The organism is Streptomyces sp. NPDC050439, assembly GCF_040655335.1.
GTDB lineage: Bacteria > Actinomycetota > Actinomycetes > Streptomycetales > Streptomycetaceae > Streptomyces.
This window is the reverse complement of sequence record NZ_JBFAJT010000012.1, coordinates 112,234-223,109: the sequence shown is the minus strand read 5'-3', so window position 1 is coordinate 223,109 and position 110,876 is coordinate 112,234. Positions and strand designations below refer to the sequence as shown.

General features: G+C 69.6%; 109 protein-coding genes and 1 pseudogene (2 of these 110 only partly in view). 74 read left to right on the top strand and 36 right to left on the bottom strand.

Annotated features, from left to right (window positions below; all coding sequences use genetic code 11):
- Together AB0I66_RS39260 and AB0I66_RS39255 are read right to left on the bottom strand one after the other, a co-directional pair.
- Positions 1-231, bottom strand: partial view of an SDR family NAD(P)-dependent oxidoreductase gene (locus AB0I66_RS39260; protein ID WP_363212851.1) — the 5' end (the start) only. Its footprint begins 540 nt before the window's first position; the window shows 231 of its 771 coding nt (coding positions 1-231); its start codon is at positions 229-231; its stop codon lies off the left edge, out of view.
- A gap of 61 nt (positions 232-292) precedes the next feature.
- Entirely contained in the window at positions 293-628 is a 336-nt protein-coding gene (locus AB0I66_RS39255; protein WP_363212850.1) for a YnfA family protein, read from the bottom strand.
- An 89-nt stretch (positions 629-717) separates the two neighbouring features.
- Here AB0I66_RS39255 and AB0I66_RS39250 point away from each other — a divergent pair, with 89 nt between their 5' ends.
- On the top strand, positions 718-1,263 hold the full coding sequence (locus AB0I66_RS39250) for a GNAT family N-acetyltransferase (RefSeq protein ID WP_363212849.1): 546 nt from the start codon (positions 718-720) through the stop codon (positions 1,261-1,263).
- Positions 1,264-1,278: 15 nt separating this feature from the next.
- Here AB0I66_RS39250 and AB0I66_RS39245 read toward each other — a convergent pair whose 3' ends face one another.
- Entirely contained in the window at positions 1,279-2,109 is an 831-nt protein-coding gene (locus tag AB0I66_RS39245) for a helix-turn-helix domain-containing protein (RefSeq protein WP_363212848.1), read from the bottom strand.
- A gap of 98 nt (positions 2,110-2,207) precedes the next feature.
- On the opposite strand from AB0I66_RS39245, the gene AB0I66_RS39240 reads away from it, so the two are divergent.
- From AB0I66_RS39240 to AB0I66_RS39230, 3 genes are all read left to right on the top strand, one after another.
- A complete protein-coding gene (locus tag AB0I66_RS39240; protein ID WP_363212847.1) occupies positions 2,208-2,795 on the top strand; it encodes a TIGR03086 family metal-binding protein in 588 nt (195 codons plus the stop codon).
- Between the two features lie 215 nt (positions 2,796-3,010).
- A complete protein-coding gene (locus tag AB0I66_RS39235; protein ID WP_363212889.1) occupies positions 3,011-4,099 on the top strand; it encodes an LLM class flavin-dependent oxidoreductase in 1,089 nt (362 codons plus the stop codon).
- Positions 4,096-4,677: an FMN reductase gene (locus tag AB0I66_RS39230; RefSeq protein ID WP_363212846.1), complete on the top strand. Its 582-nt coding sequence runs from the start codon at positions 4,096-4,098 to the stop codon at positions 4,675-4,677. The genes AB0I66_RS39235 and AB0I66_RS39230 overlap by 4 nt, the downstream gene beginning before the upstream one ends.
- Positions 4,678-4,700: 23 nt before the next feature.
- Here AB0I66_RS39230 and AB0I66_RS39225 read toward each other — a convergent pair whose 3' ends face one another.
- Positions 4,701-5,141: a hypothetical protein gene (locus AB0I66_RS39225; protein ID WP_363212845.1), complete on the bottom strand. Its 441-nt coding sequence runs from the start codon at positions 5,139-5,141 to the stop codon at positions 4,701-4,703.
- A 324-nt stretch (positions 5,142-5,465) separates the two neighbouring features.
- Between AB0I66_RS39225 and hemL the strand changes: the two genes are divergently transcribed.
- The 9 genes from hemL to AB0I66_RS39180 all read left to right on the top strand — a co-directional run bounded on the left by hemL (position 5,466) and on the right by AB0I66_RS39180 (position 15,071).
- Entirely contained in the window at positions 5,466-6,803 is a 1,338-nt protein-coding gene (hemL, locus tag AB0I66_RS39220) for a glutamate-1-semialdehyde 2,1-aminomutase (protein WP_363212844.1), read from the top strand.
- Positions 6,800-7,483, top strand: coding sequence for a histidine phosphatase family protein (locus AB0I66_RS39215; protein ID WP_363212843.1), 684 nt, complete (start codon positions 6,800-6,802; stop codon positions 7,481-7,483). The genes hemL and AB0I66_RS39215 overlap by 4 nt, the downstream gene beginning before the upstream one ends.
- Positions 7,484-7,724: 241 nt before the next feature.
- Positions 7,725-8,963: a hypothetical protein gene (locus AB0I66_RS39210; RefSeq protein ID WP_363212842.1), complete on the top strand. Its 1,239-nt coding sequence runs from the start codon at positions 7,725-7,727 to the stop codon at positions 8,961-8,963.
- Between the two features lie 66 nt (positions 8,964-9,029).
- Positions 9,030-9,653, top strand: coding sequence for a TlpA disulfide reductase family protein (locus tag AB0I66_RS39205; protein WP_363212841.1), 624 nt, complete (start codon positions 9,030-9,032; stop codon positions 9,651-9,653).
- 10 nt (positions 9,654-9,663) lie between these two features.
- Positions 9,664-10,428, top strand: coding sequence for a cytochrome c biogenesis protein CcdA (locus AB0I66_RS39200; RefSeq protein ID WP_363212840.1), 765 nt, complete (start codon positions 9,664-9,666; stop codon positions 10,426-10,428).
- 3 nt (positions 10,429-10,431) lie between these two features.
- On the top strand, positions 10,432-12,207 hold the full coding sequence (locus AB0I66_RS39195) for a cytochrome c biogenesis protein ResB (protein WP_363212839.1): 1,776 nt from the start codon (positions 10,432-10,434) through the stop codon (positions 12,205-12,207).
- Positions 12,204-13,310 carry a c-type cytochrome biogenesis protein CcsB gene (gene ccsB / locus AB0I66_RS39190; protein ID WP_363212838.1) on the top strand — a complete coding sequence of 369 codons (1,107 nt, stop codon included), beginning with the start codon at positions 12,204-12,206 and terminating at the stop codon, positions 13,308-13,310. The genes AB0I66_RS39195 and ccsB overlap by 4 nt, the downstream gene beginning before the upstream one ends.
- Positions 13,311-13,499: 189 nt before the next feature.
- Positions 13,500-14,003, top strand: a complete 504-nt coding sequence (locus AB0I66_RS39185; RefSeq protein WP_363212837.1) for an SRPBCC domain-containing protein — start codon at positions 13,500-13,502, stop codon at positions 14,001-14,003.
- A gap of 123 nt (positions 14,004-14,126) precedes the next feature.
- Complete coding sequence (locus tag AB0I66_RS39180) at positions 14,127-15,071, top strand: DMT family transporter (RefSeq protein ID WP_363212836.1); 945 nt, start codon at positions 14,127-14,129, stop codon at positions 15,069-15,071.
- Here the strand turns inward: AB0I66_RS39180 and AB0I66_RS39175 are convergent.
- Both AB0I66_RS39175 and AB0I66_RS39170 read right to left on the bottom strand, forming a co-directional pair.
- Positions 14,995-15,927 (bottom strand): LysR family transcriptional regulator, encoded by a 933-nt coding sequence (locus AB0I66_RS39175; RefSeq protein WP_363212835.1) that lies wholly within the window; start codon positions 15,925-15,927, stop codon positions 14,995-14,997. The two genes, AB0I66_RS39180 and AB0I66_RS39175, sit on opposite strands and share 77 nt — an antisense overlap.
- The gene (locus AB0I66_RS39170) at positions 15,927-16,259 is read right to left on the bottom strand and encodes a PLD nuclease N-terminal domain-containing protein (protein WP_363212834.1); all 333 of its coding nucleotides are present in this window, start codon (positions 16,257-16,259) and stop codon (positions 15,927-15,929) included. The genes AB0I66_RS39175 and AB0I66_RS39170 overlap by 1 nt, the downstream gene beginning before the upstream one ends.
- An 89-nt stretch (positions 16,260-16,348) precedes the next feature.
- On the opposite strand from AB0I66_RS39170, the gene AB0I66_RS39165 reads away from it, so the two are divergent.
- The 8 genes from AB0I66_RS39165 to AB0I66_RS39130 all read left to right on the top strand — a co-directional run bounded on the left by AB0I66_RS39165 (position 16,349) and on the right by AB0I66_RS39130 (position 24,095).
- The gene (locus AB0I66_RS39165) at positions 16,349-17,806 is read left to right on the top strand and encodes a menaquinone biosynthesis decarboxylase (protein WP_363212833.1); all 1,458 of its coding nucleotides are present in this window, start codon (positions 16,349-16,351) and stop codon (positions 17,804-17,806) included.
- A 2-nt stretch (positions 17,807-17,808) separates the two neighbouring features.
- Complete coding sequence (gene mqnP, locus AB0I66_RS39160) at positions 17,809-18,732, top strand: menaquinone biosynthesis prenyltransferase MqnP (protein WP_363212832.1); 924 nt, start codon at positions 17,809-17,811, stop codon at positions 18,730-18,732.
- Between the two features lie 9 nt (positions 18,733-18,741).
- Positions 18,742-19,422 carry a UbiX family flavin prenyltransferase gene (locus AB0I66_RS39155; protein ID WP_363212831.1) on the top strand — a complete coding sequence of 227 codons (681 nt, stop codon included), beginning with the start codon at positions 18,742-18,744 and terminating at the stop codon, positions 19,420-19,422.
- A 144-nt stretch (positions 19,423-19,566) separates the two neighbouring features.
- Positions 19,567-20,022 (top strand): Lrp/AsnC family transcriptional regulator, encoded by a 456-nt coding sequence (locus AB0I66_RS39150; protein ID WP_160510435.1) that lies wholly within the window; start codon positions 19,567-19,569, stop codon positions 20,020-20,022.
- Between the two features lie 63 nt (positions 20,023-20,085).
- Positions 20,086-21,249, top strand: coding sequence for an aminofutalosine synthase MqnE (gene mqnE / locus AB0I66_RS39145; protein WP_363212830.1), 1,164 nt, complete (start codon positions 20,086-20,088; stop codon positions 21,247-21,249).
- A gap of 130 nt (positions 21,250-21,379) precedes the next feature.
- A complete protein-coding gene (locus AB0I66_RS39140) occupies positions 21,380-21,904 on the top strand; it encodes a GNAT family N-acetyltransferase (RefSeq protein WP_363212829.1) in 525 nt (174 codons plus the stop codon).
- A gap of 116 nt (positions 21,905-22,020) precedes the next feature.
- Positions 22,021-22,311: a DUF4229 domain-containing protein gene (locus tag AB0I66_RS39135; RefSeq protein WP_363212828.1), complete on the top strand. Its 291-nt coding sequence runs from the start codon at positions 22,021-22,023 to the stop codon at positions 22,309-22,311.
- A 422-nt stretch (positions 22,312-22,733) separates the two neighbouring features.
- Complete coding sequence (locus AB0I66_RS39130; protein ID WP_363212827.1) at positions 22,734-24,095, top strand: dicarboxylate/amino acid:cation symporter; 1,362 nt, start codon at positions 22,734-22,736, stop codon at positions 24,093-24,095.
- Between the two features lie 94 nt (positions 24,096-24,189).
- On the opposite strand, the gene AB0I66_RS39125 is transcribed toward AB0I66_RS39130, so the two are convergent.
- From AB0I66_RS39125 to AB0I66_RS39110, 4 genes are all read right to left on the bottom strand, one after another.
- Positions 24,190-24,981, bottom strand: a complete 792-nt coding sequence (locus AB0I66_RS39125; RefSeq protein ID WP_363212826.1) for an ABC transporter permease — start codon at positions 24,979-24,981, stop codon at positions 24,190-24,192.
- On the bottom strand, positions 24,978-25,973 hold the full coding sequence (locus tag AB0I66_RS39120) for an ATP-binding cassette domain-containing protein (protein ID WP_363212825.1): 996 nt from the start codon (positions 25,971-25,973) through the stop codon (positions 24,978-24,980). Before AB0I66_RS39120 ends, AB0I66_RS39125 begins: the two co-directional genes overlap by 4 nt.
- Positions 25,974-26,060: 87 nt before the next feature.
- On the bottom strand, positions 26,061-26,903 hold the full coding sequence (locus AB0I66_RS39115) for a DUF4097 family beta strand repeat-containing protein (protein ID WP_363212824.1): 843 nt from the start codon (positions 26,901-26,903) through the stop codon (positions 26,061-26,063).
- Between the two features lie 134 nt (positions 26,904-27,037).
- Positions 27,038-27,556: a hypothetical protein gene (locus tag AB0I66_RS39110; protein WP_363212823.1), complete on the bottom strand. Its 519-nt coding sequence runs from the start codon at positions 27,554-27,556 to the stop codon at positions 27,038-27,040.
- A gap of 452 nt (positions 27,557-28,008) precedes the next feature.
- Between AB0I66_RS39110 and AB0I66_RS39105 the strand changes: the two genes are divergently transcribed.
- The gene (locus AB0I66_RS39105) at positions 28,009-28,620 is read left to right on the top strand and encodes a TetR/AcrR family transcriptional regulator (RefSeq protein WP_363212888.1); all 612 of its coding nucleotides are present in this window, start codon (positions 28,009-28,011) and stop codon (positions 28,618-28,620) included.
- Between the two features lie 11 nt (positions 28,621-28,631).
- On the opposite strand, the gene AB0I66_RS39100 is transcribed toward AB0I66_RS39105, so the two are convergent.
- Positions 28,632-29,450, bottom strand: coding sequence for a MaoC/PaaZ C-terminal domain-containing protein (locus AB0I66_RS39100; RefSeq protein ID WP_363212822.1), 819 nt, complete (start codon positions 29,448-29,450; stop codon positions 28,632-28,634).
- Between the two features lie 402 nt (positions 29,451-29,852).
- A complete protein-coding gene (locus tag AB0I66_RS39095; protein WP_363212821.1) occupies positions 29,853-31,190 on the bottom strand; it encodes a 3-oxoacyl-ACP reductase in 1,338 nt (445 codons plus the stop codon).
- Between the two features lie 95 nt (positions 31,191-31,285).
- On the opposite strand from AB0I66_RS39095, the gene AB0I66_RS39090 reads away from it, so the two are divergent.
- From AB0I66_RS39090 to AB0I66_RS39075, 4 genes are all read left to right on the top strand, one after another.
- Positions 31,286-32,563: an acetyl-CoA C-acetyltransferase gene (locus tag AB0I66_RS39090; RefSeq protein ID WP_363212820.1), complete on the top strand. Its 1,278-nt coding sequence runs from the start codon at positions 31,286-31,288 to the stop codon at positions 32,561-32,563.
- 79 nt (positions 32,564-32,642) lie between these two features.
- Entirely contained in the window at positions 32,643-34,550 is a 1,908-nt protein-coding gene (locus AB0I66_RS39085) for an AMP-binding protein (RefSeq protein WP_363212819.1), read from the top strand.
- 122 nt (positions 34,551-34,672) lie between these two features.
- Positions 34,673-36,286, top strand: coding sequence for an alpha/beta hydrolase (locus tag AB0I66_RS39080; RefSeq protein WP_363212818.1), 1,614 nt, complete (start codon positions 34,673-34,675; stop codon positions 36,284-36,286).
- Positions 36,287-36,317: 31 nt separating this feature from the next.
- Entirely contained in the window at positions 36,318-36,983 is a 666-nt protein-coding gene (locus AB0I66_RS39075; RefSeq protein WP_363212817.1) for a maleylpyruvate isomerase N-terminal domain-containing protein, read from the top strand.
- On the opposite strand, the gene AB0I66_RS39070 is transcribed toward AB0I66_RS39075, so the two are convergent.
- Entirely contained in the window at positions 36,968-37,225 is a 258-nt protein-coding gene (locus tag AB0I66_RS39070) for a DUF397 domain-containing protein (protein ID WP_363212816.1), read from the bottom strand. The genes AB0I66_RS39075 and AB0I66_RS39070 overlap by 16 nt on opposite strands.
- Positions 37,222-38,088, bottom strand: a complete 867-nt coding sequence (locus AB0I66_RS39065) for a helix-turn-helix transcriptional regulator (protein ID WP_363212815.1) — start codon at positions 38,086-38,088, stop codon at positions 37,222-37,224. Before AB0I66_RS39065 ends, AB0I66_RS39070 begins: the two co-directional genes overlap by 4 nt.
- Positions 38,089-38,213: 125 nt before the next feature.
- On the opposite strand from AB0I66_RS39065, the gene AB0I66_RS39060 reads away from it, so the two are divergent.
- The gene (locus tag AB0I66_RS39060) at positions 38,214-38,636 is read left to right on the top strand and encodes an ATP-binding protein (protein WP_363212814.1); all 423 of its coding nucleotides are present in this window, start codon (positions 38,214-38,216) and stop codon (positions 38,634-38,636) included.
- A 98-nt stretch (positions 38,637-38,734) separates the two neighbouring features.
- Positions 38,735-39,628 carry an AraC family transcriptional regulator gene (locus tag AB0I66_RS39055; protein WP_363212887.1) on the top strand — a complete coding sequence of 298 codons (894 nt, stop codon included), beginning with the start codon at positions 38,735-38,737 and terminating at the stop codon, positions 39,626-39,628.
- A gap of 60 nt (positions 39,629-39,688) precedes the next feature.
- On the opposite strand, the gene AB0I66_RS39050 is transcribed toward AB0I66_RS39055, so the two are convergent.
- The 3 genes from AB0I66_RS39050 to AB0I66_RS39040 all read right to left on the bottom strand — a co-directional run bounded on the left by AB0I66_RS39050 (position 39,689) and on the right by AB0I66_RS39040 (position 42,406).
- Positions 39,689-40,858 carry a lipase family protein gene (locus AB0I66_RS39050; RefSeq protein WP_363212813.1) on the bottom strand — a complete coding sequence of 390 codons (1,170 nt, stop codon included), beginning with the start codon at positions 40,856-40,858 and terminating at the stop codon, positions 39,689-39,691.
- 87 nt (positions 40,859-40,945) lie between these two features.
- Positions 40,946-41,962: an AraC family transcriptional regulator gene (locus tag AB0I66_RS39045; RefSeq protein WP_363212812.1), complete on the bottom strand. Its 1,017-nt coding sequence runs from the start codon at positions 41,960-41,962 to the stop codon at positions 40,946-40,948.
- Between the two features lie 72 nt (positions 41,963-42,034).
- A complete protein-coding gene (locus tag AB0I66_RS39040; protein ID WP_363212811.1) occupies positions 42,035-42,406 on the bottom strand; it encodes a hypothetical protein in 372 nt (123 codons plus the stop codon).
- A gap of 276 nt (positions 42,407-42,682) precedes the next feature.
- On the opposite strand from AB0I66_RS39040, the gene AB0I66_RS39035 reads away from it, so the two are divergent.
- On the top strand, positions 42,683-44,521 hold the full coding sequence (locus tag AB0I66_RS39035; protein WP_363212810.1) for a long-chain fatty acid--CoA ligase: 1,839 nt from the start codon (positions 42,683-42,685) through the stop codon (positions 44,519-44,521).
- A 456-nt stretch (positions 44,522-44,977) separates the two neighbouring features.
- Here AB0I66_RS39035 and AB0I66_RS39030 read toward each other — a convergent pair whose 3' ends face one another.
- Both AB0I66_RS39030 and AB0I66_RS39025 read right to left on the bottom strand, forming a co-directional pair.
- On the bottom strand, positions 44,978-45,292 hold the full coding sequence (locus AB0I66_RS39030) for an AzlD domain-containing protein (RefSeq protein WP_363212809.1): 315 nt from the start codon (positions 45,290-45,292) through the stop codon (positions 44,978-44,980).
- Positions 45,289-46,053, bottom strand: a complete 765-nt coding sequence (locus tag AB0I66_RS39025) for an AzlC family ABC transporter permease (RefSeq protein WP_363212808.1) — start codon at positions 46,051-46,053, stop codon at positions 45,289-45,291. The genes AB0I66_RS39030 and AB0I66_RS39025 overlap by 4 nt, the downstream gene beginning before the upstream one ends.
- A 100-nt stretch (positions 46,054-46,153) precedes the next feature.
- Between AB0I66_RS39025 and AB0I66_RS39020 the strand changes: the two genes are divergently transcribed.
- Positions 46,154-46,735, top strand: coding sequence for an XRE family transcriptional regulator (locus AB0I66_RS39020; RefSeq protein ID WP_363212807.1), 582 nt, complete (start codon positions 46,154-46,156; stop codon positions 46,733-46,735).
- Positions 46,736-46,879: 144 nt separating this feature from the next.
- Here AB0I66_RS39020 and AB0I66_RS39015 read toward each other — a convergent pair whose 3' ends face one another.
- Positions 46,880-47,788 carry a MurR/RpiR family transcriptional regulator gene (locus AB0I66_RS39015; RefSeq protein WP_363212806.1) on the bottom strand — a complete coding sequence of 303 codons (909 nt, stop codon included), beginning with the start codon at positions 47,786-47,788 and terminating at the stop codon, positions 46,880-46,882.
- 109 nt (positions 47,789-47,897) lie between these two features.
- Here AB0I66_RS39015 and AB0I66_RS39010 point away from each other — a divergent pair, with 109 nt between their 5' ends.
- Genes AB0I66_RS39010 through AB0I66_RS38985 form a run of 6 tightly spaced genes read left to right on the top strand, consistent with a single transcriptional unit; the run spans position 47,898 to position 54,284 of the window.
- Positions 47,898-49,049: a C45 family peptidase gene (locus AB0I66_RS39010; protein ID WP_363212805.1), complete on the top strand. Its 1,152-nt coding sequence runs from the start codon at positions 47,898-47,900 to the stop codon at positions 49,047-49,049.
- Positions 49,046-50,719: an ABC transporter substrate-binding protein gene (locus AB0I66_RS39005; protein WP_363212804.1), complete on the top strand. Its 1,674-nt coding sequence runs from the start codon at positions 49,046-49,048 to the stop codon at positions 50,717-50,719. Before AB0I66_RS39010 ends, AB0I66_RS39005 begins: the two co-directional genes overlap by 4 nt.
- A 9-nt stretch (positions 50,720-50,728) precedes the next feature.
- Positions 50,729-51,676 (top strand): ABC transporter permease, encoded by a 948-nt coding sequence (locus AB0I66_RS39000; protein ID WP_363212803.1) that lies wholly within the window; start codon positions 50,729-50,731, stop codon positions 51,674-51,676.
- Positions 51,676-52,521, top strand: coding sequence for an ABC transporter permease (locus tag AB0I66_RS38995; RefSeq protein ID WP_363212802.1), 846 nt, complete (start codon positions 51,676-51,678; stop codon positions 52,519-52,521). The genes AB0I66_RS39000 and AB0I66_RS38995 overlap by 1 nt, the downstream gene beginning before the upstream one ends.
- A gap of 3 nt (positions 52,522-52,524) precedes the next feature.
- Positions 52,525-53,487, top strand: coding sequence for an ABC transporter ATP-binding protein (locus AB0I66_RS38990; protein ID WP_363212801.1), 963 nt, complete (start codon positions 52,525-52,527; stop codon positions 53,485-53,487).
- Positions 53,487-54,284: an ATP-binding cassette domain-containing protein gene (locus tag AB0I66_RS38985; RefSeq protein ID WP_363212800.1), complete on the top strand. Its 798-nt coding sequence runs from the start codon at positions 53,487-53,489 to the stop codon at positions 54,282-54,284. Before AB0I66_RS38990 ends, AB0I66_RS38985 begins: the two co-directional genes overlap by 1 nt.
- Positions 54,285-54,492: 208 nt before the next feature.
- Here AB0I66_RS38985 and AB0I66_RS38980 read toward each other — a convergent pair whose 3' ends face one another.
- Positions 54,493-54,696: a cold-shock protein gene (locus tag AB0I66_RS38980; protein WP_006138897.1), complete on the bottom strand. Its 204-nt coding sequence runs from the start codon at positions 54,694-54,696 to the stop codon at positions 54,493-54,495.
- 336 nt (positions 54,697-55,032) lie between these two features.
- On the opposite strand from AB0I66_RS38980, the gene AB0I66_RS38975 reads away from it, so the two are divergent.
- On the top strand, positions 55,033-55,917 hold the full coding sequence (locus AB0I66_RS38975) for a menaquinone biosynthesis protein (RefSeq protein ID WP_363212886.1): 885 nt from the start codon (positions 55,033-55,035) through the stop codon (positions 55,915-55,917).
- Positions 55,918-56,019: 102 nt separating this feature from the next.
- Positions 56,020-57,684 (top strand): serine/threonine-protein kinase, encoded by a 1,665-nt coding sequence (locus AB0I66_RS38970; protein ID WP_363212799.1) that lies wholly within the window; start codon positions 56,020-56,022, stop codon positions 57,682-57,684.
- Between the two features lie 46 nt (positions 57,685-57,730).
- Here AB0I66_RS38970 and AB0I66_RS38965 read toward each other — a convergent pair whose 3' ends face one another.
- Positions 57,731-62,449: an FtsK/SpoIIIE domain-containing protein gene (locus tag AB0I66_RS38965; protein WP_363212798.1), complete on the bottom strand. Its 4,719-nt coding sequence runs from the start codon at positions 62,447-62,449 to the stop codon at positions 57,731-57,733.
- A 331-nt stretch (positions 62,450-62,780) separates the two neighbouring features.
- Between AB0I66_RS38965 and AB0I66_RS38960 the strand changes: the two genes are divergently transcribed.
- From AB0I66_RS38960 to AB0I66_RS38935, 6 genes are all read left to right on the top strand, one after another.
- A complete protein-coding gene (locus AB0I66_RS38960) occupies positions 62,781-63,083 on the top strand; it encodes a WXG100 family type VII secretion target (protein ID WP_190085684.1) in 303 nt (100 codons plus the stop codon).
- Between the two features lie 153 nt (positions 63,084-63,236).
- Positions 63,237-63,575, top strand: a complete 339-nt coding sequence (locus AB0I66_RS38955; protein ID WP_363212797.1) for a hypothetical protein — start codon at positions 63,237-63,239, stop codon at positions 63,573-63,575.
- Positions 63,576-63,578: 3 nt separating this feature from the next.
- Positions 63,579-64,973 (top strand): hypothetical protein, encoded by a 1,395-nt coding sequence (locus tag AB0I66_RS38950; RefSeq protein WP_363212796.1) that lies wholly within the window; start codon positions 63,579-63,581, stop codon positions 64,971-64,973.
- A 55-nt stretch (positions 64,974-65,028) separates the two neighbouring features.
- Positions 65,029-65,691, top strand: a complete 663-nt coding sequence (locus AB0I66_RS38945; RefSeq protein WP_363212795.1) for a hypothetical protein — start codon at positions 65,029-65,031, stop codon at positions 65,689-65,691.
- A 49-nt stretch (positions 65,692-65,740) separates the two neighbouring features.
- Positions 65,741-66,367 (top strand): hypothetical protein, encoded by a 627-nt coding sequence (locus AB0I66_RS38940; protein WP_363212794.1) that lies wholly within the window; start codon positions 65,741-65,743, stop codon positions 66,365-66,367.
- Between the two features lie 2 nt (positions 66,368-66,369).
- A complete protein-coding gene (locus tag AB0I66_RS38935; protein ID WP_363212793.1) occupies positions 66,370-66,921 on the top strand; it encodes a hypothetical protein in 552 nt (183 codons plus the stop codon).
- A gap of 25 nt (positions 66,922-66,946) precedes the next feature.
- Here AB0I66_RS38935 and AB0I66_RS38930 read toward each other — a convergent pair whose 3' ends face one another.
- The 6 genes from AB0I66_RS38930 to AB0I66_RS38905 form a co-directional block, all read right to left on the bottom strand.
- Entirely contained in the window at positions 66,947-68,032 is a 1,086-nt protein-coding gene (locus AB0I66_RS38930; protein ID WP_363212792.1) for a hypothetical protein, read from the bottom strand.
- Positions 68,023-68,694, bottom strand: a complete 672-nt coding sequence (locus AB0I66_RS38925) for a hypothetical protein (RefSeq protein ID WP_363212791.1) — start codon at positions 68,692-68,694, stop codon at positions 68,023-68,025. Before AB0I66_RS38925 ends, AB0I66_RS38930 begins: the two co-directional genes overlap by 10 nt.
- 148 nt (positions 68,695-68,842) lie before the next feature.
- On the bottom strand, positions 68,843-69,604 hold the full coding sequence (locus tag AB0I66_RS38920; RefSeq protein ID WP_363212790.1) for a hypothetical protein: 762 nt from the start codon (positions 69,602-69,604) through the stop codon (positions 68,843-68,845).
- 195 nt (positions 69,605-69,799) lie between these two features.
- Positions 69,800-71,134 (bottom strand): hypothetical protein, encoded by a 1,335-nt coding sequence (locus tag AB0I66_RS38915; protein WP_363212789.1) that lies wholly within the window; start codon positions 71,132-71,134, stop codon positions 69,800-69,802.
- Complete coding sequence (locus AB0I66_RS38910; protein ID WP_363212788.1) at positions 71,124-73,349, bottom strand: hypothetical protein; 2,226 nt, start codon at positions 73,347-73,349, stop codon at positions 71,124-71,126. Before AB0I66_RS38910 ends, AB0I66_RS38915 begins: the two co-directional genes overlap by 11 nt.
- A gap of 72 nt (positions 73,350-73,421) precedes the next feature.
- Complete coding sequence (locus AB0I66_RS38905; protein ID WP_363212787.1) at positions 73,422-74,270, bottom strand: hypothetical protein; 849 nt, start codon at positions 74,268-74,270, stop codon at positions 73,422-73,424.
- Between the two features lie 275 nt (positions 74,271-74,545).
- Between AB0I66_RS38905 and AB0I66_RS38900 the strand changes: the two genes are divergently transcribed.
- Entirely contained in the window at positions 74,546-75,187 is a 642-nt protein-coding gene (locus AB0I66_RS38900; protein ID WP_363212786.1) for a hypothetical protein, read from the top strand.
- A gap of 772 nt (positions 75,188-75,959) precedes the next feature.
- Positions 75,960-76,706: a hypothetical protein gene (locus tag AB0I66_RS38895; protein ID WP_363212785.1), complete on the top strand. Its 747-nt coding sequence runs from the start codon at positions 75,960-75,962 to the stop codon at positions 76,704-76,706.
- Between the two features lie 174 nt (positions 76,707-76,880).
- Here AB0I66_RS38895 and AB0I66_RS38890 read toward each other — a convergent pair whose 3' ends face one another.
- Positions 76,881-77,708 carry a serine protease gene (locus AB0I66_RS38890; protein ID WP_363212784.1) on the bottom strand — a complete coding sequence of 276 codons (828 nt, stop codon included), beginning with the start codon at positions 77,706-77,708 and terminating at the stop codon, positions 76,881-76,883.
- A 343-nt stretch (positions 77,709-78,051) separates the two neighbouring features.
- Between AB0I66_RS38890 and AB0I66_RS38885 the strand changes: the two genes are divergently transcribed.
- The 12 genes from AB0I66_RS38885 (at position 78,052) to AB0I66_RS38830 (ending at position 87,599) form a co-directional block, all read left to right on the top strand.
- Entirely contained in the window at positions 78,052-78,558 is a 507-nt protein-coding gene (locus tag AB0I66_RS38885) for a hypothetical protein (protein ID WP_363212783.1), read from the top strand.
- A gap of 469 nt (positions 78,559-79,027) precedes the next feature.
- Entirely contained in the window at positions 79,028-79,768 is a 741-nt protein-coding gene (locus AB0I66_RS38880; protein ID WP_363212782.1) for an RcpC/CpaB family pilus assembly protein, read from the top strand.
- Between the two features lie 17 nt (positions 79,769-79,785).
- Entirely contained in the window at positions 79,786-80,649 is an 864-nt protein-coding gene (locus tag AB0I66_RS38875) for a hypothetical protein (RefSeq protein ID WP_363212781.1), read from the top strand.
- Positions 80,646-81,956 carry an ATPase, T2SS/T4P/T4SS family gene (locus tag AB0I66_RS38870; protein WP_363212780.1) on the top strand — a complete coding sequence of 437 codons (1,311 nt, stop codon included), beginning with the start codon at positions 80,646-80,648 and terminating at the stop codon, positions 81,954-81,956. Before AB0I66_RS38875 ends, AB0I66_RS38870 begins: the two co-directional genes overlap by 4 nt.
- Positions 81,957-81,963: 7 nt before the next feature.
- Entirely contained in the window at positions 81,964-83,004 is a 1,041-nt protein-coding gene (locus AB0I66_RS38865; protein WP_363212779.1) for a type II secretion system F family protein, read from the top strand.
- Positions 83,001-83,933, top strand: a complete 933-nt coding sequence (locus tag AB0I66_RS38860; protein WP_363212778.1) for a type II secretion system F family protein — start codon at positions 83,001-83,003, stop codon at positions 83,931-83,933. Before AB0I66_RS38865 ends, AB0I66_RS38860 begins: the two co-directional genes overlap by 4 nt.
- A 79-nt stretch (positions 83,934-84,012) precedes the next feature.
- Positions 84,013-84,264: a hypothetical protein gene (locus tag AB0I66_RS38855; protein WP_363212777.1), complete on the top strand. Its 252-nt coding sequence runs from the start codon at positions 84,013-84,015 to the stop codon at positions 84,262-84,264.
- A 46-nt stretch (positions 84,265-84,310) separates the two neighbouring features.
- The gene (locus tag AB0I66_RS38850; protein WP_363212776.1) at positions 84,311-84,763 is read left to right on the top strand and encodes a TadE family protein; all 453 of its coding nucleotides are present in this window, start codon (positions 84,311-84,313) and stop codon (positions 84,761-84,763) included.
- On the top strand, positions 84,763-85,251 hold the full coding sequence (locus AB0I66_RS38845; RefSeq protein ID WP_363212775.1) for a TadE/TadG family type IV pilus assembly protein: 489 nt from the start codon (positions 84,763-84,765) through the stop codon (positions 85,249-85,251). The genes AB0I66_RS38850 and AB0I66_RS38845 overlap by 1 nt, the downstream gene beginning before the upstream one ends.
- Before the next feature lie 14 nt (positions 85,252-85,265).
- Entirely contained in the window at positions 85,266-85,712 is a 447-nt protein-coding gene (locus tag AB0I66_RS38840; RefSeq protein WP_363212774.1) for a pilus assembly protein TadG-related protein, read from the top strand.
- Between the two features lie 307 nt (positions 85,713-86,019).
- The gene (locus tag AB0I66_RS38835; RefSeq protein WP_363212773.1) at positions 86,020-86,529 is read left to right on the top strand and encodes a hypothetical protein; all 510 of its coding nucleotides are present in this window, start codon (positions 86,020-86,022) and stop codon (positions 86,527-86,529) included.
- On the top strand, positions 86,526-87,599 hold the full coding sequence (locus AB0I66_RS38830; protein WP_363212772.1) for a hypothetical protein: 1,074 nt from the start codon (positions 86,526-86,528) through the stop codon (positions 87,597-87,599). The genes AB0I66_RS38835 and AB0I66_RS38830 overlap by 4 nt, the downstream gene beginning before the upstream one ends.
- A gap of 73 nt (positions 87,600-87,672) precedes the next feature.
- On the opposite strand, the gene AB0I66_RS38825 is transcribed toward AB0I66_RS38830, so the two are convergent.
- The 4 genes from AB0I66_RS38825 to AB0I66_RS38810 are packed head-to-tail and all read right to left on the bottom strand — an operon-like array spanning position 87,673 to position 90,371.
- Positions 87,673-88,017 (bottom strand): hypothetical protein, encoded by a 345-nt coding sequence (locus AB0I66_RS38825; RefSeq protein ID WP_363212771.1) that lies wholly within the window; start codon positions 88,015-88,017, stop codon positions 87,673-87,675.
- 34 nt (positions 88,018-88,051) lie between these two features.
- Positions 88,052-88,648 (bottom strand): barstar family protein, encoded by a 597-nt coding sequence (locus AB0I66_RS38820; protein WP_363212770.1) that lies wholly within the window; start codon positions 88,646-88,648, stop codon positions 88,052-88,054.
- A gap of 20 nt (positions 88,649-88,668) precedes the next feature.
- Positions 88,669-89,739 carry a hypothetical protein gene (locus tag AB0I66_RS38815; protein ID WP_363212769.1) on the bottom strand — a complete coding sequence of 357 codons (1,071 nt, stop codon included), beginning with the start codon at positions 89,737-89,739 and terminating at the stop codon, positions 88,669-88,671.
- A gap of 2 nt (positions 89,740-89,741) precedes the next feature.
- Positions 89,742-90,371 (bottom strand): hypothetical protein, encoded by a 630-nt coding sequence (locus tag AB0I66_RS38810; RefSeq protein ID WP_363212768.1) that lies wholly within the window; start codon positions 90,369-90,371, stop codon positions 89,742-89,744.
- Positions 90,372-90,829: 458 nt separating this feature from the next.
- On the opposite strand from AB0I66_RS38810, the gene AB0I66_RS38805 reads away from it, so the two are divergent.
- The 7 genes and pseudogenes from AB0I66_RS38805 (at position 90,830) to AB0I66_RS38775 (ending at position 100,180) form a co-directional block, all read left to right on the top strand.
- On the top strand, positions 90,830-93,829 hold the full coding sequence (locus AB0I66_RS38805; RefSeq protein ID WP_363212767.1) for a BTAD domain-containing putative transcriptional regulator: 3,000 nt from the start codon (positions 90,830-90,832) through the stop codon (positions 93,827-93,829).
- Positions 93,830-93,846: 17 nt separating this feature from the next.
- On the top strand, positions 93,847-94,569 hold the full coding sequence (locus tag AB0I66_RS38800) for an A24 family peptidase (RefSeq protein WP_363212766.1): 723 nt from the start codon (positions 93,847-93,849) through the stop codon (positions 94,567-94,569).
- Between the two features lie 80 nt (positions 94,570-94,649).
- A complete protein-coding gene (gene mqnC, locus AB0I66_RS38795; RefSeq protein ID WP_363212765.1) occupies positions 94,650-95,849 on the top strand; it encodes a cyclic dehypoxanthinyl futalosine synthase in 1,200 nt (399 codons plus the stop codon).
- Positions 95,850-95,856: 7 nt separating this feature from the next.
- Positions 95,857-96,456, top strand: a complete 600-nt coding sequence (locus AB0I66_RS38790) for a hypothetical protein (protein ID WP_363212764.1) — start codon at positions 95,857-95,859, stop codon at positions 96,454-96,456.
- A 170-nt stretch (positions 96,457-96,626) separates the two neighbouring features.
- On the top strand, positions 96,627-97,319 hold the full coding sequence (locus AB0I66_RS38785) for a demethylmenaquinone methyltransferase (RefSeq protein WP_363212763.1): 693 nt from the start codon (positions 96,627-96,629) through the stop codon (positions 97,317-97,319).
- Positions 97,320-97,516: 197 nt separating this feature from the next.
- Positions 97,517-97,585 (top strand): annotated as a pseudogene (locus AB0I66_RS38780) (zinc-ribbon domain-containing protein); the annotation flags it as partial.
- Positions 97,586-97,897: 312 nt separating this feature from the next.
- Complete coding sequence (locus tag AB0I66_RS38775; protein ID WP_363212890.1) at positions 97,898-100,180, top strand: hypothetical protein; 2,283 nt, start codon at positions 97,898-97,900, stop codon at positions 100,178-100,180.
- Here the strand turns inward: AB0I66_RS38775 and AB0I66_RS38770 are convergent.
- Positions 100,170-100,445 (bottom strand): serine/threonine kinase, encoded by a 276-nt coding sequence (locus AB0I66_RS38770; RefSeq protein WP_363212885.1) that lies wholly within the window; start codon positions 100,443-100,445, stop codon positions 100,170-100,172. The genes AB0I66_RS38775 and AB0I66_RS38770 overlap by 11 nt on opposite strands.
- Before the next feature lie 101 nt (positions 100,446-100,546).
- A complete protein-coding gene (locus tag AB0I66_RS38765) occupies positions 100,547-101,083 on the bottom strand; it encodes a GNAT family N-acetyltransferase (protein WP_363212762.1) in 537 nt (178 codons plus the stop codon).
- A gap of 97 nt (positions 101,084-101,180) precedes the next feature.
- On the opposite strand from AB0I66_RS38765, the gene AB0I66_RS38760 reads away from it, so the two are divergent.
- Both AB0I66_RS38760 and AB0I66_RS38755 read left to right on the top strand, forming a co-directional pair.
- On the top strand, positions 101,181-102,470 hold the full coding sequence (locus AB0I66_RS38760) for a geranylgeranyl reductase family protein (protein ID WP_363212761.1): 1,290 nt from the start codon (positions 101,181-101,183) through the stop codon (positions 102,468-102,470).
- Between the two features lie 84 nt (positions 102,471-102,554).
- Complete coding sequence (locus tag AB0I66_RS38755) at positions 102,555-102,881, top strand: putative quinol monooxygenase (RefSeq protein ID WP_363212760.1); 327 nt, start codon at positions 102,555-102,557, stop codon at positions 102,879-102,881.
- 97 nt (positions 102,882-102,978) lie between these two features.
- Here AB0I66_RS38755 and AB0I66_RS38750 read toward each other — a convergent pair whose 3' ends face one another.
- Positions 102,979-103,794, bottom strand: a complete 816-nt coding sequence (locus tag AB0I66_RS38750; RefSeq protein WP_363212759.1) for a C40 family peptidase — start codon at positions 103,792-103,794, stop codon at positions 102,979-102,981.
- Between the two features lie 921 nt (positions 103,795-104,715).
- Between AB0I66_RS38750 and AB0I66_RS38745 the strand changes: the two genes are divergently transcribed.
- The 7 genes in view from AB0I66_RS38745 to AB0I66_RS38715 are tightly spaced (at most 38 nt apart) and all read left to right on the top strand, a layout consistent with a single transcriptional unit that may run on beyond the window.
- Positions 104,716-105,075 carry an NADH-quinone oxidoreductase subunit A gene (locus AB0I66_RS38745; RefSeq protein WP_003992243.1) on the top strand — a complete coding sequence of 120 codons (360 nt, stop codon included), beginning with the start codon at positions 104,716-104,718 and terminating at the stop codon, positions 105,073-105,075.
- 21 nt (positions 105,076-105,096) lie between these two features.
- Entirely contained in the window at positions 105,097-105,651 is a 555-nt protein-coding gene (locus AB0I66_RS38740) for an NADH-quinone oxidoreductase subunit B (RefSeq protein ID WP_160506582.1), read from the top strand.
- On the top strand, positions 105,648-106,379 hold the full coding sequence (locus tag AB0I66_RS38735; RefSeq protein ID WP_363212758.1) for an NADH-quinone oxidoreductase subunit C: 732 nt from the start codon (positions 105,648-105,650) through the stop codon (positions 106,377-106,379). The genes AB0I66_RS38740 and AB0I66_RS38735 overlap by 4 nt, the downstream gene beginning before the upstream one ends.
- Entirely contained in the window at positions 106,379-107,701 is a 1,323-nt protein-coding gene (locus tag AB0I66_RS38730) for an NADH-quinone oxidoreductase subunit D (protein WP_363212757.1), read from the top strand. Before AB0I66_RS38735 ends, AB0I66_RS38730 begins: the two co-directional genes overlap by 1 nt.
- 38 nt (positions 107,702-107,739) lie before the next feature.
- Positions 107,740-108,546, top strand: a complete 807-nt coding sequence (gene nuoE, locus AB0I66_RS38725) for an NADH-quinone oxidoreductase subunit NuoE (protein ID WP_363212884.1) — start codon at positions 107,740-107,742, stop codon at positions 108,544-108,546.
- Positions 108,546-109,907 carry an NADH-quinone oxidoreductase subunit NuoF gene (nuoF, locus tag AB0I66_RS38720; protein WP_363212756.1) on the top strand — a complete coding sequence of 454 codons (1,362 nt, stop codon included), beginning with the start codon at positions 108,546-108,548 and terminating at the stop codon, positions 109,905-109,907. The genes nuoE and nuoF overlap by 1 nt, the downstream gene beginning before the upstream one ends.
- On the top strand, positions 109,904-110,876 hold the 5' end (the start) of the coding sequence (locus AB0I66_RS38715; protein ID WP_363212755.1) for an NADH-quinone oxidoreductase subunit G. The gene runs 1,541 nt beyond the window's last position; the window shows 973 of its 2,514 coding nt (coding positions 1-973); the start codon lies at positions 109,904-109,906; its stop codon lies off the right edge, out of view. Before nuoF ends, AB0I66_RS38715 begins: the two co-directional genes overlap by 4 nt.

Here is a 110,876-nt window from a genome sequence, read left to right as displayed (position 1 = left end):
GGTGGCGAACTCGTCCACGGCCGCGCGGTCGGTGATGTCGAGCGCGTACGCCATCGCGTCGTGCCCCGCGGCCGTGATCTCCGCGGCGAGGGCCTCGATGCGGTCCTTGCGGCGGGCGGTGAGGACGACGCGGTAGCCGGCGGCCGCGAGTCCGCGCGCGGTGGCGGCGCCGATGCCGCTGCTCGCGCCGGTGACGATCGCGATGCGGGTGGCGGCGGGCGCGGCGGTCATGGTGACTCCTTGGGCGTACGTGTGTTCCTGGCCTGTTCCGCCAGGATAGGTCGACGCCTGCCTAGCGGGCTCGTGGCGCGTACATGATTACGGCCATGCCCGCGAGGCAGATCAGCGCCCCGGTCACGTCCCAGCGGTCGGGGCGGTAGCCGTCGGCGACCATGCCCCAGGCGATCGATCCGGCGACGAAGACGCCGCCGTACGCGGCGAGGATGCGGCCGAACTCGGCGTCCGGCTGGAGCGTGGCCACGAAGCCGTACACGCCGAGCGCGATGACGCCCGCGCCGATCCACGCCCACCCCTTGTGTTCGCGCACGCCTTGCCAGACGAGCCAGGCGCCGCCGATCTCGAAGAGCGCGGCGAGGACGAAGATAGCGGCGGAGCGGGCGATGAGCATGGGGGAATCGTGGCATGGGGAATGCGAAGAGCACTGAGGGGCGTGCGTCTTCGGAGGGCGTTGTCAGACCCTCGCCGTAGCTTGGTCGTATGGAGAGATCGTTGGTGGCCGGTCCGGTTCTTGTTCCTTGGGCGGAGAGTGACTTCGGGTTGCTGGTCGCCTGTAACTCCGCTGCGATGACCGCTCACTTGGGTGGTCCCGAGACGCGGGAGCAGTTGGAATCCAGGCATCGGCGCTACCTCGCGCTGGACGAGCGGGGGCAGATGTTCCGGATAGCCCTGGACGGTGAGGCCGTCGGTTCGATCGGGTACTGGGAGACGTCCTGGCAGGGCGAGTCCGTCTGGGAGACGGGGTGGGGCGTGCTGCCCGGGTTCCAGGGTCGGGGCATCGCGGCGTCGGCCGCGCGGCTGGTCGTGGAGGAGGCGCGGGCCGCCGGGCGGCACCGGCGGCTGCACGCTTTTCCCGCCGCGGACCACGCGGCTTCCAACGGGGTGTGCCGTAAGGCCGGCTTCACGCCTGGGGGCGAGCACGACTTCGAGTATCCGAAGGGGCGTTGGATGCGGTGCAACGACTGGAGCGTCGACCTGGAGACTCCCGGAACTCTTGAGACTCCCGCAAAGCTTCCGCGTCCCTGAGCCGCGGCCTTCGCGTCACTGCGGCGCGTACGCCGTCGGTGGTACTCCCACCGTTGCCGTGAAGTCCCTGATGAGGTGGGCCTGGTCGGCGTAGCCGAGTGCGTCGGCCACGTCCGCCCAGTCCACGTCCTCGCCCGTTTCCGCGTGCTCCAGTGCCTCGTGGATGCGGTGGCGCAGGATCATCCACTTCGGGCCGACTCCCACGTACGTGGAGAACAGCCGCTGCAGCGTGCGTACGGACATGCCCTGGGCGCGGGCGAACTCGCTGACCCGGCGGATCGCTCGGTCCGTGCGGATGCGTTCGGCCAGGGTCATGGCGAGGTCCGCCTGCGGGTCGGGGGTGGGGCCGAGGGCCAGCAGGAAGGCGTCGAGTGCCGCCACGCGCGCGTGCTCGTCGTCCGGGGTCAGGACCGCGTCCAGGGCGTTCTCGGGGATTTCCTCGAAGACCTCCTCCAGCGGCAGCATCCGGCGTCCCGTCCACGCGGACACCGGGGCCGCCGGGGCGAACGGCCGGAAGCCGCCGGGGCGGAACTTCACGCCGCAGACCCGCCCCCGCCCCTCCAGTTTCTGCGTGAAGAGGTCGAGTCCGATTCCCGCCACCTCGGCGAAGGGTTCCTGTCCGGGGAGCCTCTGGAAGACGACGTTCACGGACGGGTGCGGCACGACGTGGGAGGCGTAGGGCTGGGAGAGGTCCCAGTCGATCAGCCAGTACTGCTCCACGTAGGGGCGCAGCACGGGCGTCGCCAGGTGCCGGCGGAACCGTGCGCGGGCGAGGAGCCCGGCGGCGTCGACGATGCCCTTGGTGTCGCTGCGCGGGGCGGAGGGGGAGGCGTCGGCGTCGGCCATGGCTGGATCGTATGACGGGGTCGGGGCCGGGGTCCGGGTCCGGTGCCCTGTCGCGTTTCTTCAAGCCAGGGGAGTGGTCGTCGGCCTACGGTCACGGCATGAGTGAGAACAGCATTGCCGACCTGTTGAAGGCGGCCACCGACCGAGCCGTCCCCGTGGTCCGCGCGATCCCGGACGAGCGCCTTGCCGCAGCCACTCCCTGTGCCGAGTACGACGTGAAGGCCCTGGTCAATCACCTCTTTCAGGTGATCGTCCAGTTCCAGGCGCTCGCCGCCAAGCAGAACTCCGACTTCGGTGCCGAGGCTCCTGATGTCGTCGCGGAGGGGCCTGACTGGCGCGAGCGTTTCGGCGACGAGGCGGGGAAGCTGGTCGCCGCGTGGGCCGCGCCCGGCGCCGACGAGGGCACCACGGGGGCGATGGACATGCCCGCGAAGACCGTCGGCTCGATGGCGCTGCTCGACCTGACGGTGCACGCCTGGGACCTGGCGCGGGCGACGGGGCAGGCGTACGAGCCCGCTCCGGAGAGCAGCGGTGTCGTCGCCGCGCTGCGGGAAGCGGTGGCGGGCCTGGGGCCGACGGCCCGGAAGATGGGCGTGTTCGGGGAGCCGCTTCCCGTGCCCGAGGGCGCCTCCGAGCTCGAACGGCTCCTGGCCGAGACGGGCCGCGACCCGCGCTGGACGCCGTAACGCCTGGCAGGCTGTATCGCCTGCCAGGCCATAGCGCCTGGCAGGCGATACAGCCTGGCAGGCAGCCGGGTCGGAGCGACGACGCCTGCTCGGGCCTCCCGGGGGGTCCCGGGAATACCCCTCGGCACCCCACCGTTCCGTAGGTATAGTTGAACAGTCAACAACCTGCGGAGAGTGAGTCAGCCATGCAGTCGCAGTCCGGGACCGGGTCCGGCATGCAGTTCGGGATCTTCAGCGTCGGCGACGTGACGCCCGATCCCACGACGGGCCGCACCCCCACCGAGCACGAGCGCATCAAGGCGATGGTGGCCATCGCGCTGAAGGCCGAGGAGGTCGGGCTCGACGTCTTCGCGACCGGCGAGCACCACAACCCGCCGTTCGTCCCCTCCTCGCCCACCACGATGCTCGGCTACATCGCCGCCCGCACCGAGAACCTGATCCTCTCCACCTCCACCACCCTCATCACCACGAACGACCCGGTGAAGATCGCCGAGGACTTCGCGATGCTCCAGCACCTCGCCGAGGGCCGGGTCGACGTGATGATGGGCCGCGGCAACACCGGCCCGGTGTACCCGTGGTTCGGCAAGGACATCCGCGAGGGCATCAACCTCGCCGTCGAGAACTACGCGCTCCTGCACCGCCTGTGGCGCGAGGACGTCGTGACGTGGGAGGGCAAGTTCCGTACGCCCCTGCAGTCGTTCACCTCGACGCCCCGCCCGCTCGACGGCGTCGCGCCCTTCGTCTGGCACGGCTCCATCCGCTCCCCGGAGATCGCCGAGCAGGCCGCGTACTACGGGGACGGCTTCTTCCACAACAACATCTTCTGGCCGCAGGAGCACACCAAGAAGATGGTCGACCTCTACCGCCGCCGGTACGCGCACTACGGGCACGGCACCGAGGAGCAGGCGATCGTCGGGCTCGGCGGGCAGGTCTTCATGCGCAAGAACTCCCAGGACGCGGTCAAGGAGTTCAGGCCGTACTTCGACAATGCTCCCGTCTACGGGCACGGGCCCTCCCTGGAGGAGTTCACTTCCCAGACGCCGCTGACCGTCGGTTCGCCGCAGCAGGTGATCGAGCGGACGTTGTCCTTCCGCGACACCGTCGGGGACTACCAGCGCCAGCTCTTCCTGATGGACCACGCGGGCCTGCCCCTCAAGACCGTCCTGGAGCAGCTGGACATCCTCGGCGAGGAGGTCGTCCCGGTCCTGCGCGAGGAGTTCGCCAAGAACCGCCCGGCGACCGTGCCGGACGCGCCGACGCACGCCATCCGTCTGGCCTCGCAGGGCAAGGAGATCTCCGTATGAAGCTCGTGATCGTCTCCGCCGGTCTCAGCGTCCCCTCCTCCACCCGCCTCCTGGCCGACCGCCTCGCGGCGGCCACCGGGCGCCACGCCGACGTGGAGATCCAGGTCGTGGAACTCCGCGACCTGGCGGTGGAGATCGCGCACAACTACGTCACCGGTTTCCCGGGCCCGGAGCTGGGCGCGGCGGCCGAGGCGGTGAAGGGAGCGGACGGTCTGATCGCCGTCACGCCGATCTTCTCCGCCTCCTACAGCGGTCTGTTCAAGTCGTTCTTCGACGTCCTGACGGTCCTGGACAAGGACGCGCTCGCCGGTACGCCGGTCCTGATCGCGGCGACCGGCGGCACCCCGCGCCATTCGCTGGCCCTGGAGCACGCGCTGCGTCCGCTGTTCGCCTACCTGCGGGCGGTGGTCGTACCGACTGCCGTGTACGCGGCGTCCGAGGACTGGGGTGCGGACGGCCTGGACGGGCGCATCGAGCGGGCCGCGGCCGAGCTGGCCGGGCTCATGCGGCCCGCTCCCGTACGCGAAGAGGAGCTGATCCCCTTCGAGCAGCAACTGGCATCACTGCGGCCGGAGTAGATCAGGCGTACGCGGGGCTCAGGTCAGGGCCACACCAAGCAGTACGCCTGGTGCCCCGCGTCGTGCAGCCGGTGGCTGAAGTCCTGCCATTCGTGCAGCAGTTGGTAGACGTTGAACGCGTCGCGCGGGCCGCCGCGGTCGGGGACCGTGGACCAGATGAAGGCCGCGGCGCCGACCGACTCCTCGCCGACGCCGCGCAGCGGGTCGACGACCGTCATGGGGAGCTTCACCACGGCGTAGTCGGGGTGCAGCACGACCAGTTCGAGAGGGGGCACCTTGGACAGGGGTATGCCCTCGATACCGGTCAGGACCATCGCGGCGACGGTCTCCGGCTTGATCTTCGTGAACATGCCGCCCATGCCGAGCTCATCACCGCCGAGCTCCTCCGGACGCATCGAGATGGGCACGCGGGCGGCGGTCGCGCCGTCCGGAGCTCCGAAGTACTTGTAGGTCACCCCACCCACCCGGCCACTCCTGGTTCCCGCCCGGTCCTGCTCCGTCTCGCCGCCCCGTGCCAAGGCCTCAGCCTCGGCCGCTTCCGCCTCGCGCCGGTGCCTGCCGATCCGCCGGGCACGCCGCGGGCCCAGGCCGTCGGTCCCCTCGCCCAGTCCGCCACCGCGATGCATATCTCCACCCGACTGCTTTTCCAGGGCGCCCGCCCCTGCTTTTCTAGGCCTCGCGGCCCCCGCCGCGCAACCCGATCATCGTGTCAGTGACCTCCCCCACGGTCACCGGCTAAAACGTCGAGTGAAACACCTGTCCGCAGGATGTCCGAAGCCTCTGACACCATGGTTCATGTGAGCTTCCCGTATAGCGCCCCAGTTTCGCAGACTCTCTTCGACCGTGCGGCGGCCGTGACGCCCGGTGGTGTGAACTCTCCCGTGCGCGCTTTCCGCGCTGTGGGCGGTACGCCCCGCTTCATGGTGTCCGGTACCGGTCCGTACCTCACGGACGCCGACGGCCGTGAGTACGTCGACCTCGTCTGCTCGTGGGGGCCGATGATCCTCGGCCACTCCCACCCCGAAGTGATCGCCGCAGTTCAGGAGGCCGTCGCGCGCGGCACGTCCTTCGGCACGCCCGGCGAGGGCGAGGTCGCGCTCGCCGAGGAGATCGTCGCGCGCATCGAGCCCGTCGAGCAGGTGCGGCTCGTCTCCAGCGGCACCGAGGCGACGATGTCCGCGATCCGTCTCGCGCGCGGGTTCACCGGCCGCGCCAAGATCATCAAGTTCGCCGGGTGTTACCACGGTCACGTGGACGCGCTGCTCGCCGCTGCGGGCTCCGGGCTCGCCACGTTCGGGCTCCCGGACACCCCCGGCGTCACCGGCGCCCAGGCGGGCGACACGATCGTCGTCCCGTACAACGACATCGAGGCCGTGCGTGCCGCGTTCGCCGCGAACGCCGGTGAGATCGCCTGCGTCATCACCGAGGCGTCGCCCGGCAACATGGGCGTCGTGCCGCCGCGCGAGGGCTTCAACCAGGGCCTCGCGGACCTGTGCAGGGAGAACGGCGCGCTGTTCATCTCGGACGAGGTCATGACCGGCTTCCGTACGTCGAAGGCGGGCTGGTTCGGCGTCGACGGGGTGCGGCCCGATCTGATGACCTTCGGCAAGGTCATGGGCGGCGGCTTCCCGGCCGCCGCTTTCGGTGGCCGGGCCGACGTCATGGAGCACCTCGCCCCGGTCGGCCCCGTCTACCAGGCGGGCACCCTGTCGGGGAACCCGATCGCGACGGCCGCGGGCCTCGCGCAGCTGCGGCTCCTGGACGACGACGCGTACGACAAGGTCGACGTGGTCTCCGGGCAGCTGCGCGGTCTCGTCACCGACGCGCTCTCCAAGGAGGGCGTCGCGCACCGGCTGCAGAACGCGTCGAACATGTTCTCCGTCTTCTTCACCGAGCGCGAGGTGCGGAACTACGACGACGCGAAGACCCAGGAGTCCTTCCGCTTCACCGCGTTCTTCCACTCGATGCTGTCGCAGGGCGTGTATCTCCCGCCGTCTGCCTTCGAGTCCTGGTTTGTTTCCACCGCCCACGACGAGCGGGCCGTCGAGAAGATCGCCGCGGCCCTGCCCGCGGCGGCGCGCGCGGCCGCCGAAGCCACTGAACCCACCACGGAGGCCACCGCATGAGTGCGGGCAGCGAGCTCACAGTCGTCCACGTGATGCGCCACGGGGAGGTGGAGAACCCGGACGGGATCCTTTACGGGCGCCTGCCGGACTACCACCTCTCCGATCTCGGCCGGCAGATGGCCGACCGGGTCGCCGAGCACCTGGCCCCGCGTGACATCACGCACGTCGTGGCCTCGCCGCTCGACCGCGCGCAGGAGACGGCGACGCCGATCGCCAAGGCGCAGGGCCTGGACCTGGCGACGGACGGGCGGCTCATCGAGGCGGGCAACGTCTTCGAGGGCAAGACCTTCGGTGTCGGCGACGGCGCGCTGAAGAACCCGGAGAACTGGAAGCACCTGGTCAACCCCTTCAAGCCGTCCTGGGGCGAGCCGTACGTCGAGCAGGTCGTGCGGATGATGGGCGCCCTGGACGCGGCGCGGGACGCGGCCCGCGGGCATGAAGCGGTGTGCGTCAGCCATCAGTTGCCGATCTGGATCGTGCGGAGCTTCGTGGAGAAGCGGCGCCTGTGGCACGACCCGCGCAAGCGGCAGTGCACGCTCGCGTCGCTCACGACGTTCACGTACCGCGGCGACAAGATCGTGTCCGTCGGTTACACGGAGCCCGCGCGGGATCTCGTTCCCGCGCATCTCCTGGCGGGCGCCAAGCCGGTGAAGGGTAAGGCCAAGGCCTTCGGTGCGTAAGCGCTCCGCTGGTATTGCCGTCGATTGTCCGCGGCGTCGTCGTGGCTGAGCGCGCAGTTCCCCGCGCGCCTTCGGGGCGCCCACGCCAGGTAATCGGCTCGCGACTGTATGTCCATTCTTGGTAAAAGGCGCCAAATATGTGCCTGTTGCCAGGAACCCCCTTCTTCGTCGTGCCCTCTAACGGGGCGTCCATCGTGCATGGACGCATGCAGGGCTGCAGGGCGCGACGAATGGGGATGGAATGCGCGACATAAGTCGCAGGGGAATGCTCGGCCTCGGCGTGGGGACCGCGGCCGCTTTGGGACTTGCCGGCTGCGGCACGGGCGGCGGCAGTCATTCGGCGGGTTCCGCGGACGGGGTCGACGGCGGCAGCGGCGGCAAGGGCGGCGGCAAGCGCCCGGCGAAGCCCATCGGTGACGGCTCGACCTCGTACACCGGCAAGCAGCCGCACCAGCCGGGCAAGCCCGTTCCCCTTCAGCCGGGCGAGACGCCCCCGCAGTTCGTGATCTTCTCCTGGGACGGTGCGGGCGAGGTCGGCAACGGGCTCTTCCCGCGTTTTCTGAAGCTCGCCGAGGAACACGACGCGGGGATGACGTTCTTCCTCTCCGGTCTTTATCTCCTGCCCGAGTCGAAGAAGCGGATGTACAAGCCGCCGAACAACAGGGTCGGCGCCTCCGACATCGGATATCTCACCGACGGTCACATCAAGGAGACGCTGAAGTACGTCCGGCAGGCATGGCTCGAAGGCCATGAGATCGGCACGCACTTCAACGGACACTTCTGCGCGGGCAGCGGCACGGTCGCCAACTGGACGCCCGCGCAATGGCAGAGCGAAATCGACCAGGCCACCTCGTTCGTCAAGGAATGGCGCACGAATACCGGCTGGACCGATCTGCCGTCGCTGCCTTTCGACTACGACAAGGAACTCATCGGCGGCCGCACGCCCTGTCTCCTGGGCCAGGACAACCTGCTGCCGACGGCGAAGAAGCTCGGCTGGCGCTACGACGCCTCGTCGCCCGGCGGCCGGCAGCGCTGGCCCCAGAAGAAGATGGGCGTCTGGGATCTGCCGCTGCAGGCCATGCCGTTCCCCGGGCACTCCTTCGAGGTCCTGTCCATGGACTACAACATCCTGGCCAACCAGTCGCAGAACTCCACGAAGGCCCCGCCGGCCAACTATCCGGGCTGGCGCAAGCAGGCCACCGAGTCCTACATCGCCGGGTTCAAGCGCGCCTACGAGACCAACCGCGCGCCGCTCTTCATAGGCAACCACTTCGAGGAGTGGAACGGCGGCATCTACATGGACGCCGTCGAGGCGGCCCTGAAGCACATGGCCGGAAAGAAGGACGTGCGTCTGGTCTCCTTCCGCCAGTTCGTCGACTGGCTCGACGTGCAGGACCCGAAGGTCCTCGCCGACCTGCAGGGCCTTGAGGTCGGCCAGGAGCCCACCGGTGGCTGGAAGGGACTCGGGAAGGCCGTCTGAAATGGGACTTTCCGCAACCTCGGGGGGTGCGGAAGATCCCCGAATCAGACATGCGAAACTTTTCACATGAGTGCCGCCTGCCGCGCCCCCCACAGCACGAACCGCAGCCGTAGCCGCGCCGCCCTGCTGGGCGCCGGGGCCGCGGTCGCCGCGCTGGTCCTGTCGGCGTGCAGCTCCGGCGGCACGTCCGGTGGCTCCGGCAACACCAACTTCGTCACCGGCTCCGACGGCATCGCCACCGCCGACAAGGGCGAGCGCCAGGACGGGCCGAAGCTGGAGGGGGAGACCCTCACCGGCAAGCACCTGGACGTCGACGACTACAAGGGCAAGGTCGTCGTCCTGAACGTGTGGGGCTCCTGGTGTTCGCCCTGCCGGGCCGAGGCCCCGAACTTCGCGAAGGTCTCGAAGGACACCGCGGACAAGGACGTGCAGTTCATCGGGATCAACACCCGTGACCCGCAGAAGGGTCCGGCGCTGACGTTCGAGAAGGAGTGGAAGATCTCCTACCCGAGCCTGCACGATCCGATGGGCAAGCTGATGCTGCGCTTCCCCAAGGGCACGATGAACCCGAAGTTCATCCCCTCCACGATCGTCCTCGACCGCGAGGGCAAGATCGCGGCCCGCTCGCAGCAAGCGCTCAGCGAAGAGAAGCTGCGCAAGATGATCGACCCGCTGATCGCGGAGAAGTGATCTCCCCGTGATGTCCACTCTCGCCGCCGTCGGCGAAGCGAACCAGACCGTCATGAACGGCGCGCTGCTCCTCGCACTGCCCGTCGCGGTCCTCGGCGGTCTCGTCTCCTTCTTCTCCCCGTGCGTCCTGCCGCTCGTGCCGGGCTATCTGTCGTACGTCACCGGGGTCGGCGGCACCGACCTCGCGGAGGCCAAGCGGGGGCGGATGGCCGCGGGGGCCGGGCTCTTCGTGCTCGGGTTCACCGCCGTCTTCGTCTCCACCGGCGCGCTCTTCGGATATGTCGGGCAGAACCTGCAGGACTACCAGGACGTCATCACCAAGGTGCTCGGCGTCCTGATGATCGCGCTCGGCATCTTCTTCATGGGGCTCATGCCCTGGCTGTCCCAGCGGGAGTTCCGCTTCCACAAGAAGCCGGCCGCCGGGCTCGCGGGGGCGCCGCTGCTCGGCGCGCTGTTCGCCGTGGGCTGGGCGCCCTGCGTGGGGCCCACGCTCACGTCCGTCAACTCCCTGGCACTCGACCAGGGGAGCGCGGGGCGCGGGGCCATACTGAGCGTCGCGTACTGCGTGGGGCTCGGGCTGCCGTTCATCCTCGCGGCGATCGCCTTCCGCAAGGCGCTCGGCGCGTTCAGCTGGGTGAAGAAGCACTACGTCTGGGTGATGCGCATCGGCGGCATCATGATGATCGCGACCGGGCTGCTCCTCGTCACCGGAGTGTGGGACAGCATCGTGCAGGAGATGCAGGTCTGGTCCAACGGCTACACGGTGGGGATCTGATCCATGAGCAAGACCGAAGCCCCCGAAGAGCAGACCGAGAGCGATCTCGGCGCCGCGGGCTCCCAGCTGTCCACCGCCCCCGTCGACCGTGTGATGCCCGGCTCCTTCGGCGGCAAGCGTGCCCCCGGGGTCACCGGCTGGCTGGCCTGGACGGGCCGTGAGGTCGTCGGCTGGGTCCGGTGGATGTGGCGGCAGCTGACCTCGATGCGGGTCGCGCTGCTCCTCCTCCTCCTCCTCTCGCTCGGCGCGATCCCCGGTTCGCTGATCCCGCAGACCGGCATCGACGAGCTGAAGGTCCAGGACTTCAAGAAGGCCCACACCACGCTCGGGCCGCTCTACGAGAAGTTCCAGCTGTTCGACGTCTACAGCTCCGTGTGGTTCTCGGCGATCTACATCCTTCTCTTCATCTCGCTCATCGGCTGCATCGTGCCCCGCACCTGGCAGTTCGTGGGACAGCTGCGCGGCCGTCCGCCGGGCGCGCCCAAACGGCTCGACCGGCTGCCGGCCTACACCACGTGGCGCACCGAGGCCGCGCCCGACGAGGTCCACGAGGCCGCGCTCGGCCTGTTCAAGGGGCGGCGCTTCCGCGCGGACCTCACGGCGGGCAAGGGCGGCGCGGGGGCGTCTGTCGCCGCGGAGAAGGGCTACCTGCGGGAGGCGGGCAATCTCTTCTTCCACGTCTCGCTGATCGTGCTCCTGGTGGCCTTCGCCGTCGGGGCCCTGTTCAAGTCCGAGGGCGGCAAGCTCATCGTCCAGGGCGACGGGTTCTCCAACACCCTCACCCAGTACGACAACTTCAAGTCCGGCAACCTCTTCAACACCGACGACCTGGCGCCCTTCAGCTTCAAGCTGGACAGCTTCGAGTCGTCGTTCGAGAGGAAGGGCCCCGAGAAGGGCACCGCCCGCACCTACCGGGCGAACGTCACCTACAGCGAGGGCATCGACGGCCCCGAGAAGAAGAAGGCCATCGAGGTCAACAAGCCGCTCGAGGTCGACGGCTCGAAGGTCTACCTCATCGGCCAGGGCTACGCCCCGACGGTCACCGTGCGCGACGGGAAGGGCAAGGTCGTCGGCACCCAGTCCGTCCCGCTCCTGCCGATCGACTCCAACGGCACGGCCACCGGCGCGATCAAGGTCCTCGACGGCTACCGCGACAAGAACGGCAAGAAGGAACAGCTCGGCTTCAACGCCTTCTTCGTGCCGACGTTCGCGGGCGAGGGCCACGGCCAGATGTTCTCCCAGTTCCCCGCCCTGGACTACCCCGTGCTCGCGCTCTCCGCGTACCACGGAAGCCTCGGGGTGGACTCCGGTCTGCCGCAGAACGTGTACCAGCTGGACACCAGCAAGATGTCCAAGTTCAAGGACTCCAAGGGCGAGCTCTTCAAGAAGCGGCTGGTGCCCGGCGAGACGATGAAGCTGCCGAACGGCGCCGGCTCGATCACCTTCGAGAAGGACATCAAGCGCTGGGCGACCTTCCAGGTCTCCCAGCAGCCCGGCAGCATGTGGGCGCTCGTCGGGGCGGTCTCCGCCATCGTCGGCCTCGCCGGATCGCTGTTCATCCAGCGCCGCCGCGTGTGGGTGCGGGCCGTGCGGGGCGCCGACGGCGTGACCGTCGTGGAGATGGCCGGGCTCGGCCGCAGCGAGTCCGCGAAGCTGCCCGAAGAGCTGGGCGATCTCGCCGCACATCTGCACGAGAAGGCGCCGAGCGCGCCCGACCAAGACCAAGACCATGCCGACTCCACCCCCGATGTTGTTCCTGCCGAAGGGGCTGAGAAGTGAATCTCGCCACCACCCTCGCTGCCGAACCGAACGAGAACCTCGCGAACATCAGCAATGTGCTGGTGTACTCCGCGATGGCCGTCTATCTCCTTGCCTTCTTCGCGCACATGGCAGAGTGGATCCTCGGCAGCCGCAGCAAGGTCGGCCGCACGGCCGCAGCGCTGACCTCCAAGACCGAGGCCGCCGCCAAGGCGCCCGGCGTCACCGTCAAGGCCAAGGGCGGCACCGCCGTCCTCGACCGGCCGAAGGCGGCCCCCAAGGTCATCACCCGCTCCGTCACCGGCACCCGCGATGTGCCGGACGGTCCCGGCGCGTCGGCCGGGGACGAGAAGGGTGACCTCTACGGCCGTATCGCCGTGTCCCTGACCGTGCTCGGGTTCCTCGTCGAGTTCGGTGGTGTGCTCACCCGCGCGCTCTCGGTGCAGCGGGCGCCGTGGGGCAATATGTACGAGTTCAACCTGACGTTCTCCACCATGGCCGTCGGGGTGTACCTCGTGCTCATGGCGCTCAAGAAGAACGTCAGCTGGCTCGGCCTTCCGCTGGTCACCACGGTCCTCCTCGATCTCGGTCTCGCCGTCACTGTCTTGTACACCGCCAGCGACCAGTTGGTTCCCGCCCTTCACTCGTACTGGTTGTGGATCCACGTCTCGACCGCGATCTTCTGCGGCGCGACGTTCTACCTGGCCGGCGTGGCGACGATCCTCTACCTCTTCCGCGACTCCTACGAGAACAAGCTGGCCTCGGGCGGACAGCCCGGCCGCTTCGCGACCTCGGTCCTGGAGCGCCTCCCGGCCGCGGCCTCGCTCGACAAGTTCTCCTACCGCGTGAACGCCGCCGTCTTCCCGCTGTGGACGTTCACGATCATCGCGGGCGCGATCTGGGCGGGCGACGCGTGGGGCCGCTACTGGGGCTGGGACCCCAAGGAGGTCTGGTCCTTCATCACCTGGGTCGCCTACGCCTGCTACCTGCACGCGCGTGCGACGGCCGGCTGGAAGGGCCGCAAGGCCGCCTACCTGGCCCTGATCGCCTTCGGCTGCTGGCTGTTCAACTACTACGGCGTGAACATCTTCGTCACCGGCAAGCACTCGTACGCCGGGGTCTGACCCGTCTGACTCCCGCTGTAGCGCCGTAGCCTCCCAAGGCCGGTTTCTGTGACCCAGTCACGGGAACCGGCCTTCGCCGTGCGGACAGACAAGAGGGCGTGGAGACGAATCAGGCTCACCTTCCTGGTAAGAGCGCCCGTAAGCACGCCAGGGCGTGCGGGCGTGGGCGGTCCGGGTGAGGCTTGGGGCATGACCGCGACGATCGGGCAGGGCACGAGCCGGACCAACGGCTCCAGGCAGCACCTCGGCTACGAGCTCCACCTTCCCCACCCTGTGGACAAGGTCTGGACGGCGGTCGCCACCCCGGAAGGTCTCCCGGGGTGGCTGGCCGCCGCCGACGTGTGGGAGCCACGGCTCGGCGGAGCCGTCTCGTTGCGCTGGCTCAACGGCGACGAGTCGGCCACCCACTCCGGGACCATCACCGCATGGACCCCGGAGCGGATCGTCGAGTACACGATCGACCTGCACGGCCGGTGCCGGTTCCACCTGGAGGCGGCCCGGGGGAGGGCCGGGACCGCCCTGCGCTTCACCAATGAGTTCGAGGGCGACGACGAGCTGCGCCTCGACTGTCTCGCCGGCTGGCACCACCACTTCGAGTTCCTCGTCGACGCGCTCGACGGACACCCCAAGGACTGGTCGACGTGGAGCCTGGAGCCGTGGCGGGAGCTGCGCGAGACGTACCGAGAACGCTGACCATCCCCGAGGCCTGGGCCCACCGCCGTGGCCTGGGCCCATCGGTCCCGCCGATGACCCCATCGGCAGGACGCCCCACTGGCGCGTGGACCAGGGCATACGACCGCTCGTAGCTTCTTGGGCATGACCTCAGTGACCTCAGAGAACAAGGGCACGGCCCAGCTCACCGCCGCGATGGTGCTCTCCGGCACCCTCGGGATCTTCGTCGTCGAGTCGGGCGCGTCGGCCTTCAACGTCGTGTTCTTCCGCGTGCTGTTCGGCGCCCTTGCCCTGGGGGCCTACGCCTTCGCCCGCGGCTACTTCCGCGGCCACGGCCTCACCCCGAAGAAGCTCGGACTCGCCGCGCTCGGCGGCGCGTTCATCGTCTTCAACTGGGTGTTCCTCTTCAAGGCGTACGAGGAGACCTCGATCTCCCTGGCCACCGTCGTCTACCACACCCAGCCGTTCCTGCTGGTGCTGCTCAGCGCTGTGATCTTCCGCGAGCGGCTGACGAAGCAGCAACTCATGTGGCTGGCCACCGCGTTCGCCGGGCTCATCCTCGTCTCCGGGGTGCGGCCCGGTGACCTCGGCTCGCTCACCGGCATCGGCTTCGCCCTCCTGGCCGCGCTGCTCTACGGCCTCTCCACCCTCGTCACCAAGCGCATCACCGGGGTGCGGCCCCACCTGATCGCCCTCGTCCAAGTACTCGTCGGCATCCCGCTGTTGCTGCCCTTCGCGGACTTCGGCGCGATGAGCGGTACGGGCGCCGGGTGGGGCTGGCTGGTCGGGCTCGGCGTCATCCACACCGGCCTGATGTACGTCCTGATGTACGCGGCGTACGCGAAGCTTCCCACCGCCAAGATCGCCGTACTCGCCTTCACCTACCCGGCGGTCGCGATGGTCGCCGACTGGGCCGTCTACGGGCACCACATCGGTCTCGTCCAGGCGCTCGGCGTACCGCTGATCGTGCTCGCGAGCCTCAAGGTCAACCGCGCCAAGTCACCTAGGACGGTTACTGGTTCGGCAGGTTCGGCAGGTTCGCCGGCTCCGCTGTCTGCTCCCGCACCAGCCGTACCGACTGGTCGATGAACAGCCGCACATGGGCCGGAAGCCGCTTGCCCGACCGCCACGCCAGCTGCGTGTGCAGGACGAACGGCGGCTCCCACGGCAGCGCGACGAGCACTCCCGAGGTCAGCTCGTCGCGCACCGCCATCCGCGGCAGGAGCGCCACCCCGAGGCCACCGGCGACCCCTCGCTTGGTGGCCTCGATCGTGCCGAACTCCATGAAGGGCGGCGGGGAGCCGTTGCGCGTCCGCAGCTCGTCCTCGAACAGATCCCGGTAGGGGCAGCCCGGCTCCGTGCCGACCAGCTGCACCGCCGCCAGATCACCCGTGGCGAGCGACTCCGCCCCGTGCGCGGCCAGCGGATGCGTCGGCGCGCAGACCAGGACCAGCGGCTCCTCGGCCAGGACCTCGGTCTCCAGGCCCGCGTGCTCGGTCTCCCGCTCCATCAGGAACCCCACGTCGTACGTTCCCTGCCGCAGCGCCTGGCGGGTCTCGTCGCCCAGCGTGGGGCGCAGCGAGAGCTGCACCTTGGGGTAGCGGTGGTGGAAGAGTTCGAGCAGCGGGGGCAGGCGGTAGGAGGTCAGCGACTCCATCGTGCCGACGGCGATCGCGCCGGTCGGCTCCTCGGCGCCGACGACCGCGGCCCGTGCCTCGTCCGCGAGATCGATGATCTGCCGGGCGTAGGGGAGCAGGCGTTCGCCCGCGTCCGTGAGCCGGATGCGGCTGCCGAGCCGGTCGAAGAGCTCGGTGCCGAGCGAGGACTCCAGGGAGCGGATCTGGCTGGTGACGCTGGACTGGGCGTACTTCAGCTCGGCGGCGGCCTGCGTGAAGCTGAGCACGGTCGCGACCTTCTCGAAGGTGACGAGCAGCCGTAGTTCCATCAGCCGTCGCTTCCGCCGTCCTTCTTCTTCTGGTCGGGGTCCTCGTCCCGGAGGGACTTCAGGAACTCGGGGTTGTCGTCCGGTGCCACCCACTGTCCGCCGCGGCCGCCGCGCCCGGCGCGAGGACCGCCTCCGGCGGCGGGCGCCTTGCGCACCTTGCCCGTGACGAACCAGGCGATCGGGCCGAGGAGAACCTCGCCGAAGAGCAGCACGATGATGACCCAGACCACCTTCGGCAGATGCCTGACCTCCTTCTCCGGAGTGTTCAGGACATCGATGAAGGCATAGATCCACACGGCCAGGACCAGCAGGAACGGCAGATACCTGAGCATGGTGGCGCGATTCCCCAAAGGACGAAGGAAGGGCGGCGTACGAACCCCGGTGACGGGGCCAGGGTAGCCGGTGACCGATACTGGAACGCATGGCTTATGACGATCTTCGCTCCCTGCTCCGTGCACTGGAGCGCGAGGGCGATCTCAAGCGCATCAAGGCCGAGGTCGATCCGTATCTGGAGGTCGGCGAGATCACCGACCGCGTCCAGAAGGCCGGCGGCCCCGCGCTCCTCTTCGAGAACGTGCGCGGCTCGGCGATGCCCCTCGCGATGAACGTGTACGGGACGGACCGCCGCCTCCTGAAGGCGCTCGGCCTGAAGTCGTACAGCGAGATCAGCGACAAGATCGGCGGCCTCCTCAAGCCGGAGCTGCCGCAGGGCTTCGTCGGCGTGCGTGAGGCCTTCGGGAAGCTCGGCGCGATGACGCACGTGCCGCCGAAGAAGGTGAAGTCCGACAACGCGCCCGTGCAGGAGGTCGTGCTCACCGGCGACGACGTCGACCTGGAGAAGCTGCCCGCGCTCTTCACCTGGCCCGAGGACGGCGGCTCCTTCTTCAACCTGGGCCTGACGCACACCAAGGACCCGGACACCGGCGTCCGCAACCTCGGTCTGTACCGCCTCCAGCGCCACGACAAGCGCACCATCGGCATGCACTGGCAGATCCACAAGGACAGCCGCAACCACTACCAGGTGGCCGCCCGCAGGGGCGAGAAGCTCCCCGTCGCGATCGCCTTCGGCTGCCCGCCCGCCGTCACGTACGCCTCCACCGCGCCGCTGCCGGGCGACATGGACGAGTACATGCTGGCCGGGTTCATCCAGGGCAAGCGCGTGGAGATGGTCGACTGCAAGACGGTCCCGCTCCAGGTGCCCGCGCACGCCGAGGTCGTCATCGAGGGCTGGCTGGAGCCGGGCGAGATGCTCCCCGAGGGCCCCTTCGGCGACCACACCGGTTTCTACACGCCGCAGGAGGACTTCCCGGCGCTGAAGATCGACTGCGTGACGATGCGGAAGCGTCCGCTGCTCCAGTCGATCGTGGTGGGCCGCCCGCCGACGGAGGACGGCCCGCTCGGCCGCGCCACCGAGCGCTTCTTCCTGCCGCTCCTCAAGGTGATCGTCCCGGACATCGTCGACTACCACCTGCCGGAGTCCGGCGGCTTCCACAACTGCGCGATCGTCTCGATCGACAAGAAGTACCCGAAGCACGCGCAGAAGGTCATGCACGCCATCTGGGGCGCCCACATGATGTCGCTGACCAAACTGATCGTGGTCGTGGACAAGGATTGCGACGTCCATGACCTGCACGAAGTGTCCTGGCGCGCGCTCGGCAACACCGACTACGCGCGCGACCTGACGGTGGCCGAAGGTCCCGTCGACCACCTCGACCACGCCTCCTACCAGCAGTTCTGGGGCGGCAAGGCGGGCATCGACGCGACGAAGAAGCTGCCCGAAGAGGGCTACACCCGGGACGGGGGCTGGCCGAACATGGTCGAGTCCGACCCGGAGACGGCGTCGAAGGTCGACCGCCGCTGGAAGGAGTACGGGCTCTAAAGATGAGTGCTGATTCAGCGACCCCGGAACTCTTCGGGCCCGAGCCCGCACCGCCCGGCAAGGTCAAGGCGTTCCTGCGCCTCGTCATGATCGAGCACTCGGTCTTCGCCCTGCCCTTCGCCTACATCGCCGCACTGACCGCGATGTTCCAGGTGGACGAGAACATCCACTGGGGGCGGCTGCTCCTGGTCACGATCTGCATGGTCGGCCTGCGGACGTTCGCCATGGCCGCCAACCGCATCATCGACCGGGAGATCGACGCCCGTAACCCGCGGACCGCGCACCGCGAACTCGTCACGGGCGCGGTGTCGGTGAAGTCCGCCTGGACCGGGGCGCTGATCGCGCTCGTCGTGTTCCTCGGCGCCGCCGCCCTGCTCAACCCGCTGTGTCTGGCGCTGGCGCCCGTCGCGGTGATCCCGATGGTCGTCTATCCGTACGGCAAGCGGTTCACGAACTTCCCGCAGGCGATCCTCGGTCTCGCCCAGGCGATCGGTCCGATCGGCGCCTGGATCGCGGTCACCGGCGAGTGGTCCTGGCAGGCGGTCATCCTCGGCCTCGCGGTCGGCATCTGGATCGGCGGCTTCGACCTGATCTACGCCTGCCAGGACGTGGAGACGGACCGCGAGGTCGGCGTGAAGTCGGTGCCCGCGCGGTTCGGCATCCCGGCCGCCGTCTGGGGCTCGCGCGGCTGCCACCTGGTGACCACGGCGCTGTTCGTCTGGTACGCGGCGGACACCGGGGCGGGTGTCTTCTTCTGGCTGGGGCTCGCGGTGGTCGCCGGTGCGTTCGTCTACGAGCACTCGATCGTGAAGCCGCACGACCTCTCCCGGCTCAACCGCGCCTTCTTCCAGGTCAACGGCTTCATCGGCATAGCGCTCTTCGTCTGCGCGCTGCTCGATCTGCTGATGCGCGGACTGACCGTCTAGGCTCACGGTGTGAAGCCAGGAGACACGCAGCGTAAGCCTTGGATCGTGGGGGTGTCGGGGGCCTCGGGGACCCCGTATGCCGCCGCAGTGCTGCGGGCGCTGCTCGCGGCGGGGGAGAGCGTCGACCTGGTGGTCTCGCGGGCCTCGCGGCTGACGATCCTGGACGAGACGGGCATCGCCTTCAGGGACGCGCACTGGCAGGAGGACCTGCGGGAGTGGCTCGGCCGTGGCGCCGACGGAAAGCCCGCGACCTTCGACGTGCCGGTGGACGACGTGCGGTACTGGGCGGCCGGGGACCTGGCCGCCGGGCCTTCGTCGGGGTCGTACGCGACCAAGGGGATGCTGATCGTGCCCGCGTCCACGGCGTGCGTGGCCGGGGTGGCGCTGGGGCTCTCGAAGGATCTGCTCCAGCGGTCGGCGAGCGTGACGCTCAAGGAAGGCAGGCGACTCGTCGTCTGTGTGCGCGAGACGCCGCTGAACGGACAGACGCTGAAGCACTTGGTGACGCTGGACGAGGCTGGCGCGATCGTGCTGCCCGCCTCTCCGGCGTTCTACGCGGGGGCGACGCACATCCAGGATCTGGTGGACTTCGTCGCCGGGCGGACGCTCGACGCGGCGGGGGTGCCGCACCAGCTGTACCGCCGCTGGAAGGGAGAGCTCGGCGGAGGCTCGGCCCCTTCGGGGGATTAGCGCTTCTCCGCAGCTCGGGCATGTTCGAAGAATCCTTGCCGATCGACGGGGATTCCGAAAGATTCGCAGGGTCTAAACCCTGTTGCGCCTTGGTTTCTACACATAGACTCGCGGTATCGCTGAATAATGAAAGGCATCGCACCTATGGACGCCGTGGACAGGCAGCTCATCCAGGCTCTGCGCGAGAACGGCAGGGCCTCGTACGCCGAACTGGGCCGGCTCGTCGGCCTCTCCGGCCCGAGCGTCACGGACCGGATCAACCGCCTCGAGGCGGCGGGCGTCATCACCGGCTATCGCGCGACCGTCGACTCCGCCTCGCTCGGCCTGGGCGTCATCGCCCTCATCGGCATCTCCCTCTCGGACGCCGCCGACCACGAGGACGTGGCGCGGCGCCTGAAGGACCTGCACGAGATCGAGGACTGCTGGTTCATCGCGGGCGACGACTCGTACATGCTCAAGGTCCGGGCCAGTGACGTGGACGGCCTGGAGAAGACGATCCGCAGGCTGAGCGGCACGAAGGGCGTCTCCAGGACGCGTACGACGATCGTGCTCTCCACGAAGTGGGAGAACCGCGTCGGGGAGCTGCCCGAGGAGGAGTGACCCGCGGGGCGTACGGTTGGCGGAGGTTTGTGGCGGGTCGTAGGGAGAGGTAAGGGCGAGGGCATGGACGCAGGTCTCAAGCGCGAACTGGAGCAGAAGGTCCGGGACGGCGAGCGGCTGTCCCGCGAGGACGGCATCGCGCTCTACGAGTCGGACGACCTGGCCTGGCTCGGCGGCCTCGCCCACGAGGTGCGCACGCGCAAGAACGGCGACGTCGTGCACTTCAACGTCAACCGTCACCTCAACATGACGAACGTGTGCACCGCCTCGTGCGCGTACTGCTCGTTCCAGCGCAAGCCGGGCGAGAAGGACGCGTACACGATGCGCATCGAGGAGGCCGTCCGCCTCGCCAAGGCGATGGAGGGCGAGAACCTCACCGAGCTGCACATCGTCAACGGCCTGCACCCGAACCTGCCGTGGCGCTACTACCCGCGTTCCCTGAGCGAGCTCAAGAAGGCGCTCCCGGACGTGTCCCTGAAGGCGTTCACGGCCACGGAGATCCACCACTTCGAGACGATCTCGGGGATGTCGGCCTCCGACATCCTCGACGAGCTCATCGAGGCGGGCCTGGAGTCGCTGACCGGCGGCGGCGCGGAGATCTTCGACTGGGAGGTCCGCCAGCACATCGTGGACCACCGCACCCACTGGGAGGACTGGTCGCGCATCCACCGCCTCGCGCACGAGAAGGGTCTCAAGACCCCGTGCACGATGCTGTACGGCCACATCGAGGAGCCCCGGCACCGGGTCGACCACGTGCTGCGGCTGCGCGAACTGCAGGACGAGACCGGCGGGTTCCAGGTCTTCATCCCGCTGCGCTACCAGCACGACTTCGTGGACATGAAGGACGGCAAGGTCAGGAACCGCCTCCAGGCGCGCACGACCATGGCGTCGGGCGCCGAGGCCCTGAAGACCTTCGCGGTCTCGCGTCTCCTCTTCGACAACGTCCCGCACGTCAAGGTCTTCTGGGTCATGCACGGCCTGCAGACGACGCAGCTCGCGCTCCAGCACGGCGCGGACGACATGGACGGCTCGGTCGTCGAGTACAAGATCACGCACGACGCGGACAACTTCGGCACGCCGAACAAGCTGACGCGTGAGGACCTGCTCGACCTCATCCGCGAGGCGGGCTTCCGCCCGGTCGAGCGGAACACGCGCTACGAGTCGATCCGTGAGTACGACGGTCCCGACCTGTCGCTGCGCGAGACGCCGCAGGCGATGCGGGTCTGACCGGCCTGTAGACGGACGACGAGCCCCGGCCTCTCCAGGCCGGGGCTCGTCGCGTTGACTGCGTCATCTGCGGTGTCCGCGATGCGGAACGCGGTTGAGGCGTGAAGCGGGTAATAGTTAATCTCGCCCTATGACGCTTACCTTCCGGCTCGACCCGGAGATCGATCCCGCCCTCCGTGACGGCGTCCTCGCCCTCTGGGCCGATGTGTCCAACGCCGGCGGAGCCGTCGGATTCGTGCCGCCCGTGACGGTCGACGACATCCGGCCGGAGTGGCTCAAGCGCCTGACCCAGCTCAGCCAGGGAGACACCCGGCTGCTCGTCGGGTACGACGAGGACGGCGCCGTCGCCGCGACCGCCTTCCTCGCGTACAACACCCACCGGCTGATGAAGCACTGGATCTGGCTGTACGTCGTGATGGTGCACCCCCGGCACCAGGGCAAGGGGTACGGCCGCGACCTCATGGCGGCCGCCGCCGACGCCGCCCGCGGGCTCGACGGCATCGAGGCGATCCGGCTGACCTGCCGGGGCGGCACGGGAGTCGACCGGTTCTACGAGTCCTGCGGATACAAGGAGGTCGGGCGCGTGCCCGGCGCGATCCGCGTCGCCCCCGGCGACGACCGCGACGACATCACGATGCTTCTCCCGCTCGGCTGAGTGCGACGGCTGAGCGCGGGGGAGGGCTCACCCCCTTGCCGGGCGCGACCCCTCCCATGCTTCACTGGAGTGGCTCGTCCTACTCGGGCTATTTCGGAACGGAAGAGTGGATTGACATGCTCCGCTACACGCTGATGCGCCTCGGGGTCTTCGTGGGCTGCTTTTTCGCGGTCTGGGGACTTGTCTACGTCGGCGCCCTGCCCAAGGGCCTCGGGGACTCCAACCTCCTCTGGGTCCTGCTGCTCGCCCTCGTCATCTCCGCGCCCATCAGCTTCGTGGTGCTGCGCAAGGAGCGGGACCGGGCGTCGGTCCAGGTCGTCGAGCGCGTCGAGCGCACCAAGGCCAACCTGGAGGCGAACCGCACCATGGAGGACCTCGCCGACGACTCCGCCCGCGCGAAGCCGTAAGTTTCGTCACACAGACCTCAGCCCCGGTACTGGAGCCCACGCTCCGGGCCGGGGTTTCTTGCGTCCCGGGGCGGGTTTCTTGTGCCCCGGGGGCGACTCGGCCTGTGATTGGCCTCGTCTACCTCAAACAAGACCTTTGATGTTCTCAAAGTTCAAGTGTTAACGTGTTCGACATGAAGACAGCAGCCGCGCACCGCATCGCCATGAGCGTCCCGCTCGTGGCGCGCCTGCATGTCGATCTCTGCCGCTGCATGTCCGCGGCCTGTCGTCGCCGTCCCTGAGGTCTCGCTGAGCCTCTTCCACAGCGCGACGACAAGCATCAAGTGACATCTGCACTGCAGCGGCGCCGTCAAGGCCGTTCCGTCTGACCCCTCGCGGTCGCCGCTCCCTCACGTCCCCCCGCCATTACCCGGAGTGTGTCCGTGTCCGCGAACTCCCCCGTATCCACGGCCGACAAGGCCGAGCAGCCGAAGTCCGGCCCCCGGATACCCAGATTCCTCAAGCTGCCGTTCTGGGCCCAGATCCTCGGCGGCCTGGTCCTCGGTGTCCTGCTCGGCTGGCTGGCGCGCAGCCAGGACGTGTCCTGGCTCGTCACCACGCTGGACAAGGTCGGAAGCACCTTCATCGGCCTCCTGAAGCTGGCGGTCGCCCCGCTCGTCTTCTTCGCGATCCTGGTGTCGATCACCAACCTGCGCAAGGTCAACAACGCGGCGCGGCTCGCCTCGCAGACGCTGGTCTGGTTCATGATCACGTCGCTGATCGCGGTCGTCATCGGCCTCGCGATCGGGCTCATCACGAACCCGGGCGCCGGCACCGGCCTGACCCCGAAGGACGGCGCCAAGCCGGAGACCTCGGGCTCCTGGATCGACTTCCTCACCGGGATCATCCCGACGGACGTCATCACGCCGTTCACCGAGCTCAACGTCCTGCAGATCGTCTTCATGGCCGCCGTCGCCGGTATCGCCGTACTGAAGATCGGTGACAAGGCGCAGCCGATCCTGGACCTCAGCGAGTCCGTGCTCGCGCTGCTCCAGAAGGCCCTGTGGTGGGTCATCAAGCTCTCGCCGATCGGCACCATCGGCCTCATCGGCTTCGCCATCGCCGACTACGGCTGGGACCTGATCAGCAAGTACGCGACGTTCACCGTCGACATCTACGTCGGTTGCGCCCTGGTGATGTTCGGCGTCTACCCGCTGCTGCTCTCCACGGTCGCCAAGGTCAACCCGCTGCAGTTCTTCAAGGGCGCCTGGCCCGCGATCCAGCTGGCCTTCGTCTCGCGCTCCTCGGTCGGCACGATGCCGGTCACCCAGAAGGTCACCGAGCGCCTCGGCGTGCCGAAGGAGTACACGTCCTTCGCGGTGCCGTTCGGCGCCACGACCAAGATGGACGGCTGCGCCGCGATCTACCCGGCCATCGCCGCGATCTTCGTCGCGCAGATCTTCGACGTGCAGATGGGCATCAAGGAGTACCTGCTCATCGCCTTCGTCTCGGTGGTCGGTTCCGCCGCCACGGCCGGCCTGACGGGCGCCACGGTCATGCTGACCCTGACCCTGTCGACGCTGGGCCTGCCGATGGAGGGCGTCGGCCTGCTCCTCGCGATCGACCCGATCCTGGACATGATGCGCACGGCCACGAACGTCGCAGGCCAGGCGGCCGTCCCGGTGATCGTCGCCGCCCGCGAGAAGATCCTCGACCGTGACGCCTACGAGAACGCGTCGGCTTCGCCGCTCGACGAGTTCGACGAGCCCGCCGACGAGCGGCAGCCGGTGCCTGTCGCCGCCTGACGTCCCCCCGCTCGTGGCGAACGTGCCCCCGCACTCAGCAGTGGCTGAGTGCGGGGGCACGTCTATGGGTGCGAGGCGTACCGGGGCCGGTCGGTCACTTCGGGTCGCGTTCGAAGACCGCCTTCGACCAGACGTAGCCGAGCGCGGAGAGCGCCACGCACCAGGCGAGGGTGATCCAGCCGTTGTGGCCGATCTCGGTGCCGAGGAGCAGGCCGCGCAGGGTCTCGATGGCCGGGGTGAAGGGCTGGTACTCGGCGATCGGCCGGAACCAGCCGGGCATCGAGCCGACGGGGACGAAGGCGCTGGAGAACAGCGGCAGCAGGATCATCGGCATCGCGTTGTTGCTGGCCGCCTCGGCGTTCGGGCTGATCAGGCCCATGCCGACCGCGACCCAGGTGAGGGCCAGGGAGAAGAGCACGAGCAGGCCGAAGGCGGCCAGCCACTCCAGGACGGTGGCGTCGGTGGAGCGGAAGCCGATGGCGACACCGACGGCGCCCACGAAGACCACGCTCAGGACCGACTGAAGGACGCTGCCGACGACGTGCCCGATGAGCACGGACCCGCGGTGGACGGCCATGGTGCGGAAGCGGGCGATGATGCCCTCGGACATGTCCATCGAGACGGACACCGCGGTCCCGACCACGGCGCCGCCGACGGTCATCAGCAGGATGCCCGGGACGATGTAGGCGATGTACTCGGAGCGGTCCGCGCCGCCCCCGCCGATGCCCGCGCTCATCACGTCGCCGAAGAGGTAGACGAAGAGCAGCAGCAGCATGATCGGCGTGAGCAGGAGCTGCAGGGTCATGGACGGGTAGCGCCGGGCGTGCAGGAGGTTGCGGCGCAGCATCGTGGAGGAGTCGCGGACGGCGAGGGAGAGGGAGCTCATCGGACGTTCTCCTTGGTCTGGGCGTGCTGCGCGGGGACGTCGGCGGGGCCGGTCAGGGCGAAGAAGACGTCGTCGAGGTCGGGGGTGTGCACGGTGAGCTCGTCGGCCTCGACACCGGCCGCGTCCAGCCAGTCGAGGAGGGAGCGCAGCTCGCGCTGGCTGCCGTCGCTGGGGATGGACAGCGAGAGGGCCTCGTCGTCGCGAGTGGACTCGCGGAGCGCGGAGGCGGCTGCCTTGTAGGCGTCGGGGTCGGTGAAGCGCAGGCGTACGTGGCCGCCGGGGATGAGTCGTTTGAGTTCTTCGGCGGTGCCTTCGGCGGCGATCTTGCCGTTGTTCAGCACGGCGATGCGGTCGGCGAGTTCGTCGGCTTCTTCCAGGTACTGCGTGGTGAGGAAGACGGTCACGCCGCCCGTGACGAGTTCGCGGATGATCTGCCACATGTTGTGGCGGGAGCGGGGGTCGAGTCCGGTGGTGGGCTCGTCGAGGAAGATGATGCGCGGGTCGCCGACCAGGGTCATGGCGATGTCCAGGCGGCGTTTCATGCCGCCGGAGTAGGTGGAGGCGGGCTTCTTGGCGGCCTCGGTGAGGTCGAAGCGGGCGAGGAGTTCGGCGGCGACCCTGCGTCCCTCGCTCTTGGAGAGGTGGTGCAGGTCGGCCATGAGGAGCATGTTCTCCTCGCCGGTGATCAGGCCGTCGACCGCGGAGAACTGGCCCGTCACACCGATCGCGGCACGCACCCCGTCCGGTGACGCGGCGATGTCGTGGCCCGCTACCTGAGCCTCGCCGCCGTCGGCCGAGATGAGCGTGGAGAGGATCTTCACGGCGGTGGTCTTTCCCGCGCCGTTCGGGCCGAGCAGCGCGAACACCGATCCGGCGGGGATGCGGAGATCGACGCCGTCGAGGACCGTCTTGTCGCCGTAGGACTTACGCAGACCGAGGGCGGAGACGGCGGCCGAGGACGGATTGCCGTTGTTCTGACTGGATGTGGACATGACAGATGAAGGCATGGGGCCCTCCTGGTCGAAGGCTGAAGTGGTGGGGGCGGCGGGGGCCGCAGGGGTGGTGAAGCGGCCGGGGGCTCAGGCGCGGGCGCGGACGATGTCGATGTTGCCGTGCCGGGTGCGGGCGCGGATCTTGACGGTGTCCTCGGCCTCGTCCGGGCCGTCGGACGAGGTGAGCCTGTTGCGTACCTGCCCCTTGTCGGAGCCGGCGTCGAGCCAGGCGGCCGTGCCCTCGCGGATGCCGATCTCGATGGCGCCGTAGTTGGTCTCCAACTGGATGGTGCCGCGGGCGGCTTCGGCGATGCGCAGGGCGCCGTAGGAGTTGGTCGCGGTGACCGAACCCTCGGCGCGCGCGATGTCGATGGCACCGTGGGCGCCGCTCACGCGCAGGTCGCCGGTCGCGCCGCCGACGGTCGTGTTGCCGTGCGAGTTCTTCAGCGTGGCGGAGCCCTCGACGAGGCCGACGCGGATGTTGCCGGAGCTGGTGGTGATCTCGGCCGCGCCCAGGACCCGTTCGACGGTGATCGAGCCGTGCGAGACGGTCAGCTGGAGCGGTCCTGCCGTGTCCAGGCGGACATCGCCGACCGAGGCCTTCACGCGGACCTCGCCGAGTTGGCCCTCACCGAGCACGTTGGGGCAGGAGCCGCCCACCTCGACGTGTGAGCCCGTGGGCAGTTCGACCGTCACGTCGACGGCGCCGGTGGGGCCGATCATGAGGCGTTCCTTCGTCCTGATGTTCAGGACGCCGCTCGCGTACGTGACCTCCGTCTGCTCGGCGGCCCGTACGTCCTTGTCCCTCTTCGGGTCCTGGGCCGTGACCTCGACGAGGGTGTCGGGCCGGTCGCTCGCGGTGAACCGGATGGAACCGGCTCCCACGTGTGCCGTGACCGAGATCGATTCGGGAGTGTCGAAAGAAGGCATGGCTGTCCCGTCCTCTTGGGTCTCTGGGGCGTCCCCGCTGGTGGGACGTGGTGTGAGTGAAGTGGTGGGAGGTGCTGGGTGGCGGTGCCGTGAGGTGGTGCCGGGAGGTTGAGCAGGGGCGGGCGGGGGCGTGGTCAGCGCACCCAGCCCGTGATGGTCTGTCCGATCGTGGGAGTCTTCGGCGCCGTACGCGGACGGGCGTCGCCGTCGACCGCGGCCGAGACGGCGCGGATCAGCCAGGCGTTGACCGAGAGGCCCTCGCGTCCCGCTGCCTCCTCGGCGCGGGCCTTGAGGTGGGCCGGCAGGCGCAGGTTGACGCGGGCGGTGCCGCCTTCGTCGCCTTCCGCGGGCAGCTGCGCCTTGAGCGGTTCGTAGGGGGTGGCCGGCTCCGCGGGGGTGTCGCTGTCGGTGGGCGGCAGCGTCACCACGAAGTCCGGGTCGAGACCGCGCAGTCGTACGTCGACGGAGCCGGGGGCGAGCTCGCGGGTGATCTCGTCCATCGCGGCCGAGAGCACGTTCAGCATGGTCAGCCGGGTCGCCGACTCCAGGGGAGCGGTGAGACGGTCGGCCAGCTCGCGGGCTTCTTCCCCGCCGGCTTCGGCGGCCACCGCGAGTTCACGGCGGAGGGTGTCGACATACGGCGTGAGGTCCATGACGTCATCTTGGCACCATCATGGCGCCATGCGCAACTGTAATGGCGCCGCGAGTGGGATGGGTGCGTTGATCGCTTGACGGGCGAGGCTCTGACCTGCGGAAACTCGGAGATGTGAGATGCAGCGGTGTGGCGCCAGGGTGAGAGTGTGGGCTCGGGCAGCGATTTAGGCGGCGCTTGGTGGTGCCACATGGCATCGGGTGGCGCCATCTGGCGTCAGGCGGGCACCGCGTGGTGCCGCCGGGTGCCATGTGGTGCCAGATGGCGCCATGGGGTGCCACGGGGTGCGGGGCCGCTCGGGGGCTGACCGTAGGCTGGCCCTCCTGTGCACAAGTTGTGTGGAAGGTGGGCGCCGGGGTGGGCGACATGAAGGCCGGGGCGGCCGGTGGGGGCACGGGGGCCGCGGGGAGCACGGGGAGCACGGGGAGCACGGTGGAAAAGCGGCAGAAGCGGATGCCGAGGGCCGTGCGCGAGCAGCAGATGCTGGACGCGGCCGTGCGGATCTTCGGGCAGCGGGGTTACCGGGCGGCTTCCATGGATGAGATCGCCGAGGTGGCGGGGGTGTCGAAGCCGCTGGTGTACCTGTATCTGAACTCCAAGGAAGAGCTGTTCACCGCGTGCATCCGGCGGGAGGCCGCGGCGTTGGTCGCGGCGGTGCGGGACGGGGTGAGCGGGGGCGGGCCCGCCGACCGGCAGCTGTGGGCCGGGCTGCGGGCCTTCTTCACGCATACCGCGGAGCGACCGGACGCGTGGGTGGTGCTGCATCACCAGGCGCGTACGCAGGGCGAGCCCTTCGCCGCCGAGGTCACCGTGATGCGCGAGGAGATCGTGGCGTTCGTGACGTCACTGATCGCGGAGGCGGCACGGGAGGCGCACCGCAAGCCGGAGCTGGCGGAACGTGAAGTCGCGGGCCTTGCCCAGGCGTTGGTGGGGGCTGCGGAGTCGCTCGCGGGATGGGCGAACGGGGACGCGTCGGTGTCCGCGAAGGAGGCCGCCGCGACGCTGATGAACTTCGCGTGGGCGGGGCTCGGGGAGCTGATGGAGGGGCGGCGCTGGGTGCCGTAGCCGTGCGGCGCTTAACGGAGGCTCGCGGTTCCGGTGAGGTGGGTCCTGTGGGAGTGGTCGCCGGTGCCCCGGAGCTGGAAGTCCGCGCCGTCGGCCGCGTAGGTGACGGTGGCGGGGAGCAGTACGGGTGCCTTGAAGTCGACGTGTACGTGGGCGGATTCGGGTGTGCCGTACTCCGCGAGGCAGCGGGCCACGGTCCACATGCCGTGGGCGATGGCCCGGGGGAAGCCGAGCATGCGTGCGGTCAGGGGGTACAGGTGGATGGGGTTGCGGTCACCTGAGACGGCACCGTAGCGACGTCCGAGGTCCCGGGGCAGTGACCACTCGGCGAGGGCGGGGAGCGGGGAGCTTTCGAGGGGTGCCTTGGCGGGGGTGCCGGCCTCGGTGCGATGGCGGGCCAGATAGGTGCTGCTGGACGTCCACACGGTGCTTCCACCGACGCGCGCCTCGGTGACGACGGTGGCTTCGGTACCGCGGTGGTGTGGGGCCAACTGGGTCGCGTGCACAGCGAGTTCGAGCTCATCGGCGGTGGTCAGGGCACGCTGCTGATCGATCTCGATGGACGTATGAACGAGCCCGAGCAGTGGAAGCGGAAATCCACGGGCGGACATGAGCCGCATGGCCAACGGAAAGCTGAGGACGTGGGGGTAGGTGAGGGGGAGGGTGCCCGGGGCGGCGCGGAACCCGCAGAGCCGGGAGTAGGCATCGAGGCGCTCACTGCTGGGCCGTATGCCGCTGAGGGTCGGACGCGAGGAGGGAAGAGCCGCGTCGGCCCGGGGCCGCTTCAGGGGCGAGAGAAGCGCACCACGGAGGAGAAGGGGGGCGAGCATGGGGTCCTTTCGGGGGCTGGGGGCTGGGGGCTGAGAGCTGAGAGCTGAGGGCGGGGTCGTGCCGGTGTTACGTCTCCGTCTCCGCCGCCGTGCGACGGCCGCGAGGCTACCGGCGGGGGAGCCTCGCGAGCCGCGCGCTGCGGAGTCATGCCGGTACGTCTCCCCCCGGCCGACCCCGCGAGGGCTGCGCTCGTTCGTCACCGGATGCTGCGGGGTGCTCGGGCGGGTGGGCGGGAAATGGCTCGTTCGGTAGGTGTGACGCTGCGGGGCAATCGGGCGGGTGGGCGGGAAAGGCCTGTTCGGTGGGGGTGATGCTGCGGGGCAATCGGGCGGGTGGGTGGGAAAGGCTCGTTCGGTGGGGGACAAGCTGCGGGGTGCTCAGGCGGGTGGGGACCCCCTGGGCTACGCGCCCAGAAGGCTTTGGCCGCAGACCCGGATCACCTGACCGTTGACGGCGCTCGAAGCAGGGCAGGCGAGCCACGCCGTGGTCTCCGCGACGTCCACCGGCAGACCCCCCTGGCCAAGGGAATTCATGCGACGCCCCGCCTCGCGGATGAAGAGAGGGACCGCCGCCGTCATCTTCGTCTCGATGAAGCCGGGCGCCACCGCGTTCACACTCACCCCGTACTCCGCGAGAGCAGTCGGCGCCAGAGCCCGCACCAGGCCGATGATCCCCGCCTTGCTCGCCGCGTAGTTCGTCTGGCCGACGTTCCCCGCGATCCCCGCGATCGACGCCGTGGCGACCACGCTCCCACCCCGGTTCAGCGTCCCGGACTTGAGCAACGCGTCCGTCGTACGCAGCACGCTCGTCAGATTCACGTCCAGGACCGGGTTCCAGCGGTCGGCCGGCATGTTGGCCAGCTTGCGGTCCCTCGTGATCCCCGCGTTGTGGACGAGGATGTCCAGGCCGCCGGGGGCCAGCGCCGAAGCCATGCGCTCACCGGCGTCATCCGCTGTGATGTCCAGCGGGAGGGCCGTACCGCCGAGCCGGTCCGCGACCCGTACCAAGTCCGCCTGTGCGGACGGAACATCGAGTACGACCACCCGCGCGCCGTCCCGAGCCAGCACCTCCGCCACCGCTTCGCCGATCCCCCGCGCCGCCCCGGTGACGAGCGCCGTGCGCCCGGCGAGGGGCCGGTCCCACCGGAGATCAAGGCTCTCCGCCTCCCCCGTCTCGATCACCTGACCGCTCACATACGCCGACCTCGGCGAGAGCAGGAAACGCAGCGTCGACTCCGCCCCGGCCGCCGAGCGCATGCGGACCAGCGTCGCCGTGCGGCCCTTGCCCAGCTCCTTGCCGAGGGAACGTACGAAGCCCTCCAACGCCTGTTGCGCCGCCGCCTGGTGGTGGTCCACCCCCGTCCCCGCCCCCTGGCCCACCGCCGGGACGGGCGCGCCGAGCACCACCACGCGGCCGTTCTCCGCCACCGAGCGCACCACGGGATGCAGCGCCGCGTGCACGAGGGCGAGGTCGGGAGTGTCACGTATGCCCGTTGCGTCCACCACGATCGCCGTGGGGCGGGAGGAATCGGATGTGACGCGAAGGTTCGTGCGCTCCAGTACCGGCGGCAGGTCCGCCGCGTGGGCGGACTCGCCCGCCGTGAGGAGCAGCAACTCGCCCTCCAGCTGCGGACGTTCCGGCGTCCAGCGGTGCAGCGCCGACGGCTGGGGCAGGCCGAGCCTTCGGGTGAGGAAGCGGCCGGGTGCGGTGCCCGTGAAGTTCAGATAGCGGTCGGCCATTGTCCAACTCCCAGCTCGGTCGTAAATTTACTTCAGAGTAAGGTTACTCAAGGGTCAGGAGCTGGTCGAGACATGAATCAGGAGCTGGTCGAGACATGAAACTGCCCACCACCCGCCGCGTGGCGGTCATCGGCGGCAGCCGCATCCCCTTCGCGCGTTCCGACGGCCCGTACGCGACCGCGTCCAACCAGGAGATGCTGACCGCCGCCGTCGACGGACTCGTCGAGCGCCACGGCCTTGAGGGGCACGGCGCCGTGGGGGAGTTCGTCGCCGGGGCCGTGCTCAAGCACAGCCGGGACTTCAACCTCGCCCGCGAGACCGTTCTCGGCTCGCGGCTCGCACCGACCACGCCCGCGTACGACATCCAGCAGGCCTGCGGCACCGGCCTGCAGGCCGTCATCGCCGCCGCCAACAAGATCATGCTGGGGCAGACGGAGTCCGCCGTGGCGGGCGGCGCGGACACCGCGAGCGACGCCCCGCTCGGCGTCAACGACTCCCTTCGCAAAATTCTCCTGTCCGCGCGCCGCGCCAAGACGGCGGGGGAGCGGGTCAAGGCGCTCGCCCGCGTGCGGCCCTCGCATCTCGTGCCCGACATCCCGCGCAACGCGGAGCCGCGCACCGGGCTTTCGATGGGCGAGCACGCCGCCGTAACCGCCCAGGCGTGGGGCGTCACGCGCGAGGCGCAGGACGAACTGGCCGCCACCAGCCATCAGCGGCTCGCCGCCGCGTACGACAGGGGGCTCCTGGACGGGCTCGTCGTGCCGTTCAGGGGACTTGAGCGGGACCAGAACCTGCGGCCCGGGTCGAGCGTCGAGAAGCTGGCGAAGCTGAAGCCGGTGTTCGGGGTGGCGGGGGCCAATCCGACCATGACGGCCGGGAATTCGACGCCCTTGACCGATGGCGCCGCCGTCGCGCTGCTCGCGAGCGAGGAGTGGGCCGGGGCGCGCGGTCTTGAGCCGCAGGCCTACCTCACCGCGTACGAGACCGCCGCGGTCGACTTCGTCGGGGGCGATGTCGCCGGGGGCGAGGACGGGCTCCTGATGGCGCCCGCGTACGCCGTGCCGCGGATGCTGGAGCGGGCGGGGCTCGGGCTCGCGGACTTCGACTTCGTCGAGATCCACGAGGCGTTCGCCTCGCAGGTCCTTGCCACGCTGGCCGCGTGGGAGAAGCGGGGCCTGGGCGTCGTGGACCGGGACCGGCTCAACGTCGCCGGCTCCTCGCTCGCCACGGGCCACCCCTTCGCCGCCACGGGCGCGCGGATCATCGCCACCCTGGCGAAGCTCCTCGCCGAGCGGGGCACACCCGGACGGGGCCTGATCTCGATCTGCGCGGCAGGCGGCCAGGGAGTAACGGCAATCCTGGAACGCGACTAAAGCAACCCCCGCCGTCGGCTTCCCCCTCCACCGCCCTACCGCCCCACCACCGCCCCCCCCCGGACAAGGAGCAGCCCCCATGCCCCCCAAGCCCCCCGTCGCCCCCCAGCCCGCCCTCGTCGAACCCCACCTTCGGCATCTCGACGGTGCCGTTCGGGAAGTCTCCGTGCCGGCATTCGCGGCGGTCGCCGTCAGTGGGTCCCTTGCCGAGATTCCCTTCGACAATGCCCGGGAGGCGCCCGCCGAGGCCGTGTTGTCGCGGAAAGGGGATGACGGGCGGTGGTGGGACGTGTCCGCCGCGGACTTCGCCGGGGAAGTCCTCGCCGTCGCGAAAGGGCTGATCGCGGAGGGGCTCGCTCCGGGGGACCGGCTCGCCATCATGGCGCGTACGACCTACGAGTGGACGCTGCTCGACTTCGCCGGCTGGGCGGCCGGACTCGTCACCGTCCCCGTCTATCCGACCTCCTCCGCCTATCAGACCCGGTGGATACTCCAGGACTCCGGTGCCGTCGCGCTCGCCGTCGAGACCTCGGCGCTCGCCGCCTCGCTCGGTCCCGAGCGGGACCGGATGCCCGACCTGGAGCACCTGTGGTCCTTCGAGAAGGGCGACATACGGCGCCTCGCCGAGCTGGGGCGGCAGGCGGAGATCTCCGACGAGGAAGTGGACGCCAGGCGGGGCGCGTTGAGGCCCGATTCCGTCGCCACCCTCATCTACACCTCCGGCACCACCGGTCGCCCCAAGGGCTGCGTCCTGACCCACGGCAACTTCTTCGCCGAGGTCGACAACGCCATCGAACTGCTTCACCCCGTCTTCAAGTCCGTCAGCAAGGAGCCCGCCTCCACACTGCTCTTCCTGCCGCTCTCCCACGTCTTCGGACGCATGGTCGCCATCGGCTGCATGCGCGCCCGCGTGCGGCTCGGGCACGCGCCCAGCATCCAGACCGAGGACCTGCTGACAGACCTCAGCGGATTTCGCCCCACCTTCCTGCTCGCCATCCCGTACGTCCTGGAGAAGGTCTTCAACACCGGGCGCGCCACCGCCGAGAAAATGGGCCGCGCCTCCTCCTTCGACCGCGCGGCCCGCATCGCCGTCCGCTACGGCGAGGCGATCGAGGCGGAGCAGCACGGCACCGGCCCCGGCCCCTCGTTCAAGCTGCGCATGGCCCGCGCGCTGTACGACCCGCTGGTCTACCGGCGCATCCGCGCCGCCCTCGGCGGCAAGGTGCGCTACGCGATCTGCGGCGGCTCACCCCTGGGGCGCCGCCTCGCCGCGTTCTACGCGGGCGCGGGCATCGAGATCTTCGAGGGCTACGGGCTGACGGAGACCACCGCCGCGGCCACCGTGACACCCCCGCTCAAGCCGAAGCTCGGCACGGTGGGCTGGCCGCTGCCCGGCACCCGCGTGCGCATCGCGGACGACGGTGAGGTGCTGCTCGCCGGGAAGCAGGTCTTCGGCGGGTACTGGGACGGGCAGGCGGGCCGTGCGGTGCCCGCGCGGAGCGAGTGGTTCGCCACGGGCGACATCGGCGCCCTGGACGCCGACGGATACCTCTCCATCACCGGACGCAAGAAGGACATCCTCATCACCACCGGCGGCAAGAACGTCACGCCCGCCCCGCTGGAGGACTGGCTGCGCGCCCACCCGCTGATCGGCCAGTGCATGGTGGTCGGCGACGCCCGCCCGTACATCACCGCCCTGATCACCCTGGAGGCGGACGGCATCGCGCACTGGTGCCGCATGAAGAAGAAGGCGCACACGGGCCCCGGCCTCGTGGACGACCCCGACCTGCGCGAAACCCTGCAGCGCGCCGTCGACGAGGCCAACAAGCTCGTGTCGCGCGCCGAGTCCATCCGGCGCTTCGCCGTGCTCCCGGTGGACTTCACCGAGGAGAGCGGCCACCTGACCCCGTCCCTGAAGCTGAAGCGCGACGCCATCGAGCGCGACTTCGCGGAGGAGATCGAGAAGCTCTACGCACGCGGACGGTAACGCGGTGACGCACGGGTGACACGGGTGACGCACGGTAGCGAAGGTCACTCGCTGTCACCTGGACGGGCGGCGCCGCTGCCCCGCGCTTAGGGTGATCGAGGGGCAGACCCAGGGAGGTTGCCGTGCGTGGAGCAGTTGCACTCGCCGGCGTGACAGCGCTGGCCGTCGTGGGGACAGGGGCCTGGCTGCCGGGCCCCGGCGCGGATGCCGGGCGTCCGTCGTCATCCGAGCCTTCGCCCGAGCGGTCGTCCGAGCCGTCGTCTCAGCCCACGCCCAACCTCTCCCGCTTCTACGACCAGAAGATCAAGTGGGGCCCCTGCGAGGACGGCGGCGCGGGCCTCATGGCCGACCCCGACGCCACCCCCGTGGCCAAGGACAAGAACGTCCAGTGCGGAAAGATCACCGTCCCTCTCGACTACGCGAAACCGGGGCGCGGCACGGTCAAGGTCGCCATGATCCGCGTCAAGTCCAGCGGCGAGCCCCGCGGCTCCCTCCTCCTGAACTTCGGGGGTCCAGGCGGCGCCGGGGTCTCCGGGCTCCTCAGCTCGCAGAAGGAGTTCGAGTATCTCGGCAAGGGATACGACGTGGTCTCCTTCGACCCCCGCGGCGTCGGCGAGAGCTCGCCCGTCAGCTGCGGTGACGCCGAAGCGAGCGAGCCGGAGATGCAGCAGGACTCCGACGACCCCGGTGCCGTACTCGACGAGATGCGCAAGATGGCCGAGGAGTGCAAGAAGAACTCCGGGCCCGTCCTGCCGTACGTCGGGACCGTCAACGTCTCGCGCGACATGGACGTCATGCGCCAGGTGCTCGGCGACAAGAAGCTCAACTATCTGGGCTTCTCGTACGGGACGCGGCTCGGCGCCGTCTACACAGCCCAGTTCCCGAAGAACGTCGGGCGCATGGTCCTCGACGGCGTCGACACGCTGACCGAGGACGTCGCCGAGCAGGCCCTGGTGAGCGCGGAGGGCCGCCAGACGGCCCTCGACAACTTCGTGAAGTGGTGCACCGACAACCCGGGTTGCGTCCTCGGCACCGACTCGCGTGCGGCACGCGGCAACATGGTCGAGCTGATCAAGGGGCTCGACACGTATCCCCTCCAGTCGTCGGACGGCGCGGAGTTCACCGGCCAGGACGTCGTGGACGTACTCGGACAGGCCCTTTACAGCAGGCAGTCGTGGCCCGCGCTCTCACAGGCACTCGGCGCGCTCCTCGCGGACGGCGATCCCAGGGCGCTGCTGCGGATGAGCGGCTCCCTGGAGCAGCAGGTCAAGGCCCCGCACGAGATCCCCGCCGACAACATGGCCGCCGCGCTCATGGCCGTGAACTGTGCCGACGACCCGGACCGCCCGGACGCGGACAGCCTCGAAAAGGAAGTGGGCAAGCTCCAGAAGGAGTTCGAGTCGACCTCCGCGATCTTCGGGCAGTCGATGCTGATGCCGGTGCTTTTCTGCTACGGCCGCCCCGCGGGCACGGACTACATCCGTGACGACGTACGCGACGTCAAGAGCCCCGACTTCCTCCTCGTCGGCACCCGGGGTGACCCGGCCACGCCGTACCGCTGGACCGAGGAGACCGCGAAGCGCCTCGGCTCCTCGGCGATAGTCCTGGACAACAAGGGCGACGGCCACACGGGGTACGCCGGTTCGAAGTGCGTGCGCGAGAAGGTGGACGGATTCCTCCTGTACGACGAGATGCCGCGGACCGGCAGCTCGTGCGGGGTGGATGAGGAGGACTGACGGACACGGCGGCCACGGCTACCGTTCGCGTATGCGCCGACAAGCCGAACAAGACGCCCCCGCCCCCGGACCCATAACCCCGGACGACCTGGACCAGGTGGTCCAGCTCGCCCTCGCCGCCCTCCGCGAGGCACCCCCCATCGCCTGGGACGGCAAGGCGGGAACCCTGGAGTGGGACTGCTGGGAGACGGTGGAACACCTCGCCGACGACCTCTTCGCGTACGCGGCACAGCTCGGACCGAGGCAGCCGCCCCTGGACGGTGAGGTCCCCTTCATCTGGGAGCCCCGCAGGCCCGGCGGCCCCTCCAACGCCATCCACGCGGACCGCGCCGCGGGCCCGGCCGGGCTGCTCCAGGTCCTGGAGTCGAGCGGCGCCCTGCTGATCGCCATGGCCCGAACGGCACCGCCGACGACCCGCTCGTACCACGGCTTCGGCATCTCGGACCCGGAAGGCTTCGCGGCGATGGGGGTCGTGGAGACCCTCGTCCACACGTACGACCTCGCCGACGGCCTGGGCCTGAAGTGGACCCCGCCCGCCGACGTGTGCGCCCGGGTACTCCGCCGCCTGTTCCCGGACGCCCCGACGGACCAGGAGCCGTGGCCGACGCTGCTGTGGGCGACGGGGCGGGGTGAGCTGCCGGGTCAGGAACGACGTACGTCGTGGCGCTGGTACGGGGAGCCTCAGCAGGTGGGGTGAGTGGCCGCCGCCTGTGCGACGAAGGTGGACCACGCGGTGGGCGCGACGGTGAAGTTGGGGCCCTCGGGGTTCTTTGAGTCGCGTACGTGGATGGCGTGGGGGCAGGTGGATACCTCCACGCATTCACCGCCTTCGCCGCCACTGTGGCTGGACTTGCGCCAGGTGTAAGCGACCTCGAGGCATTCACCTCCGGCGCCGCTGCTGTAGCTGGACTTGAACCAGGTGAGTTCCTCGGTGCTCATCGCTCCCCCAGAATCTTCTCGATCAGAGCCAGGGACTCCCATGGGTTGAGAGCCAGTGCGCGCATGATCCCATAGCGGTCGACGATGAGCCGGACCTCTTCCGGATCGGTGATCAGCTTGGGGTACCCCTGGACCTCTGTGTAGGCCACCTGCTGGTGCCCCTTCGGTGTCAGTAGATTGAACGCGCCGTCCATGTTGGGATGTTCCTCGCGATTGGTCGGCAGAACCTGGATTGCCACGGTTCGCTTCCGGCCGAGACGCAGCAGTTGCCGGAGCTGGCCCTCATGGACGGTTGGTCCGCCAATAGGGCGGTGCAGGACTACTTCCTCCAGCACGTAACTGAAGGCGGGGGACGGCCAACGCTCAAAGATCTGCTGGCGAGCCAGCCGGTCGGCGACTCGTTTCTCGATAGTTTCGTCGTCCAGCAGCGGTCGCCGATGCGAGAAGACCGCCCGCGCATACTCCTCGGTCTGAAGCAGGCCAGGTACGCCCTGGTTGGCGTAGAAGTGCAGCTCCACCGCCTCCCCTTCAAGCTTCGCGTACCCCCGGTACCAGTCCGGATGCCGCGTCCGGGACTTCTTCTGCGCCTCCCGTACGTCATCCACAGCCGCCGCCAACACACCCCTGGCGTCCAGCAATTCGTCGGCCCTGATCAGGAATTCCGGCTGCGGAGTCCGGACCCCGCGCTCCATGGACGAGATCAGCGCCTCCCCGCAATGCGCCGCCTTGCCCAGTTCCCGTTGGCTCAGGCCCGCGTGCTCGCGCAGGACCTTGATCTGTTTGCCCAGCGCGCTGAAAAGATGCGCTGTGCCGTCCGCCTCGGCAGGCCTCTCCGGCCGCTCTTCCCGATCCGCACTCGCCATATCCGTACCGCCCTGCAGTGGTCACGGTCGACACCTCAGACGCCGACCGGACGCACTCATACAGCTACGCTCCGTCGCGGCGTCGTACCTGGTCAGCGTAGAGCCAACCGACCACGCTCAGTGACATGAAATCCCAAATCACCACCCCCCGGATGCAGTTCGCGCAGCGGCTCAGCTCCACCCGCAGAGGTGCCCGCCTCGCCCGGCGTCTCGCCGCCCACCAGCTGGAAGCCTGGGGAATCCCGCACGGCAGCGACCTCTCCGACGCGGCAGCGCACATCACCGCCGAGCTGGCAGCGAACGCGGTCACGCACGGCCACGTACCCGGAAGGGACTTCGAACTCCGGCTCTTCTACGCGGAGTCGGCGCGCACGCTGCGTATCGAGGTGGCGGACGCGCGGGGCGACCGCGTCCCGGAGCTGCGCCGGGCGGATGCCCCCGAGGCGGAGACCGGCCGGGGGCTGCGCATCGTCGAGGCGACCGCCGCGACGTGGGGCGTCACGGAGCGACGGATCGGCAAGACGGTGTGGGCCGAGCTTCGCACGTGATGCCCCGGACGCGGAGCCGACCGGAGCGGGCACAGGATGTCGGGTCCGGCAGGGTGGGTTCTTCCTAGCGTGAGGGTGTGAAAGGGAAGGAGTCCGGGGTGCTGGAGCGGTTGAACCAGGCCATGGAGCAGATCGAGGCCCACCTCGACGAGCGGATCGACGTGGCCGACCTGGCGCGGACGGCCGTGACGTCGGAGTACCACTTCCGGCGGCTGTTCTCCGCGCTGGCGGGGATGCCGCTGTCGGAGTACATCCGGCGCAGGCGGCTGACCGTCGCGGGTGCCGAGGTGCTCGACGGGGAGCGGACGCTCCTGGAGGTCGCCGTGCGCTACGGCTACTCGTCGGGCGAGGCGTTCGCGCGGGCGTTCCGCGGGATGCACGGGGTCGGGCCCGGTGAGGCCAGGCGGGGCGGCGCGACGCTGCGGTCCCAGCCACGGATGTCCTTCCGCCTCATCGTCGAAGGGAGCAGCAGCATGCGGTACAAGGTCGTGGAGAGGGACGCGTTCCGTGTCGTCGGCAGGAAGGCGCGCGTCCCGCTCGTGCACGAGGGCGTGAACCCGGACATCGCCGAGTTCATCCGGAGTCTCGGGCGGGAGACGCTGCAACGCATCGAGAGCCTGTCGGAGAATTCGGAGGCGTCGGATCACGGGCCGGAGGGCGTCATCTCGGTGAGCGACAAGCTGGACGCGAGCCGCGCCGAGGGGACCGAGCTCGACTACTGGCACGGCGTGGTGAGCGGCGCGGACAGCGAGGTGCCCGACGACATGGACGCCCTCGCCGTCCCCGCCGGGAGCTGGGCCGTCTTCGAGAGCGCGGGGCCGTTCCCGCAGACGCTCCAGTTCATGTGGCGGGACGTGTTCACCCAGTGGTTCCCGTCCAACCCGTACCAGAGCAGGCCGGGGCCGGAGATCCTGCGGACCCGCCTCTCGGACGACGGCACGCACGCGGATGCGGAGCTGTGGATTCCGGTGGAGCGGACGGCGGCCGGGTGAGCTCAGCGGCGCGCGGTGGTTTCCCGAAACCACCGCGCGCCGTCAGCCCTTGGGGGGCAGTCAGCAGTTCCCTCGTGCCGGCTTTCCCGCGAACCGGTCCGCCAGCCAGTTGGCCGCCAGTGGTGACTGCGTGATCACCCCGGAGACGTGCTCGCCCAGCAGGATGGTGTGCCACTCCACGTTCGCGCCCTTGGCGCACCAGTCCTTGCGCACCTGCTTGCCGACGCCGTACGGGATCAGCTCGTCGGTGATCACGTGGTACTGGTACACCGGCGCGTCCGGAGCCCGCGTGCCGACCTGCGACTCGCGCAGGCGCTGCTGCCAGTCGGGCTGGTCGAGGGGGTTCTGCACCGTCATGGCGTCGATCTTCTTGAAGGCGCCGAGCACCGCGCCATCCGCCACACAGCTGTTGCGCAGCGCGCCGATCAGCTTCTTGCCCACCGGGTTCAGGTACGACTCCAGGTTCAGCTCGGGGAACGCCGCGTTCTGGCCGATCGCGGCCATGAAGATCAGGCCCGAGCCGTACGAACCGTCGTTGAAGTCCGCCACCCGCATCAGATCGCCCGGGATGCCACCGGCCGCCGTGCCCTTGACCTTCAGGTCGGGGGCGTACGACCCGTGCAGCTCGGCCGCCCAGCTCGCCGCCTGCCCGCCCTGCGAGTAGCCCATGACGCCGACCGGGGTGTCCGTGCCGAGCCCCGCCTCCGGGAGCCGGATCGCGGCGCGGGCGGCGTCGAGCATGGCGTGACCCGCGGCCCTGCCGACCGTGTAGGTGTGGTCGCCGGGGGTGCCGAGACCCTCGTAGTCCGTGACGGCGACCGCCCAGCCGCGCAGGGTGAGTTGCTGGATGAGGTTGGCCTCAAGGGTCGTCCCGCGGGGGAAGCCCGCGCTCGGGGCGCAGTGGTCGCCCATGCCGATCGTCCCGACGGCGTACGTGATGAGGGGGCGGGGGCCCTTCCTGCCGTCCTGCGGCACGATGACCGTGCCGGAGACGGTGTTCGGCTCGCCCTTCGCCGTCGTCGAGCGGTAGTTGATCTTCCACGCCTTGGTGTGGGTCGGCTGGCCCGGCAGCGGGTGGAAGCTGCTCGGTGCGGAGCTGACGATGTCTCCGGGGGCGGCGGTGTCCGCAGGTGCGGCCTGGGCCGTCACCGGGGTGATGGCCGAGAGGCCGAGCGCGGCCACCACGGCCAGGGCCCTTGCGCCGGCTCTTGCTCTGGAACGAACGTGCATGCGGCTCTCCCAACAGTCCTCAATGGCTGGGGTGTGCAGGCGACGACCGTAGTGACTGGTGGGTAAGTCCGGCGCTGGCGGGAGCGCTCAGCTTTGTTGACCCCGGTTCTCATAGCGGTAGGCCCCGGGCGTCGTCCCCGTCCAGCGGCGGAACGCGCGGTGGAAGGCCGTGTCCTCGGAGAAGCCGAGCCGCGCGGCCAGCTCGGCGATGGGCTCCGTGCCTCCGGCGAGCCCGGCGATCGCCGCGTCACGCCGGACGGCGTCCTTCAACTGCTGGTACGAGGTGGACTCCTGGGCCAGGCGGCGGCGCAGCGTCGCGGGGCTCACGGCGAGGCGGGCGGCGATCTCGCCGAGAGAGGGCAGGCGGGGCGAGGTGCGCAGTGCGCGGGCCAGGGCACGCCGCACCTGTTCGGCGACCGTCGTCCCGTACTCGCGCCGCGAGAGGAGGTCGAACGGCGCGCGGCCCAGCATGCCTTCGAGCGCCGCCTCGTCCCGTATCAGCGGCGCGGCCAGCCAGCGCTCGTCGAACCCGGCACCCGTGCGCGCCGCGCCGAAGCGGACCGGACAGCCGAAGAGGCGCTCGTACTCGTCCTTGTGCGGGGGAGGGGGATGCCCGAACTCGGCCCAGTGGAGCGGGATGCGGCGGCCGATCAGCCAGCTGCACAGGCGGTGCCAGATGATCACGAGGCACTCGGCGAGAAAATAGTCCCGTTCGAGGTCGTTGCGCACGGCGAAGACGGCGCTGCCCGTCCCGCGGTGCTCCAGCATGAGGTCGGGCCCGCCGGAGAACAGCCCGTAGAACGTGACGCCCCGCTCCATCGCGGCGCCCAGGTCACGGCAGCCGAGGGAGGCGTGGCACATCATCGCGAAGGTGCCGGGCCTGCTGACCGCCGCACCGAGGCCGAGGAACTCGTCGCCGGTGGCGCGGTACAGCTCCCGGAAGAGGCGGGCGAACTGGACCTCGGTGATGCGGGCCCGGTCGTCGCCGAGGAGCAGCGGGGGGATCTGGGCGGTGCGGAGCAGCGGGACGGTGTCGATTCCGTGGCGCTCGGCGCCGTGCAGCATGGCGCGGACGTGGTGGACGGTGATGGTCCGGCTGGGCATGGGGGTTCCTTCCCCGTACCGGGCCCTCTCGAACTCCGATGGTCGGGTGCCGGGCTGACCCGCGTCGGACGGTCAGACGCCGGCCAGGCCCGCGAGCACCCCGAAGCCGACGGGCAGCAGGAAGGCGATGCGCCCGTACTCGGGCCGCCTCTTGTCCGCGCGGCGCAGGTAGGTCGCGAACCCCGCGGTGACGATGCCGAACGTCACCGCGTACAGCAGGGTGTCGGTGGTCGACATCCCGCTCCAGCCGTCGGACAGCAGCGCGGTGAGTGTCATCGCGCCCCCGAACAGCGCGGCACCGGCCAGCGCGTCATCGCCGGTGAACACCAGCGGTGCCGTGCTGCCGTGCCGCTCCTTGCGCCAGACCTGGAAGATCAGGACGGCGATCAGGACGATCTGCACGGCGACGGCCACCATGAACGAGGCCTTGAAAGTGGTTTCCATGGGTCGTGTTCCCCCTTCTTGTCCATCGCGGAGCGATGGCCGACGCCGGACGACTCCGCCCTGGTCAGGGGCGGTCTGGCGGCAGGCTTGGTAGGGATAATGATGCCGGTGCCCCTGGGGCAACAAGGGTTTTGAGGATCTTCAGAGGGTCTGCGGGGGGTGTGCGGAAGGTCTGCGGAGGGTCTGCGGGCGGGGGGTGGGCTGAGCTTCGCGGCCAACTCCGCTGACGCTTCCCGTCATCCCCTGACGGCCCGCTCTGTCCCTAGCGTCATACGCATGCAGCCCACGGAGCGTCCCGAGACCCTGGCCGTGCTCACCGAGTGGGCGGCCGACCGCCACGGCAAGCTGCCGGCTCTCCGCTTCAAGTCCGGGGGCGGGGGGTGGGAGGAGGTCTCGTACGAGCAACTGCGTTTGCGGGTCCGGGACTTCGGCACGCGCCTCCTGTCCGTCGGAGTGCGCCCGGACGACCGTGTGGCGATCCTCGCCGAGACCCGCCCCGAGTGGACGTACGCCCACTTCGCCGTCTTCGCGGCGGGCGCGGTGGTCGTCCCCGTCTACCCGACGGCGGGTGACGAGGAGGTCGAGTGGGTCGTCAAGGACTCCGATGCCTCGGTGGTGATCTGCGAGAACGCCGCGCAGGCCGAGAAGATCGAGCGCCTGCGGCCGGGGCTGCCGGGCGTACGGCACGTGCTGCTGATGACGGAGGGGGAGGAGGGAGGCGAGGGAGCGGAGAGAGGCCGCGCCCCGGAAGCGGCACCGGAAGCGGCGGCCGACGCCCTGCTGGAACGAGCCAGGGACCGAGCCCCCGCCGACCTCGCCACCATCATCTACACCTCCGGCACCACCGGCCTGCCCAAAGGCTGCCTCCTCACCCACGGCAACCTCGGCGCCGTCCAGTCCGCCACCCTCCCCCTGATCGAGGCGGGCCCCGGCGACTCGACGTACCTCTACCTCCCCCTCGCCCATCTCCTGGCCCAGCTGATCGAGTTCACGACGCTGATCGAGGGCGGCGAGATCTGCTTCTTCGGCGGGAAGATCGAGAACGTCGTCGCCGAGCTGGCGGAGGCGAAGCCCACGCATCTGCCGTCCGTGCCGCGCCTGTTCGAGAAGGTGTACTCGGTGGTGCTGTCCCTCGCGGAGTCCCAGGACGGGGGCCGCGAGCGGTTCGAGGAGGCGATACGCATCGGGGTTCTCGCGGCGGACGGCGCCCTTCCGCCCGAACTTCGGGACGCGTACGAGGAGGCGGACAAGGCCCTGTACGGACTGGTGCGGCAGGCGCTCGGAGGGCGCGTGAGGTGGGCCCTGACAGGCGGCGCGCCCATCGCACCGCACGTCATCGACTTCCTGCGGGCCTGCGGGATCGGGGTCTACGAGGGGTACGGGATGACGGAGTCGGCCGGCGTCATCAGCCTGAACCATCCCGGGGCGGTCCGGTACGGCACGGTGGGCCGCCCCGTCGAGGGCTGCGAGGTCCGTATCGCCGACGACGGAGAGGTCCTGGCCCGGGGCGAGATGGTCTTCCCCGGCTACCACGGGAACCCTGCGGCCACGCGTGACGCCGTGGACGACGAGGGCTGGCTGCACACCGGCGACCTGGGTGCCCTGGACGCCGAGGGCTATCTCAGCATCACGGGCCGCAAGAAGGACCTGATCATCACCTCGGGCGGCAAAAACCTCACGCCGTCCCTGAGTGAACTGGCGGTCCAGCAGTCGCGTTTCGTGTCCCGAGCGGTGATGGTGGGCGACAAGCGCCCCTATCCGGTGGCCCTGATCACGCTGGACGCGGAGGAAATCGCCGGCTGGGCAGCCCGGCAAGGCATCGAGCTGACCGATCCGCCCTCCCAGGACCCGCACGTCCGCGCCCTCGTCCAGGAGGTGGTGGACGCGGCGAACGGCACGGTCTCCCGCCCGGCCCGCATCCGCGATTTCGCCCTCCTCGACGAGGACTTCACGGTGGAGACGGGCCTGCTCACCCCGAGCCTGAAGGTACGAAGGCACGCGGTGACGGAGCGGTACGCGGCCCTGGTGGAGGAGCTGTACGGGAGGGACGGGGCAAGGCAGCAGCAGCCGGCGCCGACGGCTACGAAACCCCCGCCAGCCGCAGCAGCACGGTAGCGGCCGCGGCGCCGCCGAAGGGAGCCTTCCGCCAGGCGAGCCCTCAAGTGCCAGTACGCCGACGGGCCGTGCCCACCCCGTGGCCCTCGGCGAGTGCTCCGGTGGCGAGCAGCCGGTCGGGAGCCCGCGGCTACGAGCTCCGCCAGCCGCAGTAGCGCCGATCACGACCATGGCGAAGAGGGCCTTTCGCCAGGCGAGCCCTCAAGTGCCAGTACGCCGACGGGCCGTGCCCACCCCGTGGCCCTCGGCGAGTGCTCCGGTGGCGAGCAGCGGGTCGGGAGCCCGCCGGAGCCCGCGGCTACGAGCCCCGCCAGCCGCAGTAGCGCCGATCACGACCACGGCGAAGAGGGCCATCCGCCAGGCGAGGCCCTCACGTGCCAGTACGCCGACGGGCCGCGCCCACCCCGTGGCCCTCGGTGAGGTGGCGAGCAGCCGGGACCCCGCCGGAGCCCGCAGCTACGAAACCCCCGCCAGCCGCAGCAGCGCCGTAGTGGCCGCCGCGCCGATCACCACCACGGCGAAGGGGGCCTTTCGCCAGGCGAGGGCGCCGCCTGCCAGTACGCCGATGGGGCGCGCCCACCCGGCGAAGTCGTGGCCCTCGGTGAGTGCTCCGGTGGCGAGGAGCGCGACGAGGAGGACCACCGCGCCGACTGTCAGCAACTCCTGCACGCGGGCAGGGAGTTCGACCCGGCCGTGCAGCAAGGGGCCCGCGAGGCGGAAGGCGTACGTTCCGGCGGCCAGGACCAGGACGCAGGCGAGGTAGGCGTTCATGAGGCGCTCCTCTCGGTGGGGCGGGGAGAGCGTGCGGGGCGGCCCGGTCCGCGCCGCGCCGCGAGGAGGCCAAGGAGGGAGAGGAGGACTGGTACCCCGGCAGGCAGCCATGGCGCGGCGGTCACCGCGATCACCGCACCGGCCGCCGCGGCCCGCCGCGTCACGCTGTCGCCGCGCAGCGCGGGCAGCACCAGGGCAAGCAGCACCGCGGGGAACGCGGCGTCCAGACCGAAGCGGGCGGTGTCACCGATCGCGGAACCGGCCAGCGCACCCCCGAGCACGCTGACGTTCCAGACGGCGAACAGGCCGAGCCCGGATATCCAGAACGCCGCCTTGCGCCGCTTCTGGTCGGGCTGCGCCAGGACGAAGGCGGCCGTCTCGTCGGTGATCAGGTGCGCGCCGAGAAGCCGCGCGGCCCAGGACCGGCCCAGGCTGTCGGCGACGGCCAGGCTGAACGCCGCCGTGCGGGAGTTGAGCAGCAGGCCGGTCGCGGCGGCGGCCACCGGGCCGCCGCCCGCCGCGAGAATCCCGACCGCGCTGAACTGGGCGGAGCCGGCGTACACGAGCAGTGACATCAGGACCGGCACCCAGACCGGCAGACCGCCCGCGACAGCGATCGCCCCGAAGGAGACGCCGACGACGGCGTCGGCCAGCCAGACGAGGGCGATGTCGCGCAGGACGCCGCGGGGGAGGTGGGAGAGGCGTACGAATCCGTCGCTCGTTCGGTGGGGTGGGTCGTCTGTTCGGTGTGGCGAACGCATACGTCGTAGGATGGGCGCAGCGGTGAGCGTTCGTCAAGACGAACGATCGGTCCGCTGGAGCGAACGATCGTGAGGCCTGGACGCGAGGGAGCAGTACGGCATGACTGACGGCAAGGGCGGCGGTACGGCCCGGTCCCGGCTGCCCCGCGAGTGGGTGGCGGCCGCGCTGCGCCGGGAGCGGGCCAAAGCAGGACTCTCCCTCTCCGAGCTGGCCAAGCGCGCGGGCGTCGCGAAGTCCACGCTGTCTCAGCTGGAGGCGGCGACGGGCAACCCCGGGATCGAGACGCTGTGGGCCCTGGCGGTGGCGCTCGGGGTGCCGTTCAGCGTGCTGGTGGAGTCGCCCGCGCCGGAGGTGACGGTGATCAGGGCGGGGCAGGGCCCGACGATGCACGCCGAGCGCGCTTCCTACGCGGGGACGCTGCTGTCGGCGGGGCCGGCGGGTGTGCGGCGCGACATCTACCACGGGGCGATGGAGCCGGGCTCCGCACGGGAGTCCGACCCGCACATCCCCGGCTCGGTGGAACACGTGGTGGTCAGCACGGGCCGCCTCCTGGCGGGCCCCCGCGACGAACAGGTGGAGCTGTCCGCAGGCGACTACATGTCCTACCGAGGGGACGTCCCCCACGCCTACGAGGCCTTGGAGCCAGGCACGACCTTCGTACTGATCATGCAACACACGTAAGGCACCCCGAGCCCCAAAGGGGCGCGGGGAACTGCGCGACGAGCCACGACGCCGCCGCAGCCAAAGACCCGCCCCGAGGGCGCCCCAAAGGGGCGCGGGGAACTGCGCGACCAGCCACGACGGCGCAGCAGTCAAAAACCGCCCCTAAGACCCCTTCCGCGCCCTAGGGCTCAGCAACTGCTCGCGCAAGGCCGTCAGTTGATGCGAAGTCTCCACCGCAAGCCCCTCATCCAACGTAGCCAGCGCCAGCAAAAGCGCATCGGCCACCACCAGCGCCGTCAACGCCTCCGTAGTGATGCCGGTAGGCGTATGCGGCGCCGTCAGAACCGCGTCCACCCGACCCCCGTACAGCTCCGCCAGCTCATCCGTGACCAGGACGACCCGCGCCCCCACCGCCCGCGCCCGCTCTATCAGCACCGTCAGCTCGGCCAGCGCACGCCCCGGCTGGAAGATCACCACGGCGTCGCCCTGCCGCACGGCGAGCAGATGGTCGGCCAGGGCGAATCCCGTGTCCCCGAAGTAACGGGCCCGGCGGCCGATCCTCCCGAGCGCCAACGCCAGGTGCCGCGCGGCCAGTTCGGACGCCGCGATGCCGTAGCAGTGGATCTCCGGGGCCTCGGCGAGGAACCCCACCGCGTCCCGCAGCGCGTCGCCCGGCGTCAGGCGCCGCGCGTGCTCGATGCGCTCCTGGGCCTCGTCGAAGACATCACCCCAGATGTCGTCCAGGTCCCGGCCCACATGCGCGATGCGCTGCCGCAGCCGCACCTCCGGCGGCACGGCGGAGGTGAAGTCCGACGTCAGTTCCCGCTTGAGCGCCGGCAGGCCCGCATAGCCGAGGCGCTGCAGGGCGCGCACGACCGTCGCGTTGCTGGTACCGCTCGCCGTGCCCAACTCCTGGGCGCTGGCGAAGAGCAGCGACTCGACGGGGGCGCTGACCACGTACTGGGCGACGGCCCGCTCGGACGTGGAGAGGGTCTCCCACTGGTCGCGCACGGCCGCCCGCAGCCGTGCCAGCCCCGCGCCGGACCCCGCCTGATCCTCTGAAATTCCCATTACAGCTATTGACTCTCGTGTGATGGCCGTTACTCTCCTGGGCAACGCATTCCAAAGGGAGAGCTTCTCGTAATCAACGTTACAGCAGCTCTCCGTCGCGAGGAGAACAATGGCACTGCCCCTCATCGAGATATCCGGCGCCCCGGCCGCCCGCGGCCGCCAGTACGGCGAAGCCGTCCGCCCGCAACTGCACGCCGCCCTCGCCTATTACGAGGAGGCGTTCGGTCAGTCGTCCGGCCTGACCTGGGACCAGGTCACCGCCCGCGCCACCCGCTGGCTGGAGCCGGTCCGCGACTACGCTCCCCACCTCCTGGAGGAGATGCGCGGGATCGCCGAGGGCGCCGGAGTGACCCTCCCCGACATCCTCGCCCTCAACGCCCGCGGCGAGGTCATCTACGACCGCTCGTTCGCCGACATGCGGGCCAAGGAGACGGAGACCGACGAGGAACCCGCCGACGGCTGCACCTCCTTCGCCGCCTACGGAGAGGCCAGCGGCGACGGCCACGTATGGGCCGGGCAGAACTGGGACTGGCGGGCCGGAGTCGCCGACACCGTCGTCATGCTGCGCATCGTCCAGCCCCCGCACCCCACCCTGATCATGCAGGTCGAGGCGGGCCAGATCGGACGCCAGGGCGCCAATTCGGCGGGCATCGCACTGAACGCGAACGGCCTCGGCGGGCGCTTCAGCGACGCCATCGGCCTCCCGCAGACCGTCGTACGCCGCAGTGTCCTGGACCAGCACACCATCACCGACGCGCTCGACGTACTGTGCCGCACCCGCGCGCACATCGCGTCCAACGCCCTGCTGACCTGCCGCGAGGGCTTCGCCGTGGACCTGGAGACGACCCCGGCCGGGCACGGCTGGATGTATCCCACCGACGGACTCCTCGTGCACGGCAACCACTACCAGGCGGGCGTCCCCGCCGCCATCGCCGCGCACTACCGCCCCATGTCATCGGATTCGCTGGTCCGCGTTCCCCGCGCCGAGCAGGGCCTCGGCGCCCTGCGCTCCTCCACCGGTGCCGACGAGTCCCGCAAGATCATCAAGCAGGCCATGTCCGACCACCTCGGCCACCCCGAGTCGCTCTGCACCCACCCCGACCCGCGCAGACCCGAGGTCAAGCACTGGTCCACGCTCGTCTCCTCCTGTGTCGACCTGACCGTCGGCGACTACCACGTCACCGCCGGCACCCCCTGCGACCGCGACTACCAGCACATGCCCTGGAACCTCTACGACGGCCCGTACGGAGACAACAGATGACGACGACCAGGACGACCGGGACGACCAGGTCCACTCCGAGGCGTCCGCTGGTCGCGGGCCTCGCCACCGCCACCCTTCTCGCGGTCGCCGGTTGCAGCGGCGCCGACACGGCCGCCACCGGAGGAAAGCCCGCCGACGCCGCCAAGCTGAAGCTGAGCGCCACGACCGCCGCCGCCAAGGGCCCGCTCGACAAGGCGAACTGGCTCCTGGAGGACGAGCCGGACTCGCTCGACCTCGACACCCAGGGAACGAGCGCGGGCCGCGTCGTCCTCACCAACGTCTGCGAGCGGCTCTACCAACTCCAGCCCGACATGACGACGCAGCCCTTCCTCGCCGAGAAGGCCCGTACGCCCGACGACAGGACGCTCGTCCTGAGTCTGCGCGACGGCGTCACCTTCCACGACGGGTCGAAGCTGACCGCCGACGACGTGCTGTGGTCGCTGAAGCGGCACGCCGACCCGGACATGGAGCAGGCCGACGAGTTCGGCAACGTCAAGTCCATGAAGAAGAGCGGCGACCGCGAGATCACCATCCATTTCAAGGAACCCGACGCGCTCTTCACCAAGGCCCTCGCGGGCGACGCGGGCATCGTCTGGAACAAGGAGCAAGTGACCGACGCGGGCGAGGACTTCGGCACGCCGGGCCAAGGAGACGCGTGCAGCGGCCCGTACGAGCTCAAGGGCTGGAAGTCCGGCGACTCGATCACCATCGAGGCGTACGACGGCTACTGGGGCACGAAGCCGCTCACCCGGCAGGTCACCTTCCGCTGGGCCTCCGACAGCGCGCTGGTCAACGCCCTGAAGACGGGCGCCGCCGACGGGACGTACGCCGAATCCCCGAACACCGCGTCCGCCCTGCGCACCACCAAGGGACTCGACCAGCACTACGGCCCCTCCACCGCGTCCCTCGTGCTCATCCCGACGGCCCGGGGCGGCCTGAAGGACCCGCAGATCCGGCGGGCCCTGTCCCTCGCGATCGACCGGACGGGCATCGCGAAGTCCGGGTACGGCGGCCTCGTCCAGCCGTGGGCCACCCCGGTCGGCTCCGGCGCCTGGGGATACGAGAAGCCCGCGTTCGAGGCCGCGCAGAAGAAGCTGGCGGCCGCGGCCCCCGCCACCCCGACCGCCGGCGACCTCGCCGAGGCCAAGGAACTGGTGAAGGAGGCGGGTGCGCCGGCCGGACCCGTCGTGATCGGCACCGACAGCAGCCAGGGCCGGACGGTCGTCGCGAACGCGGTGCGTTCCGCGCTCCAGCGCATCGGGCTCAAGGGGCAGATCAAGACCGTGCCGACGGCCCAGTTCGAGGAGTTCTACAGCGATCCGTCCGCACGGGCCGACATCGACGTGCTGGTCGGCGACTGGTACATCTCCAAGGCCGACCCCATGGGCTTCTACGACAACGGCCTCTCCGACTCCTCCAACAACTGGGTCGGCTTCAAGGACGCCACGTACGACAAGAAGGTCCACCAGGCGCTGAGCACCCTGGACGACGCGAAGCGGGCCGAGCTCGCGATCGACGTACAGCGGCGGTTCGTGGACGCGGGCGTCTGGATCCCGGTCGCGCAGGTCCCGACGGCGCTCGTCGTCTCCGACAGGCTGACGGGACCCCCGGCGTCGCAGGCCTACCTCTACTACCCGTGGGCCGCCGCACTCGGCCTGAAGAAAGGCTAGGTGAGGGACGTGCTTGCTCGGATCTCACGTCGGCTCGCGGGTCTCGTCGCGACCCTCTTCGCCGCCTCGTTCGTCATCTTCGCCGCCGTGTACGCGGCGCCGGGCGACCCCGCGGTGTTCCTCGCGGGCGGCCGGGACAAGCTGACGCCGGAACGCCTGGCCCAGGTGCGCGCGCAGTACCACCTGGACGAACCGCTGGTCGTCCAGTACGGCCGGTGGCTGTGGGACTGCGTCCACTTCGACCTGGGGCGGTCCTTCAAGTACAGCGACCAGGTGGCCGACCTGGTGACGGCCCGCTTCCCGACCACCCTTCAACTGGTCGCATACGCCACGGTGTTGTTCGTCGTCCTCGGCGTCGGGGCCGGAATCCTGGCCGCGGTCAAGCGCTCCACATGGGTGGACTCCGCCGTCGTGGGCGGCACGACGCTCGCCGCCTCGGTCCCTTCGTTCGTGGCGGCCATCGCCCTGGTCTCGCTGTTCGGCGTGCAACTGGGGTGGTTCCCGGTCTCGGGCTCGGGCGAGGGACTCGGCGGCACCCTGCACCACCTGACGCTGCCGGCCCTGTCCCTGGCGCTCGGGGCCCTCGCCATCATCAGCCGGGTCACCCGGCAGGCGATGGCGGACGCCTCCGCGTCCGACCACGTGGAGGCGGCGCGCGCGTCCGGCGTCCCGGAACGGGACATCATCCGGCGCCACGTCCTGCGCAACGCGCTCGGGCCGATCATCACGATGTGCGGGCTCGTCATGGCGGGCATGCTCGCGGGCACGGTGGTCGTGGAGACGGCGTTCGGCATCAGCGGCATCGGCTCGCTCCTCGTGGGCGCGATCAACACCCATGACTTCCCGGTGGCGCAGGCGGTCCTGCTGCTCATGGTCACCGGCTACATCGTGGTGACGACGCTGGTGGACGTGGTGCACCCGCTGCTCGACCCGCGCGTGAAGGAGGCCCGTTCCTGATGGCTGCCGCCGCAGTTGCTCTCGCGCCTTTGGCCGTACGCCGTCGTCGCCCCGTAGGGGTGATGGTGGCCGCGGGCCTCCTCGTCCTCGTCGTCCTGGCGGCGCTGTTCGCACCGCTCCTCGCGCCCTACGCCCCCGACGCGATCGATCTCTCGGCATCCCTGGTCGGGACATCGGGGGAGCACCTCCTCGGCACCGACTCGTCGGGCCAGGACCTGCTGTCACGCGCCCTGTACGGAACCCGCACGAGCCTGATCGCACCGATCCTGCTCCTCGCCGTCGCCGCCGTGCTCGGCGTCACGCTCGGCGTGCTCGCCGCATGGCGCGGGGGATGGGTGGACGCGCTGGTCTCGCGGATCACGGACGTGATGTACGCCTTCCCGGGCCTGCTGTTCACCGTCCTGATCATCGCGGTCTTCGGCGCCGGGATGACGACGTCCGTCCTGGCCCTCGGCCTCGCCTTCACCCCGACGATCGCCAAGTACGTCCGCTCGCTGGCCCTTTCGGAGTCCCGCAAGCCGTACGTCGACGCCTACCGGGTGCAGGGGATGGGCGGTGCGCGCATCTGCGTGGCACACCTGGTCCCGAACCTGGGCCGCGCGATCCTCGGCTACCTGGTCGTCCTCTTCGGCGAGGCACTCATGTCCCTCGCGACCCTCTCCTACCTGGGCTTCGGCGCCCAACCGCCGTCATCGGACTGGGGCTTGATGGTCCAGGAGGGGCAGGCGGCGGTGGTCCAGGGCGCGCTGCTTCCGGCGCTCGTCCCCGGCACGGCCATCGCCCTGGTCGTCGTGTCCTTCAACGTGGTCGGGGTCTGGGCCGCCGACCGGCTAGGAAGGCAGTGACCCATGCTGCTCGATGTCGAAGACCTCACCCTGCGGGTGCCCGGAGCGGCCAGACCGCTCCTCGAATCGGTGTCCCTCACCGTCCGTCCCGGCGAAGTCGTCGGCCTGGTCGGCGAGTCGGGCTCGGGCAAGTCGACCACGGCGAAGGCGGCGCTCGGCCTCCTTCCCGCCGACGCGACGACGTCGGGTTCCGTCCGGGTGAACGGCACCGAAGTCCTCACCCTCAAGGGCGAGGCCCTGCGGACCCACCGCGCGCGGACCGTCGCCATGGTCCACCAGGACCCCCGCGCCGCACTCAACCCGGTGCGACGCATCGGCGACTTCCTGACCGAACGGGGCGCGACCCGCGAGCAGGCGGTCGAACTCCTCGCCACCGTCGGCCTGTCGGACCCCGCACACCGCGTACGCCAGCGCCCGCACGAGCTCTCCGGCGGCATGCTGCAACGCGTGGTCATCGCGGGCGCGCTCGCCGCGGAGCCGAGCCTGCTCCTCGCGGACGAGGCCACCAGTGCCCTGGACGTCACGACCCAGGCGGAGATCCTCGCCCTGCTGCGCCAACTGCGGGCCACCCGGGACCTGGGCCTCCTCTTCATCACCCACGACCTGCACCTGGCCGCCGCGTACTGCGACCGCGTGTACGTCATGTACGCGGGCCGCGTGGTTGAACAGCGGTCGGCGAAGGCCCTGTTCGACACCCCGGCCCACCCCTACACACGGGGCCTGCTCTCCTGTTCGCCCACCCTGGGCGACACGACCCACACCCTCCACCCCATCCCGGGCCGCCCACCCTCCCTCTCGGACACCTTCCCTGGCTGCCCGTTCGTGTCGCGCTGCGGGGACGCGGAGGACACCTGCGAGACGTGGGCGCCGGAGCAGTCCGGGCTGGAGGACGGGGGAACGGTGGCCTGTTCCGTTGTGGAGGCCAAGCGTGCGACGAGTACCGATGCAACAGAGGTGAGCCACTGATGCCACAGGACCTGCTGTCGGTGGACGGCCTCAGCAAGAGCTACCCCCTGCCGGGCGGCGGACGCCACCAAGCGGCCGAGAACGTGACGTTCACGGTGGGGAAGGGCGGCTCCACAGGAATCGTGGGCGAATCAGGCTCAGGCAAGACAACGGTCGCCCGCATGCTGGTGGGCCTGGCTCGCCAGGACTCCGGCACGGTGACCGTGGAAGGCCGCCCCCGCGAGCCCCGTACACCCCGGAAGCGAGCCGCACGCCTGGCCAGGGCCAGGGAGATCCAGATGGTCTTCCAGGACCCCTACCTCTCCCTCGACCCCCGCCTCACCTCCGCCCAGTGCCTCCGCACGGCCCTGCACCTGCACGGCAGGGACGAGACCCTGGCCGCGGGGCTCCTGGACCAGGTGGGCCTCGGCACCCGCGAGGCCGGCGCCCGCCCCCGCGAACTCTCCGGCGGCCAGCGGCAACGCCTGGCCATCGCGCGGGCACTGGCGGTGGACCCCCAAGTACTCGTCCTGGACGAGGCGGTGGCGGCGCTCGACGTGTCGATCCAGGCCCAGATCCTCCAGCTCCTCGGCGAGATCCGCCGGGACACCGGGGTGGCCCTGGTCTTCGTCAGCCACGACCTGGCGGTCGTCCAGCACATCACGGACGAGGTCCTGGTGATGCGCGGCGGCAAGGTGGTGGAACAGGGCCCCACGTCCCGGGTGCTCTCAGCTCCCCAGGACCCGTACACGACAAGACTCCTGGCATCGGTGCCAAGGGAGGGCTGGAACCCGTCGGACGCGACGGCGCTGACGTAAGGAGCGCCCCGTCAGGGGCGCGGGGAACTGCGCACCCAGCCACAGCCGGGCCGGCAGGAGAAAAGGAGCCCAAGGCCCAGGGGCCAGAAAAAGGCAGGAGCCCCGTCTTCCCGCTTGCGCGGGGAGGCAGGGCTCCTTGGGTACTGCTATCCATGTCCGGATCAAGTCACCGGAACTGTCACACGCCCCACGTGAATGGGGCGCCCCACTACATGGGGGTGACGTTCTCCGCCTGCGGACCCTTCGGGCCCTGCGTGACGTCGAAGCTCACGGCCTGGTTCTCCTCAAGGGAGCGGAAGCCGTTTGCGTTGATCGCGGAGTAGTGGACGAAGACGTCGGGGCCTCCGCCTTCCTGGGCGATGAATCCAAAGCCCTTTTCGGCGTTGAACCACTTCACGGTTCCGGTAGCCATAAGCCCTCCTTGGGCCAAAGGGTTGCCCTGCTCCAGAACCTGCGATTGTTGAAACAACTGCATAAGTCTGAAAACGACGAGAGCCCGCGGGTCACATGCTCCGCAGGCTCTGTACTGCAAGGGAAACCAAACTGCAACTTGCGGCGAGCTTAGCACGCAGGCAGCCGAAAGCAATAGGGGGCAAGATCACGTCACCCGGATGTTTGACGGACCCCCCAGAGGGGTTGACGGACCAGGTCGAAAGCTCTTGACAAGAACGGGATCGGGGCCCCGCTTTCTGCACCGTACCGCAAGGGGGCTAGCCTCCCCGATGTGGACAATTCTCCCGTTGACGCCATCGCCGGGGAGGGCTCGGATCAGCTCTCCGGTCACCGCCGTACCCCCCGGCCCCGCGTCGGTCACATTCAGTTCCTGAACTGCATGCCTCTGTACTGGGGCCTCGCGCGGACCGGCACGCTGCTCGACTTCGAGCTCACGAAGGACACCCCCGAGAAGCTCAGCGAGCAGTTGGTGCGGGGCGATCTCGATATCGCTCCCGTGACGCTCGTCGAGTTCCTCAAGAACGCCGACGACCTCGTCGCTTTCCCCGATCTCGCGGTCGGCTGCGACGGCCCGGTGATGTCCTGCGTGATCGTCTCGCAGGTCCCCCTCGACCAGCTGGACGGAGCGCGGGTCGCGCTCGGCTCGACCTCGCGCACCTCCGTGCGCCTGGCGCAGCTGCTGCTCGCCGAGCAGCACGGCGTGCGCCCCGACTACTACACGTGTCCGCCGGACCTCGGCGTGATGATGCAGGAGGCGGACGCCGCCGTGCTCATCGGGGACGCGGCGCTGCGGGCCAACCTGATCGACGGACCGCGGCTCGGTCTTGACGTATACGACCTGGGCCAGATGTGGAAGGACTGGACGGGGCTGCCGTTCGTCTTCGCGGTCTGGGCGGCGCGCAAGGACTACGCGGCGCGGGAGCCGGACGTGGTGCGCGAGGTGCACAAGGCGTTCCTCGCCTCGCGTGACGTCTCGCTGGAGGAGGTCGGCAAGGTCTCCGAGCAGGCCGCGCGCTGGGAGGCCTTCGACGCGGGGGTCCTGGAGAAGTACTTCACGACGCTCGACTTCCGGTTCGGCAGCGCGCAGTTGGAGGGCGTCGCGGAGTTCGCGCGCCGGGTGGGCGACACGACCGGGTTCCCCGCGGACGTGCGGGTGGAGCTGCTGGACGCCCAGCGGTAGCAGTCGGTCCCGCGGGCGTGCCCGCGGTCTACCCTGAGCTGCAGACAATGCGCGCGGCTCGGTGGCCGCGGCCGTGCGGCGCGTCCGGGGGAGGCCTTCGTCATGCACCCGCTCGATCCCGGTGAACCGACCGTCATCGGTCCCTACCGACTGCTCGGCCGCCTCGGCTCGGGCGGCATGGGCCGGGTGTACCTGGGGCGCAGCTCGGGCGGCCGTACGGTCGCGGTGAAGGTCGTCCATCCGCACTTCGCGCTCGACGAGGAGTTCCGCGCCCGTTTCCGGCGCGAGGTGGAGGCGGCGCGGCGGGTGGGCGGCGACTGGACCGCGCCGGTCCTGGACGCCGATCCGGAGGGGGCGGTGCCGTGGGTGGCCACGGGGTACGCGGCGGGTCCCTCGCTCACGGAGGCCGTACGCGACCAGACCCCGCTCCCGGATCACTCCGTACGCGTATTGGTGGCGGGGCTTGCCGAGGCGCTCGCCCACGTACACGGTCTGGGTCTTGTCCACCGTGACGTGAAGCCGTCGAACGTCATGCTCACGATGGACGGGCCCCGGCTCATCGACTTCGGCATCGCGCGGGCGACGGACGGCACGGCCTCGCTCACGTCGACGGGGGTCTCCGTCGGTTCGCCCGGCTACATGTCGCCGGAGCAGATCCTCGGCAAGGGGGTGGCCGGGGCGGCGGACGTCTTCTCGCTGGGGGCGGTCCTGGTGTTCGCGGCGACGGGGGCGTCACCCTTCCCCGGCGACTCGTCCGCCTCGCTGCTCTACAAGGTCGTGCACGAGGAGCCGGAACTCGGGCCGCTGGCAGGGGAGCTGCGGGACATCGCCCGGCAGTGCCTGGCCAAGGACCCCGCGGCACGCCCCGCGCCGGAGGAACTCGCACGGCGGCTCGCGCCCTCGGGTGTGGCCGGCCTGGTGGCGGCCGGCTGGCTGCCGGGTCCGCTGGTCGAACGGGTCAGCAGGAGCGCGGTACGCCTCCTCGACCTGGAGACGGAGGGAGCCGGGGTCGCGGAACAGCAGTCGGGCCCGGTGCCGTTCGGCCCCCCGAGCACACACGCCCCGGCACACGTCTTCGGCCCCCCGGACCCGTCGTACGCGAATGTCCCGTCCCCGCCCCCATACGTCCCCACGCAAACGTCCACCCCAACTCCAACACCTTCGCCGGGCAGGATGACCGTCTCGGTCGCCGCGGCGTCCACGCCGGGCGGGGCGGACGGGCGTGGCCGCAAGGTCAGTTGCACGCTGGTCCTGGGCGTGGCGGGGGCGCTCGCCGCGGTGACGGTCGGTTCGGTCTTCGTCTTCGGCCTGCTCCCGGGCAACGACGACGACAACGCGAGTGACGCGGGAGGCCAGCCCCCGGCCGCGACCGCGAGCGAGCAGCCCGGCGGCGACGGCGCGGACCAGGGGGCCGACGAGGTCCCCGCGTCCTACCGCGGCACCTGGGAAGGCCAGGCGACGGCGGCGAACGGCGCCGTCCCGATGGGAACGTTCAGCCTCAAGATAGAGCGCGGCAAGATCGGCGAACGCTTCGCCGTCATGACCCAGACCGACCAACTGGGCGGGAAGTGCGCGGTGGACCTGACCCTGAAGTCGGTGACGGACAAGGAGCTCGTGGCCGAGGGAAAGGGCCAGGCGAAGAGCGCCGCCCAGTGCACGAAGAACCCCCACACGGTCCGCCTGCGCCCGAAGAACGACACCCTCCTCTACCTCTCGGAAAACGAGGAGTCGGGCAACCCCGAGGCCACTCTCAGCCGCCAGGACTGACGAGCGGCCGTCCGCGCAGGCCGCCCGCCCGTCAGTCCTGCCCGCGTCACATCGGCGTAGTGACAGTGACCGGCTCTCCGCTGCCCGTGTACAGGAGGCCCTTGCCCGGGGCGATGGGGCCGCCGACCATGCTTCGGGTCGTCCGGATGCCGATCAGTTCGCCGCTCGACGAGTCCTGGGGGGAGAGCAGGATGCCTCGGCGGCCCTTCTTCGCCTCCACCTGCCAGCCGGAGAAGCCGCCGCAGACCTCCTCCTCGTCGCCGCCGATGATGAGGCCGAGGCCTCGCTCGGAGCCGCGCTGGACCAGGCGCTTGAACTCGCGTTCGGCGTCGCAGTCCTCCAGGACCTCGCCGTCGTCGATGATCCAGATGATCGGGTCCTCCGGCGTCGCGGACTCCACGACCTCCTTGAAGTCGTCGCTCTCGATGTCGTCGTCCTTGAAGACCTTCAGGACGCCTTCCTGGCCTTCCAGTTCGCGCAGCGGCGAAGGGCGGGGGGCGGCGATCACGAGGCGTACGCCCTGGGTCATGTACGAACGCGCCAGGTTCATCAGTGTTGTGCTGCGGCCCGACTTGGCCGGGCCCGCCACGACGAACGTCGGCACGCCCTGTGCGAGGTCGGGGCCGAAGCCCATGATGTCGTCGCCGCCGATGCCCGCGAGCGCCCACAGCTTGGAGCGCGAGGCCTCCGGGTCCCGCATCTCCCACGCGTCGGCGAAGTTGATGCGGCTGGGCAGGCTGTCCACGCGGAACGGCTTGCGGGCGCGCGGCACGTCCGCGTCCCGGACGGCCGCCGCCTCGCCGATCTCGGTGAGTGCCGCGGCCTGGCCCTGGCCCGTGGAGTCCTCGGAGAGGAGGGCGAACTGCGTCTCCGTGCCGTGCTCGTTCTTGAAGCCGCGGCCCGGCGGGATCTCCTCCGGCACCTTGCGCGCGTTCATGCCGAGCATCGAGAAGTCGGAGCGGTCGGCGAGCCGCAGGCCGTACTTGTCCTCGGTGAGCGAGGCCATGCGGCCGATGAGCACCTGACGGTCGCCGGTGATCACCAGGTGGATACCGACGCTCGCGCCCTCGCGCATCATCGCCTGCAACTCGTCGGTCAGCTCACCGTGGTCGTACTCGCCGAGGGTCGGCAGCCAGCCCTCCCAGCGGTCGAGCAGCACGACGATGTGCGCGAGCCGCTCCTCCTCGGGCACCGCGGCCCGCTGCTCGCCGATGTCGGCGAAGCCCTTGTCGGCAAGAAGGTCCTGGCGGCGCGTCACCTCACCCTTGAGGCGGGTGATGAGGCGCACCGCGCGCTCGGTCTGGTTACGGCTGACGACGGCCCCGCAGTGCGGAAGCCGGGTCAGCGCGTTGAGCGCGCCGTTGCCGCAGTCGATGCCGTAGAGGTGGACGTCGGCGGACGAGTGCGTACGGGCGATGGAGCCCGCGATCGTCCGCAGGATCTGCGAGCGGCCACTGCGCGGGGCACCGCCGACGAGCAGATGCCCGAAGGAGTGGAAGTCCACCACCACCGGGCGGCGCGCCTGGTCGGAGGGGATGTCCTCCAGACCGTACGGCGCGGGCGCCAGCGCCCCCGGCTTGTCGCTCGCGAGCGGCTGCGGGATCTCGTCGAGCTGGAGCTGCTCGGAGAGCGCGGGGAGCCACGGACTGTGCTGCGCGGGAATCCCCATCGTCGCGTTCGCGTCCCGCACGGCGTCCACGAGGACCTTGAGGTCGGTGATCTCCTCCTCCTCGCGCGCCGCGGCCTTGGGCTTCACGAGCGCGGCACGGCCGAGGTCCTCCCACCCGAGCGGACCCGCCCACGGCGCGAGCAGCGCCGGGTCGGTGGCGCCGGGCCTGCGGCCACCGACACGGCCGGACTGGAAGGGGACGAGCGAGGCGTGACCGAGGCGGACGTAGGCGCGGCCGGGCGTGCTCTTGGCGATGTGGCCTGCCGCCGGGTCGTCGATGACGTCGGCGGACTCGGCGCCGTCCGTCACGCGCAGGGCGATGCGGAGGTTGGTGTTGGCGCGGATCTCGGGCGACACGACACCGGAGGGCCGCTGCGTGGCCAGCAGCAGGTGGATGCCGAGCGAACGGCCGCGCTGGGCGATGTTGACCAGACCCGTCACGAAGTCGGGCAGGTCACGCACCATGGAGGCGAACTCGTCGATGACGATGAGGAGCCGCGGCACGGGCGGGTGCGAGGGATCACGGCGCACGAGGTCCTGGTAGTCCTCGATGTCCTTCGCGTCGGCCGCCGCCAGGATGTGCTCGCGCCGCTTGAGCTCGGCGCCCAGCGACTCCAGGGCACGCTCCACGAGGTGCGCGTCGAGGTCGGTGACCATGCCCACCGTGTGCGGCAGCTTCACGCAGTCCTTGAACGCGGAGCCACCCTTATAGTCCACGAGGACGAAGGTCATGTTCTCGGGGGTGTTGGCCACCGCGAGCGCCGCCACGATGGTCTGAAGCAGCTCCGACTTACCGGAACCGGTCGTACCGGCGATCAGGCCGTGCGGCCCGTCACGCCGCATGTCGATGCCGAAGGGCCCGTCGTACGACTCACCGATGACGGCCATCGTCGACTGGCCGCTCACCTGCCAGCGCGCGGTGATCTGATCGGCCGTCGGCGGCTCCAGCTGGAGCACGTCGAGCAGCCGGCTCGATCCCGGCAGCGCCGAGTCCTCGGTCTCGCCGCTGATGTCGCGCAGCGGCGAGAGCGCCCGGGCGAGCCGCCCGCACCAGGCGGGGGAAACGAAGTCGGGCCGTACGGAACGGATGCGGGCGGCGTCGGTCCGCTCGACGCGCAGCCGCAGCTCGAAGGGCTTGCCGGCGCCCTGCTCGCCGTCGTCGGCACTCTGGTGCCAGGCCTGGAAGGACGGGAAACCGCCGGGAGTGGTCGGGGCGGCCTGCGGGGCCGACGCGGTGGGCCTGGCCGGCAGCCCGATCTCCTCCGGCCGCGGCTCGGCGATCACGACCGCCTGGCACTCGCCGGGCAGGAACCGCTCCTCGTCGTCGAGGCAGAGCGCGTACATCGACACGGCGGGGCCCTCGCGCAGCAGCTTCACCACACCGGGCATGGACCGCAGCCGCCGGGACCCGTCCCACACCACGACGATGTCGGGGTCACCGAAGGAGGCCGCGCCGCCCCGGTTGTTCTCCTTGGCGGCCTTCTGGCGGGCGGCGAGTATCTGGGTCAGCTCACCGATGCGGGAGCCGACGGTCTCGGCGTCCGTCCCGATCAGCACGTTGGCGTCCTGCGCCCCGGAGGGCCGCGAGTGCGGCAGCCAGCGCGTCCAGTCCCACGTCTCGCGCGCCGAGTTCTCGGTCAGGACGTAGAACTGGACGTCGAGCGGGCTGTGCAGGACCGCGCTCTGCGCGACGGCCCAGCGGCCGAGCGCCTGCGCGGAGTCGCCGGGGCCCGCCATGCCGATCACGCCGAGGTCGCGCAGCGAGAGCGCGACGGGCGCGTCCTCGATCTTCCACGTGACCTCGCGCTTGTGGTCGTCCTGCTCGGGGTCGTCGAGGACGACCTCGGAGTCGATGCGCCCGGTGCCGACGCGGATCAGCAGATGGTCCCCGTCGGTCCGCCGCCGCTCCCACAGCCGCGTACGGGGGCCGGTGCTGAGGGAGAGGATGCCGGCCGGACTGAGGATGGCCTGCCGCTTGTCGAGCCGCTCGGCGACGAGCGCGTCCTGGGCGTCCTTCTCGATCCGCGCCTTGTGTTCGTTGTACTCCTTGACCTGCTTGGCATGGGACTTGCGCCCGTGCTTCTTGTCCATGAAGTAGTTGCCGAACAGGATCAGCGGGCTGAGCAGCGCCATGATCAGGTAGTACCAGCGCCCGAAGATCATCACGGATACGACGGCACCGACGAGCGGCGTGAGCGCCATCAGCCAGGGCAGCGGGCGCGCCTCGAAATCGCGTACCGGACTCGGCAGCCTGAATTTCGTCTGGCGCTCGGGGGGACGGAGTCGGGGCGGCCGGTTGTAATCAAGTCCGGCGCCGTCCTCGGACCACTTCAGAGCGGCATTCGGCGGCGTATAGCGGTCGAGTTCGAAAAGGGTGTTGCCGACCGCGATCTGCGCACCGAGCGGCCATTCCCCTTTCTTCCACGCATTCCCGCCCGATTCATTCTCGGCGTCGCTGTCGGCGGTGTCGGCGCCATTGGTGCTGTCGCGCTTCTTCTTCTTTTTGCCCGGCTTGTTGCTTTTCTCGTTCTTCTCGGCTTCTTCTTCGAGCTCGTCGTACTTCTTGCCGTCGAGGGTCACGCCGCCTTTGTCACCATGTACGGCGACTTGGCAGGTGCCATCGGTTGCAACTGACAACGTCAGGGCGCGCGAGGGGAGTTCCGGATCGTCGACGCGGATGTACGAGGCGGGCCCGCTGCCGATGTCGTAGCGCCCGATCCCGAGCCGGTGCACCGCGCCGGCCGAGGGGCCTCCCGCGACGCGAAGTTCGACCAGGCCGGTGGGTTCGCCGGGCAGGCAGCCCGCCGGGTCGTGCAGGCTGACGACGGCGCCCTCGCGCAGCGGGGACGTCCCGATGGTCGCGGCGGCGTCGATGGGATAGCCGTCCACGAAGACGATCGGCGCCCCGCCCTGGCCGGTGCCGGGCTGGAGTTGATGACCGCCGATGGGGATGATCTGGGCGTCGCCGCCGCCGTACCCCACCTGGGCGGCCAGCTCCTTGGCGATGTCCCCCACGGAGGACTCAGGATCGGCGTCGAGCACGACGTCGGCGTTCGCGCCGCCGAGCGGATCGACGACGGTCAGAGTCAGGCGCACGATCGTCCTCCCCTTGAGCCCCTTTTGACCGGTTCCGGGTTTGCTTTCGCAGTTGCACCGGAGTGCGGTCGAGCGGCTTGTCCACAGTGCCTGTGAGGCTGTCCACAGTGCCTGTGACGATAGCCGCTCCACCCTTCCCGCAGGCAACGGGCTGTGCACCGGCTCATAGCAGAGCTGTGACTCAACCGGGGTGTGCTCACTTCTGCCCCACCCGTAAGCTGCTGACCCAAGAGCGGAAGATCGCATGAACGGCCGGACGGCCTTCGCGCGGCCCGCACGGAGGAGCCAAGGGGGATGGCCCTGCGGCGAGTTGGATTGGATGTGAAGCCACATGGCCAAAGACGCCGATATCACCTATGAGGAGATGCGGACCGCGGCGGGCAAGCTGAACGACGCCAAGGACAAGATCGACGAGAAGCTCGACGCTCTCGAGCGTTACGTCGAGAACCTGGTGAAGAACGGCTACACGACTCGCAAGGGTTCGCAGGCCTTCGAGGACTCCTTCAAGGAGTTCAAGAAGGGCGCCAAGGACACCATCGAGGGCCTCACGGGCATGGGCAAGTTCCTGACCAGCGCCGCGAAGGCGTACGAGGACCTGGACGACGACCTCGCCAAGGGCGTCAAGGGCAAGTGATCCTCTCCTGGGGCGAGTGATCGGACCCCAGGGCGAGTGATCCGGCCCTCGGGCAGGTGAGGGCAGGTGAACAACCCGGTGCGATGGGCCGCCGCATTCCGCGGCGGTCCATCGCACCGGTCGTATGTCGGTAGGTCGTATGTCGGTAGTGCGATGCATGGGGGCGCTGTGGGTGGCGGTGGCGACCGGGCCAGGCTGGACCTTGACGTGATCAAGGGCATGGGCACCGGGCTCAACAATGTGAAGAAGGCCTTCGACGGCCTGGAAGACCTCGGCGGTCAGTACGAGGACGACTTCGGGAACGGTGATCTCGCCGACAAGTTCGGTGATTTCGCCGACAACTGGAAGTTGAGCCGCAAAAGGCTGACGGACGAGGTCGACGCGCTCGCGCAGATCGCCAAGGCCGCCGCCGAGGCGTACGAGGACATCGACCATCAGCTGGCCGAGGCGATCCGCGGTGCGGACGACCCCAAGTCGAAGAAGAAGGGCTGACCCATGGCCGGACGCCCACGCGATTGGCACCCGGTCGCGGACAGTGACCCCATCCCCGGTGACGCCGACCGGGTCGCGAACCTGGGGAAGAAGCTCCGCAAGACCGCCGACGAGCTCGAGAAGCAGATCAGGAACATCAAGGCGGTCTCCGAGGTGGAGGCCTGGGACAGCAAGGCGGGCAAGGAGTTCCGCGAGAAGGCCCAGGGCAACGTAAAGAAGCTGGAAGCCGCCTTAAAGCGTTACGACACGGCGGCGGACGCCTTCGGCAGCGAGGTCACGGAGGTCGGCGGCAGGTTCGACGACAAGCTGCACGCCAAGCCGAAGAACTACGCGTCGGACCTGAACCGGGCCCAGGAGATGGCGGACCTGGCGCTCAAGGAGGCGCAGGACGCGGACGAGCGCAAGAGCGCGAGCCAGAAGAGCCTGGACGGCCTTTCCGACAAGGACAAGGACAAGGACAAGGGCGGCGGGGACGGGAAGGACGACAAGAAGAAGCTGGAGGAGGCGCGGGACGCCGCGGGCGACGAGATCGAGGCCGCCAGGAAGAAGATCGACCAGGCCAGGAAGGTCCGTGACGACGCGGCGAAGCGGGCGCGTGACGCGATCGAGGACGTCATCGCGGACGACTCCCTGAAGGACGGCTTCTGGGAGACCCTCGTCGACGACATCAAGTCGGTGACGGAGCTGATCTCCACCGTCTGCGGAATCCTTTCCTTGGTGGTCGGCTGGATTCCGGTGATCGGCCAGGCACTGGCGGGAGTCCTGGGCGCGATCGCCATGATCGCCACGCTGATCACCACGATCTGCACCCTCATCCAGGTCTTCCAGGGCAACGCCGACTGGATGGACGTGGGCCTCGCGGCGGTCGGCTTCCTGCTGATGGGCGTGGGCAAGGCCTTCTCGAAGGTGGCGGGAAAGTTCGCCAAGAACGCACTCGGCAAGATGGGCCGGGCCGGAAAGGCGCGGACCACGAAGCAGGTCACCAGGGCGAACAAGAACCTGCGCAAGCTCTCCGGCAAGAAGTTCAAGCTGGAGAAGGGCGAGGGCTGGAAGTCCCTCAAGGAGCCTTTCACCGAGCCGTTCTCCAAGGCGGCCTGGAGCAAGAATCTCAAGACGCTCAAGCCCGGCAGCGGAAACTTCGCGGCCGCCAGGAACGAACTGGCGGAGCGGGGCGGCGGCAGCGCCTTCAAGGGCATCGGGAAGTCGTTCTCCATGGCCGACCCCGGTGTCGCGTCCGACCTGAAGGCCATCAAGTCGGGAGCGGCCGGACTCGGCAACTTCGACGTCAATGCCGTGAGCCAGATCTCGAAGACGGCGACGCGTCTGGGGGTCACCGGAGCGGGCATCACACTGGCCGGCCTCGGCCTGGACGGTAACCTCAACCCGCTCGTGGCCTGAGCGCACGCTGATCGTGCCGGCCTGAGTCCTCCCACCGCACCGAAGAAGGAACGCAGTGAACACACCAGACGACGACGTCCCGGCGCTGTCCGAGGACTTCGCGGTCCGCATCGACCTCCAGCCCGGCTGGGTCGACCTGACGCTGCGCGAGGTCTCGAAGGCGGAGGCGAAGGCACTCGCCACGAAGACCGTCAACGAGCTCAACCCGCTCTCCCTGGAGATCGAGAAGAGCGCGGTCTTCGACGACATGGCCGAGCGGGCACTCAACCTCAACGAGGACGCTCCGGCGCTGGCGGCCGCGTACTACTCCGAGAGCGGCGAGGGCCTGATCAGCCTCATGGTCGACTCGTACGGGGACGAGGGCGTGCCGCGCCCCACGGCGGACGAGGTGCTGCCCCTGCTCCTGGAGTGGGAGAACGGCGAGGTCGTGGGGGAGCCGGAGGTGACCCGCCTGGAGCTGGCGGCGGGCCCCGCGATGCGGGTCCAGGCGACGCTGAAGATCAAGCGGATGCTCGGCCTCGGCCGGCGCATCACCGAGTTCGTGAAGTACGCGGTGTTCCCGCCCGGCATGCAGAGCCTTGTCGTGGTGACGGCGACGTGGGAGAAGATCCAGCTGACGGAGGAGAACGCGGCTCGCGTGGACGAGATCGTCCCGACGCTGAGGCTGGACCTGGTGGACGAGGACGGAAACGAGATCGCCCCGAAGCCGGAATCCTGACGACCCTGAAACCCGGACGACCCTGAGTGAATTCGAGAACCAGAATCCGATGAAGAACGCCAGCGAATTCACTTCGCCGCCCTCCGACTACAACGTCATCGTCCCCGACGGCTGGTTCCAGCTGCCGCTCGCGCCCGAGCACCGCGACCAGGGCATCATGGCGCTGGCGGACCAGCAGTTCCGGGGCGTGGACAACGCGCCGCACATCAAGAAGCAGTTCATGCGGGAGATGCAGCGCAAGGCGAAGGGCGCCTACGGCATCGGCGGCACGGAGCTCTACATCTCCACCCTGACGGTCGGCCAACTCCCGCTGGCCTCCTCGCTCCTGATCAGCATCCCGGGCCCCGACGAGTGGCCGAACATCTCATCTCCCGAGGAGCTGGCGGAGCACCTGGCGAGCAAGACAGGTTCCGACGAGCCGGAGGACGAGACCGCCGAGCTGGGTGTGGTGACCCTGGCGGCGGCGGGCCGCGCGGTGCGTGAGCGCCGCAGGGAGCTGTCGGACGCGTCCGCCCAGCTGGGCAGCACCCTGCCGAACACGCTCGTCACGTACTACGTCCCGATCCCCGCCACCAAGAGCTGGCTGCTCCTGAACTTCTCGACCCCCGTGGACCCGCTCGCGGACCGGATGGTGGAGCTGTTCGACGTGGTGGCGGGCACGCTGCACTGGGACTGAAGATGACGCAGCAGCAAGCCCGTTTCCGCCCTCGCGACGGCTTCGGTATCGCGGCCGCCGTACTGGTGCTCGCGGCCGTGGTGGTCGGCTTCTTCTGGGCGAAGGGTGCCTGGCGCTCCGCGATCCGCCAGGCCCCGGACCTGATGGTGGACTGGCCGGGTGGGGCGTGGGTCTTCGGGGCGGTGTGCGGCCTGCTGGCCGTGGCCGGAGTCATCGCCGGGCTGTGGATCACTGACGCCTGGCAGGGGACCACCGCGCAGTGGCGGATCGCACGCGGCGTGGGCAAGGCCGTGTCCTGGGGACTGCCGGCCGTCCTGACCCTTTACTTCCTCCAGGCTCTCCCCGGCCGCAACTGCCGCTCATACGAGCCGACTTGCCAAGCTGTCGACGGCGTGGGCCCGGCCATCGCGTCGTACGCCATCACGGCTGGGGCCGTGGGTTGGGCCGTCCACCGGTTCCGTTCGCGCCGCACGGCGCACCGCCAGGCGGAGCGCCAGGCACGGCTGCGAAAGCTACGCAAGAAGGGCAAGGGGAAGAGCCGGGCGGCGGGGTAGGCGAATCCGTCGCCGCCCTGGTTGGTCAGCGGTTGATGGACTGGATTTCCTCGATCGTGATGTCCTGGACCGCCTCGATCGTGCCGTTGGGCATGGCCTCCGCATTCGCCTGGCCTGTTCCCGTCCAGCTGATCTCCCACGTGAGGGAGGCCTTGAGAGGGACCGTCTTGCCGCCGGAAGAGCGGCGGTACGTGATGCCGCAAGGCGGGGTTTCCTCGGATTTGCCCTTCGCGTAGGGCTCACCGATCTTGCCGTCGACGATGGGGCATTCACCGTCGGCGGGGATGATGGTCGCGTCCTTGGTCCCGGGGTCGAGCGTGAGGGACTTCGGCTTGGCGGTCGTGGTCGCCTCGAGGTTGAAGCCGGGGACGTTGATGGCCGCCGTTGCCTTGACCTCGTCGAACACGGCCTTGTCGAGCCAGGCCCAGGTGGGCAGGTTCACCTTGGTGACGGCCTCGGGCGCCAGCGTGACCTTGGTGTCCGGCAGCTCCATGTGCTGGTAGGCGAGAGCGGCCAGCATCTCCGGGGTGATGGCCTCCTCGTGCTGGGGTGGCGGGGGCTCGCCGTTGTCGACCCAGAAGGGGAGGTCGGTGCAGCCGGTCCGCTTGAGGTAGTCGGGCTCATTGGGGTTCTCGACACCTGCCCAGAACATGCCCTCGCCGTCCTTCTCGACGTTGTAGTCCTTGTAGCCAGGGGTGTCGGTCCAGCCGTAGTCGTCCTCGTAGTGGCGCTGCATCTCGTTGATCGCCGCACCCGCGTGGCCGCCCATGCCGGGTGTGTTCTTGGCGCCCTTGATGTCGCCGGACATCTTCTTCTTGAAGTCCTTGGCACCGAGGTACGGGGCGTACCAGCAAGGCGGCGGGGCCCAGTTGACGTCGGCGGAGGATACGTTTCCGCTGCCGCCGCCCTTGGCTACGGAGCCGGAGTACTGGACCTTGGCGGCGGCATAGATGCCGGTGCCGTTCTTGTCGCTGCCGCCTTCCTCCGCGGCGCCGTTTCCGGAGTTGACGGGCTTGCCCGCATAGGCGACCTCCGTGAAGACGAGGGAGCCGAGGGCGAGCGTCAATGCAGCGGTACTGAGGACCGTACGCCGTGCTCTCTTCACTGGCACTTCTCCGCCTTCGTCTCGACGAACACCTTGGATGCCTGCCACAGGCCCTTGCCTGTGGGGTGCTTGACCATGATGATCTTGTAGTAGTCGAAGTCCTCGATGCTGGCCTTGGTCTTCAGGACCTTCTCGGTCTTGATTTCCTTGCCGTAGAACTTGGTTGCGTCGGCACAGAACGCGACCTCTACCGAGTTGCCGTTCGTGCTGGACCGTGTGGTGGCCTGGTAGTGGCGCAACGTGCCTGTGGCGGTCCAGCCGCCGTCGAGCCAACCGTCGATCTGCGTCTTCGCGTAGTGGAGTCCCTCGCCCGTGGAGTAGGCGGTGACGGCGGCGTCCTTCGCCGTGCGCTTGTCGACGCCCCGGTAGATGGCGCGGAAGAAGTTGGCGGCGTCGTCCATCGCCGCCGCTTCGTTCTTGCTGCCGGGCTTGTCCCAGTCGAAGACCAGGTCCATGTCCTTGGGCAGAGTCACGTCCACGCCGTCAGGCTTGTCCTCCGCCGGTGCTCCCGACGGCTCCGCCGACTTCTTCGGCTTCCCGGCTCCCTGGTCGGATCCGGCGATCTTGTCGTCCTTGGACTGTCCGTCGTCTCCGCTGCCGCACGCCGTCAAGAGCAGGGCTGCGGTCGCGGCGAGCGCGGCGGTGACGGGCATGGTGCGGCGATTCACGGTCGGCTCCCGGTGGGGCGAGGGGTGTCTCAAGCAGCCTGACGCTATCCGTGGGGTTACTGGTTCCGCCAGGTTCCGTAGTGGGACAAGTCCCCCGATACTGCGGGACTGTCATCGTGTCGTGACGCGAAGCCGACGGCTCACAGCCTCAGTTGAGCTTCTTCTCCTGGGACTTGACCACTGCCGGGAAGATCTCGCCGTTACCCGAACGCGACTGCAAGAACGCGTTGGCGTCCACCGCGAAGTAGAGGGCGATGGTGTCACCGTGGCGGGTGGCCTGCGTGCGTACGGTGTGCGTGTCGCCCTGGTACTTGGTCGTGGCCTTGAAGGCGAGGGACTCGTCGGCGTGGGGCGTGGGCGCCGTCCCCGAGGTCTCGGCGGTGACCGACTCGTACACGTTGGAGGCCTTGTCCCCCTTCGCCGTGAAACCGCCCTCGCACGCGCTGAGCGCCTTCGTCATGTCGGCCATGGCGTCCTGAGCTTTCCCGGGCGCGTACGTGGCGAGGGTGACGTAGGTGAAGGCGCCGTCGAACTCCTTCTTCTCGGCGACGCGCACGAAGCTGTCCCGCGTGTCGCCGACGGGGAACTGGCTCATCGCGTACCCGAGCGGGGCACAGACGGGCTTGTTGAGCTTGACGGTCTCCCTCGACTTCGCGAAGACGAAGTTGTCAGAGGGCTCCACCATGGTGTGGGCGGGTACCTCGCTCTTGGTCAGGGCGAGCTGGGCGGCCGACTTCGTGGGCTTCTTCTTGGCCGCGGGAGCGGAGGAGCCGGTCGCCTTGCCGGAACTTCCGCCCTTGCCGTCCTGGCCTCCCTTGTCGTCATCGCCGCTGCCGCAGGCCGTCAGTGTCAGGAGGAGCGTGGCCGCCGTGGTGAGGGAGAGGGCGATGGTCGTGGTGCGGCCGTTCACTGAGGGCTCCCGGTGAGGGTGGGGGACGTGTGGGGGTGAAGGTGATGACGTTAGTGGTGGGGTGGTTGGCTCTACCAGGCCTGAAAATGGGGTGATTCGCCTCATCACGGTGGACTGTCATCGTGTCGTGACGCGATCCGGGGTCGGCGGAGCGTCGGCGGGGTGTTCAGCCCTCTCCCCGCGAGGGGCCGGGCCTCACCCCCGGTCCCGCCCCCGCGAAAAGTCCCCCCGCCCCACCCGCGCCGCGAGACCCTCGCCGTCGCCCTCCGAACCCCGGAGCAGCGACCCGTACCCCGTGGCAGCCCACACGCTCCGCTCGGCGGGTACCTCGAAGTACGGAATCTGGCGGCCCTCGGGGCCCTCGTCCGTGAGTACCTGCGGCGCCCGGCGGGCACGGACCGCCGCCCCGCACTCCTCGCACACCGCGACGTGCAGCTGATCGCGCCGCCCCAGCGGGCGCCACCGGGTGCGACGGTCGGCGCGGCCGTGCAGGGGGTTGAAGAAGCAGAGGGGGAGCGAGGATGCCGCGCCGCCCTCCCGGTCCAGCGCGTCCCGGCCTTCCGCCACCAGGGCCAGCACGCCCGCAAGGTCCGGCAGGCCGCGCGCTGAATCGAGGACCGTGCCCGCGGCGGCGTAGGCGTCAAGTGCGCTACGCAGTCCCGGAGTTGACGTGTCCGCCGCCTGGACCGCCTCGCCCAGCGCGAGGACCTCCGCCTCGGTCTGGCGGCGCAGCGCCTCCTCGTCAGCCGTACCTGCGGCCGCGAACACCGCCTGGGGAAAGGCGAAGGGTGCTCCGGTCGCGCTCGGATATCGACGAGGACTGTTCCTCCGGCTCCGTGCCCGTCCGCGTACGAAGAAGGACAGGGCCCCGGCCGCCAGGGCGAGAGCGACGGTGACCGCGACCGCCAGCAGCCAGGGAGAGCCGCCGCCGTCCGCTCCGGCGGTGTCTTCGCGAGGCAGGCTGCCGCTCCCGCTGTCATCGTCCCGCAGGTGTTCCGTGGCGTCCTCGTACACCTTCGTGCCGTTGCCCTCCGCGATCAGCTCGATCGCCTTCTCCGTCCGGTCCGCGAGCCCCGCGTCCTTCGTCTCGTCCAGGAATCCCACCGCGCCCACCGCGTCGTTGGTCTGATGCCGGTCCGCGGGCCACTCGTAGCCGTTGAGGTCTCCGCTCCACTTGTCGCCGCCCGTGACGAGGATGAGTTCACGGCGGTCGACGCGGTCATGCACGACTTCCGCGAAGGCGTCGGCCTCGCCGTCGTACGCGTCGCCCTGCACGATCGGCACCAGAGCGACCTTGATCGGCAGACCGGTCTTCTCGATCTGCCGCACGAGCTGCTTCTGACGGGCGGGAGGCACGGAGTCGGCGTACGCGGAGTCGATGTACACGGGCGACTCGCGCAACGCGTCGGCGACCTTCTCGCCCGGGCTCGGCGCCCCTGACGCTTGCGCGGCCGCCGGCGACACCGAGGCGACGAGGGCTGTGAGGGCAACGCCCGCCATCGTGAGCGCGCGCTTCACATCACTGGACACCGGCGTACTCCCTTACCTGGCGGATGAGTTGAGGGATTCCGTCACGAGCCGCCGGCAGCGGTCCCGGCGCCTCTTCGTACGGCACGCGCTCACCGCGCCGCGGGCCCGGCAGCGTCAGCCGGAGCGTGTAGGCGAGGCGCGGCCGCTCGGTGACCAGGACGCGGCACTCCGCGCACACCGGGATGGTGCGCAGGCGCTGCTCCTCAGCCGAGTACTGGGCGTCGCGCCACCCCGTGGCCGGTCCGTGCAGCGGGTTGAGCGCGCAGCAGGTCTTGTCGGCCCCGACGAGTGCGCCGCGGCCCGCTCGTGCGAGGACGACGGCCGCCGCGAGGTCAGCGGGAGCGGCATCGTCGTCGACGTGCCCATCGGGGTCGCGGTCGGCGAGGAGCGTGGCGGTGTCCAGGCAGTCCCACACACGCGTGCGGACGGCGGAGGCGAGCGTGGCGTCCTGCGCCTCCGCCGCCTCGAACTCGCGGACCAGCGCGTCGAGTTCGTCGCGCACCGTGCGGCGCAGATAAGCGCGGGACGGGTCTGGGGGAGCCTCGAAGGAGGTGGTGGCGGAGGGGGCCGACGTCGTACGCGGCCGTCGCAGACCCGGCACCGTGAGCCGCAGCAGCCCGAGTACGGCGGCGGCGATCCCGAAGAGAAGCCCGGCCGCGACCGCACCGACTAGGAGCCCCGGCCAGAAGTCGCCGGAGAAGAGCGGCGAGAGCTCGTTGTCGTCGACTGGCTCCGGTGCGTCGTCCATGCCGAGCGATGAGGTCTCCGGCTGAGCGGTGCGCGGTGCCTTGTCGAGGAACGTCATCAGGTCGTCGAGCCGCTTGCCGAGCCGGTGGTCGGTGGAGCGGTCGTCGTCATCGCCGTAGCGGATGGAGTCGGGGAGTTCGAAGCCGATGAGGTCGGCGTCGATGCGCACGTCGTACGTGACGACGTCGATGGAGCCCGCGATCGGATCGGCGACGACGTACACGCCGTGGTCGCCCTTGGCGCCCATCTTCTGCCGCACGGCCTCCACGAAGAGCTCGGGCTCGCCCTCAGACTCGTCTTCGGTGAGCTGCGGAACAAGGGCGAAGAACACCGGTCCGCGTCCGAATTCACGCATCCGGTCCTTGAGTTCACGCTCCTGCGTGGCGTCGAGTACGTGTGGGCTTTCGGGATCGCTGTAGAGCGGACCGCTCTCCCGCAGCCCATCGGCGACGCGTTCGACGCGGCTCGACAGGTCGGATGCGGTGGGTTGCGGTGCGGCGCTGGTCGTCTCCTGGTCGAAGACGAGGGAGGCACCGAGGGCGATCGCTCCGGCGGCGAGCAAGGCTGCCCCGGCCTCGATACGGCGGGCGGTCAGGCGGCGGTGCGGGCCGCTGGTGGTGGCCGTCCCTGTGATGCGCCGCCGCCATCGGCGTACGTACGGGCTGAGACCGATGATCAGCAGCGGTACGCCGCTGAGGGCGATCCCGGTGACGAACGACTGGTTGTCGCGGTCGACGGGATCGATGTACATCTCCGGCACATCCCCGCCGGAGGCCTCGTTCTTCTCACGGGCGCTCTCCGCGCGCTCGGCGGCCTTCTTGCCGCCCAGGGCGATGACGTCGGTGAACCGCTCGAACTTGAGCAAGGGGCCGGCATCGTAGGGAAGTTCATAGAGCGCGACGGACGTCGCGTCATCGGCGGGCGCCCGCACCCCGAAGGCCGTGGCGTCGACGACACCCATGTCGTCGACGAGCACATACAGCCCGTCCCGGCCCAGCCGGTCATGAACGGCCGCGAGCAGCCGCTCTCCGCCGACGCCCTGGTCGGGCAGTACGAGGACGTAGGTGGGGACCTTGGTCCGCTGGGCCAGCTCCTTGAACTGCGGGGCGGTGGAGCGGGGGACGTCGCGGGGGAGCTGGTCGGTCACGTAGACGGGGTCGGCGCGGAGGAGGTCGGCGAGGGCGGCGGCTTGGGTAGGCGCGTTCTTGTCGTCCTGCGGGAGCTTGGGGGCGCTTGCGCTTGTGCTCGCGGTCGCGGGCTTCGCGGAGGCGGGCGGCGCGGCGGCAGAGGCTGTGCCGGCGCCGAACAGGAGCAGGGAGCAAAGGGTGGCGAGCAGCGCGAATCGGTGTCGTCGTCCGCCGGGGCTCACGCGCGGTATGCCCACAAGGCCAGCCGCCCCCTCGTAGACCCTGTTGCCCGTCTTCCCCGTCTTCCCCGTCACGCTCGCCCGTCCCACCCCGTAACTCATTGGGCGCACTTTACTGTCGCGACGGAGGCGTTTCCATGGGGTTGGTGTGCCGGGGCCGAATGAGGGAGCTGGTCATGCGCGGGCCTTGATCTCCTCGCCGTCCGGCCCCACGACCATGTCGCACAAGCCTCTGCAGAGGCCGTGGAACGGACTGCCCCTGCCCGATGAGCGGATCTCGACGCGGAAAGCGCCGTCGGGGATGCGCGTGACGAGGGGCGTACCGGCGGTCGAATGTGCGGCGGCGAAGGTCATGGGCTGATCACCCCGGCTCTTCCGCCTTCCTCGGCCACCGAATCCGAGAAGCTGCCAGTACTCCATGGACGCCGTGTCGAGCGTGAAGACGGCCATGGAAGGGCCGGTGGGAAACGGGACGTGGACCTGTATCCGGCCGGTGATGAGCTTGGGCTGCTCGTCGGCGAGCGGCGCCGGCTCCAGGTCGAGCGCGAGTTCGCGCAGGGTGACACAGGAGACGCCGGGGCCGCACGGCAGGTCGAGCCAGCGAGCGTCGTTGAGCGGATCATTCGCGAGCGTGGCCAGGGTGCCCTGGGCGGCAACATCAGGATCACTGTGATCGGTCTCCAGAAAGGCAGCCGTCAGCGAGCAGTGGGCGACACCCGGGCCGTCGAGACCGAAGATGCCGAGCGCCGAGGAGACCAGGCCGGCCGTGGCCATGGCCGCCGTGACCTGTTCATAGTGCGGAGCCGCGGATTCCCAGAGGGTGTCGTCTCCGTCGGGATAGACGCTGCGGACGAAGTCGGCCGCAGCCGCGCCGCGTTCCTCCGCTGATGCCTCCCCTTCTCCATCGAGTAGGCCAGGTCGATCGACTGGATGCAGACGATCACCCTCCTGCTGGACGAAGTCCTGCCGTGCGACGCCGAGGGCGATGACGGGTGCGGGGGCACGTGTGGGGGAGTAACCCACGAGATGGAGCTGACGGACGCAACGATCAAGGTGCACTGCGCGGACCTGACGGCGACGTGGGGGAGCGCCGGGGGCGGATGCAGATAAGTCCCGCTCATGTACCGGTAGGGGCCGACGCTGATGGGACTTTCCTGCAATCCCGCCCTGCAATCCCGCGCCCAGCCGCCCCACACCCCACCCACGGACCCAGGCACCCCCACCCAGGAAGCGAATTCCGCCTCGTACGCTGACAAGCCGAAGTCGACGGAGAACACACAGGGGACGGGGACAACAACATGGCCCGCTACACCGAAGCGCAGACCATTGCCCGCGGCGGTTTCAGCATCAAGGTGCCGGAGACCTGGTGGGAGTTCGACGTCCGGCCGGAGTCGCGCGACGCGAGCATTCGGCAGATGATCAACGACCGCATACGCGATCGCCCAGAGCTGGAGCCGCACCGGGGCACCTTCGAGGGCTTCCTGCGCAAGGCGTCCAAGGAGGCCTGGCAGTCCGGTGCCCTGTACTGCGGCTGCATGGCGGAAAGCTTCGGCGGCGACGTGCCGGTCACCGGCTCGGTCACGGTCTCCCTGGTCGGCGCCCGCACGTCGAACGGTGACGTGATGCCGACCGACCCGGCCGCGATCGTGGCCCAGCTCGGCGTACGGGAGGCCAAGCGCGAGGGCGACACGTACCGCAAGGTGACGACGGTCGAGATACCGGGCGTGGGACCGGCGGCGCGCACATACGGCATCGAGGACATCTCGGTCCCCGGCGACGACCGCACGATGCGCGTCGTGTTGATGCAGACGTTCATTCCGGTGCCGGGCCAGGAGGGCAAGGTCGCACTGGTGGCGGGCAGCAGCCAGGTCCTGGACCTGGCGGAGTCCTTCTTCGACATCTTCGACGCAGTGACGTCCACCTTCCGCTTCGCGGAGTAGGCGGACTCCCAAGCGCTTCCGCCCTGCGGCCTTGCCGCCTTCCGGTACTCCGCACGCAGCTAGTAACTACCATGTGCGTACGGGTACTTGTGCTACGGAGAGGGGAAATGCTTGCGGATAACATTGTGCGATGACGTTTGTGCGCCATTGATCCGCGCCTCTGGCGGCCGGATTGCAGGCGACGTGTTTCAGCGTGAATCCGGAACAAAGATTAGGAAGAGGAGGAGCCGTCGGGTGTCGGTGCCTACGTCTCCGATGCTCTCTCGGCTCTGTATTATGCGTACTCCTACATGGCAACTCTCGATGTCTCGTGGGTTGCATATACCTCGTCTTGTCTAGCGGATTCCGCGCACTTCCTGGATCGTGCAGCGGGAAGCGGGAACTCCATTTCGGAATCCGAGGTCGCTGTACAAGTCGAATGCATCGACATCCTCTCATCGGATGTGGGTACTGCCGCCGGATCGGTCGCTAGGTTGAGGGAGAAGTCGCAGAAGGCCGGTCGACAGCGGGTGGAATTGCTTCAGACACTTAGCTTCGGGTGAAATGCTCTCCGGGGGCGCTGTACTAGCCGGCGCCTACTCCCCGTGCTGGGCGACACGGACGCCCAGCCCCAGTGCAAGTCGCTGGCCCGGAGCCTGTTGGAAGGGCATCCCATGTCGCCACTTGCCCCGCATGCAGCGGGTCGCGCTGGATGCCGTACTCAGCTTCTTGCCTCCCTCAGCCTCATCCAGCGTCTTCCGCAGCTTCGACGAGCTTGAGGACACTCATCCCGATGAACACTCGAAAAGCAGTGGCCGGTTTCCCTGGCTCCATTCAGCTCGATGGTCTGGAAAATGCCTGGTACTGGTCCCCGGCGCCCGGAATCGACTTCGCCGGAGCCCTGTCTGCCGACGGGCGTCGGCTGCTGCAGCTCAGGGCTGCCGATTCGTATGATCAGAAATTGGCGGTAGCCGTACTGGGATTCGCGCGTGATCACGAAGAGTTCATGTTCGCTGCGAACCCGAGCATCGGATCCACAGAAGGGTTCGTTCCCCCCGAGGGATTCGAGTTCGACACCGTCGCGGCAACGTCCCCTGAAGTGCATCGATTCTATGCTTATGAGAACCCGGAACTCATGCCACTCGTCCGTGTGGTGTTCCCGGCGTACGCTTGTGAATTCTCCGGTGAGGAGTCCGAGAGCGAAGCGATCACCCGGTACAAGATGCTGGGCAAGAGCCGTCTTCTTGCGCGCGATCCGGTTCCGTTCCTCAAAATGCGTTACGCCAACACCCGAACCAAAGCACGGAGCACCAACCCTGGCCGCGGGTTCACGGAGGAGCGGAACCTGCAGCTGGAACTCCGGGACATGGACGGCGCACCCGACAGTTTCGTGGAATTCGAGAACCGTCACGCCAAGGTATGGCGGGTGGAATGGCATGGCGCTTGGTACGTGGGCGAGTGGGACACACAGGGCGGGGCGCCACAAGAGATTGGCCTCGACGAGCTGCTGACATTCGCTGCGGCTCGGCTGCGGGACTGAAGGGGTGCCTCCACGATCGGTCGGCCTGGCCGGCTTTCGGGGAGTATCTGCACTGCAGTGCATCTGCCTGCAGTGCGCTGCAGGCAGATGCATGCGGGGCATCCGTCGTTACGGGCGTGCGTACAGTCCGGCCCGGGGCGCAGGGTGGATCACCGGGCCGAACTCGCACCCGGATCAGCGGCGGTTCATCGCGCGCTTTACCTTCTTGCCCGCCGTCGACTCATCCAGCGTTTTCCACAGCTTTGATGAGCTCACCGATGTGTAGACGCCCGGGGCGCCCTGGGCGCCGCAGCCGTCGCCGTAGGAGACGACGCCTATCTGGATCGGGGCCCTGCGGCCGGGGACGTTACGGAAGATGGGGCCGCCGCTGTCGCCCTGGCAGGAGTCCTTCGTCTCGACTCCCGCGCAGAAGTTGACCTTTGAGTTGTACTCGGCGTAGCTCGTGCCGCATTCCGCGTGGGAGAGGATCGGGACCTTTACCTCGCGGAGGCGGTCCGGGGTGTTGGGGAGTTCCGTGTCCGTGTTGCCCCAGCCCGCGACCGTCGCCTTCTGACCCGGGCGGATCAGGGCGTCCGTGCCCTGGGTGGGGAGGGCGATCGGGGAGATCCCGCGCACCGGCTTGCTGAGCTGGATGAACGCCACGTCGTACGCCTCCTGGCCCTTGAGGTAGCGCGGGTGTACCACCACGCCTCCCTTGGCCACGTTGCGTATCTGGCCCTGGCCGGACTTGGAGAGCACCGTGCGGCCCACCGCCACCTGGAGCTTCTTCGGCTTGAGGGGCTTGCCCGCGTCGTCCACCAGGCAGTGTGCCGCCGTCATGACCGTGTCCGCCGTCACCAGGCTGCCGCCGCAGAACTGGCGGTCCAGCGCGCTGCCGGAGCCCTTGTCCATGACGGCCGCCATGAAGGGGTAGGCGTCGTTCGACACTTCGGTGCCGCCGATGATCGCGTGCGCCGGCGTTGCCGTGGCGATCAGGGTCAGGGATGCGGCCGCCGTTGCCACGGCCGCAGGAATGGTTCTGGGCGCGGACTTCGTCCGGCGCGTCGAGCGAGTCGAGTGACTTGAGTGACTTGAGTGAGTTGAGTGAGTTGAGTGAGTTGAGTGAGTTGAGTGAAAGGAAAGTCTCATGGGGGGTGAATTTCTCTTCCGTGTTGCGCAAAGCAGGAGTTCTTGCTTGTTCTGCACGTGAGACGGGTGAACGTGGGTGGGGGTTCATCGGCATGGACGGGCTTGTTGAGGTCGAGAGGAGTGGAGGCGTGGGGTGGGTGTGTCGGAGCCAGCTGAGGTGACGGCCTCTCTGACCGGGGCTTGGATCGACGCGTGGGTTTCCCGCGTACGGAAGGGGGTGGATTCTCATCTCCGGGGGTTCGAGGCCCGGGTTGGGTATCCGCCCGACTGCAACACGGTCGCTCCCGCCCGCAAGTTGGAGGAGCCCGAGCGCCGTGAGCCGGAGGAGTCCGAGCGCCTAGAGATCGCGGCGGCCTCCGGTGAACTCGCTCTCCTCTACTGCCATCTGAGCCACCTCAGCCTCCCCGACGTAGGCCCCGGGCTCTTCGTGCACTCCGCCCAGCAGACAGTGGCCGGGCTGCGCGGGGACCTGCCCACCCGGATCGAAGGTGCGGTCGACCACGCCCTCGGCACCCCCGTCGTCGTCTTCGGGTCCGACGGCGGCGGTGCGCTCTTCGCGCTCAGTCGGGCTGACGGCGCGACCGTGTATCGCCTGCCAGTAGGCCGAGTTGACGGTCAGACCTACCGGCCGGCTCCCTCCACCTCCACGCCGACCGAAGTCCTGGCCCCGAACCTCCGGGCCTTCCTCACGTACGTCGAAGGCCAGCTGCGGCAACAGACCTGAGCCCCACAGCCCCCCCCCCCGGGGCCAGCCCCCGACGGCCCCACACATGGCCGAAGCACGACCAACCAATCCCCCCGGGAACCACTCCCACCCCTCCCCGCGTCATGCGTGCGGCTGATGGATCAGGCCCACCAGCACCCCGTCAGCCGCCCAGCAGCCCGTGGTGTTCCTCATCACCGCGCCCGCCACCGCCCGTTGCGCAAACAATGGATATTCGCGTACGCACATCCACCTCTCCGCCCGAGATCCCGGAATGCGTGGGAACCATGGAGTACGGATTGCGCGTGGATAACGATGAGGGGTGCGGGCCGCAGCAGTCTTAACGTGCCTTGAGGGGCTTATGTGCTGCTGATACGGTGCGATGACTTGACACTGTGCCTGGGGCTGAATAGCCCGCCCGAGGCGGGCGAAGAGAGTCGCGAGTGTCTGAAAATGACCGAATCTTCTTGGGCGTGCGGGGAGCAGTTGCGTGAAGATCCAAGAGCGTACGGGGGCGGGCAACAGCCGTTCCGCCGCGCCGGTTCAGCCAGCGGTCGGTGAGCGCCTTCCCGCGCCGCCTCGCGAGCGCAAACCGGCACTCGCCGCCCTGGCCGTTCTGCTCATCCTCATCGGCGCCCTCGGCGCCACCGTCCTCGTGCTGCGCGCCGGGGACCGGATCGAGGTCGTGAAGGTGACGGAGGAGATCCCCGCCGGGGAGTCCGTCGTCCGCGACAAGAACGTCACGTCCGTGATGGTCTCCGCCGACTCCGGGATCAATTACGTCAAGTGGTCCCAGCTCGGCCAACTGTCGAAGCTCAAGGCCACCAACACCATCCCCAAGGGTGCTGTCGCCGTCGGCGAGATGTTCTCCGGCAAGAGCGGGCTGCCCGCGGGCAAGTCGGCCGTCGGTGTCTCCCTCAAGGAGGGGCAGTACCCCGCGGACGGCCTGAAGGCCGGCGACAGCGTGGACGTCTACCAGGTCGGCGACGACGCTTCCGGAGGCAGCTCCGGCGACAAGGGGACCGGCGGTTCGGCCGGGACCAGCGCCGGTGACAGCCCGATCGTCTCGGCCGCCCGGGTCAGCTCCGTCGCGGACAAGAGCGACGCCACCGTGAGCACCGGTGCCCTCGGCATCACGCTCCTGGTGGACAGCGCCGACGCCGCCGCCGTCACCAGGGCCGCGTCCGCCGGTGCCGTCTCGCTCGTCCAAGTGTCTCCCAACGGCAACTAGAGGCGAGTAGAAGAGACATGGCGCTCATTGCTCTCGCCGCTGACAAGGGATCTCCCGGAGTCACCACCGCGGCCGTCGCGCTCGCAGCCGTCTGGCCGCGCCGCGTCCTCGTCGCGGAGACCGACCCCGCCGGCGGCGACCTGGTCTACCGCAGTGCCGCCGCGCACGGCGGCCCGCTCAACCCCAACACCGGGATGCTCAGCATCGCGGCCACCGCCCGTCGTGGGCTTGTCCCCGATCAACTCTGGGATCACACCCAGCCGTTGAGCGGTGGGCTCGAAGTGCTCGTCGGGCTCGGCATCGCCGAGCAGGCCGCCGGTCTCGCCGGGCTCTGGCCGACCCTCGGCCGTGCCTTCTCGCAGCTCGCCGATTCGCCGAACGCGCCCGCCGATGTGATCGCTGACTGCGGTCGCATCAGTGGGGACACTCCTGCCGTCGAGCTGTTTCCGCAGGCGGCCCTCGTGCTGCTCGTCTCGCGGACCGAGCCCGAGGCCATCGCGCGCGTACGCGACCGGGCCGCCGCGCTCGCCACCAAGCTGCACGGCGGATCGCGCGGGGCCGCGTCGCTGGCGACCCCGCTCATCGGCGTACTCCTGATCGCCGACCCCTCGACGTCCGGCAAGCTCGTCCACCAGGTCAACGACATGCTGATGGCCGCGCAGACCGGCGCCCGCGTCGTCGGCACCCTCGCCGAGGACCCGGCGGGCGCCGAGCAGTTGGCGGGACGCAAGCGCGGGCGTCTCGACAAGTCCATGCTCATTCGCTCGGCCCGCAAGGTGACCGTCGACCTCTACCAGCAGTACGGCGCCGCCTGGGCCAACCCGAACGCCGGCTCGCACGGCACCGCGGGGATGCAGGGCACGCGCGGGGCCGGCCGATGAGCGTTCCCGTCGATCACCAGCTCGTGAAGCGGTTCCGGCAGGACGCCGGTGACCGCATCGCCGAGCAGCGCCGCCTCGACCAGGTCTCCGGCGTCACCCCCATGTCGGGCGAGGACGAGCGGCAGTACGCCCGCGCCGTCATCGCCCAGATCCTGGAGGAGTACGCCCGCATAGAGATCAACGCCGGGCGGACCCCGCTGGACGCCGAGACCGAGGAGAAGTACGCGGCCGCGGTGCACGCGGCGCTCTTCGGCGTCGGACGGCTCCAGCCGCTGCTCGACGACCCCGAGGTCGAGAACATCGACATCAACGGGTGCGACCAGGTCTTCGTCGGATACGCCAACGGCCGCGAGACCAAGGCCGATCCGGTCGCCGAGACCGACGAGGAACTCGTCGAGCTCATCCAGATCCTCGGCGCGTACTCCGGCCTCTCCTCGCGCCCCTTCGACTCCGCCAACCCGCAGCTCGACCTCCGGCTTCCCGACGGCTCACGTCTGTCGGCCGTCATGGACGTCACGCGGCGGCCCGCGCTCTCCATCCGACGTGCCCGCATGGGCAAGGTCTTCATGTCGGACCTGGTGGGCAACGGCACGGTGACACCAGAGGTCGCGCACTTCATGGCGTGCGCGGTGCGGGCCCGCAAGAACATCATGATCGCGGGCGCGACGAACGCCGGAAAGACCACGCTGCTGAGGGCACTCGCCAACGAGATCCCGCCGCACGAGCGTCTGGTGACCGTCGAGCGGGCCCTGGAGCTCGGCCTCGACCAGTACGCCGACCTGCACCCGAACGTCGTCGCCTTCGAGGAGCGGCTGCCCAACTCCGAGGGCCAGGGCATGATCTCGATGGCCGAGCTGGTGCGGCGCTCGCTCCGCATGAACCCCTCCCGCGTCATCGTCGGTGAGGTCCTCGGCGACGAGATCGTGACGATGCTGAACGCGATGTCGCAGGGCAACGACGGCTCGCTCTCCACGATCCACGCCAACAGTTCGAGTGAGGTCTTCAACCGCATCTCGACGTACGCCCTCCAGGCCACCGAGCGGCTGCCCATCGAGGCCAGCCAGATGCTCGTGGCCGGAGCCGTCAACTTCGTCGTCTTCATCCAGCGGCGCAACAACTACCAGACCGGCGGCAAGCTCCAGCGCATGGTGACCTCGGTCCGCGAGGTCAACGGCGTCGACGGCCGTGTCCTGTCCAGCGAGGTCTTCGCGGAGGCCGCGAACGGGCAGGTCGTCGCGCATGCGCCGATCGCCTGCATGGACGACCTGGCCGCGTTCGGCTACCGCCCCGCCGGGCAATGGGGGTGAGCACGACATGAACTCACTCGGCTCGATGGGCGGCCTTTTCTCGCTGCCCGTCCTGTACGCACTGGGCTGCGGCATCGCCGTCGGCGGCGGCATCGCGGTCCTCGCGATAGCGCTGCGCGGCCTGCCGGTGAAGCCGGAGCACGAGAAGCAGAAGGCCAGCCAGCGGATGAGCGAACTCATCCGGTTCGCGGGCCAGCGCGGCTCGCTCGCCATCGGCGTGGGCCTGGTGGTGCTGCTCCTCACCCGGTGGGCTGTCGCGGGCATCGCCTCCGGCATCCTCGTCTTCTTCTGGGACAAGCTGTTCGGCGGCGCGGCGGAGGAGCGGTCGCAGATGCGCCGCGTCGAGGCCCTCGCCGCCTGGACGGAGTCCCTGCGCGACACCATCGCGGGCGCGGTCGGCCTGGAGCAGGCGATCCCCGCTTCGGCGCGGGCCGCGGCTCCGGTGCTCCGGCCGCACCTGGACGCCCTGGTGGACCGGCTGCGTGCGCGTACGCCGCTGCCCGAGGCCCTGCAGATACTGGCCGACGAGATCGACGACGCGTCGGCCGACATCATCGTGGCGGCGCTGATCCTGAACGCGAAGCTGCGCGGTCCGGGTCTGCGACAGGTCCTCGGCGCACTCGCCAAGTCGGCGCGCGAAGAGGTCGACATGCGCCAGCGCGTGATGTCGCAGCGTGCGTCGACGCGGCGCTCGGTGCAGATCGTGGTCGCGGTGTCGATCGCGTTCGTGCTCGGCCTCTCGATCTTCAACCGAGACTTCGTCTCGCCGTACGGCACGGCGGTCGGCCAGCTCGTGCTCGCCTGCGTCTGCGGCCTGTTCGCGCTCGGCTTCTGGTGGCTGCGCAAGCTCTCGACGGTGGAGACCCCGGACCGCTTCCTGGTCCGGGACGAGCCCGGCGTGCAGTTCGTGCGGCCGCGGGGGGCGGGGACGGGTGCGGTTCCCGGCGCCGCGGACCAGGCGCCCCTGCCGGGGCACGTCGGTCCCTACGGGCAGCCGGGCCAGCCCGGCGCCACCGGCCATGCGAATCCCGAGGGGGTACGTCGATGAGCCTGACGATGCCGATAGTGATCGGCGCCATCATGGGCCTGGGCATCTACGCCCTCGTACGTGCCCTGATGCCCTCGAAGCGCAGTGCGGTCGCCACGGTCGCGCGGATCGACGCCATGCGGGCCAGGGGCGCGGCGTACGAATCGCACCGCGCGTCCGCCGACAGCAAGGACGACTCGGGCCGACTGGGTACGGCCCGGGCCCGGGTGGGTGCGAGGGTCGCCGACTTCTACCTCCAGCAGGGCTGGGAACAGCGCTCGCTGCGGGCCGACCTGGCGGTGCTCGACCGCAGCTGGGAGAAGTTCCTGGCGACGAAGACGCTGCTCGCGGCCGCGGGTGTCTTCTTCGGACCTTTCCTCTTCGCGGTCATCTGGACGCTGGGTGTCGGCGACAGCCCGATCATCCCGGTCTGGCTGGCCCTGATGTTCGGCGCATTGTTCTTCTTCCTGCCCGACCTCGAGGTGCGCCGGGACGCCGCCGAAAAGCGGCGCGACCTGCGCCGCGTCATCGGTGCCTATCTCGACCTGGTGTCCATGAGCCTGGCGGGCGGCCGGGGCCTCCCCGAAGCCCTGATGGCGGCGGCGGAGATCTCGGACGGATGGGCGACGCAACGCATCCGCAACGCGCTGGCCGATGCCCGGATCACCGGCATCAGCCAGTGGCAGGCGCTCGGTGCCCTCGGCGAGGAGCTGGGCATCGAAGAGCTCAAGGACCTGTCGGCCTCGCTCGCGCTCGTGGCGGACGACGGCGCGAAGGTGCGTGAGTCGCTCGCCTCCCGCGCGGAGACGATGCGGCACCGCGAAATGGCAGAGATCGAGGGCAGTGCGGGCGAGAAGTCCCAGTCGATGCTCGTCGCCCAGCTGCTCCTCTGCGCGGGCTTCCTGGTCTTCCTCATCTTCCCGGCGGCGATGCGCGTGTTCCAGGTCTAGCGATCTTTACGGCGAAGGACGGGCCGGCCGACGGGGACGGTCCGACAGTCTCCCCCCACTCCTGAGAGGACAACTCACCATGAACGGACGGAACTTCAGTACCGGCATCCCGGCTGTCGACTTCCTGGTCACCTTCCTGCGGGGCCGCGTCGAGCGCGCCCGCTCCGGCGAGCTCGACCGCGGTGCGTCCGCGGTCGAGTGGGTCATCATCTCGGCGGTCGTCGTGGCGATCGTCGGCGTGGTGGCCGCGATCATCAACACCGCGCTCAAGGGCGGGGCCGACAAGGTCGGGGACTGCATCGAGGGCGCGGACGCCGGCAAGACCTGCTGATCGACCTGCTGATCGATCGGCCGACGGGGAGCGAGGGCGGGGACGAGTGCGCGGGTGCGTGAAGCGATGGGTACGCCGCAGGGTGGAGGCAGCCTCCACCCGCGGTGAATCCGGCATGACCGCGATCGAGTTCGTGCTGCTCACTCCGGTGCTCTTCTTCATGATCTTCGCGACGGTGCAGTTCGCGCTGTACTTCTTCGCGGATCACGTCGCCCAGGCCGCGGCCCAGGCGGGCGCGCGCAAGGCCCGCGCGACGGCGGACGAGAACCCGGGAGGCTGGCGCGGCGACGCGCGCGACGTGGTCGACGCCTACATCCAGCAACTGGGCCCGCAGTTGGTGATCAGCCCCGACGTGAAGACGATGGAACCGAAGGCGAACACGGTCGGGGTGGAGATCACCGCGAGCGTCCCGTCGGTCTTCCCCGGCCTCGACCTGACGGTGCACGCGCAGTCGGCGGGGCCGGTGGAGCGGTTCGTGGAGGAGGGGGAGGGCGGCTGATGAGGAACGTATGGGCACGTGCCCTTCGTCGCCGACGCGACGCGCTCGTCCATGGGACGGACAGGGGCTTCGGGACGGACCGGGGCTTCGGGACGGACCGGGGCCTCTCCACGATCGAGGTGGTCATCCTCGCGCCGGTGATGATCCTCTTCATCCTGGTCCTGGTGGCCTTCGGCCAGCTCGTCGACGGCCGGGGGGCCATCGACGGAGCGGCGCGGGATGCGGCGCGCGCCGGATCGATCCAGAAGGATGTGGGCACCGCGATGGCGGAGGCGAAGGCGGCCGCGGAGGCGGACCTCGCGGACATCTGCTCTGGCCCGATCAGCGTCAACAAGACCAGCGACGGCTTCCAGGCCGATGTCGACCCCTTCTTCACGGTGGAAGTGAGCTGCAAGGTGCGGGGCTTGGACATGATCGGCCTCGACGTGCCGACGACGCTGACGGCCAGCTTCAGCTCCTCGCTCGACCCGTACCGGAGGTCGGTGTGAGTACCCCCCCTCGCTTGAGTGCGTGGGTCGCCTCCCGCCGGGAACGCCTCGACGACCGTGGCTCGGGCGCGGGCGCCGTCATCATCTTCGCGATCGTCTTCCTCTCGCTCTCGGCCTTCGTCATCGACGGCGGCCTGTCCATCTCCAAGCGAGAGAGGGCCGCGGACATCGCGGAACAGGCGGCGCGGTACGCGGCGCAGGACGTCGACCGCGAGGGCATCTACGAAGGCGCCAAGGGCGCCCCCATCAACTTCGAGAACTGCGGGGCCCGAGCCCAGGCGTACGCCCGCTCGACCGACATGACGGCAGCGGACGTCGCGGCGACCCACTGCGTGACGGCCAACGCGGACCAGGTGGAGGTCGAGGTCCAACTGACGTACAGCCCCGTCTTCACCGGTCTGTTCTACGGCGGTGACGTGACGGTGCGGGGCAGTGCGATCGCGGAGAACGAGGTGGGCTGAGGCAGACGGGGGCCTGGCTGACGTCGGCCACGTCCACCGTCCACCCGGTGTCCACCCTGAGGGTCATCGGACTCATCCGACTTTCACTCCGCCGACCGTCGCTCCTGCGGTGACTTTCACCCGCTGCGCGGGGTTTTACCGCCTGTTCCCCTTCGGGGAGATACGGGAGGTAGGGCTCGGTGCGTGCGTGGGGTTGCCTTGGGTGGGGGCGGTTTTGTTGTTGGCGGTGGGGTGTGGTGGGGGTGCGGATTCCCAGGGCTCCGACAAGATCGCCGGCGTCGGTCAAGGGGCGGAGGAACCGTCCGCTGTGGCGTCCGCCCCGGGCGGCGGGATCAAGCGCCCCAGGATCACGCTTCCCAAGGGTGATCAACTTGTCTTCGAACCGCAGAGGACGGGGGACGCCAGGACGGACGCGGTGCTGCGTGACAACGCCGAGTACTTGCGTGCCGTGGACGAGGCGATCGGCGACCGGAAGCCCACATCCAAGGCGGTGGCCTTCTACAGCACGGGGTCGGCCTACCTGGACTCGGTGGGATGGATCGGCGGTTTCGTCGAGGAAGGCACCACGGTGACGGGGACGGTGCGTTACGTCGGCCGCCGGGTGACGTTCGACGAGGACGGATCAGCCGGACTCACGTACTGCGGGGACGAGTCCAAGGGCTACACCAGGGACCTCAAGACGAAGAAGACCAACGTCACCCCGGTCACCAAGGATTCGTACGTCTTCTACAACGACCGGTTGAGGAAGACCGCCAAGGGCGTCTGGCAGGTCACCAAGAGCGTCTCGACGCGGGGCCACAAGGCGTGCCGCCCATGAGCGGACACCGCACGGCAGCTGTCTCCCTGACCGTCTGCAGTGCGCTCCTGATCGCGCTGCAAGCCGCGCTGCCCGCCCGGGCCGATCGGACCGGCGGTGGGCCCGGCGGGGAGGTGAAAGGCGGGTCGAACGGCAGCGTCATCACGGCGGAGACCCGTGTGCGGACCACGGTTCACGGCGGAGGCACAGGCCACTCGGGCCACGCATCCACGACCGGCTCCCCGTCCCCGGTGGACGTCGCCTGGAAACCCCCGGCCTGCTGGTACGAGCCCGCTTTCTCGCCGAAGGAGATCCAGGGCATCGTCAAGGCGTGGCGGGCCTTCGGGGCGAGTGCTCCGCTCGTCGGGGGCATCGGCCTCGCCATCGGCGAAGCGATCGAGCACCGCTACAAGGACGGCCACCCATACAAGAACTACAACCTCTCCCGGCAGGGCGAGGGAATGTTCTGGGCATCGGTGATCAACCCACACCGCGAGGACGACCCCGAGGCGACGTCCTGCGACCGCCAGCCCTTCTGGGTGGACAAGGGCCGGACCCCGACGGAACCCATGGCGGCCTCACCGGAGATCCTCGCCCAGTACGCGTATGACGAACTCCCCGTCCCCGGCACCGAGATCAGGACAGCCCCCAGGGGCGGCCGGTCCACGGTGAATCTGCCCACCTGGGTCTGGCTGGACAAGGCCAGGTTCAAGAAGATCAGCGTCACCGCGAGCCTGCCCGGCACGGGCCTCGCGGCGACGACGACCGCGGAGCCGGAGTCCTTGCGCATCGAGCCGGGCACGGCCGCCGCCGAAGTCACCCCGGCATCGGGGAACTGCGCCTTCGCCAAGCGAGGAGGCGGCATCGGTGAGCCTTACGCGCGAGGCAAGGCGAGCAAGCTACCGCCGTGCGGTGTCACGTACTTGCGCTCCCCGGGACCGGGCCCGAACGCCACGTACGCACTGCGGGCCACGCTCACGTGGAAGATCCGCTGGTCCAGCACGACGGGCGAGGGCGGCACGCTGCCGTCCGGCTCGTTCGGCACGGCCCAGCGGGTCCGCGTACAGGAGATCCAGTCCGTGAACCGCTGACGGCTGACCGCTGACGGCTGACCGTTGTTGACGTCTGACCGGCGGTCGGCAGGGGTGTGGAGGCGGCGACCTGCTAGTCGCCCTCTCCCTTGCCCTTCCCCTTGCCGCCCTTCTCCTTCACGCCCTCCGAGACGTCCTTCGCCAGCTTGTCGTCCAGCTTCTTGAACTCGCGGACGACGGCGTCGGACATGTCCGCCAGCGCGGTCAGCTGCTGGGTGATGTCCTCGCGGCCGTCTTCCCAGTTGGACTCGAAGTCGTCGAGCGCGTCGTACACGCCGCCGTCACCGATGTCGTCCTTGTAGGACTCGAAGGTCTTCTTCGTCCGGTTCATACGGTCCTTCACGGACCGCAACCGGCTTCCGTAGTCCTCCAGATCGCTGAGCGGAAGCGCGAGGTCGCTCTTCCCTTTGCCTGCCATCCCGTGTCCCCCCTCAGTCTGGCTCCGGAGACGATTATGACCTGTTCCGTGGTTCCTGGGACGGGAGTTCCCTGTCGGCCTCGGGCCAGTCCTCGCCGGTCGAAGTCGCCGTCAGGCGCTCCTCGTCGCGTTTCACGCTCACGTCCATGCCGCTTGCCGCGGGCTCGGCGAAGGCGGTGGGTGGGGCCGTGTCGAGGACGAAGGCGAAGTGCAGGGTGTGGGGCGGCGGGTCGCCGTTGGGTGCTCCGTCGGCGTCGAGCTGGAGGTTGGCCTGCCACGCCGCCTGGCAGAGGACCGAGACGAACAGGCCCAGGAAGTCTGCCCCCAGGAGGTCGTCGGCGTGGTCGATCAGGACCGCGACGTCCTTTGTCTCGCCCCCGTGGCCGTGCCAGTCGTGGAGGCAGTCCACGAGCGCGTCCCAGTTGTGGCCGAAGTAGGCCGGGAAGGAGAGTTCCCGGGCAAAGGCGGCGAACAAGGCCGGCGGGTCGCTCAGCTCTCTGCCGTCCAAGTGGATCACTCGGCCGCCCAGCTTCTGCAGCTCGGCGGTCTCCGTGCTCAGCCATGGGTCGTCGTGACGTGCGAAGACGACCCATGGTGAGCGTCGCCGGGTGAGGGTGGCGCCGGTGTCCATGGTGGGGAGCTCCTGGACGGTCAGCGGTTGATCGACTGGATCTCCTGGACGTCCATGTCCTGGGTCGTTTCGAAGGTGCCCTCCGGCAGCATGTGCTTGCCGTCGTCGTCGGAGCCCTCCCAGCTGATCTCCCAGGTGATCGACGCCTTCAGTTGGTACGGCTTTCCGTCCGTGGCGCGGAGGTAACTGATGCCGCACGGGGGGTCCTGCTTCGACTTGCCCTTGGTGTAGGGCGTGCCGATGCTGCCGTCTTCGTTGATCTTGCATTCGCCCGATGCGGGGAAGGTTTCCGCGTCGGCCGTGCCGGGTTCGAGATGAAGGCTCTTCGGCTTCGCCGTGGTCTCCGCCCAGAGATTGGTGTGCGGGAGGTCCGCGCGCACCTTGACGTCCTTAAACGTGCCCTTGTCCAGCCAGACCCAAGTGGGCAGATTCACCGTCGACTTGGCCTCGGGCTTCAGCTCGACCTCGGTGTCGGGGACCTTCACTTTGTCGTAGGCATACTCGGCGAGCATCTCCGGCGTCGGGGCGTTCGGGATGTCGGGAACCGTTCCCGCGTCCTGCCAGAACATGATGCGGCCACAGTCCCAGGAATCCGGGTGGGAGTCGTCCGGTGCGACACCGCGCCAGAAGTAGCCGTCCTTGCCGATGTTGTAGTTCTTGTAACCCTCGGCGTAACTGTTCTCGTCGTCGAAGTTGTCGTTGGCCTCGCCCTTGTCGTAGTGATCAATGAAGATCGCGTCCGACCAGAACTCGTGGATGCCGGCGTCGTCGACTTCTCCGGCCTCCGCGGCCTTCTTGAGCTGCTCCGGCGTGTAGGCGGGCTCGTACCAGCAGACCGGAGGCTCCCAATTGGGGTCGATCGGCGCCAGGTTCCCCTTCTTGCCGCCTCCACCCCCACCGCTCTTGTACGAGATCTTGATCGAGGAGTGCGTCACACCGGCCCCGAGGTTGCCTTTGTCGTCCACGCTGCCGCCCTCGTGACCCGGCCCGCCCAGCGCGAACGCGGGCGAGGGGACGAGAGCGGAGACGATCGCCAAGGGGGCGATCACCCGTACGACGGCGGTGCCTATGGTGCTGTGAATGGTGCGCATGATCAGCATCCCCCTGGGTCGGTCTCCACCGAGGTGGTCTTCCAGACGCCGTTGTCGCCCTTCTCCAGGGCGGTGCGGTACTGGACCTTGGGGGACTCGCCCTCGGGGGTCCCCTCCTTCTTGCCGGTCTTGAGGTCCTTGCTGTAGCCCTTGCTCTCGTCCACGCAGTAGAAGAGCGTCGCCCGGCCCTTCTCGCGGATCTCTGCCTGGGGGCTGTACGCCTTGACCTCGCCGGTGATCGTCAGGCCCTTGTATCCCTTGACCCACTGCTCGCCGGTGGCGAGGGCGGACCGGGCGCTGTAGAAGGCCAAGTAGTCGGCCTTCGGGTCGGCCTCACCGATCGCGGCATACGTCCCACGGAGCCGCTCCTTGCCGTCGTCCAGGATCGACTGGACCTTCGGGTCGCTGTCCGTCCAGCCCGCGAAGTCAGCCTTGAAGGACTTCGGCAGTGTGATCTTGGGACGGTTGACGTCCGACGATTCCGAGGCGGTGGCGGACGGCTTTCCCGGCCCCTTCCCCGCCCCCTCGATCTCGTCCGACGAGCCCTCGCTCCCGCCACTCCCGCAGGCAGTCAGCAGCAAGGTCGTGGTCGCTGCCAGGGCGGCGAGGGCGGGCATAGAGCGACGGGCCACGATTGCAGTCCCCCAGGGGTCGGCTGAGTCGACGGAGTTCGACAGGTGTGCAGGAGAAAATGGAGCCGGATGAAGCTATCAGGCGTGGGTTACCAGTACTGGTGGGACTTGTGAAGGCTCTCGCGTTCCGTGCGATGACGGAAGCGAAGGAAAGCGAAGGGTCCTCAAGTGCTACGCGGGCGCAGCGAACCCGTGCCGGAACTGTGACGCCCGGGGGTGAGGGGCCGGTGCCGCCTGCCCTGGCGTGGGGCGGCGGGAGCCGGCCGGGAGTTGGGCTTTCCGTGCAACTCGGGTGTAAACGGGCGGCCCTGTGGACCTCGGGGCGCCTGCGAGACCCGTAGCCCCTGTATGACCTCCGGCCCCTTCCGTACCATCGCCTCAGTACGCTCAGCGCACAGACGTACCGCTGATCCCAGACCTTCACCCGCTCCCTCTCAGAGGACAACAGGAAACCCGCCATGGCGCGCACCACTTCAAGTTCGACAGGCGGCCCGTCGGCTCCACGGAATCGGACGCCGCAGCCGCTGCCCCGGCGTCGTCGTACGTTCGGGGACTTCGTCAAGGCGTTCCTCGCCTTCGTCGCGTTGGCCGCGCTCGTCTTCGGCGTGCCGGGTGCCCTCGCGATCGCCGTGGGGTGGCCGCTTCCCGGCGGTGCGCCCTCGCTGGACTGGTTGCAGCAGGAGATCACGGTCGGGACGTTCGTCAACGTACTGACCGTCGTCGTCTGGCTCGCCTGGGCCCAGTTCACCGCCTGCGTACTGGTGGAGGTCAAGGCCGCGCTCTCCGGAGTCGGGATGCCGGGTCGCGTGCCCGGCGCCGGCGGCAGTCAGCTGCTCGCGCGTCAGCTCGTCGCCGCGCTGCTTCTTGTGGGCGCCACAGCGGCCAGCTTCGCGCCGGGGCTCTCGCAGTTCGGGCAGTCGCTGGAGGGGAATCAGAAGCCCGCCTCCGCCGCCTCCGCCCAGCAGACCCCCGGCGGTCTCTTCGGGCAGGAGCAGGCCGGGAGCGCCGCCAACGCCGTCGCCGAGCAGGCCGAGCAGGCGGCGGCCCATGCCGATGGCGGCACGAGCGAAGGCACCAAGTACTACCGGATCCAGCCGCCCGAGGGCCGTCACCACGACTCCATGTGGGAGATCGCCGAGCGGCACCTCGGGGACGGGCGGCGGTACAAGGAGATCTACCAGCTCAACAAGGACCGTGAGCAGCCCGACGGGTCCCGGCTGTCCGAGGCCAGCCTCATCCGGCCCGGCTGGATCATGGAGATGCCCGCGGACGCGCACGGCGGCGAGCTCGTCGAGATGCCCGACGAGGCGCCCAAGGTCTCGCAGGACGTGAAGGAGCAGATCTCCGACTACGCCAAGTCCGGGGATCACCAGCAGGGGGGCGGCGCCCAGGAGCAGGGCGGCAGCGGCTCCGGATCCGGATCCGGATCCGGAGCCGGCTCCGGCGACCGCGACACCGCGCACATCACCCTTCCCGAGCAGCGGCCCTCGGAGAGCGGCAAGGGCAAGCAGGAAGCCCCCGTCGCCAGCAGCGGCAGCGAGTCCGAAGGGTTCTCCTTCGGGCTGCCCGAGGCCCTCATCGGCGCGCCCCTCCTCGCCGCCGGACTGCTCGGCGCCCTCGGACGCCGTCGCCGTCACGCGCTGTGGCAGTCGGCCATGGGTGCCGTCGGCGGGCGGCGCGGCATGGAGCCGCCGACCCCGACCGGGGGCGCGGCCGATGTGCAGGACGCGCTGCTCGTGGGCGCCGACCCCGAGGGCGTACGGCTTCTCGATCTGTCGCTGAGGGGGCTCGCCGCGTCCCTCGCGGAGGAATCGCGTGCCCTGCCCACCGTCTATGCCGCCTGGCTCAGCAACGGCGACCTGCACCTCCAGCTCGCCCAGCCCGCCGGACGTCCGCCCGCCCCCTGGCAGTTGGGGCAGGACCAGACGTTCTGGATGCTGGCGCGCACCGACGCCGAGCGGTACGAGGACATGGACACCGCCGCTCCCTACCCGGGGCTCGTCAGCCTCGGCACGCTCGACGACTCGCGGCTGCTGCTCAACCTCGAGGCCGTGCCCGGTGTCGTCTCGCTGAGCGGGCGCGAGGCCGACCGTGCCGCCGTCTTCGCCTCCGTGGCCGCCGAACTCGCCACCAACGGCTGGTCCGACCGCATGACCATCACCCTCGTCGGCTTCGGGCAGGACCTGACGCCGCTCGCGCCCAACCGCCTGCGCCACCTCGACGACATCGAGGCGCTCATCGAGACGATGGAGGCCGAGACGCGGCAGCGGCGCGGTGCGCTGGGTGCCGCCGGTCACGACTCGGTCCTCACCGGGCGTACGGGGCCCGCCCAGCACACCCGCTGGGCGCCGCATCTGGTGCTGCTCGCCGCGGAGCCCGCGGGGGACGACGCGGTGAAGCTCGCCGAACTGGCCGCCGACGCAAGCCGGTTGGGCATCGGTTACCTCGTCGGCACCGAATCCGGTGACCTGCCGGGCGCCGCGTGGGAGATGGAGATCACCCCCGAGGGCAAGCTCCTCGCCCCGCTGCTCGGCCTCGAACTGGAGGCGCAGGCGCTGCCCGAGGCCCAGCAGCGTGCCGTCGTGGAACTCTTCGTCGACGCCGATCCCGGCGAGGACGGCACTTCAGGTTCCGGCTCCGGTCGTACGGCCGCCACCCCGCCGTTCCTCGTCGACGTCACCGAGCAGGGCCGGCCCGCGGTCTACGCGCGCCTCGTCGGCACGTACGAGATCATCGGTCTCGACACGCCGGACGGCGAGCGCAGCCCGCTGATGCACGAGGCGCTCGCGCTGCTCCTGCTGCACCGTGAGGGCGTGCACCCGCGGGTGCTCTCCTCCGCGCTGTGGCCGCGCGGCGCCACCGAGGACGTACGGGACGCGCTCATCGAGCGGCTGCGGGAGTGGCTCGGCACCGAGCCGGACGGGACGCCGCGGCTGAAGGCGGACCGGAGCGGGCGGCTCACGCTCGCCAAGTCCGTCGTATCTGATCTGGATGTGCTGCGGTCGCTCTACCACGAGGCGACCCAGGGGCGCGGGGCCAACAGCCGTGCCGTGCGCGGGCGGATGCTCACCGACGCGCTGGTGCTGGTCCGCGGGCCGCTGCTCTCGGACCGGCCGCAGGGGCGGTACGGGTGGCTCACGCACGAGATCATCGACGCGCAGCTGCCGCTCCTCGTGGCCGACATCGGGCTCGCCCTCTCCGAGTTCCACCTGGAGAAGGGGCGCGCGGAGAAGGCCATCGAGGCGCTGAACGCCTCGCTGAACTCCGCGCCCGGCGACGAGCGGCTCTGGAACGAGCTGCTGCGGGCCACCCACGCGGTGGGCGACCCCGCGCGGCTTCAGGCCGTCGCCGCCGATCTCGTCGCCCGGAGCGGCGCGCGGGGCGTGCCGCCGCGGACCGAGGCCCTGCTGGACGAACTGCTGCCGGCCTGGCGCAGCGGCCTCACCGCGGTCAGCTGACAGGGGAGACGGCCCTCTTGTTGCTGATCATCGTTCTCGGCGGCGCCCTCTGGGGCGCCGCCGCCGGACTGTTCGTGCCCCGCGCCGCCTACCGGCTGTCCGTGGCGCCCGACGAGGCCTGGCGTGCCGAGTGCCCCGACGGGCATCCCCTCGGCGGCTGGGTCGGCCTCGCGCGGTGCGGGCACGACGGGACCCGCTACGGGCCCCGGGCCACGGTCCTCGCCCTCTCCACCGCCCTCGCCTGTGCCGCCCTCGCCGCCGCCACGGGCGCGCGGCCCGAGCTCGGGGTCTGGCTGCTGCTCGCGCCCTTCGGGGTGCTGCTGGCCGTCGTGGACTTCGGGGTGCACCGGCTGCCCGACGTGCTGACCCTGCCGCTCGCCGTGGCCGCCCTTGTGCTCCTCGGGGGCGCCGCGCTGCTGCCCGAGCCCGCCGGGTCCTGGGTGCATGCGCTGTACGGGGCGCTCGCGCTCGGCGGCGCGTACTTCGTGCTCTTCCTCATCAGCCCTAACGGCATGGGCTTCGGCGACGTGAAGCTGGCGCTGAGCCTGGGGGCCGTCCTCGGCTGGTACGGGTGGGGTGTGGTGCTGCTCGGCGCCTTCGCCGGGTTCCTGCTGGCCGCGCTGTACGGGGGGTGGCTCGTCGTCGTCCGCCGCGCCGGGCGCAGGACGGCGATCCCGTTCGGGCCGTTCTTGATCGGCGGGGCGTTCCTGGGGCTGCTCGCCGGGGCGTACGCCGCCTGACGTCGGACGGCCGAATGCCCTGGCGTACGCTGATTCAGTCCGTCCAGAACCCTTACGAACCTTACGAAAGGGACGCCCCGGTGACCGAGAAGGCCGACCTTCAGTCCGTCCTCGACCGTGCCGCCGAAGGCGGGCGGATCAGCGCCGAAGAGGCGCTCGACCTCTACCGCGATGCCCCGCTGCACGCGCTCGGCGCCGCCGCCGACGCGATCCGCCGCCGCCGGTACGCCGGGACCGAGCACATCGCGACGTACATCATCGAGCGGAACATCAACTACACGAACGTCTGCGTGACGGCGTGCAAGTTCTGCGCCTTCTACGCGGCCCCGAAGGACACCAAGAAGGGCTGGACGCGCGACCTCGACGACATCCTGCGGCGCTGCGCCGAGACCGTCGAGCTCGGCGGCACGCAGGTCATGTTCCAGGGCGGGCACCACCCGGACTTCGGCGTCGAGTACTACGAAGAGCACTTCTCGGCGATCAAGAAGAACTTCCCGCAGCTGGTCATCCACTCCCTCGGCGCCTCCGAGGTCGAGCACATGGCCCGCATCTCGAAGGTCTCCGCCGAGGAGGCGATCCAGCGCATCCACGCCGCCGGGCTCGACTCCTTCGCCGGTGCCGGCGCCGAGCTGCTCCCGGCCCGCCCGCGCAAGGCCATCGCCCCGCTCAAGGAGAGCGGCGAGCGCTGGCTGGAGATCATGGAGATCGCCCACAACCTCGGCGTCGAGTCGACGTCCACGATGCTCATGGGCACCGGCGAGACCAACGCCGAGCGCATCGAGCACCTGCGGATGATCCGCGACACGCAGGACAAGACCGGCGGCTTCCGCGCCTTCATCCCGTACACGTACCAGCCCGAGAACAACCACCTCAAGGGCCGCACGCAGGCCAGCATCTTCGAGTACATCCGCATGATCGCGATCTCGCGGATCTTCCTCGACAACGTGGCCCACATCCAGGGCTCCTGGCTGACCACCGGCAAGGAGGCAGGGCAGCTCACCCTGCACTACGGCGCCGACGACCTCGGCTCGGTGATGCTGGAGGAGAACGTCGTCTCCTCCGCCGGCGCCAAGCACCGCAACAACCTGCGCGACATGATCGACATGATCCGCACCGCGGACCGCGTCCCGGCCCAGCGCGCCACGACGTACGAGCACCTCGTCGTGCACGACGACCCGGCGAACGACCCGACGGACGACCGCGTCGCCTCGCACATCTCGTCCACGGCGATCGAGGGCGGCACGGCACACCCCGAGCTGAAGCTCCTCGCCAGCAACTGAGGCCGCCGTGCGCACACTTCACGTGGCCGAGGGGACACCGGAGGCGGCGGTCCTGGTCGACGGGGCGAGCGTTGCCGCCGTCGGCCCCTACGAGGAGCTGGCCGCCGCGCATCCGGACGCCCGCGTCCGGCGCTGGCCCGGCATCCTCACGCCGGGCCTGCTCAACGTGTACGGCCCCGAACTCTTGGAGGCCACCTACCACCCCGACCCGCGCGAGGCCGACCGCTTCGGCACCGAGCCCATCGGCGGGGAGCGCGCGCGGGCCGTCTTCCGCACGGACCCGTCCCGTCTCGGCGCCAGCGCGCGCCGGGGCGTGCAGCGGCTCTTCGCGCACGGCACGGTGGCGGTCGCGGGCGAGCTGCGGGCCCGGCCCGTCATCGACACCGTCCGCAGGGCGGGCCTGGCGATCGGCCGCCGCCCGGAGCGGTTGCAGGGCCCGGTGTCCCTGTCCCCGACCCCCCTCGTCCTCCTGCCGCCCTTGACGAAGGGCGGCCCGGCCCGCTTCGCGATCTTCGGCGTGACGGACCGAGCGGAACTGGTGCGACGGGGCGCGGGCACGTGCGTGGCGACGGTGGTGGAGGGCCGCTTGGTGTACCGCGCACGCTGAGACGGACCTGAGGGCAGCCCCGCAGGGGCGCCTCAGGGGCGCGGGGAACGGCGCGAGCAACCACAGCGGACCCGCACCCGCGAGAAAAGCCCGCCGCAGGCGAAATGAGCCCGCCGCAGGCGAAGCGGCCCACCGCCAGGGCAGAGGACCGGCCTGACACAATAGGCCGGGTGACCCGAGCAACCCTGGAAAAGCAGCCGCACGAAGTCGCCTCCATGTTCGACGACGTGGCGGAACGCTACGACCTCACCAACGACGTGCTCTCCCTCGGCCAGGCCCGCCTGTGGCGCAAGGAGGTCGCGAAGGCGGTCGACGCGCGCCCCGCCCAGAAGGTGCTCGACCTCGCCGCGGGGACGGCGACGTCGTCCCAGCCGTTCGCCCAGGCGGGCGCGTACGTCGTGCCCTGCGACTTCTCCCTCGGCATGCTGCAGGTCGGCAAGGCACGTCACCCCTGGATGCCGTTCACGGCGGGGGACGCGACGAAGCTGCCGTTCAAGGACGACACGTTCGACGCCGTCACGATCTCCTTCGGCCTGCGCAACGTCAACGAGACGGTCCAGGCGCTGCGGGAGATGTACCGCGTGACGAAGCCGGGCGGCCGGGTCGTCATCTGCGAGTTCTCGCACGCGACGTGGGCGCCGTTCCGCACGGTCTACGAGGAGTACCTGATGCGGGCGCTGCCGCCGGTCGCGCGCGCGGTCTCCTCGAACCCGGACGCGTACGTCTATCTCGCGGAGTCCATCCGCTCCTGGCCCGACCAGCCGACGCTGGCCGCGCTGTTGCAGGAGGCGGGCTGGTCGAAGGTGGCGTGGCGGAATCTGACGGGCGGCGTCGTGGCGCTGCACCGGGGTTTCAAGGCTTAGGGCTCCAGGCACTCCAGGCCCCAGCGCAGTAAACGGAGTTGACGGGAACCAGCCGCCGGGCAAGATGTGTCCGTTGTGATACGACTCCCTGCCGACGCGGCGGTGTCGACGCGAAGCCGCTCTTTCGCGTCGGCCGCCGCGGGACCGTTCGGCACGGGTCGGTCTATTGGTCATCTCCCCAATGACGGAGCGTTCCCATGGCGTCGCATTGCCCTCACTGCGGGGCACCCACCCCTGATGAGGCCCGCTTCTGCATGAAATGCGGGCGCGAGCGTCCGCGTGACACGACGGTGGACGCGGGGCCCGCGGACATGCCCGCGGCGGAGCTCGGGGAACCGACCTCCGCGGACGCGGCGCCGGCGGAACCCAAGGGCGACGAGCCCGCCGGTGAAGCGGCGACGCCCGAAAGCGCGTCCGAAAGTGTGTCCGAAAGCGCGTCCGGAAGTAAGCCGGATGGCACGCCCGAAAGTACGTCCGAAGGCGCGCCACAAGAGACGCCCGAAGGGCCGGGATACACCGCAACCTCCCTCCCCGCACCCGCACTTCCGCAGCCCCCGCTCCCACCGCCGCCCCCGCCCGTGGCGCCCGCGCCCGCCGGGCCCTCACCGCTCGGTGCCTTCTTCGGGCGGGCGTTCCGCGGGGACTGGGCCGGGGCCGCGCAAGCCGCGCTGTGGCCGGTCGGGCTCGTGCTGATCGCAGCTGCCGCGCTGGCCATTCCCTCCTACGGGCAGGGTGACGGCGACGTCGTCGTCGGGTTCGGCGACCGGCTCCGGATCGCCCTCGCGACGCTGCTCCAGGCCGTGGGCGGCGGCTTCGAGATCTCCGGGAGCGAGCGGCAGCAGTCGTCCCTCTTCGGCGGCGAGAGCTCCAGCGTCGACGTCGCCTTCGACGGCAGTGCCTCGCTGCACCTCATCCCGCTCACCGCCACCGCGCTGTGGATCGGGGCCCTCTTCATCGGCGTACGCCTGCTGCGTACCCGGGTCCTCCTGCGGGCCGGCGGCCTCGGCGGCGGCACGGCCGGGCTCGAAGCGGCCGTGCGCGTAAGCCTGTTGGTGACCGCGGGCACGCTGGCGCTGAGCCTCTTCGCGCAGCCCGAGATCGAGGGCGTCGAGCTCTCCTCGTCCCCGGTGCTCGCCGCCCTCGGCGCGCTCGTCCTCGCCCTGGCCGTCTCCTGCGGCGTGCTGCACCGCGACGACCTGACCCAGTGGCTCGCCCGACGGCCGGGCTGGCAGGCGGCGTTCCGCGCCACCGGCACCGCGCTGCGCGCGCTCGCGATCGTCCTCGTCGTCTGCTCGCTCGTCGCGTTCATCAGCCTCGCCCAGATCGACGACCTCGAAGGTCTCGCCGACCTCGACGAGGCCGACGTGTCACCCCTGCTCATCGCCCTGCTCCTGCTGCCGAACCTCGGTGTCGCCGCCCTCGGCCTCGGCTGGGGAGCGCCGCTCGGCGCTTCGGTCGAGGGGAGCAGTTCGGCGTACGGCGGCGGCCGCGAGAGCGAGACCTTCGGGCTCTCCGAGCTGGGGGACGTCACCAACGACTGGGCCGTCGTGGGGGCGCTGGCGCTCGGCCTCGTGTGCGCGCTGGTCCTCGGCCTGCTCGCCGCGCGCCGTTCCGCGCACCGGGGCGAGCAACTCCTCGCCGCCGGGATCTTCTTCGGGCTCTTCCTGCTCCTCGCCGGGGTCGGCGGGTTCAGCGTCGACGCGACCGGCAGCGCCTCGTCGGAGTTCGGCGGTGGCGGCGGCGGGAGCGGCTCGGGCAACGGCAGCTTCGAGACGGGCGTGAGCGTGCCGGACGCGCTGCTGTTCGGGCTGCTCTGGGTGTTCGGCGCCGCGCTCGTCGCGCCGTTCCTGCTGCAACTCGCGGGTCAGCGGCCGGGGGCCGGCGCGGTGCCGATGCCGTCGGTGCCGCCGATGCCGAGCGGCCCCGTGGGTGCTTCCGGCGCCCCCGACGCGTCCGGTTCCCTGGCCGACGCGCCCACCGAGGGCGCCATCGGCGCCGTGGGCCCGGTCACGCCGGACCCCGCGACACCGGGATTCACCCCCGCACCCCGGCCCGCGTACGACCCGGCCTACGCCCCCACGCCCTACGACCCCCACGCCTACCAACTGCACCAGCAGCCGCCCGCCCCGCCCGAGCCCCGCCGCACCGCCCTCTGGGTCGCCACGCTCACCGCTGCCTTCGTCATCGGCAGCGGCATCGCGGCCGGCGTCCTGCTCTGGCAGGACAACAACGACGGCTCCGCCGACAAGGCGGGAGGCCAGGACGACAAGCCCGCCGTCAGCCGCAGCCAGGACCCCACGCCGGCGCCCACGCCGTCCGCCCCGGACACCCCGACGGACGGCACGGAGGACCCGGAGGTGGAGCCGAGCGTGAGCCCGGACACCGTGGACGACGCCCCCGAAGCGCCCGCGGGCTTCGACCTGGTGTCCGACGTGAGCGGCTTCGAGTTCGCCGTGCCCGACGGCTGGTCCCGGCAGGGCGAGGAGCGCCCCGGCCAGGTCGTGTACGCCGGGTCGACCGGCCCGGAGCAGTACATCGTCGGCGTGGTCCCGAACGCCCCGTACACCTCGTACGAGAACTTCACGAACATCGAGAAGGACGCCAAGAAGGACCCGAAGAAGTCGGACTACCAGCGGCTGCGACTCGAACCGAACACCTTCCAGGGGCGCAGCGGCGCGATCTGGGAGTACACGTACACCGACCGGGCGGGCCGCGAGATCCATGCGCTGAACCAGAGTTACGTCGCGGACAACGGCACCGAGTACGCCATCCTGCTCTCCTGGCGCGCGGACTTCTGGCCCGCGGGCGAGGGCGAGAAGAACCACCGGATCGCCCTGGAGAACTGGCGGCTCAACGGCTGAGGTGCTCCGGCTCGTTGAGCTCCCGGCGGACCCCGCCGCCCGGAGGCCCCGGGCGGCGGGGTTCACGTACGCCCGCGCCGCCCTCGCCCTCGCCGGGGCCGAACTCGAACCAGATGGTGACGACGGCGTCGCGCGGGATCCACGCGCCGGGCGGGGGGTACTGCCGGACCACGTGATCGAGGACGACCAGGTGGAACTCGGGGCGGTCCGGCGCCGCGAGCTCCACGCCGTGCTTCGCGGCCGACTCGCGCGCGTCCACGGCCATCAGGCCGACCAGCCGTGGCACGAGCACGTCGTCCGGCTCGTCAGTCCTGGGCGTCTTCGGCACGGATGTCACCCCCCGGCGGTACCGGCAGGGTAGACCCGCTACAGCGTGAGCCGGAAGGTGTGCGCCTCCCGCTTCGACGGCGTCGTGAAGGTCTCGGCCAGCTCCATGCCGAGCCGCCGGGTGACGGCCACGGACCGTGCGTTGCGGACATCGACCATCGCCACCACGTCCCGTACGCCCGCCGCGCGCACCCGTTCCAGGGTGGCCTGCGCGGCGGCGCTCGCGTACCCCTTCCCCCAGGCGGCGCGGGTGAGCCGCCAGCCGATCTCGATCTCGCCCCTGGGCCCCCAGTCGTTGGGCCAGGGCTGCGCTCCGGTGAAGCCGATCGGCTCGCCGTCCGCGTCGAGCAACGTCCAGAGGCAGAAGCCGAGTTCGGCGTCGTGTCTGCGCTGCCGGGCGGTCAGTTCCTCGTACACGGAGAGCTCGGCCGACGTGCCGGTGCCGAAGAACTCCATGACCTCCGGGTCGTCGAAGAGCCGGTGCCAGACGAACGCGTCCTCGTGCGTCGGGACACGCAGTTGTACGGCGGGCAGGGTCTTGGTCGACGGCGTCTGCTTTGTCGCCTGCTTTGTCACGGGTGGCCCTTCGGCTGGCTGATCGGTACCGCTGCATAGACTGCCCATAACCCGTGCCCGTCGGCACACAGATTTCGAGCCTTGGGGAGAACCCGCCGTGACCGAGCCCCAGCCCCTCACCGAACACACCGCTGATGTGATCGTCGTCGGGGCCGGGCCAGCCGGTTCCACGACCGCCTATTACCTGGCGAAGGCCGGACTCGACGTACTGCTCCTGGAGAAGACCGCGTTCCCCAGGGAGAAGGTCTGCGGCGACGGTCTGACGCCGCGCGCCACCAAGCAGCTCGTCTCCATGGGGATCGACATCTCCGAGGAGGCCGGCTGGCTGCGGAACAAAGGCCTGCGCATCATCGGGGGCGGTGTTCGGCTCCAGCTCGATTGGCCGGAACTCGCCGCCTACCCCAACTACGGCCTGGTCCGTAAGCGCGACGACTTCGACGAGCAGCTCGCGAACCAGGCGCAGAAGGCGGGCGCCCGCCTCTACCAGCGCTGCAACGTCGGTGCCCCGATCGTCGACGACCGCACGGGCCGCATCACCGGCGTGCACGCCAAGATGGGCGAGGAGAAGACCCCGGTCACCTTCCACGCCCCCCTGGTGGTCGCCGCTGACGGCAACTCGACCCGGCTCTCGCTCGCGATGGGTCTGCACCGCCGCGACGACCGTCCGATGGGCGTCGCGGTGCGTACGTACTTCACCTCGCCCCGCCACGACGACGACTACCTGGAGTCCTGGCTGGAGCTGTGGGACCGGCGCGGCGCCGAGGACCGGCTCCTGCCCGGCTACGGCTGGGTCTTCGGCATGGGCGACGGCACGTCGAACGTCGGGCTCGGCATCCTCGATTCCTCCTCCGCCTACAAGGAGCTGGACTGGCGCGAGGTGTTGAAGGCCTGGTGCGCCTCGATGCCGGAGGAGTGGGGCTACACCCCGGACAACATGACCATGCCGATCCGCGGCGCCGCCCTGCCCATGGCCTTCAACCGCCAGCCGCACTACACCAAGGGCCTGCTCCTGGTGGGCGACGCGGGCGGCATGGTGAACCCCTTCAACGGCGAGGGCATCGCGTACGCCATGGAGTCCGGGCAGATCGCGGCGGACGTCATCGTCCAGGCGCACGCCCGCCAGACCCCCGCCCAGCGCGAACTGGCGCTCCAGCGCTACCCGAAGGTTCTGAAGGACACCTACGGCGGCTACTACACGCTGGGCCGCGCCTTCGTGAAGCTCATCGGCAACCCGAAGGTCATGAAGATCGCCACGCAGCGGGGTCTGACGCACCCGATGCTGATGCGGTTCACGCTGAAGATGCTGGCCAACCTCACCGACCCGACGGGCGGCGACGCGATGGACCGCATCATCAACGGCCTGAGCAAGGTGGCCCCGAAGGCGTGAGTGTCGGCGGGGGCGAGAGCGTCATGCAGGTGTGGGGCTCTGTCCGATTTGCCCTTGCCCCATGAGTGGTACGAGGCTGGTCGCATGATTTTCATCGCAGTCAAGTTCACCGTCCGCCCCGAGTACGCCGACAGCTGGCTGGAGCGGACCGCCGAGTTCACGCGGGCCACGCGCGCGGAGGAGGGCAACCTCTTCTACGACTGGTCCCGCAGCGTCGACGACCCCCACCAGTTCGTCCTCCTGGAGGGCTTCGCCTCCCAGGAGGCGGGCGCGGCGCACGTCGGCTCCGACCACTTCAAGTCCGCCATGGAGTCGATGTCCGAGTTGATCGCCTCGACCCCCGAGATCATCCACACCGAGATCCCGGGCAGCAGCTGGTCCGAGATGGGCGAGCTCTCGCCGAAGGGCTGATGCCTGTGCCAGGCCTCGTCTCGCCTCGCTGAGCGCACAGAAGGGCCGGGAACCCCGCTGGGGGTTCCCGGCCCTTCCGCGTTGCTGTGAGGGGCCCTCAGAGGACGCGCACGGCACCGTCGGCGGGGTAGCCCGACAGGTCCTGGATGACAACGCCCTTGCCGGGGTTGGCGGCGTCGAGGTACTGGCCGTTACCGATGTACACACCCACGTGGTACGCGGAGCCCGCGCCACCCCAGTAAAGGATGTCGCCCACCTGGACGTTGGAGAGCGAGACCGGCGTACCGGAGACCGACTGGTCCTGCGAGACGCGCGGAAGGTCCACGCCCGCCTGCTTGAACGCGGCCTGGACGAGGCTGGAGCAGTCCCACGCGTTGGGTCCGGAGGCACCCATGACGTACGCGTCGCCGAGCTGGGCCTTCAGGAAGCTGATGACCGTGCCGACGCTGCCGCTGGCGGGAGCGGGCGTGTCGGCGGTGGAGGCGCTGGAGCCGCCGGCGGCGCTGAGCGTCGTGCGCTCGGTGGAACGCGAGGCGCGCTCCTCCTCCGCCTTCTTCTTGGCGGCGGCCTCGGCCTTCGCCTTGGCCTCCGCCTTCTTCTCGGCGGCGGCCTGGTCTTCCTTGGCCTGCTTGGCGGCCTTCACGGCGGCCGCGTCCTGCTCGGCGCGGAGCTCGTAGCTGTCGGCGGTCTGCTGGGTGGCCTCAGCGGACTGCGCGATCTGCGTGGAGAGATCCGCGGTGAGCGTGGGCATTTCGATGGTCTCGGTCACCGGCTCGGCGGCGGTCGCCGTTCCGGCGGCGGCGGCCACTGCCAGGGTGCTGAGGACGCCACCGGCAACTCCGGCGCGCAGGGCCTGCTTCGTGGCGCTACGACGGGGCTTCCGGTGGCTGGGTATGTGAGCGGTGTGGGACATGAGAACAACCGCTATCAGGGAGTCAGGGTTCCCATCAAGAAACGTGGGCTGCGCCACAGTTGCTGTTCTCGGCCCCGAATCCCGGGCGTGTCACTTCTTATTGACGCCGTAACGGGCAATGCGGACAACGGCGATCACGCCTGTGATCATGGGTTTTCTGCGATACGCCCGAATTGCCCTCGGACTACCACCGGTTGAGCCGGTTGGCCAAGCCCGGTTTCTTTGCCGCCCATTGGCGTGTGGCGCAGGTCACAGGTGTTGCCCTAGGGGATCTCCCTGAGATCGCGCCGAGACCTTCCTGAGATCTCCCGAAGAATTCAGGGGTGTTGTCCGTATGGGGGATCGGTGACGGATCGACGAGGGATCGACGGTGGATCGACGACGGGCCCGTGTCGGCGAGGTGCCGAGCGGCTCTCGCGGGGGTGCTGTTCCGATCGTCATAAAGGTGTCGCTTGGTGCCGCTTCGATCGTCGTGAAGGTGCCGCTTCGGTGGCTCGTGAATCTGTGCACGCGTTCGTGGCTGTCCACCTTCATCCACAACCCTCCCGCCAAAGTGTGAATGAGCCGCCACTATCAAGCCAGCGCGTCCAGCGCCAATTTGCTTGCTTCGGCCATCGCTTGATAGGGCGACCCCCTCCCGACCAGCGGTAACTCGCCGAGATGTCACCACTGGTGATCACTCAGGCGCTTCGCGTATGAAGATCACCGCTCATCCGACTTCATGATCCTTCGTCAGGTGGTGGAGATCACAAAGCCGTTGTCGCACCCCGTGTCGCAGATCACAGACCGGCGGGCATAAGATGCACGGCAGTTGGGCTTGTGACCTGCTTCACATGTAAGCGATCTTCGTGGGTCGTGGTGGGCGGGTCGCGGTCCGATGCAACCGCCAACAGTCAGTGCCGACTGAGAGGAGCGAGGAGCGTGAACGCCTATGCGCCCATCCTCGTGCTGGGAGCCCTCGGGGCAGGCTTTGCGATCTTCTCCGTGGTCATGGCCACGCTTATCGGTCCAAAGCGGTACAACCGCGCCAAGCTCGAGGCGTATGAGTGCGGTATCGAGCCGACGCCGACTCCGGCCGGCGGCGGGCGATTTCCCATCAAGTACTACCTGACGGCGATGCTCTTCATCGTCTTCGACATCGAGATCGTCTTCCTTTACCCCTGGGCCGTCACCTTCGACGCGCTGGGGATTTTCGGGCTCGTGGAGATGCTGCTCTTCGTGCTCACCGTCTTCGTCGCGTACGCGTACGTATGGCGGCGTGGCGGCCTGGAATGGGACTAAAGGTCTGAGGGGCCAAAGAGCATGGGACTCGAAGAGAAACTGCCGAGCGGTTTTCTGCTGACCACCGTCGAACAAGCCGCGGGCTGGGTGCGCAAGTCATCCGTCTTCCCCGCGACCTTCGGCCTTGCCTGCTGCGCCATCGAGATGATGACGACGGGAGCCGGGCGTTATGACCTGGCTCGCTTCGGCATGGAGGTCTTCCGCGGTTCACCGCGGCAGGCCGATCTGATGATCGTGGCCGGGCGTGTGAGCCAGAAGATGGCGCCGGTCCTGCGGCAGGTCTATGACCAGATGCCGAACCCCAAGTGGGTCATCTCCATGGGGGTTTGCGCTTCGTCGGGCGGGATGTTCAACAATTACGCGATTGTGCAGGGTGTGGACCACATCGTCCCTGTTGACATCTATTTGCCCGGCTGTCCGCCGCGGCCCGAGATGCTGATGGACGCGATCCTCAAGCTCCACCAGAAGATCCAGGGCGGCAAGCTCGGGGTCAACGCCGAGGAAGCGGCCCGCGAGGCGGAGGAGGCGGCCCTCAAGGCCCTCCCCACCATCGAGATGAAGGGGCTGCTGCGGTGAGCGACGCGCACGACGAACACGACGAGCACCTGAACGGGAACGGCGTCCCCGCTCCCCGCGACGAGGCCGGCAAGGTCATCGGCGTCCGCAGGGGCATGTTCGGCGCCGACAACGGCGGCGACACGTCCGGTTACGGCGGCCTGGTGCGCACGGTCACCCTGCCCGGCGCCACCGCGCGCCCGTACGGCGGCTGGTTCGACGAAGTCGCGGACGAGCTGGAAGGAGCCCTGGAAGAGCAGGGGCTCCTCCCGGAGAACGCGATCGAGAAGACGGTCGTCGACCGCGACGAGCTCACCTTCCACATCGCGCGCGAGCACCTCGTCCGGGTCGCCCAGACCCTGCGCGACGACCCGGCCCTGCGCTTCGAGCTCTGCACGGGCGTCAGCGGCGTGCACTTCCTGGAGGACAAGGGCCGCGAGCTGCACGCCGTCTACCACCTGCGCTCGATCACCCACAACCGCCTGATCCGGCTCGAAGTCAGCGCCCCTGACGCCGATCCGCACGTCCCCTCGCTGGTCTCCGTCTATCCGACGAACGACTGGCACGAGCGCGAGGCGTACGACTTCTTCGGCCTGATCTTCGACGGTCACCCGGCGCTGACGCGGATCATGATGCCGGACGACTGGCAGGGCTTCCCGCAGCGCAAGGACTACCCCCTCGGCGGCATCCCCGTCGAGTACAAGGGCGCCCAGATCCCGGCTCCGGACCAGCGGAGGTCGTACAGCTGATGTCCACTTCACACGCCTCCGCCCGCGAAACGACCGAGGGGACCGTATATACGGTCACCGGCGGCGACTGGGACGAGGTCGTCCAGTCCGCCGCCCGGTCCGACGACGAGCGCATCATCGTCAACATGGGTCCGCAGCACCCCTCCACCCATGGTGTGCTCCGGCTCATCCTGGAGATCGAGGGCGAGACCGTCTCCGAGGCCCGTTGCGGCATCGGCTATCTGCACACGGGCATCGAGAAGAACCTCGAGTACCGCACGTGGACGCAGGGCACGACGTTCGTCACGCGCATGGACTATCTGACGCCGTTCTTCAACGAGACGGCGTACTGCCTCGGGGTCGAGAAGCTCCTCGGCATCGAGGACCAGATCCCGGACCGCGCCTCGGTCATCCGCGTGCTCCTGATGGAGCTCAACCGGCTCTCCTCGCACCTGGTGTGCATCGCCACCGGCGGCATGGAGCTGGGCGCGACGACCATCATGATCTACGGCTTCCGGGATCGTGAACTCGTTCTCGACATCTTCGAGCTGATCACCGGCCTGCGCATGAACCACGCGTACATCCGGCCCGGCGGACTCGCCCAGGACCTGCCGCCGGGCGCGGTGGACCAGATCCGCGAGTTCGTGAAGAAGATGCAGAAGAACCTCGGCGAGTACGACAAGCTCGCCACCGGGAACCCCATCTTCAAGGCCCGTATGCAGGACGTCGGCTATCTCGACCTCGCCGGCTGCATGGCACTCGGCGCCACGGGCCCGGTCCTGCGCTCGGCGGGCCTGCCGCACGACCTGCGCAAGTCGGATCCCTACTGCGGTTACGAGAACTACGAGTTCGACGTGCCGACCGCCGACACCTGTGACTCCTACGGACGCTTCCTGATCCGTCTGGAGGAGATGCGCCAGTCGCTGCGCATCGTCGAGCAGTGCCTGGACCGGCTCGCGCCGGGTCCGGTCATGGTCGGCGACAAGAAGATCGCCTGGCCCGCGCAACTGGCGCTCGGCCCGGACGGCCTCGGCAACTCGCTCGACCACATCAAGAAGATCATGGGCACCTCCATGGAGGCCCTGATCCACCACTTCAAGCTGGTGACCGAGGGCTTCCGGGTCCCGGCCGGGCAGGCGTACACCGCGGTCGAGTCGCCCAAGGGCGAGCTCGGCGTGCATGTCGTCTCCGACGGCGGCACCCGCCCCTACCGGGTCCACTTCCGCGACCCGTCCTTCACCAACCTGCAGGCCATGGCGGCGATGTGTGAGGGCGGCCAGGTCGCCGACGTCATCGTCGCCGTCGCGTCCATCGACCCCGTGATGGGAGGCGTCGACCGGTGACCACCACCCCTTCCCAGGGCGCGGGCGTCAGCCTGGGCATGCCCCAACTCCCCGCCCCCGACTTCCCGGCCGACGTACGGGCCAGGCTCGACGCGGACGCCAAGGAAGTCATCGCCCGCTACCCGGACTCGCGGTCCGCGCTGCTCCCGCTGCTGCACCTCGTGCAGTCGGAGGAGGGTCACGTCACGCGCACGGGCATGGCCTTCTGCGCGGAGGTCCTCGGCCTGACCACCGCCGAGGTCACCGCGGTCGCGACCTTCTACACGATGTACCGGCGCAAGCCCTCCGGTGACTACCAGGTCGGCGTCTGCACCAACACGTTGTGTGCCGTCATGGGCGGCGACGCGATCTTCGAGTCCCTCCAGGAGCACCTGGGCGTGGGCAACGAAGGGACCACGGAGGACGGCAAGGTCACGCTGGAGCACATCGAGTGCAACGCGGCCTGCGACTTCGCTCCCGTCGTGATGGTCAACTGGGAGTTCTTCGACAACCAGACTCCCGAGACCGCCAAGCGGCTCGTCGACGACCTGCGCGCGGGTGTGCAGGTCGAACCGACCCGCGGCGCCCCCCTGTGCACGTACAAGGAGACGGCCCGGATTCTGGCGGGCTTCCCCGACGAGCGTCCCGGCGCCGTCGAGGCGAGCGGCGGCGCGGGCCCGGCCTCGCTGATCGGACTGCGCCTGGCCAAGGGCGAGTTGCCGCAGCCGAGGGTGGTCCACCCGCGCGCGGGCGGCCCGCAGGACGAGGCGCCTGCCGAGCACCTCAGCTCGCATGACGCACCGCAGGAGACCTCGGCATCCGACCCGGCCCACCCGGCCGGACCGACCGCCGAGGAGGGGGAGTGATGACCTTGGCAGCCGAGATCGACAACGAGACGAGCCCCGAGAAGCTGCTCGCGCCGGTGCTCTCGGCGTTCTGGGACGACGAGAAGTCCTGGACGCTGGACACCTACCGACGGCACGAGGGGTACGAGGGCCTGCGCAAGGCCCTGGCCATGGCGCCGGACGACCTCATCGCGTACGTGAAGGACTCCGGTCTGCGCGGCCGTGGCGGCGCCGGATTCCCCACCGGAATGAAATGGCAGTTCATTCCGCAGGGCGACGGAAAGCCGCACTATCTAGTTGTCAACGCCGACGAATCGGAGCCGGGGACCTGTAAGGACATCCCGCTCCTCTTCGCGAACCCGCATAGCCTCATCGAGGGCATTGTGATCGCCTGTTACGCGATCCGTTCCTCGCATGCCTTCATCTACCTGCGCGGTGAAGTCGTCCCCGTGCTCAGGCGGTTGCACGAGGCCGTGCGTGAGGCGAAAGAGGCGGGATTCCTGGGCGAGAACATCCTGGGCAGCGGACTCGACCTCGAACTCACCGTGCACGCGGGTGCGGGCGCGTACATCTGTGGTGAGGAGACCGCGCTGCTCGACTCGCTCGAAGGCCGCCGTGGCCAGCCGCGACTGCGTCCCCCTTTCCCGGCCGTCGCGGGCCTCTACGCATGCCCCACTGTCGTAAATAACGTCGAGTCCATCGCGTCGGTTCCCGCGATCCTGAATCGCGGAAAAGACTGGTTCAAGTCGATGGGAAGCGAGAAGTCCCCCGGCTTCACGCTCTATTCGCTGAGCGGCCACGTCACGAGCCCCGGCCAGTACGAGGCCCCGCTCGGCATCACCCTGCGCCAGCTCCTCGAGATGAGCGGCGGGATCAGGGCGGGCCACCGGCTCAAGTTCTGGACGCCGGGCGGCTCCTCGACGCCGATGTTCACCGACGAGCACCTCGACGTCCCGCTGGACTATGAGGGCGTGGGCGCCGCCGGCTCGATGCTCGGCACGAAGGCGCTGCAGTGCTTCGACGAGACGACGTGCGTGGTGCGGGCGGTCACCCGCTGGACCGAGTTCTACGCCCACGAGTCCTGCGGCAAGTGCACGCCCTGCCGCGAAGGGACGTACTGGCTGGTCCAGTTGCTCCGTGACATCGAGGCCGGCAAGGGCGTCATGTCCGACCTGGACAAGCTGAACGACATCGCCGACAACATCAACGGCAAGTCGTTCTGCGCGCTGGGTGACGGCGCCGCATCGCCGATCTTCTCCTCGCTCAAGTACTTCCGCGAGGAGTACGAGCAGCACATCACCGGCAAGGGCTGCCCCTTCGACCCGGCGAAGTCGACTCTCTGGGCCGACCGGCCCTCCGCACATTCGGAGGTGAACGCATGACAGTGACCACTAATAGCGCTCCCTCCGGGGGCGGCGAGGCGGCGGTTCCGCCGGAAGACCTCGTGTCGCTGACGATCGACGGCGCCGAGATCAGCGTCCCGAAGGGGACGCTGGTGATCCGGGCCGCCGAGCTCCTCGGCATCGAGATCCCCCGCTTCTGCGACCACCCGCTGCTCGATCCGGCGGGCGCCTGCCGCCAGTGCATCGTCGAGGTGGAGGGCCAGCGCAAGCCGATGGCCTCCTGCACCATCACCTGCACCGACGGCATGGTCGTGAAGTCGCAGCTCTCCTCGCCGGTCGCCGAGAAGGCCCAGCGCGGCGTGATGGAGCTGCTCCTGATCAACCACCCGCTGGACTGCCCGGTCTGCGACAAGGGCGGCGAGTGCCCGCTGCAGAACCAGGCGATGCAGGTCGGCGACTCGGACACCCGCTTCGAGGGCAAGAAGCGGACGTACGAGAAGCCGGTGCCGATCTCCACGCAGGTGCTGCTCGACCGTGAGCGGTGCGTGCTGTGTGCCCGCTGTACGCGCTTCTCGAACCAGATCGCGGGCGACCCGATGATCGAGCTGATCGAGCGCGGTGCGCTCCAGCAGGTCGGCACGGGCGAGGGCGACCCCTTCGAGTCGTACTTCTCCGGGAACACCATCCAGATCTGTCCGGTCGGCGCGCTGACGTCGGCGGCGTACCGCTTCCGCTCGCGGCCCTTCGACCTGGTGTCGTCGCCCTCGGTCTGCGAGCACTGCGCGGGCGGCTGCGCGACGCGCACCGACCACCGGCGCGGCAAGGTCATGCGGCGCCTCGCGGCGGACGACCCCGAGGTCAACGAGGAGTGGATCTGCGACAAGGGGCGCTTCGGCTTCCGTTACGCGCAGAAGCCGGACCGGCTCACCACGCCGCTGGTGCGCAACGCGGAGACGGGTGAGCTGGAGGCCGCCAGTTGGCCCGAGGCCCTCGAAGCCGCGGCGAACG

What these genes read in the sequence shown, in the direction of transcription:
- AB0I66_RS39250 (WP_363212849.1), top strand. Translation starts at nt 718, where the DNA reads ATGGAGAGATCGTTGGTGGCCGGTCCGGTTCTTGTTCCTTGGGCGGAG.
- AB0I66_RS39105 (WP_363212888.1), top strand. Translation starts at nt 28,009, where the DNA reads ATGCCGAGGGCCGTGCGCGAGCAGCAGATGCTGGACGCGGCCGTGCGG.
- AB0I66_RS39035 (WP_363212810.1), top strand. Translation starts at nt 42,683, where the DNA reads ATGCAGCCCACGGAGCGTCCCGAGACCCTGGCCGTGCTCACCGAGTGG.
- AB0I66_RS39120 (WP_363212825.1), bottom strand. Translation starts at nt 25,973, where the DNA reads ATGTCCACATCCAGTCAGAACAACGGCAATCCGTCCTCGGCCGCCGTC.
- AB0I66_RS39210 (WP_363212842.1), top strand. Translation starts at nt 7,725, where the DNA reads ATGCGCGACATAAGTCGCAGGGGAATGCTCGGCCTCGGCGTGGGGACC.
- AB0I66_RS39015 (WP_363212806.1), bottom strand. Translation starts at nt 47,788, where the DNA reads ATGGGAATTTCAGAGGATCAGGCGGGGTCCGGCGCGGGGCTGGCACGG.
- AB0I66_RS38980 (WP_006138897.1), bottom strand. Translation starts at nt 54,696, where the DNA reads ATGGCTACCGGAACCGTGAAGTGGTTCAACGCCGAAAAGGGCTTTGGA.
- AB0I66_RS39215 (WP_363212843.1), top strand. Translation starts at nt 6,800, where the DNA reads ATGAGTGCGGGCAGCGAGCTCACAGTCGTCCACGTGATGCGCCACGGG.
- AB0I66_RS38815 (WP_363212769.1), bottom strand. Translation starts at nt 89,739, where the DNA reads ATGCGCACCATTCACAGCACCATAGGCACCGCCGTCGTACGGGTGATC.
- AB0I66_RS38755 (WP_363212760.1), top strand. Translation starts at nt 102,555, where the DNA reads ATGATTTTCATCGCAGTCAAGTTCACCGTCCGCCCCGAGTACGCCGAC.
- AB0I66_RS39165 (WP_363212833.1), top strand. Translation starts at nt 16,349, where the DNA reads ATGGCTTATGACGATCTTCGCTCCCTGCTCCGTGCACTGGAGCGCGAG.
- AB0I66_RS39205 (WP_363212841.1), top strand. Translation starts at nt 9,030, where the DNA reads ATGAGTGCCGCCTGCCGCGCCCCCCACAGCACGAACCGCAGCCGTAGC.
- mqnE (WP_363212830.1), top strand. Translation starts at nt 20,086, where the DNA reads ATGGACGCAGGTCTCAAGCGCGAACTGGAGCAGAAGGTCCGGGACGGC.
- AB0I66_RS39125 (WP_363212826.1), bottom strand. Translation starts at nt 24,981, where the DNA reads ATGAGCTCCCTCTCCCTCGCCGTCCGCGACTCCTCCACGATGCTGCGC.
- AB0I66_RS38870 (WP_363212780.1), top strand. Translation starts at nt 80,646, where the DNA reads ATGAGCGTTCCCGTCGATCACCAGCTCGTGAAGCGGTTCCGGCAGGAC.
- AB0I66_RS39150 (WP_160510435.1), top strand. Translation starts at nt 19,567, where the DNA reads ATGGACGCCGTGGACAGGCAGCTCATCCAGGCTCTGCGCGAGAACGGC.
- AB0I66_RS39175 (WP_363212835.1), bottom strand. Translation starts at nt 15,927, where the DNA reads ATGGAACTACGGCTGCTCGTCACCTTCGAGAAGGTCGCGACCGTGCTC.
- AB0I66_RS39170 (WP_363212834.1), bottom strand. Translation starts at nt 16,259, where the DNA reads ATGCTCAGGTATCTGCCGTTCCTGCTGGTCCTGGCCGTGTGGATCTAT.
- AB0I66_RS38750 (WP_363212759.1), bottom strand. Translation starts at nt 103,794, where the DNA reads ATGTCCCACACCGCTCACATACCCAGCCACCGGAAGCCCCGTCGTAGC.
- AB0I66_RS38895 (WP_363212785.1), top strand. Translation starts at nt 75,960, where the DNA reads ATGAACACTCGAAAAGCAGTGGCCGGTTTCCCTGGCTCCATTCAGCTC.
- AB0I66_RS38860 (WP_363212778.1), top strand. Translation starts at nt 83,001, where the DNA reads ATGAGCCTGACGATGCCGATAGTGATCGGCGCCATCATGGGCCTGGGC.
- AB0I66_RS38990 (WP_363212801.1), top strand. Translation starts at nt 52,525, where the DNA reads ATGCTGCTCGATGTCGAAGACCTCACCCTGCGGGTGCCCGGAGCGGCC.
- AB0I66_RS39025 (WP_363212808.1), bottom strand. Translation starts at nt 46,053, where the DNA reads ATGCGTTCGCCACACCGAACAGACGACCCACCCCACCGAACGAGCGAC.
- AB0I66_RS39110 (WP_363212823.1), bottom strand. Translation starts at nt 27,556, where the DNA reads ATGGACCTCACGCCGTATGTCGACACCCTCCGCCGTGAACTCGCGGTG.
- AB0I66_RS39100 (WP_363212822.1), bottom strand. Translation starts at nt 29,450, where the DNA reads ATGCTCGCCCCCCTTCTCCTCCGTGGTGCGCTTCTCTCGCCCCTGAAG.
- AB0I66_RS39140 (WP_363212829.1), top strand. Translation starts at nt 21,380, where the DNA reads ATGACGCTTACCTTCCGGCTCGACCCGGAGATCGATCCCGCCCTCCGT.
- AB0I66_RS39040 (WP_363212811.1), bottom strand. Translation starts at nt 42,406, where the DNA reads ATGGAAACCACTTTCAAGGCCTCGTTCATGGTGGCCGTCGCCGTGCAG.
- AB0I66_RS39185 (WP_363212837.1), top strand. Translation starts at nt 13,500, where the DNA reads ATGACCGCGACGATCGGGCAGGGCACGAGCCGGACCAACGGCTCCAGG.
- AB0I66_RS39085 (WP_363212819.1), top strand. Translation starts at nt 32,643, where the DNA reads ATGCCCCCCAAGCCCCCCGTCGCCCCCCAGCCCGCCCTCGTCGAACCC.
- AB0I66_RS39005 (WP_363212804.1), top strand. Translation starts at nt 49,046, where the DNA reads ATGACGACGACCAGGACGACCGGGACGACCAGGTCCACTCCGAGGCGT.
- AB0I66_RS39020 (WP_363212807.1), top strand. Translation starts at nt 46,154, where the DNA reads ATGACTGACGGCAAGGGCGGCGGTACGGCCCGGTCCCGGCTGCCCCGC.
- mqnP (WP_363212832.1), top strand. Translation starts at nt 17,809, where the DNA reads ATGAGTGCTGATTCAGCGACCCCGGAACTCTTCGGGCCCGAGCCCGCA.
- AB0I66_RS38820 (WP_363212770.1), bottom strand. Translation starts at nt 88,648, where the DNA reads ATGGACACCGGCGCCACCCTCACCCGGCGACGCTCACCATGGGTCGTC.
- AB0I66_RS38855 (WP_363212777.1), top strand. Translation starts at nt 84,013, where the DNA reads ATGAACGGACGGAACTTCAGTACCGGCATCCCGGCTGTCGACTTCCTG.
- AB0I66_RS39135 (WP_363212828.1), top strand. Translation starts at nt 22,021, where the DNA reads ATGCTCCGCTACACGCTGATGCGCCTCGGGGTCTTCGTGGGCTGCTTT.
- AB0I66_RS39115 (WP_363212824.1), bottom strand. Translation starts at nt 26,903, where the DNA reads ATGCCTTCTTTCGACACTCCCGAATCGATCTCGGTCACGGCACACGTG.
- AB0I66_RS39235 (WP_363212889.1), top strand. Translation starts at nt 3,011, where the DNA reads ATGCAGTTCGGGATCTTCAGCGTCGGCGACGTGACGCCCGATCCCACG.
- AB0I66_RS39180 (WP_363212836.1), top strand. Translation starts at nt 14,127, where the DNA reads ATGACCTCAGTGACCTCAGAGAACAAGGGCACGGCCCAGCTCACCGCC.
- AB0I66_RS38770 (WP_363212885.1), bottom strand. Translation starts at nt 100,445, where the DNA reads ATGGCCGTGGACGCGCGCGAGTCGGCCGCGAAGCACGGCGTGGAGCTC.
- AB0I66_RS39090 (WP_363212820.1), top strand. Translation starts at nt 31,286, where the DNA reads ATGAAACTGCCCACCACCCGCCGCGTGGCGGTCATCGGCGGCAGCCGC.
- AB0I66_RS38995 (WP_363212802.1), top strand. Translation starts at nt 51,676, where the DNA reads ATGGCTGCCGCCGCAGTTGCTCTCGCGCCTTTGGCCGTACGCCGTCGT.
- AB0I66_RS39195 (WP_363212839.1), top strand. Translation starts at nt 10,432, where the DNA reads ATGAGCAAGACCGAAGCCCCCGAAGAGCAGACCGAGAGCGATCTCGGC.
- AB0I66_RS39050 (WP_363212813.1), bottom strand. Translation starts at nt 40,858, where the DNA reads ATGCACGTTCGTTCCAGAGCAAGAGCCGGCGCAAGGGCCCTGGCCGTG.
- AB0I66_RS39010 (WP_363212805.1), top strand. Translation starts at nt 47,898, where the DNA reads ATGGCACTGCCCCTCATCGAGATATCCGGCGCCCCGGCCGCCCGCGGC.
- AB0I66_RS39065 (WP_363212815.1), bottom strand. Translation starts at nt 38,088, where the DNA reads ATGGCGAGTGCGGATCGGGAAGAGCGGCCGGAGAGGCCTGCCGAGGCG.
- AB0I66_RS38960 (WP_190085684.1), top strand. Translation starts at nt 62,781, where the DNA reads ATGGCCAAAGACGCCGATATCACCTATGAGGAGATGCGGACCGCGGCG.
- AB0I66_RS38970 (WP_363212799.1), top strand. Translation starts at nt 56,020, where the DNA reads ATGCACCCGCTCGATCCCGGTGAACCGACCGTCATCGGTCCCTACCGA.
- hemL (WP_363212844.1), top strand. Translation starts at nt 5,466, where the DNA reads ATGGTTCATGTGAGCTTCCCGTATAGCGCCCCAGTTTCGCAGACTCTC.
- AB0I66_RS38940 (WP_363212794.1), top strand. Translation starts at nt 65,741, where the DNA reads ATGAAGAACGCCAGCGAATTCACTTCGCCGCCCTCCGACTACAACGTC.
- AB0I66_RS38865 (WP_363212779.1), top strand. Translation starts at nt 81,964, where the DNA reads ATGAACTCACTCGGCTCGATGGGCGGCCTTTTCTCGCTGCCCGTCCTG.
- AB0I66_RS39030 (WP_363212809.1), bottom strand. Translation starts at nt 45,292, where the DNA reads ATGAACGCCTACCTCGCCTGCGTCCTGGTCCTGGCCGCCGGAACGTAC.
- AB0I66_RS38985 (WP_363212800.1), top strand. Translation starts at nt 53,487, where the DNA reads ATGCCACAGGACCTGCTGTCGGTGGACGGCCTCAGCAAGAGCTACCCC.
- AB0I66_RS38730 (WP_363212757.1), top strand. Translation starts at nt 106,379, where the DNA reads ATGTCCACTTCACACGCCTCCGCCCGCGAAACGACCGAGGGGACCGTA.
- nuoE (WP_363212884.1), top strand. Translation starts at nt 107,740, where the DNA reads ATGCCCCAACTCCCCGCCCCCGACTTCCCGGCCGACGTACGGGCCAGG.
- AB0I66_RS39240 (WP_363212847.1), top strand. Translation starts at nt 2,208, where the DNA reads ATGAGTGAGAACAGCATTGCCGACCTGTTGAAGGCGGCCACCGACCGA.
- AB0I66_RS39075 (WP_363212817.1), top strand. Translation starts at nt 36,318, where the DNA reads ATGCGCCGACAAGCCGAACAAGACGCCCCCGCCCCCGGACCCATAACC.
- AB0I66_RS39255 (WP_363212850.1), bottom strand. Translation starts at nt 628, where the DNA reads ATGCTCATCGCCCGCTCCGCCGCTATCTTCGTCCTCGCCGCGCTCTTC.
- AB0I66_RS38900 (WP_363212786.1), top strand. Translation starts at nt 74,546, where the DNA reads ATGGCCCGCTACACCGAAGCGCAGACCATTGCCCGCGGCGGTTTCAGC.
- AB0I66_RS38935 (WP_363212793.1), top strand. Translation starts at nt 66,370, where the DNA reads ATGACGCAGCAGCAAGCCCGTTTCCGCCCTCGCGACGGCTTCGGTATC.
- AB0I66_RS38910 (WP_363212788.1), bottom strand. Translation starts at nt 73,349, where the DNA reads ATGAGTTACGGGGTGGGACGGGCGAGCGTGACGGGGAAGACGGGGAAG.
- AB0I66_RS39070 (WP_363212816.1), bottom strand. Translation starts at nt 37,225, where the DNA reads ATGAGCACCGAGGAACTCACCTGGTTCAAGTCCAGCTACAGCAGCGGC.
- AB0I66_RS38825 (WP_363212771.1), bottom strand. Translation starts at nt 88,017, where the DNA reads ATGGCAGGCAAAGGGAAGAGCGACCTCGCGCTTCCGCTCAGCGATCTG.
- AB0I66_RS39245 (WP_363212848.1), bottom strand. Translation starts at nt 2,109, where the DNA reads ATGGCCGACGCCGACGCCTCCCCCTCCGCCCCGCGCAGCGACACCAAG.
- AB0I66_RS38950 (WP_363212796.1), top strand. Translation starts at nt 63,579, where the DNA reads ATGGCCGGACGCCCACGCGATTGGCACCCGGTCGCGGACAGTGACCCC.
- AB0I66_RS38875 (WP_363212781.1), top strand. Translation starts at nt 79,786, where the DNA reads ATGGCGCTCATTGCTCTCGCCGCTGACAAGGGATCTCCCGGAGTCACC.
- AB0I66_RS39045 (WP_363212812.1), bottom strand. Translation starts at nt 41,962, where the DNA reads ATGCCCAGCCGGACCATCACCGTCCACCACGTCCGCGCCATGCTGCAC.
- AB0I66_RS39200 (WP_363212840.1), top strand. Translation starts at nt 9,664, where the DNA reads ATGTCCACTCTCGCCGCCGTCGGCGAAGCGAACCAGACCGTCATGAAC.
- AB0I66_RS38955 (WP_363212797.1), top strand. Translation starts at nt 63,237, where the DNA reads ATGCATGGGGGCGCTGTGGGTGGCGGTGGCGACCGGGCCAGGCTGGAC.
- nuoF (WP_363212756.1), top strand. Translation starts at nt 108,546, where the DNA reads ATGACCTTGGCAGCCGAGATCGACAACGAGACGAGCCCCGAGAAGCTG.
- AB0I66_RS39095 (WP_363212821.1), bottom strand. Translation starts at nt 31,190, where the DNA reads ATGGCCGACCGCTATCTGAACTTCACGGGCACCGCACCCGGCCGCTTC.
- AB0I66_RS38845 (WP_363212775.1), top strand. Translation starts at nt 84,763, where the DNA reads ATGAGGAACGTATGGGCACGTGCCCTTCGTCGCCGACGCGACGCGCTC.
- AB0I66_RS39230 (WP_363212846.1), top strand. Translation starts at nt 4,096, where the DNA reads ATGAAGCTCGTGATCGTCTCCGCCGGTCTCAGCGTCCCCTCCTCCACC.
- AB0I66_RS38740 (WP_160506582.1), top strand. Translation starts at nt 105,097, where the DNA reads ATGGGACTCGAAGAGAAACTGCCGAGCGGTTTTCTGCTGACCACCGTC.
- AB0I66_RS39060 (WP_363212814.1), top strand. Translation starts at nt 38,214, where the DNA reads ATGAAATCCCAAATCACCACCCCCCGGATGCAGTTCGCGCAGCGGCTC.
- AB0I66_RS38830 (WP_363212772.1), top strand. Translation starts at nt 86,526, where the DNA reads ATGAGCGGACACCGCACGGCAGCTGTCTCCCTGACCGTCTGCAGTGCG.
- AB0I66_RS38805 (WP_363212767.1), top strand. Translation starts at nt 90,830, where the DNA reads ATGGCGCGCACCACTTCAAGTTCGACAGGCGGCCCGTCGGCTCCACGG.